This window comes from Alkaliflexus imshenetskii DSM 15055 (assembly GCF_000517065.1).
In the GTDB taxonomy this organism is placed as follows: domain Bacteria; phylum Bacteroidota; class Bacteroidia; order Bacteroidales; family Marinilabiliaceae; genus Alkaliflexus; species Alkaliflexus imshenetskii.
Genome location: NZ_KI912105.1, coordinates 3721641 through 3836983 on the forward strand (window position 1 = coordinate 3721641; position 115343 = coordinate 3836983).

The following is a 115343-nucleotide window of genomic DNA, read 5'->3' on the forward strand; positions in this document are numbered from 1 at the left end:
AGAACCATTTTAAGGGATACATCCAATGGTATCTGTGGTTAAAGAACCAAAAATAAATATGGGTTTTCTAAGCCTACTTAAAACACCAGTATAAAATAAAAATGGGATAGTAATAAACTATCCCATTTTACTCATACTGTATGTTTGTAAGATTTATTGCTGATAGGTTGCTCCCCAGCAGAGCCTATTTCCTCATCCACCTTACGACCTGAATATACCACATTAAAACAAAAAAGTCACCAACTATTATTTGCCACATTACCTCAAAAGGCAATTAAATGATATAGCGTATTCGATTAAAAATCGTCGTCATCGTCGAAATCGTCGCTGAGGATATCATCAATATCATCTTCGTCGAAATCATCGTCGCCGAATTCGTCATCATCATCGAAATCGTCAAAATCTTCGTCTTCAAAATCATCATCTTCATCTGTTTCGATTGGCAAATCGTCATCTTCATCCCAATCTAACTCTTCGTCTTCCATGAAATCATCGAGATTTTCGTCTAATTCCGGTTCATCATCAAACCGGCTACGGATGTTTGTTTTACGTAATAGGCTCTTTTCCATGACTAATTAATATGAACATTTACAAATTCAAATATAGAGAAAGCTATGAATTGTTTGCAAGCATCAAACAATTTTATTGCTATTTTTTTTGCAAAAATGATTGTCCTAATCCTGCTATGGCAATCATTTGTTTGGGCGTTTTCACCGACTAAATTACACTGTTTTTTACGCCTGAGATTCATATAGGGTTACTTTTTTCCGTTTTTTTATTGACGGTTTGTTATGTGTATTGATATTCAGTTGTTAATGTGCCTGGCGATGGTGTTAATTGGATTTAATTTAAATTATGCAGCTACAAAACTGTACACCCATAACGCAAGTTGGTTTTAATGTGGTTAAATATGAATGATTTATTGAATTTTTTAAAGTTTATGATTTGTGCATTATTACATCAGGCAGTTTTAAATTTATTTGTTATTGATGATGAAAATATACGAATTAGATTATTTTTGTATGATAACCGTATAAATATGTAATATTTATGTAATGCGGTTTGATGTATCAGGGTTTTCCTTATGGTTTAATCCTCGTCGGGAAGTAATACCAGAACCGCATGTTCTTTATAGGTGGTGCAGAGTTGTAATAATAGTTACGGGCATCATGTTTTTCGCTGTTAATAAATAAACCAACCAATAATTGAATAATTATGAAACCAGGAGAGAAAATTCGCGCTCTGCGGGAAGAGAAAAAAATGGATGTTGCTGAAGTGGCTCAGCGGCTGCAATTAGATAGTAAGCAGCTGGATGATATTGAAAATGGCAGCTTGGCGCCTTCTCTGGGCGTTTTGATAAAACTGGCCAGAGTACTCGGTGTGCGTTTGGGAACTTTTTTAGACGATCAGGTGCGACCTGGGGCTGTGATTACGCGAAAAGGCGATGCCGATGCAACAATCAGTCTTTCCAGTTCGGAGTCATCAAAAAAGGAGAATCTCTCTTTCTTCAGTCTGGCCAAAGAGAAGGCTGACCGGCACATGGAGCCGTTTTTGGTGGAGATTAAACCTGGCGTGCCTTCAAATCCATTGGCTTCAACCCACGAGGGCGAAGAGTTTATTTATGTGCTTCAGGGTTCGGTTTTGGTTACTTACGGTAAAGAGGAGCATCTGCTTAACGAGGGCGATAGCATCTATCTCGATTCCATAGTGAAACATCAGTTGCACTCGGCCAATAATGAAAAGGCCCTCTTACTCGCTGTGGTTTATCTTCCTGTTTAATTGACTGATTATGGAGTTACTTAACTATACATTGGGAGGAATGCTCGAAAAGTGGGCAACTGAGACTCCTGAAACCGATTTTATGGTTTATCCTGATAGGGGACTGCGGTTTTCGTATGCCGAGTTCAATAATCGGGTAAATGATTTGGCTAAAGGCTTGATTTCGATAGGTGTAAAACCCGGAGATAAAGTGGGCATCTGGGCCAATAATGTGCCCGACTGGCTCACCTTTATGTTTGCCACAGCCAAGATGGGAGCCATCCTTGTTACCGTCAATACCAACTACAAATTGTCGGAACTGGAGTATCTTATTAAAAATGCTGATTTGCAAACGCTTTGTATTATAGATGGTTACCGGGATAGTGATTACATCAATATGGTGTTTGAACTTGTTCCGGAGCTTAAAACATGCGAACGTGGGCATTTGAAATCAGAAAAGTTTCCCGTGTTAAAAAATGTGGTCTTTATTGGTCCACAGAAACACAGGGGAATGTACAACACACCTGAATTGTTGCTTTTAGGCAGTCAAACTGAGGACGATGTACTCAAAAATATTTCTGATGAAGTGGATTGCCATGATGTGGTAAACATGCAATACACTTCTGGTACCACCGGGTTTCCAAAAGGTGTGATGCTCACGCACTACAACATTTTGAATAACGGCTATTGTGTGGGCAGAAACATGAACTACACCAATAAAGACCGTTTGCTGGTATGTGTTCCTTTGTTCCATTGTTTTGGTTGTGTGCTGGCAGTATGTGCAATTGTTTCACATGGTGCCACCATGGTGTTTACCGAGGATTTTGACCCATTGCGGGTTTTGGCCGGTATCCAGAAAGAGAAATGTACTGCCGTGTATGGAGTGCCTACCATGTTTATCGCCGAGCTAAACCATCCCATGTTCGATATGTTCGACCTTTCCTCGCTTCGCACAGGAATTATGGCCGGTGCGCTTTGCCCTATCGAAACCATGCAGGAGGTAATGACTAAAATGAATTGTAAGGATATTATTATTGTGTATGGTTTAACGGAAACATCACCGGGTATGACAGCCACCAGGGTGTTTGATACACCTGAAGTGAGAGCTACCACCGTGGGAACAAATCTGCCTTACGTGGAAGTTAAAGTGGTGAATCCGGAAACGGGAGTCGAGTGTGCACCAAACGAGCAGGGCGAAATATGTTGCAGAGGATACAATGTGATGAAGGGGTATTACAATAACCCCGAAGCCACTGCTAAAACAATTGATAAGGATGGATGGCTCCATTCAGGAGATTTGGCTGTTCAAACAGAGGACGGATTTTATCGCATCACAGGCCGAATCAAGGATATGATTATCCGTGGTGGAGAGAATATCTACCCTCGTGAGATTGAAAATTTTCTGTTTCAGTTGCCTCAGGTTGAATTGGTAGAAGTGGTCGGCATCCCTGACGAAAAGTATGGTGAAATAGTTGCTGCATTCGTTAAGAAGAAAACTGGTGCCAGCATTACCGAGGAGGAGATTCAGGAATATTGCAGAGGGAAAATTTCAAGATATAAAATTCCGAAACACATCTTTTTTGTGGATGATTTTCCAAAAACTGCCAGTGGTAAAATTCAAAAATACAAACTGCGCGAAATTGGTCAGCAACTAATTGAAGCCAAGGCATAAGTCGCTAATGCAATCCATTGTAAAAACCGCAAGCATCATCCTAACGAGCTTGCGGTTTTATTTTTAATCACAGCACTAATGGGGGAGTGTTCACTGGCTTAAAACCTTTGTTGTTTAAGCGGTGTGAGCAGATATTCAAGACCGTTGAGTTTGATCTCATATAACGTATGTAACAACATGCCCAGTTTTCCGGGAGGAAACCCTTTTTGAGACATCCAAACAAGATATGGTTCCGGAATATTACACAAAATCTGACCTTTGTATTTCCCAAATGGCATGCGAACTGAAACCAATTCATTAAGTATGTTGCTGTTAAAACCGGGCTGCATCATTGCTTGTTCCATCAATGTTAGAAGTTAAAGTTATCAGGGTCGGCACCAATTCGTTGATTCCGATTCAGGGAGTCAATTACTACCATGTCTTCTGCGGTTATCTCAAAGTCAAAAATGTTGGCATTTTCAAGTATTCTCGATTTTCTGGAACTTTTTGGGATGGTGATAATACCTTTTTGAAGGTTCCATCGCAGAACGAGCTGTGCTTCGGTTTTGTAATATTTTTGAGACAGCTGTGTTAATTCAGCAACCTCAGTTACCTGTCCCTGCATTAGCGGACTCCATGCTTCCGGCACAATGCCATTGCTAAAGCAGGTGTTAATGAGTTCTGGTTGGGTCAGATATGGATGATATTCGATCTGGTTTATCGCAGGTACTATTTTAGCTGTTGAAAGCAAATCCTCGAGGTGGTGTACCAAAAAATTGCTTACACCAATTGCCTTTATTTTGCCCTCCTCGTAGAGTGTTTCCAGCGCGCGGTAAGTTTCCTTATATTTTCCTTTTACAGGCCAATGTACCAAAAAGAGGTCAAGATAGCTGAGATCCAGTTTTACCAGTGAGGCGTGAAAGGCTTTGATGGTAGAATCATATCCCTGATCTGAGTTCCACACTTTGCTGGTAACAAATATCTCTTTGCGATCCACTTCTGATTGGCGAATGGCTTGTCCCACACCGCGCTCATTCTGATAGATGGCTGCCGTATCAATATGACGGTAACCGGCCTCGAGTGCAAAGGAGACAGAATCTATCACTTCCTGTCCATCTTCTGCTTTAAAAACGCCAAGACCAAAATATGGCATCTCCACACCATTGTTAAGTGTGACGGTTCCTTTTATATCTGTTATTTTCATTCGTGTTATTTTTAAGTTATTGGCTTCATTCTTTTATCTGCGTCGAAGAGGTAAAGAGTTGGATGTAGATAAGTTATACCGGATTTGTAAACGATGCACCCTGAACAGATGAAAACCCAAATGCTCTCTGATTATTGTATATAAAATTAACAAAAAAACCGACCCTTTCAAAAGGTCGGTTTTAATAACAATAAGTCTTTGAAACTATTTCTTCGAAATCATAGCATCAAGCGAATATTTGCCTGAATTCAGGAAGAATGTGCCGAGGAATCCAAGGAGAAACAAAAGCGCCATTTCTTTGGAGCCACCACCTGCTGCACTTGCCATAAATAACGGGTCAGAAAAATGTACAACGAATGCTGCAACGCCCATGGTGAAAATAATGGGCACCGATGCCAAACGTGTTTTTAAGCCCACTATTACAAGAATAGCAGCCAAAAACTCGGCGAAAATCGCGAGTATCAGATTTATGGTAGGACTTACACCAAATAGGGCAGGGAATGCCACATTTCCGCTTAGTAGCATCTGTAGTTTCCCTAAACCGTGGCCAAAGGCCATGAAAAATCCAAAGCCTACACGCAAAACAAGCGCGGCAAGATCTTTCTCATTTTTTATAAAAATTCCCATAATTGAAACGTTTAATGTTTTGTTTGCATTTGTTTACTTTGCAATATTGAACATTAAACAATACCCGCACAGAAATGTTCAGAAGGGGTTATTTCTCCGGCCAGATGTAGGCCTCTTCATCTTCATCCCAAAATGGCCCCCATTGAATTTCTGTAAGCAGGCCCTCTTCAAACCAGAGGTTTAAACTTACTTCTGCAATGCTACCTACTTCCTGTTCCACTTCATTTTCGTCGGCTACAGAGTCCAGTTCCAATTCGCCAAGTTCCATAAGTTCAACTTGTTGAAGCACTTCCTCCTGGCTTAAGCCAATGAGATCGATTCCTTCAAACAGATACTCTGGAGAACTTACTGCCAGCGATGTCAGGCGCCAGTCATCCAACTCATCAAAAGTAGCTGATAGCTCCAACTCATCATAATGCCATGCTTCTGATTTGCCATCCTCTTCATCTTCAGGGGTAAACTCTTCCACCTCACTGGGTTCGCCAATCTGCATTTTCATTTCCTGACGCGTCATCCCAAAACGGATGCCGTCTAGGCCAGTTCCTAGTTTCACGTTTTTCTTTTCCATATTATTAGTTGTGTTGTTAAGGTTCAGATTACAGTGTCTTTTGATGTCGTTTCACTATGTCTATCCCTCTGTTTATCTTATGTCTGTTCTGATACTTAATTATCTGATGGTTTAAAAATCCCTTTTTCGCATCAATTTCTTTTCAGCAATTTTGCGCTTTGATTCCAGGCGTTTCAGCTTTGAAATTCTTGTGGGTTTTGTTTTTGTCCTGTTTTTTACCGGCTTAAGGCAGGTTGATATTAAGTCGTAAAACTTCTGTATTACCAACTGTTTGTTTGCTATTTGTGAACGGCTTTCCTGACAAGTCAAAATCAATTGACCTTCTGAGTTGATGCGGTTTTTTAATTTATGTTGTAACGTCTCCTTTTCTGCTTCATTCAACCATTTTGAATCTTGTATCGAAAACCTCAGCTCGATGCGTGAACTCACCTTGTTTACATGCTGTCCTCCGGCACCTGAGCTTCGGGATGCCGAAAATACGAATTCATCTGTGAAATCTCTTTCTGAAAGAGGGATTAATATTTTCATTTTTTCTTGTTCTAAACCTAAGATACGCTTTTTTTAATAATCATCGGGCATTAAAAGGAAAACTAATCATGCAAATCTCTTTTTTTGTTGGCATCTTTGCAAACAATAGGATTACAAAAAGAGTTGCTATCTCGTGTTTTCCGATGCCTCAGTGTCGGGTATTGAGTAATGAATTTATGGATATTTGAATTATGGTTACAATAGTTGGGTCGATTGCGGCTTTGCTAACTACCTCAGCAATGTTTCCGCAGGCTTATAAGATTATCAGGAGTAGAAATGTGGAAAGTATATCATTGTCAATGTACATCACCAACACATTGGGCATAATTATGTGGCTGACTTATGGTATTTTGCTCGGAAATATGATATTGATTGTTACAAATATAGTGGCGTTTATTCCGGCATCTACCATATTAATCTTAAAATTATCGCTCTCCAGAAATTCTTTAAAAACTGCTGACCAAAAGGTTGATTTTTAATGTCAGCGTTTGTATGAAGATATTATGAATGTTGCTGATGCGAATCAGCTTTCCTGAATCAAACTTGTACTCGGGCACTCTGTTTTACTTCGTCAGTATTACACAAAAAATATAGAACTTCATGTTTTTCTTTACTCTGATATAAGTTAAAATTATTCCAAAGATGAATCGTTTAAAGAGTAACTACTTACTTATCCTTGTTTTTTTTCTTGTCTCTTCCTGTAAGGTACAATATGGTTCGCTATCGGCTTTTTTAAGTTCAACTGCAGCGTTCCAGTTTGAGGCCATTGAATCTGCGCCCGGTTTTGAATCTTCGTGGCTTGTGTGGGTTGAGCAACCAATAGATCATCATAATCCATCTGCCGGAACCTTTCGGCAAAGGGTATGGTTGTCGCATTTAAATATGGAGGCGCCGGTGGTGATGGTTGCCGAAGGATATTGGGCTCCTGCAAACTATATCACAGAGTTGGCCGGTTTGTTGAGTGCAAATCAAATCATCGTTGAACATCGTTATTTTGGGGAGTCTGTACCCGAATCTGTGAACTGGAAATATCTCACTGCTGACCAGGCGGCGCGTGATCATGAGCGCATCATTCAATTGTTTAAGGATATGTACAGAGGGCGATGGGTAACAACAGGGATAAGCAAAGGAGGGCAGGCTGCGTTGATTCACAGAGTGCTTTACCCAAAATCGGTAAATGCCACGGTGACATATGTGGCTCCGTTTAATCTGTCACGCGACGATGACCGGCTCATTGATTTCTTTCAGAGGGTGCCATCAGCCGAAATTCAAAACAGAATAGAAAGATTTCAGCTTGAGGTTTTGAAACGCCGACGCGAAATACTACCACTTTTTATTGATTTTGCACGTGAAAAAGGAATGAGGTTCCCAATGGGGTATGAGGCTGCTTTTGAGCTGGCCGTGCTCGAGTATCCCTTCAGTCTCTTTCAATGGTGTGTGCCGGTGGAACACATTCCTGCTACAAATGGGACTGCCCGTGAATTGCTCGATGGGCTTTATCGGGGCATAGACTTTAGTTATTTTTCTGAAGAAGAGGGTGTTCGGATGGCGCCGTTTTTTTATCAGGCCTATACCGAGTTGGGCTATTATGGCTATTTGGCTACACCACTAAAGTCTCATCTACACCATTTTAATACCGATACCATAAGTAGTGATTTCTTTCTTAATCCGGAATGGGAAACACCACACTTTAATAGTACCTTTGTGGAAAATATCCTTACCCAGTTGCACCGAAAAGATCCAAAGGTTTTGCATATTACCGGAGCGTTGGATCCCTGGAGTGCTACAGCCCCAAATATAAGTGGTTTGCGTAACAATGTGCGGATTGAAGATCCCAATGGTTGTCATCTCACACGAATCAATACCTTACCCGATTCTCTTCGCCAGGAAGCAATTTCTTTGCTTAAAGAATGGGTTTTTATGCGGTAATTTTTTATATTTGATATTGACAGTTTTGTTTTTTTTGAGTGATTGTGCTTATTTAAAAGGCTTTCAATGATTTAAATACTCATTTGGAGTTTCGCTTTTTTGAATCAGTCACTCATGTAAATACATAATTTTGTAAAAATTATAATTTAAAATAAGAAGTATGGCAAGCGTTCGTTCTTTAAAAAAGGATATCAATTTTCTCGCATCTGAATTGGTTACTCAAGCATATCTCGGACAGATTTTGTTTAAGGATACAACCGAAGATGAGCTTATTAATACCATAACCGAAGCGTTGGAGTTCAGAAATTCTCTGATTGCACGTGCCAATCATCCTGATGGAAAGGACAATCCAAAACTTGTGAAAAGCTATTACCAGAAAGTTAGAAAAGACATGGTAGAGCGCTTTTCAGAGTTGTTTGACAAGCATGGCAAGCAGATAGAGTCAAATTAATCAGAGTGTGGATTGGCTCGCAATAATATATCAAAAGGTCACAGCATCCAATGTTGTGGCCTTTTGTTTTTAATCTGAAAAATATTTACAATGCCATTTGTGTGTGAACTCATAAAATCAGGTTTTCGGTCATCATTGCTGATGGTAATGTTGTTGGCGATTGACACGCATGCTTTATTGGGGCAGGTTGCAGTAACACGTGAGGACAATCAGCTTATTGAGAAGTATCATATTCTGAACAGAACCGACTCTGTGATGGATGGGGTTTACCAGCTTTTTTACAAATCGCACTTAATTGAACAGGGAAATTACACACGAGGTCGCAAAACCGGCGTATGGACTTATTTGAATCTTGGGAACACTTTTGAGTTTCAATACGATTATGACGCTGATTCCCTTATCAGAATAGCTGGTGCCAGTCGGCAAATGTTGTTGCCTTATGAATCACCATGTATGTTTTTGGGCAGTTCTCTTGTGCCGTATGCGTTTCTTACGTCACGGGTAGGATACCCTGCCGAAGCTTTTAAAAAAGGTGTTCAGGGTAAAGTTGAATTGGTGTTGGTGATTGATACTACCGGGCAGATTAAGCACCACTATGTAGTGAATAATGATAGGCCGTTGTTATCTGATGCCGTGCTGCGCGCGGTTGATAAGTTTCCACCTGATTGGCGATGGATTCCTGCCCGCTCTAACAAAGCCCACATTGAGAGTACATATACCATCACCATACACTTTGATTTGCATTAGATTCATTTGGTGTAAAAAAGAAGGTGCTCTGAAAATGATTGTCTGCAACAGACAATCCCATGTAATCTATTATCTGACTTTCGACATTCTCCTCAAAGGCATCATAAGAGATTCCTCGTGTGACGCACCATTGCACTACTTTACCTCTAAAATCTTACGTCTTGTCAAATTTGCCTTTCTAGTTTTGGTTAAACGTGGAAGTGAGTATGTTCATAGCCGACATCTCATTGTTTTCCAAAATACTTAACAATATTGGAATGGTTATGGGCGTTTTAACTGCATCGTTTAAGCCCATCGACAATAAGCGCTCCTTTCGTTTGGGATCCAATTGATTTGACAGCCCAATGAGCTGCACCTTGTTTTGTATCCCCCTTATTTTTGGTATTAACTCCTGCCAAAATGGAAGCAAATCCACCGCAATAAGGATATACCTGATATGATTGGAGAGCAGCATGGCTTTAGTTTCTTGTGCATTTTGTGCCCAGAAAATCTGATAATTTATTGGTTTTGAATTGTTGCTCAGCTCCAAATAGATCTCCTCTGTGGGCGCCACCACCATTATCTTTTTTATCATAGTGGACGGGCCGCAAGAAACTTGCAGATAGGTAGACTCTTGTGGAAAGAGTAAATCAGGCAATACACATCTGAATTCAGAACCTTTACCGGGTTCAGATATTATCCACGGATGGCCGCCCATAAACTGTATCAGGCGCGATGCGATGGAAAGACCCAAACCCATGCCCGCGAACTCTCGGGAGTAGCTGTTGTCAACTTGCCTGAAATGCTCAAAAATCTGTCGGTGTTTGTCTTCGGGTATGCCAATTCCGGTGTCTCTCACATAAAATTCATAGAGCTGAGGTGCTTTGTGCTTGATACCAATTTCGATTACACCTTTTTCGGTGTATTTAATGCTATTGGATAAAAATATGGTAAGAATCTGTTTCAACCGCTCTACATCGGTGGCAATGCCGTTTCGCTTGATGCCTGCCGGCAACTCAAAAAACAGTTTGATCTCTTTTGTGGATCCTATCTTGTCTTGTGCGTACTCATGCAATTGATGCAATAGCAACTCAAAGTCGCATATATCAACGTTTAAGTTCAAAAGGCCAGCTTCCAGTTTAGAGAAGTCTATCATATCATTAATCTGTGTCAGCAGATCTTTGCCGCTTCTCCTGATGAGTTTAATAAACTCTTTACGCTCATTTACCTCAATGTCGGGTTCGGCCAATAGTTCGGCAAAACCCATAATGGAGTTCATTGGCGTGCGAACTTCATGTGAGAGGTTGGACAAAAACGATGACTTCAATCTGTCGCTCTCTTGTGCCTTAATTTTTAGCTCATCCAGTTCTTTTCGTTTTTCGATGCTCTCAGTAAGGTTGGTGATCAGAAACACCAAGGCCTGTGTGCCAAAATAGTTGATCTTTTTTACTTTGATTTCAACTGGTACAGGTGAAGCATCCCTTGGGTAGGATATGCTTTTGAAACTGGTGCCTTCACTCTCCGAAATAATCTGCGGGCTTGTGGCTATTGCTTTTCGAAAGTCGCTGGATGAGAGTCCGGTAATGGCATTGCCAACCATCTCTTCGTGACGAATGCCATACATTTGGCAGGCAAGGTCGTTGGCTTCGAGAATTGTTCCGCCATAATCTTCCACCACTACGGCAACCGGTGCCATATCAAACACTCTTCTGAGCAGAATCTTGCTCTCTTCTATGAGTTTCTCTTTGGAGTCGTTAGCAGGTGTTTCAGAAATTCGCTCCAGCGTAATGAGTATGTTTTGGCTTGAATTGTTTTTTCCATTGCGGTACCAGCAAGCTTTGTAACGGCACTTTGTGTTGGGCGAAAAGAATGCGTTGGTTGTAATGCCACTTGTTTGTTCATTGTGCGATAACGAAAGTGATAAGGCAGTGGATATGTGTGCAGGTAATATATTATATAACAACAATCGGTGCATGTTTTCGGGTGAAGTCCCAAAAATAGAAGCAAATGCAGGGTTAACATACGTAAGAATTCCATCGGTACGCATCACGGCCGAAGGGGTTGGATGGCTATTGAGTATCACGAAATCTGAAAGGTTTTCTTTGGCGTCGGCTTTTTCCGGAACATTAGAGGTATCTGTTTCCAGTGAAGCACTTTTTTTTCGTTTCAGATTGTTTCTGAAATTGATATATAGAAAAACGGCCAACGCAATCCCTAATAATGCCAGCACGATATAAACTGTCTGTTGTATTTGAACAACAGACTCTTTAGAGATGGTGTCAGTTAGCAAATAGGGCACAAAGAGAGCCCATTTAAAAACAGGCAACTCGATGGATGTAATTTGCTGGAAGCTGGTCAGTATGTAAAGGTTTATCATTAAATCATTTTTTGAGTGATTTTAACTTTAAAATACGATTAATTTGATTGTCAGTTAAGTTTTTCAACCCTATATTTTGTTCTCGAATCAAATTTTTATTCGGTTAATTATTGTTTTTTATTTCGCTTCAAATCTTATCATTCAATGCATTTGTGTCATTATTCTGGGGTTAAGATTTTATGATTACACTTATTTCTACAGCATCATTACAAGCCAATTTGCTGCAAAATAACACACTTGATGAGATGTTCGAATCGATTTTAACTTATTTTAAATATACGCTATTTCCTAAATTTTGGAAATAGTGTAATAAATTTTCATGAATTTTTCATTCAATGATGGGATTTAACGATTACTCTCCGGATTGAAGAGAATTCTTATCTTTGCAGGGTTTTAATACTAACGCCCATAAACTATCAAATAAAATGACGACAGAACTTCAGATAAAGAAACTGGCCATGGAAGCGGTTCACGCTTTGTATGGTGAAACTGTTGATGATAAATTGGTTCAGGTTCAGATGACACGGAAGGATCAGGATGGTGATTTTACGGTGGTGACTTTTCCACTGTTGAAATTCTCAAAAAAGAAACCTGAAGAAACGGGGGAGGATATTGGGCGTTATTTACAGAGTATGATGCCGGAAATAGCATCATATCAGGTAATTAAAGGATTTTTGAACCTCACGCTGTCACATGATTATTGGATTGGTGTGCTTAACCATATTTTTTCGGATGAGCAGTATGGCTTTGTGCCTGTAACCGATTCGTCGCCAATGATGATGATTGAATATTCATCACCCAACACCAACAAACCGTTGCATTTGGGGCATATCCGAAACAATCTGCTTGGTTTTTCACTCTCACGCATTGCTCACGCCACAGGTAACCGAGTTGTTAAAACCAACATTGTGAACGATCGTGGTATTCACATTTGTAAATCGATGCTGGCCTGGCATAAATGGGGCGAAGGCGCCACGCCGGAGTCAACCGGTACAAAGGGTGATCACCTGGTAGGTGAGTTTTATGTGATGTTTGACCAGCATTACAAGAAGGAATTGGCGCAACTAATAGAGAGCGGATTAACCAAGGAGGAGGCTGAAAAACAATCTGCTTTGATGGCCGAAGCCCGTGAGCTGTTGCGCAAATGGGAAGCTGGCGACCAGCAGGTGGTACAGATGTGGGAAATGATGAATCAATGGGTTTATGCCGGTTTTGATGTGACCTATAAAGCCATGGGCGTTGATTTTGACAAGATTTATTACGAGTCTCAGACCTATTCTGTTGGCCGCGACATGGTTCTCGAAGGACTTGATAAAGGCGTTTTCTACCGTAAAGAGGATGGCAGTGTTTGGGTTGATTTAACAAGCGATGGACTGGACGAAAAGTTGTTGCTTCGCAGCGATGGAACCTCGGTTTACATGACGCAGGATATCGGAACAGCCAAATTGCGATTCGACGACTATAGCATCGATAAAATGGTGTATGTGGTAGGTAATGAGCAGGATTATCATTTTAAAGTGTTGTCGCTGGTGCTGGATAAACTTGGATTCAACTGGGGTAAAGATTTGGTGCATTTCAGCTACGGAATGGTTGAGCTTCCTGAAGGCAAAATGAAGTCGCGCGAAGGCACCGTGGTAGATGCCGATGATTTGATGGCTGAGATGATTAAAACTGCCAGGGATATGTCACGTGAATTGGGCAAGCTGGAAGGTTATTCAGATGAGGAGGCCGAACAAGTTTATCGCATGATTGCACTTGGTGCGCTCAAATATTTCATCCTGAAAGTGGATCCTCGCAAAACCATGACCTTTAATCCACGCGAATCCATCGATTTTAACGGAAATACCGGGCCATTTATTCAATACACACATGCACGTATCCAATCCATATTCCGTAAGGCAGAAGAGAAGGGAATTGTTTGGAAGGGGGCAGCACCTTCCGGTTTGGAACTTAATGAAAAGGAGAATAACCTGATTCGTACCATTGCCAATTTTGGCAATGTGGTGAGTGAGGCATCTGCCATGTATAGTCCTGCTCTGGTGGCCAACTACATGTATGAGCTGGCCAAGGAGTACAATCAGTTCTATCACGACAGTCCTATCCTTTTTGAAGAGAATGAACCGTTACGTGAAATGCGCCTTACACTTTGTAAGGTAGTTGGTAATATTATACGCAAAAGTATGTGGCTTCTTGGAGCCGATGTACCCGACAGGATGTAGATTGACCAAAAAGATATCAGGAAAATGCACCGATACATGCAAACTAAGCAGTACGGTGCATTTTTTTGCTATCAATCAGCTTTTAAAAGTACCATGCTCAAAGATGTCAATAACCTGAGAACTGTGGATGTGTCCTGACCTGTTAGGATGTTAAGCACTTTTTCCTCTTGTTGAAATGGCGGTAAATCTGAGCCAAGAATCGCACGAATTTCTTCGATTGTGGCTTGCGGTAAAAATTTCCTGTAGCTGTCAATAGCCAGCGCTTCCGTACTATTTTGTTGAAAGCTACTACTTTTCAAATCTATCATGCAAATATCAAGCAGTTCGGCGCAGGCCGATTTAACAGGGTCTCCACTGCCGCTAGTATCACGTAAGGACCAACTGCTGTATTCATACTCTGTCTGGCTAAGCTGCTTGTGATACGCACTGTTTTCGCCAAAAGCTCCCTTTAACACCAGGAGCGTCCCTTTCTTCCAGGCGCTCCAGTCGAATGGTTTCTGATCAAGTTTTTTTCTGCGTTCTTCCAGAAGCGGAAGAAATGAGAGTTTATGTTCTGTTGGATTCATGCATGGGGTATGTTTATGTTGGACTGGCATTTATCTACCTAAATTTAGCATAAAGTTGATGGTAATCCACGATGGTTTGGTTTTTATTCTCTATATTTTTTTGTTTTAATGATGTATGTGTTTGACTGTTAGTGATGTTTGTGATTTGTCGCAAGTGCAATCATTCTAAAATCTCCTTTTTAAAAAACCAAATAAATTCACATTCTCAAAAGCGTAAAAATTTGGTTTGTCTGCCATCCATACAAGTCAATCCCGGCAATATTGGATTCTATCCCCATTATTGGTTATGAATAATGTCATATTGGGATTACAAAACCCCAATAAATGGTGATTTCAGATATGAATGGTACAATATACTTTTGCTATCGTAATCCTACGCCCAATATTATATTAAACTGATTGAATTTGTCACAGCCAATTCAATAGTGTTAGCCTAAAGTTTTGTCATGAATTAGCGTGGCGTCAGAACGGATGTTCTGGCGGGGGCTATTGTTATGACCTATTTCTGATTGCTTATTCGTTTAATAAATATGTAAATATATATGTACAGAACAAGATTTTTAATATTGATAATTTTGTTGGTGGTTTCCAGTCACATCATTGGACAAAGGAATACCATACGAGGCAGAATTACGGATGCCTACAATGGAAATCCAATAGCAGGAGCAACCATACACATTAAGGGCACCCAAAGGGCTACGTTGACCGATGAAGATGGCGGTTATCACCTGCATCCCAATGAAGGTCAAACATTGGTATTCTCCTTTTTAGGATATCAACAACAGGAGATTACTTACACCACAGATATGCATCGCCTGGATGTAAAGCTGGAAGAGAACTCTACACAGGTAAAGGAAGTAGTGGTAACGGGTGTGTTGGGACTGAGACGTACCAGCCGCGAAATGGGAGGGGGTGCTCAGGTAGTTTCCAATGAGGAGTTGACACAGGGGAATCCGGTGAACCCGGTTACCGGACTTTCGGGGCGTGTAAGTGGTTTGCGCATAAATGTATATGATAGCAAGGTTGACCCTGATGTGCAGATTGTGATGCGTGGCTCTCGCTCACTGCGTGGCAACAATGCGCCATTGTATGTAGTAGATGGTGTTCCGGTACCTGACATCCGCCGTCTTAATCCCAATGATATTTCAGAGATTACTGTACTCAAAGGAGCCAATGCGGCTGCGCTTTACGGCTCTGAAGGTGTTAACGGTGTGATATTAATTTCAACCAAAAAAGGTGAGCGTGGGAAAGGTGTTATAACATACTCAAATACAACCGGATTTTCGACGGTCTATATGTTGCCACCTGCTCAAACGCAATTCGGACAGGGTGTGGATGGTGTGTACAACCCAACACAATATCAATCCTGGGGACCGGCATTTGATGGCTCATTAAAGCCTTTTGGCCCGGTATTACCTGATGGCACTCAGCACATGGTGTTGTATGCAGCACCCGATAAAGATGTGCGCGAAGAGATGTTTCAAACCGGCGTATCGGTTCAGAACAATTTGTCCTTGTCGGGTGGCGACAATGTGTCGTCCTATTTTGTGTCCGTTCAGGATGTGCTTATCAATGGCATCATTCCGGAGGACGAAAGCCGTCGTACCGGTGTTCGCTTTAATGGTTCGCGTCAGTTTGGTAAACTCACCTCGGCGTATAGCATAAACTATTCGCTTACCAGGAATAATACCACACCCGATGGTCCATGGGTTACGATGTACCAAATGCCGGCCAATTTTCCCATTGAGTTAATGAAGGATTGGCAGAATCCCAATTCCATTGCCAACCCGCATAACTTTTTTACCGATCAGCACCGCAACCCTTATTTCCAGATAGACAATGTGAGAAATGAGCTTACACAACAGCTCATCAACGGAAAATTGGAATTCGACTATGTGTTTACACCCTGGTTTAGTGCCAAGTGGCGTGGCGGTTTGTACAGCACAGCTAATGAAACACGTAACACTACCGGCAAATTTGAAGCCGCTGGTCGCCGAAATGTAGCAGGTAGTGTAACTGATGGCAGCAGTAACTTCCGCAGATTCAACAGCGATTTGATTCTCTCTTTCAATAAAGTTGTTGGGCAATGGAAAAACCGCCTTATTTTGGGTAACAATCTTCGCGATGACTACACCAAAACCATTAGTGTGGGATCCAACAACCTGCTTTTGCCAGGACTCTTTAACCCGGGCAGCAGAACGGGCGAATTAACCGGAAATGCTACCATATCCCAGTATCGTCAGTCGGCTGTGTATGGTGAGTTTTCTACTGCATGGAACAACATTTGGTTTGTAAACGTAACCGGCCGTAACGAATGGGTTTCCGTTTTAAGTAAAGATAACCGTTCCTACTTTTATCCCGGTGTAAGCACTTCGTTTGTGTTCAGCGAAGCTCTCTCCTCGTTGACGGAGTTTACGCCGTTGTCATTTGGTAAGCTATATCTTTCGTACAACAAAACCGGCAATGTGAATTTGGCTCCTTATGCATTAAACAATGCCTACAGTCAGACCAACGGTTTTCCTTATGGCAATTTGGTGGGTTTTACTCCATCATCCACATACCCAAATCCCGACATTGAACCGGAGTTTGTAACTTCCTGGGAAATTGGTACTCAGATGAGTTTCTTTAATAACAGATTGTCGGTTGAAGCCGGGTACATCTATTCTGATTCTGAAGGACAGATTTTCAACGCCAGCACCTCGCGTGCTACAGGCTACAGTTCAGCACTGGTCAATGCCGGACGCATGACCAACAACATCATCGAACTGTCGGTTAGCGGCGATGTGATTCGTGCCGGTGATTTTAAATGGAACCTGGCCTATAACTTTAGCCACATTCGCAACGATGTAAAAGAACTCTTCGAAGGGTTAGAGTCGTTTGCCATCTTTCGCCAGTCTTACGCTGCTGTGGGGGAGCAATATCCAGCTCTATATGTGAAAGATTATGCGCGTGATTCGCAGGGTCGTGTGATTGTGGATGGTACAACCGGACATCCGACACCTGCAACAGAGCTTACCCATTTGGGTACCATGGTGCCACCTTATATGATGGGTTTGAACTCTCTGTTTACTTATAAGAATCTCTCCTTGGGAATGTTGTTTGATTGCCGTTTGGGTGGTTGGATGTACTCCGAAGTGGCAAACCGCATGATTCAGAACGGTACCCATCCAATGACCACGGAGTATAACCGCCAGCCTTTTGTCTTTCCAAATTCTGTGATAGAGACTGCCCCTGGTGTGTTTGAGCCTAACACCAGTGTGCTTGCGCAGGGCAGTGGTAATGCCACCTTTTGGACTGATCATGTGGCCGAGTATCACATTAACTTTGCAGCGCCCGGCGACTATCTCAAATTACGCGAGTTGAACCTGAATTACAACCTTCCACAAACGTTACTAAGCCGCCAGAATGTGATTAGTAATGCGAGTGTGGGAATGTATGCCACCAACCTCTTTCTCATTACGCATAAGGACAATGATCTAGGTGATCCTGAATATCTGTATAACAATACGTCAGGGTATTACAGTTGGCGTCAGGTGCCGCCTTATCGCACAGTCGGTTTCAATGTGAATGTAGTATTTTAAATTATGATGAAGATGAAGAAACATATATTGCTCTTTGTGGGGATGCTCACAACGGTATTTATTGCCTGTGATGACTTTCTGGATGTGAACGACAATCCCAACTCCCCGGTTTCTGAAAACCTTGTGCTAGAAGCGAAGCTGCCTGCTGCACAGGTGTATACTGCTGTGCTTGAGACCGGACAGTTAAACCAGTTGGGTGCTTTCTGGGGCGGATATTGGGGTACTACCACCGAAGCTGTTACAAAGTTCAGGAAAGAGCGAACCTATAATGGCCCATCAATTATGGCCAGCAGAGATGGAATACCTGTTTGGGAAAATGGTTATCAGGTACTGCTATATTATCATCTGATACAGGAACAAGCCGATGCCGAAGGTGCTTTGTTCTATTCCGGCATTGCAAAAATAATGAAGGGCTGGCATTTCATGCGTCTGGTTGATGTGTATGGCGACGTACCATTTGATCAAGCATTGCAGGGAACCCGTTTTCCCGAGCCTGAGTACGAAGATGGCGAGGTGGTTTATCAAAAATCGATGACTTTGATATCAGCCGGTATTGAGGACATTAAAAATGCTCCTGCAGGCAGTGGCCCGGGCAATGTGGATGTGATGTTTAAAGGTGATCGCAACTTATGGATTAAGCTGGGAAATACCTTGAAACTGCGTGGTTTATTGCGTCAGAGTGAAGTGGGGCGTGATGCTTATATTGCTTCCGAGATAACCAAAATAGAGCAGGAGGGTAGTGGCTTTTTGGGCGTTGGAGAGAGTGTGACCGTTCAGCCCGGATATTTAAATACCACCGGTAAAACCAATCCCTTCTGGACAAACTACTACCGAACGAATCAAGGTGTGCTTACCGGAAACCATATTGATTTGGCACCAACGAGTTTCTCAATAACCAGATATGCTGAGTTGGATGATCCCCGCATTGAAACACTCTACACAACTTCTCAAGCCGATGGTATCTATAAAGGTGTAATGTTTGGCGACCCTTCGCCGGGTACAGAGTTTAATCGTGAGCACACTTCTGCTTTCAAAGGGCCAAATGAGAATGGCGGAAAACCTGCAGCACTTTTTAAAAGTGCCACACAGGGTTCAATAATTCTGGGTTCATTTGAAAGTCTCTTTTTGCAGGCCGAGGCTGCCCACCGCGGTTGGATAACTGGTGACGCAGAAATGTTATATCATCAGGCTATTCGCGAATCCATGAAATATATGGAAGTGACCGACGCAGCGAGGGTAAATAGCTATTTGCAGCACCCGAATGTGGTATTCAACAACACCTTGGAGCAGATAATCCTTCAGAAATGGTTGTCATTGAACTCCATCAGCAGTATTGAGGCGTGGAACGATTTTCGCCGGCTTGGCCTGCCTGCCATACCAAACTCACTCTCGGCGCCTTCGCCTAATGCGCGTCCCCAACGTCTTATGTATCCCGAAACTGAGGAGCAAAGCAATGGCTATCAGGTGAGTAAGCGTGGTGTTACTGATATTACATCTGCTAAAGTTTGGTGGATGAATTAATGTTGATGATACATATTGCATGGTAATTTTTCAGGATAGATGAGGTGTTTTGGTTACAATCCAAAATCCTTATCTATCTCATAGTATATGAGGCGATTATACAATTAATTAAGAAATGACAATTAATATCAGAGAATTTAGAAATATCGTTTGGCGACTGTTTCGTCAAACGTTTAAGAAGTTACACCTGTGGCTTGGCGTTGCCAGCGCATTGGTACTCACAGTGGTTTCGCTTTCAGGAACCATTTATGTGTTTAACTCCGAAGTGGTTGAGTTGCTGAATCGTGACAAATACGTATTGCAACCCTCAAACGGGACACAGCCATTGTCGCATGAGGTGTTGATTAGCCGTGTAGAAGAATCAGTCAGCGGTCAGGTAGCCTTTATCACTGTTCCTGATGATTACAGCAGGTCGTGGTCGCTCATGGTTCGTCAGGAGGGGCAGCGACGTGGTACTTTCTACCTTGTGAATCAATATTCTGGTGAACTTACGCCTCAGTCTGAGTTGCGCGGTCAGGCATTTTTTAGCTGGATGCTGCGTTTGCACCGTTGGTTGTTACTCGATAGTTCAGTGGGAAGACCCATTGTGGGATGGGCCACCATCATCATGTTGTTTCTGATTTTATCCGGACTTGTAATCTGGCTGCCACGAAATGTAAAGTATTGGTATAAGGGATTTAAGTTGAAATTTTCGGGAAGTGCAAAAAGACTGAACTATGATCTGCACCGCGGTTTCGGTTTTTATGCTGCCATTTTTATTCTGATAATGGCGCTTACAGGTCCTTTTTGGTCGTTTGAATGGTACCGCAAGGGTTTTTATGATGTGTTGGGCGTGGAGATGCCGCAGCGCGGACCAAGACCGCAGCAACAAGCTCCTGCCGTCCAGGCAGAACCTTCGTCTCAGAACGCCTCAACCGAGCAGTTGGGCAACCGCCACGATGAGCGTTCTGGTCAACAGCAAGTCGCTTCAGTTGGCGATGATTCAGGAAGTCACAACCGCCGGTCGCGCCGTCAGTCTCAGGCTGAAGCGGCAGACTCACTGACCGAAGTGGCTGTTGTACCTACTTCCCGTATGTCATTGGCAACCTATTTGACAGCTGCCCAAAGGGCATTACCTTACAAAGGTGTGTCACGTGTTACGGTTCCTGCCATCGATGCGGAGCAGATTTCCGTATCGCGAAGCCGAAAAGGCTTTTTTGCCTATTCCGGAACCGACAGGGTAGAGATGAACCTCAGCAATGCCGAAGTTACTGTGCTCGATAAGTTCACCGATAAGCCAGTAAAAGAGCAAATTGCCGGGTCTGTGAAAGCCATTCACACAGGCGAGATATTCGGATTGTTTACAAAAATCCTCTACTTTTTTGCCGCTCTGATTGCTTCCATATTGCCAATTACCGGCGTTATTCTCTGGATAAACCGATTGAGAGGCAAAGCACGAGGTGTCATGCTTAACTGAAGATACGTTCGATTATATAGTATTATTTACAACTCATCCGGTGGCTTCGTGAGCTCACCGGATGCGTTGTTTCAGACGTTACCCCATCTTCTTAAATACATCCCTTATTTTTTCGATGGCATCATTCATCTGTTTTTCAGTGATGATGAGGGGAGGTGTAAAACGGATGATGTCGCCATGCGTTGGTTTGGCCAGGATGCCTTTTTCTTTCATGGCCAGACAAACATCCCACGCTGATTTATTCTCCTTGGGCTTTATTGTTACTGCGTTTAGCAAACCTCTGCCACGAACCTCTACTATCATCTCAGATTGAATGGCTTTCATCTCGTCCCTGAAAACTTGTCCCATCTTCTCGGCGTTTTCGGCAAGTTTTTCGTTTTTGATTATTTCAAGTGCTTCAATGGCCAATGCAGCTGCAATCGGGTTTCCACCATAGGTCGAGCCATGTTCACCGGGTTTGATGGTGAGCATCACTGCATCATCGGCCAGCACGCATGAGACCGGATACATGCCGCCCGACAAGGCTTTTCCAAGAACGAGAATGTCGGGTTTGACGTTTTCATGGTCAACGGCCAGCATTTTGCCGGTACGAGCCAATCCGGTTTGTATCTCATCGGCAATAAAAAGCACGTTGTATTGGTTACAGAGCTCACGAGCTGCCGACAAGTAGCCATCGGTAGGTACAAAAACACCTGCTTCGGCTTGTATCGGCTCTGCCAAAAATGCGGCTACATTGCCATCGGCAAGCGCTTCTTCAAGTGCCACCACGTCATTGTAAGGAATGTTGACAAATCCGGGCGTGTAAGGCCCATAATCGTGATAGGCATCCGGGTCAGACGACATGGAAACGATGCTGATGGTACGGCCATGAAAATTGCCGTTACACACTACTATTTTGGCTTGTTCACGCGCTATGCCCTTAACTTTATATGCCCATTTTCGCGCCAGCTTAAGGGCTGTTTCAACCCCTTCGGCACCGGTATTCATTGGCAGCATTTTGTCATATCCAAAAGTTTGGTGCATATACTCTTCCCACTCTCCAAGTTTCTCGTTGTAATACGCTCTTGATGTGAGTGCCAGACGCGATGACTGTTCTGCAAGTTTTTTTACCAACCTGGGATGGCAATGACCTTGATTCACGGCCGAGTAGGCTGCCAAAAAATCGTAGTATTTGTTTTTGTCCACGTCCCATACAAATACGCCTTCTCCTTTTTGGAGAACTACCGGAATGGGATGATAGTTGTGTGCACCATATCGGTCTTCGCGATCGATATACTTTTGGGATTTGCTGCTGATTGACATATTTTAGGGATTTATGGTTATATCCCTAATATACAAATTTTCAAACCATTTGACTGATGAGAAATATCATCAATGCGAAGATTAGATGGCAGATGTAAAGATTGAATGATAATATTTCGAGAATTTTTAGAGCTTTTATAGAGACTAAACCGATAAAATCAAGTCCCTAACATACATAAAGTTTTAGCTTATAATCTAAAAAACTACAAGTGCCGCACCTCCAAGTCTAATGCCGTTTCTACAGAGAGGATGCCGTGTTGTCAAACTCTCAAAATCGTATCAGCAAAGTATTCTGAGGTGCGACACCTGTATAGTTATCATTGAATTTCTCTTTCAAATGGTGAAATAGCCAATCTCTTTCATTGGTTAACACATGTCAGAAACTATTCTACTTCAGTGCTAAAAGGTGATGCCGGCAATCCTTCCAGATTAAAAAGATTGGCGCCAATTGGATTGTTGGCCCATGCATATCTCACCGCCACCGGGTTTGTAATGTCATTGTGCCATACAACCACTTTGTTACCATCAATTCTGGCATTTGCCAGACGGTAGATTCCACTTTCATCGGCAATGGCGAAATGGTTCAGTGTTTCACCACCTTTGGCTGTAAGCCCACTTCCTGTGTTTTCGAAGCTAATTATAATATGTTTGCCGTCTGTTTCGTGTGATTTGTATAGCGGACCGGAGTGAACATGATCATTTTCGTTGTATGCTGTATGCATGGCAGCCAATGCGAGGCGTTTACCCACATCTTTTTTGTTTAATGGATGGATATCGTTCCATTCACCTATGTCGATGGTCACTACCATGGCTGTGCCATCTACCGAAAGCGCTCTGCGTTGCACATCACGCAAATGTGGCCAGCCGCTCTCTTCGGGCTCAGTGCTTCCTTTCATAAAATTGGCCAGCTGCACATAAATAAAGGGAAGCTCCGGGTTGTTCCACCCTTGGCGCCAGTTTTCGATAAGTGCTGGGAAAAGGCTAGCATACTCAGATGCACGGCCGGTGTTTGACTCGCCCTGGTACCATAAAACGCCTTTTATCTGATAGTTGAAAAGTGGATTCAACATGGCATTGTATAAACCACCGGGCTTCCATCTTACAAACGTTTGTCCCGGATGGGGTGGCATAACTGCACCCACTTTATATCGCCAGTTGCCTGATAAATCCAGCGTGTCGTTTCCTGAAACCAATGCGTAATCCTTGTCGGGCACGAAACCTCCTGTGCCGCTCTGACTCAATACCCTAATGGTGATGATGTTTTTTCCTTTTTTCAATAAATTGCCAGGTACGTTGTATCTGCGGGGTGGATATTGGTAGCCGGTTGTGCCTACAAAGCTTCCGTTTATAAATACCGAATCGGCATCCACAATACAACCCAGAAGCAGCTGTGCCGGATTGCCTGAGAATGCATCAGGAATCACAATTTCGTGTCTGAACCAGATGGAGCCATTGAGATGTTCCAATTCTGTATTCTGCCACATCTGCGGTACAGACATGCTTTGCCATTTTTTGACTTTGGTTTTCGGATTGCTCCAATGTCCTTTTCTGTCGTGCACGCCAATGTCTTTTCGGTTGAGTTCTGCATGCCAATTGCGGTTGTTATCATTGTCAATCTGCGTGATGCTGTCAATGAGCGACTGGCTTTTAAACCGTTGCATCTCATCATAATGAACAGGAAACTGCCTGAGAGCGGATTCGCTTATCCATGCTTCGGCAGGTGAGCCGCCAAGTGCATTTACAATTAACCCCTGAGGCACACCGTATCGTTGATACAACTCATGGGCATAGAACCAGGCCACTGCCGAGAAATCCATTATTGTGCCGGGATTGGCAGCTACCCATCTTCCGGAGTTGAAATCTGACTGGCTTTCGTTAAAATTGTAGGTTTGTGGCACCAGGAACTGTCGTATTTCGGGAAAGTCGCTGTTTTTGATTTCATCGGGGTATATCCAGCTTACTCGTCGCATGGGTAGTTCCATGTTTGATTGACCGGAAAATACCCATACATCTCCAATCAAAATGTTGTTGATTTCTACCTCATTGCTGGCAACGATGCGCATTTTATAAGGGCCACCGGCTTGTGTGGGTGGCAATGTAAAAGCCCACTGTCCTGAATCATCTGCATTGATTTGACGCAGGCTACCCATGAAATCAAGCTGCACGGTTTCGTAAGGTGCTGCCCAGCCCCATATCTTTATGGCCACATCTCTTTGCAGTACCATGCCATCACTTATTAGTTTTGGCAACCTGACCTGTGCTGTTATGTTGGCAGAGCATATAAAAAGAAATGAGCAGATTAATGCTCCAATGAAATAAGTAAACTTCCGTTTCATTCGTAGTTGTTTCTGTTAGGCCGGATGAAACCCGCATGATGAATCTTCATCCGTGTTTGTGTGTAACGAATCATGCTCGAAACTATGTTGTGGCTGATTCTCAAAGTAAATTATTTTGAGATAGAAAACCAAGTGTTTCATCAGACCGATATAATCATCTTTCTCAACTACTCTATCCAAAACATACCAGTCTTCTTGTCTGTAACATGTTTTAAAAACTAATTTTAAACGGTTACTTAGCCTTTATCATAATCTCCATAGAAAACCGACAGTTACTATATCAACCATGCAAAACTAAAATCTTGCGGTGAGTTTCAGGTTTATCCTTCTTGATGTAAGGTAGTTAGGCACTGCGTATTGTCGGTTGCTTACATCTGTCACCCAATAGTGCGAGATTGTGTTGTCAATGTTGGGCAGGTTAAATATTTCAAGTCCCAACCAGAGGTTTTTGAGGTTCAGGACATCTCTTTTTCCGGCTTTTGTCTGCAACAAATCTACCGAAAAGCCAATGTCGACGCGTCGATAGGGTGGAAGGCGGTTAACTGCTGTGTAACGGGGCGAACGGGGAGGGCCAAAGGGCAGCCCGGAGCCATAGAAGAAGCTCAGATGGGCTTTGAAATTTGGATTGTTGGGCAGATGATCCTGTATAAACATCGAAAAATTTATACGCTGATCCGATGGTCGCGGGATATATCCCGGTTCCCCAGGCCTTTCCGGATTGTTCCATTGGTCATTGTGCAGGTTCTCTTCGGTTTTCATAAATGACAATGTGGCCCAGGACTCTTCACCCGGCACCAATTCTCCGTTTATTTTGAAATCGATGCCTGCTGCGTAACCTTTTGCTTCATTTTCGCCACTATACACTATTCTCACATTGTCTACCTGATATGGGATTAATCTCTCCATGGCTTTGTAATAGAGCTCAGTGGTGAATTTAAATGGCCTGTTTATTGTCCTGAAATAATAGTCGTAACCTGATACTACGTGAACCGATTTCTGAGCCTTTACCTGTTGATTAATGGTGCCATCGGGCCGCCTCATCTCCTTAAAAAATGGTGGCTGATAATAGTAGCCACCTGACAAACGGATGCGATAATTTTTGTCATTGGCTGGCAAAAAACTAAGTAATATTCGGGGACTGATATTTGTCTCTTCATTGGCCGAAAACCATGTGGCTCTAATGCCTGCATCCACCGTCAAATAGCCTTCACCAATCGAGTAGGAAGAGTGGTTCTTTACAAACGCTGAAAGCCTGTGATTGGTAAGATTATGGGCGGCATTTTTTACGTAAGCCAGCGCTATCTTGTCCCCTTGGTGGGGTATTGAGTAGCCTGCCGAATCAATCATCTCCCATTCGTTTATTCTGTCTTTGAATGCCTCATGACGGTACTGAGCACCCCATTTGGTAATGCTTCGGGCCGAATTATAGGTTCCTTCCAAATTAACTGAATTAACGATCCCCAGCAGATCGTTGCGGGCATGTTGTAAATACTCGCCCACTCCAATATTGGTGCCGGTGGCATCCTTGTCCATGGGGTCATCAAGCTCCTGTAACCAATAAGCGCCTGCAATGTCATAAGTCTCCTCCTCAAATGTTCGGAAACCGGTGAATGTCAACTTGTATTGTTGCTTATCAGACAGTTTAAAATTGGTTGAGAAGGCGCCGTATCCGGTTTGAAAGCGATCTTCTTCGCGGCCGGCAAAAAATATTTTCAGTTGCTTTACTTCATACAGTGTCCCAAACGTAGTTTCGCGCGTTTGGGGAATAAATTCGTAGGTGTTGAGTGAATAGTAGCCCAAAAATTCAAAGGACCAACGTGGGTTCAGTGAATAGGTCAGATAGGCTTGTGCATCGGTGAAATTTGGATTGTAATCGCCCTTTTCGTCGAGGGTGCCCAACAGGTAGCGGTTGGTTTTGTATCGTGCACCTGTTATCCAGGTCAGTCTTTGGTTTAAGGCGCTTCCTTCCAGATGTGCGGTGCCACCAAGCATCCCGGCTGAGAAACTGCCACCGGTTTCACTGGGCTTTTTATAGGTAATGTCAAGCACCGAACTCATTTTGTCGCCGTATGAAGCACTAAACCCTCCTGCCGAAAACTCCACAGACTCCACCAAATCGGGATTCACAAAGCTAAGACCTTCCTGCTGACCCGAATGCATTAAAAAAGGGCGATAAACCTCCTGACCATTTACATATACCAGGTTTTCATCAAAGTTGCCACCCCGCACCCGGTATTGACTGCTCAATTCATTGTTGGAAGCTACGCCCATTTGCGAACGCACCAACCCTTCGATGCCGGGGCCTGCAACAGATGGAAGTGCCCGGATGTGAATGGGATTGATAATCTGGTTGTGGTGGCTGCTTATTCTGTTGGCTGTGATTTGCACTTGTTGCAATGTTCTGCTGTCAGGTTCCAGTGTAATAAGCAATCTGTCTGAAACAGATGTGGATATTGAAAGTGTTTTGGTCTGAAACCCTATTGCGGTAATCTCCAATTCAACAGGAAGAGGGGCTTGTGCCTTCAACAGAAAGTTCCCATTTACATCTGACACAGTTCCGGTCTCAATGCGCTTTATTTTAACGTGAGCTCCAATCACAGGCTCTCCTTCACTGTCAGATACATGACCAGACAACTCAAACGTTGTAACATTTTGTGCACGGATGTTGCCAAAAGGTGTCACAATATTGAAGGTCAATACGATGAATGCAAGTTTGAGGATGAGCTGCTTTGGCGAATTCATTGATGGTGCACGAAACGATTTACATACGGATTAAATGTCTCAAAAATAAACGAAAAAAAGGCATTTTTGGTATAATCCACCACTCTATTTTCCGAATGAAACCCCTTAAAACCCTATTGTGAGTTCTTTTTTGTTTTAATTTATCATTAATTAGTTGTACAAAACCAACGTATCATCACCAATTCTGATGGCCTTTAATCCGCTGTTTTTCTCTTGAATAGGCTGATTTTCCAAATATTTCACACCATTCACATATTCATCTTTTCCCTTGCTTTTAAAACTGCCATAATCTATATTTGTACGTTTTTTTAAAGGAGTATAAAACGGCAAATTCAAAATGGGTAATAGATTTTCTGAATATAAAGGACTGGATCTCTCATCAATTAATAAAGAAGTATTAAAGAAGTGGGAGGATGACAATACTTTTGAACAGAGTTTGAAAGAACGTGAAGGGCAGCCCTCGTTTATTTTTTATGAGGGGCCGCCATCGGCAAATGGCATGCCCGGCATTCACCACGTGATGTCAAGAACCATTAAAGATGTGGTTTGTCGTTATAAAACCCAGCAAGGACATCAGGTACACCGCAAAGCCGGGTGGGACACACACGGACTCCCCGTTGAACTGGGTGTTGAAAAAGCATTGGGCATAACCAAAGAAGACATTGGTAAGTCTATTTCTGTGGCCGACTATAACAAAGCCTGCCGCGTGGATGTGATGAAATATACCGATATGTGGGAAGATTTAACTCACAAAATGGGTTATTGGGTCGATATGGAAAACCCATACATCACTTTCGACAACAGATACATCGAAACGCTTTGGTGGATGCTGAAAGAGCTTTATAAAAAAGGCCTTCTTTACAAAGGATACACCATTCAGCCCTATTCTCCAGCCGCAGGCACCGGCTTAAGTACGCACGAACTGAATCAACCCGGATGCTACCGCGACGTGAAAGATACCACCTGCACAGCGCAGTTTAAAGTGGTTAAAAATGGCGATTCTGATTTTGTTTTCGATGGCGTGGATACGGACCTGTTTTTTCTGGCTTGGACAACCACTCCCTGGACGTTGCCTTCTAACACAGCCCTTGCTGTAGGACCCAACATCACTTATGTGCGGGTGCGCACGTTTAATCCATACACCTCCGAGCCAGTAACCGTTATTCTGGCGAAAGATCTTCTCAGCTCATTTTTTAGCGAAAAAAATGCTGAACTTAAACTTTCCGACTATGTTCCTGGTGATAAAAAAATACCATTTGAAGTAACTGCCGAATACACCGGTGAGCAGCTAAAGGGGATTCGGTATGAGCAACTCGTGCCATGGATTAAGCCCGATGGCGATGCTTTTCGCGTTATAACCGGTGATTTTGTTACGACCGAAGATGGTACTGGCATCGTTCACATTGCACCAACTTTTGGTGCCGATGACGACCGTGTTGCCAAAGTGGCCGGTATTGCACCACTTATTCTTATCGACAGAGATGGAAAGCGACAGCCAATGGTTGATCGCACCGGAAAGTTTTTCCTCATTAAGGATTTGGATGCCGATTTTGTACGTAACAATGTGAATATTGATTTGTACGGCGAATTTGCCGGTCGATATGTCAAGAATGCTTACGACGATAAGCTCGGCGATGAAGATGCCACACTCGATGTGGACTTGTCTGTGATGCTTAAGAAAGAGAATAAGGCTTTCCGTGTAGAGAAACACGTGCACAACTACCCTCATTGCTGGCGTACAGATAAACCGGTGTTATACTATCCGCTTGACAGCTGGTTCATCAAAACCACAGCTGTGAGAGACCGGATGATTGAACTCAACAACACCATCAACTGGAAGCCGGAAAGTACCGGCACCGGCAGATTTGGAAAGTGGCTCGAGAATTTGGTGGATTGGAACCTGAGTCGCTCCCGCTATTGGGGTACACCGCTTCCAATTTGGCGCACAGAAGATGGTTCATCCGAGATTTGTATTGGTTCCGTTGAGGAGCTTATGGCTGAAATCAATAAAGCCATAAAGGCTGGTGTGATGACCAAAAATCCTTTTGAAGGGTTTGAGGCCGGCGATTTTTCAGATAAAAACTACGACAAGATAGATTTGCATCGTCCTTATGTGGATGACATCGTATTGGTATCGGATAAGGGACAGCCAATGTACCGCGAATCTGACCTGATTGATGTGTGGTTTGATTCAGGTGCCATGCCCTATGCGCAAATGCACTTTCCTTTCGAGAACAAGGATGCCATGCCTTTTCCAGCCGATTTTATTGCTGAAGGTGTGGATCAAACCCGTGGATGGTTTTTTACTTTGCATGCCTTGTCAACCATGTTGTTTGACTCTGTGGCGTTTAAAAACATCATCTCAAACGGCCTGGTGCTCGATAAAAACGGCAACAAAATGTCCAAAAGGCTCGGAAATGCCGTTGATCCATTCAAAGTAATTGATGAATACGGGTCTGATCCTTTGCGTTGGTATATGATGACCAATTCGCAGCCATGGGATAACCTGAAATTTGACATCTCCGGCATCGATGAGGTTAAGCGTAAGTTTTTTGGAACGCTTTACAATACCTATTCATTCTTTGCATTATATGCCAATGTGGATGGTTTTAAGGGTGGTGAAGCTCAGGTGCCGGTGGCAGAGCGCCCTGAAATCGACCGCTGGGTTATCTCTTTGTTGAATACGTTGATAAAAGAGGTAGTAACAGCGTATGAGAATTATGAGCCTACACGTGCCGGAAGAGCCATACAGGATTTTGTAACCGAGAACCTGAGTAACTGGTATGTTCGTCTCAACCGCAAGCGTTTCTGGGGTGGTGAGTTTGATAAAGACAAACTCGCTGCATACCAAACTCTCTATAGCTGTCTGGAAACGGTGGCCGTGCTTGGTGCTCCCATCGCACCTTTTTATATGGACAGGCTGTACACCGATTTGAATACAGTTTCCAAAACAAGTAATACATCGGTTCACCTGGCACTTATGCCCGTTTGGAATGAGTCACTCATAAACAAGGATTTGGAAGAGCGCATGAGTTATGCGCAGCAGATTTCTTCTATGGTTTTGGCTTTGCGCCGTAAGGTGAGCATTAAGGTGCGTCAGCCACTGCAAAAAATTATGGTGCCTGTACTAAATCCGGTTTTCGAAACCCAGCTTGAGGCTGTGAAGGATTTGATTCTGGCCGAGGTAAACGTGAAAGAGCTTGAATACTTAAAAGATAGTGGTGGTGTTCTGGTGAAGAAGATTAAACCAAACTTCAAGTCACTGGGTCCAAAGCATAGCAAGCTGATGAAGGATATTGCAGCAGTTATTAACAACATGACTGGTGATGATATATCCAGATTTGAACAGGATGGAAAATATGACATCATTGCTCAGGGTCAGGCCATCACCCTTGAATTGGAAGACGTTGAAATATTGAGCGAGGACATACCGGGATGGCTTGTAGCCAATGAAGGTCGTATTACCGTTGCCCTCGACATAACAGTGACAGAGGTGCTTAAAGAGGAGGGTATTGCCCGTGAGTTGATAAATCGCATTCAGAATCTCAGAAAGGAAAGTGGTTTGGATGTTACCGATAAGATAAAGCTAACCATTGCTCGACATGAGGCCATTAACAAGGCCGTTGAAAAACATAAGTCTTATATCGGTTCACAAACCTTGGCCGCAGAGGTTATTCTAACTGATAAATGTAACGATTCGTCGGCACTATCCGTAGAAATTGATACCGATGTAGAAACGACTATATCCATTGAAAAGTACTAACGATTCTAATAATCAGACCCAGGAAAAATCTATGATCATGAGCGAGAAAACAAGATATTCGGAAGAAGAACTTCAGGAGTTTAAGGAGATAATCCTTATGAAGCTTGACAAAGCCAGAAAAGATTATGAACTTCTGAAAAACACCATCACCCTTGAGGATGGTAACGACACACAGGATACTTCACCTACTTTTAAGGTGCTTGAAGAAGGTGCTGCGGTATTGTCAAAGGAGGAAGCAGGTAAACTGGCCCAGCGTCAACAGAAGTTTATACAGCATCTTCAAGCTGCATTGGTGCGCATTGAGAATAAAACCTACGGGGTTTGTCGTGAAACAGGCAAACTGATTCCTAAGGAAAGGCTGCGCGCTGTACCGCATGCCACACTTTCTATTGATGCAAAGCGTAACCAAAAATAGATTGTCCTTAATGGGTATTTATGAGGTTTAATTTATAGTTATATAAAGGGTGACATGGGTATCTTGTGGTACCATGATCACCCTTGTTTGTAAAATTTTGATGATGAATAAACTAAAGAAATCTTTAATAATTATCGGTGTGGTACTGCTGATTGATCAGGCACTCAAAATCTGGATTAAAACCAATATGATGCTTGGTCAGGAATATCGCATTTTCGATTGGTTTATCATTCATTTTGTTGAGAATAACGGAATGGCCTTTGGGATGGAATTGGCAGGACGATACGGCAAAATGTTTCTAAGCATTTTCAGAATACTGGCTGTGTTTGGCATTGGCTGGTATCTTTATCGTTTGGCCAAAAAGGATGCACCTATGGGGTTGATATTGAGCGTGAGTCTTGTACTGGCTGGCGCCATTGGCAACATCATCGACAGTGCCTTTTATGGTATGATATTCGATGCCAGTTACGGACGTGTGGCTACATTTCTGCCTCCCGATGGCGGTTATGCTCCCTTCTTGCACGGAAAGGTGGTTGATATGTTTTACTTTCCCATACTACGTGGCACCTATCCTGAGTGGATGCCTATGGTAGGTGGTAATCAGTTCATCTTTTTCAGGCCAGTTTTTAACATTGCCGATGCATCCATAACAATTGGGATTTTCGTCATTCTGATTTTTCAAAAGCGTTTTTTCCCTGAGCATCAATAAGAGAAATCATCGTATTGGCAGCACTCATATACAATCGCAACCATCGGTATAAACCTTTGGTTGCGATTTTTTCTTCTCTTTATTTGAATGAGTTTTATTGTGGAGAGTGCGTCAGTTTTTGGGGTTGATGCTTTTCTCTTTTTTACTTCGTTTTAGTTCCGGATATTCAATGCGCGCATGGTAGATGTTTTTCAACTTTGATTTGAATACCTCTTTTACTTCAGATATCTCCTTAAAAGTGATTGGTGCATTAATAAACTGGTTCTCCGAAATCTGATCGTTGATGATATTTTCAACCAAACGGTCAATCTCATCATCGGTATAATTTTTTAAACTTCGTGAAGCTGCTTCCACCGAATCGGCCATCATCAACACAGCGGTCTCTTTTGTAAACGGAGTGGGCCCCGGATAGGTGAACAGACTTACATCCGCTACTTCTTGCGGATTCTGGTTCATGTAGGAGTTGTAAAAATACTTGGTCTTCATTGTGCCCTGGTGGGTTACAATAAAATCAACAATTTGTCGGGGCAGCTTTTCTTTATGAGCCATTTTCACCCCATTTTCGATGTGATGAATCACAATTTGAGCACTCTCATCATACGGTAGTTTATCGTGTGGATTGAGTGTTCCGGCTTGGTTTTCGGTAAAGTACATAGGTGATCCAAGTTTACCGATATCGTGATACATGGCACCTGCACGCACCAGTAATGGGTTGCCTCCAATTTTGTAAACGGCTTCCTGAGCCAGATTTCCAACTTGAATCGAGTGTTGGAAGGTGCCCGGTGCCTTTTCAGCCAAACGTCTGAGCACAGGATGGTTTGTGTCCGCCAGCTCTACAAGTGTCACATCAGATAAAAATCCAAAAAGTTTCTCAAAGATGAATATCAATGGATAAATTAACATGAGCATCAACCCATTGATTATGAATTGATAGTAGCGTGTGTGGTCAATGGCGCTTAAGTCTCCTTCCTGCCATAAGGCCAGCCCTGTATAAAACAACGAATAAGTGAGCATCACAAACAATGCGGCACGGAAAAGCTGCGAACGGCGAACCATTCTGAAGAGGCTGAACATGGCAGTAAGTCCCACCGGAATTTGCATGATGACAAACTCGAAACTGTTATGGGCAAAAAAAGCGGCCATGAGGATGGTGGCTACATGCAGAAAAAATGCCAATCGCGAATCAAAAAACAATCTTACAATAATGGGCAATATGGCAAACGGAATGATGTATATAGGGAAGAAACTGCCAAGATGCGCAACCCGTGCCAGCAGAAGCATCGACGCTACCATGATGAGTGTAAACATCACCGAACGGAGGTTGTTGTAAACATCTTTCCTGAAAAAGTACATGAAAAAGAAGATGATAACAAAAAAGAGTGTTACAATTGTTCCCTGACCCAACAAAATGAAGTAATGGCTGGCTCTTTTGCCAAGACTGGTTTCATACTCTATTTTAAGCGAATCCAGAATTTTACCCGTTTCTTCTGAAATTATCTCTCCGGTATCGATGATACGCTGTCCGGCCAGAACGATGCCACTGGTAAGGCTGATGTTTCGGATTATGTTCTGTCGCTCTTGTTCTGAACGCTCTGACTCATAAATCACATTGGGATCGAGAAAGCGATTCAGCTTTAAATCATTGATAAAATTGTCAATTTGTCTTATGTCGGTATTTGATTGACCGTCAATGTATTTTAGGAGAGATGATACCAATTGGGTGTAGGCCGTCTGATAACTTAGAAAATCGCCATACTCAAACGGCTCGGCAAAGTTATCCTTTACCACCATTATAACAGACGTGGATGCGAGCGATTCATGTTCATCGGGCAGCGTAATGATGCCACGGTTGTATATGTTAGTGAGAATCAGTTCTGCTTCTTTGGCAACCTTCGTGTACAATGTTTGCTGTGAGCCATTTCTCGAGATTTGCAAAAAAGGATATTTGGCTATTAATAAGGGTTTCTCTTCTTTATATATCTGAGCAAATTTCTGCTTTGTGGCTTCCAAAACTTCTTGGTTTAGTGTGAAGTAGGGCCGAAAGTTGATGAGGGCGTTATCCCTGTCTGTTTTTAGCTCAGCTGGCGTTTTATAAATTGGAAAGTCGAAGGGAGCTATCAACGTTGTATGTCGCCATGGTTTTCCGCGTGTATATTCATAGCGAAATTTGCCCTGACGTGGGAAGATATATATTACAAGCGCAATGGCAAAAATAAAAAGCAGTGCCCGATTGATGGGGATTGAATATTTCTTAATTTTGTCAAACATGATAAATGTCAAGTTTTAGAATGAGTCTAAAGTAGGGTTTTCGCAGGTTTTACAGCAATTTTTAAAGCATAACAATTCACGTAATTTTTTTTATTGTTTATCTTTCCAATATAATTGTAACCCGCTATATCGGCTGTTATTCCAGTCACAGTCCGAAATATAACACTAATTCGTAATATTTGTTAGTTCAAAATGGGAAATGTTTGCCTAAACCGCTAACTGCATAAATTTGGATTTCTATTGTGTATATTGGTAAACATTCTTTAGGTTTAATCAAAATCGAATATAATGAGCATAATTGGTTCTATCAGTCCTTTCAGTGTCATCCCTATGCGCATCGAGCCCGATGAACGTGCAGCACTCGAAACACAGATTCTGTTTGGTGAGGTGTTTTATGTTCTGGAGCAAATCCCGGGTTGGTGCCGTGTAAAGAATGATTTCGATGGTTACGAAGGATGGGTGGATGAAAAAGTGGTGGTTTCAGCACGTGATAAGGAAATTGAACTGTGGCAATCACAACAGGGAATTGTTGTATCTACGCCATTCCTAAAGTTGATACGTGAGCCTGATAAGTCCACACAAATCATTTCTGCTGGCAGCCGAATTGTATTCAATGGTGAAGACCGGAACGCCTTTATAATCGGACAGCGTGAATATTATCTGCAAGGTGTACTACCTGAGCGCAAGCCCGATTTGGAGGAGGTTGCCAAAGGTTTTCTTAATGCCTCCTATTTATGGGGAGGGCGCAGCTTTTTTGGTATCGATTGCTCCGGCTTGTCACAAATTGTTTTTAAGATTATTGGTAAAGCATTGCCACGCAATGCTTCGCAGCAAATTGATTGCGGAAGTATGGTAAGTTTTGTGGAGGAGGCACGTGCCGGCGACCTGGCATTTTTCGATAACGAGAATGGCGACATCATTCATGTGGGTATTTGCCTTGGCCAGGGACGAATTCTGCATGCCAGTGGTGAGGTACGGATTGATCACCTTGATCATCAGGGAATCTTTAACCGTGAGAAACAGAAATACACCCATCATTTAAGGGTAATAAAGCGCATTTTAGATTAGTTTTAATGATGTATCGATACGAATATCCCCGGCCATCAGTTACTGCAGATGTGGTGCTATTGGCCGGTTCTGAAGGGAGCCAGAGCATTTTGCTCATACAGCGGGCGCATGAGCCACATAAGGATATGTGGGCCTTGCCGGGTGGTTTTGTGGATGAGAATGAGGATTTGCCTGATACCGCCGTGCGTGAGTTGTTTGAAGAGACTGGCATTGAGCGTGTTGGTCTGAAACAGATTGGCGCTTTTGGCAAGCCCGGACGCGACCCTCGCGGACATACCATCACCATTGCTTTCTTAGGGATAATTCCGGATAGAGTTTTAGCTGTTGCCGGTGACGACGCCAAACACGCTGAGTGGTTTCCGATTAATGAGTTGCCACCTTTGGCTTTCGACCATCATGAAATTATTGAAGTTGCCCTGGAATACCGGAAACAGCTACTGCTTCAGACTATCGCGCAAAACCAGGAGTGATTCCGGCCCTTTGTTAAATATCAAATCCAGTATACTCAGGTTGGGCACAAATCCACCAACGCCCAGAAATACTTGTCTGTATGGATGTGGTGTAAACAGTGGGTCTGTCAGAAAATCTATCTTGGGATGGATGGTGTTTCTGTAATCTTCAGCTTCAGAATAGATGTCTATATAACTTTCTGTAAACTTAACAGATGTATCCACACCCGTGCACTCCATTGCTACAGTCAGGGCGGCCATGTTCATATCTATCAAAAAATTCCATCTCTTTTTAAAAATGGGCTCGATGTCATCCTTGTAATATAGATAGTAAGGAGATGAATTGTAGGCCGACTCAATGGATTTCCAATGTACCTCGTTCCATGGCGTATCATAAGATACCCTTACATCACGGGTAATGGTTTTTTCGCCCGATTTTTTTACCACAGGAACCGATAATGGCAATGAACCGTTGGCACCGTAAATAACAAACCGGTTGCGATAACTCTGACGCGAATAGTTACAATTGTGCTCAATATCTGCTTCACCGGCATTGTATAGATGTGCAAAGTATTGAACTGGCGCAAACAGTGCTGTACTAAATATCTTTTTCCTCACGACCAATCTCCTCGGGTGTTTTGATTTTCTTGCCTTGCTCATTTTTCTCAGGCAGCAGTTTCTTGTAGGCATAAAGTGCTCCGGTTATGAAACCTGTGATAAAGGTGCCAATCAAAAGTATGGCCAGAGAAATGGGAACGCGCTTAATTAGCAATCTTACTTCTACTGCTTCAGAGTTCTGAACAGAGAATATAACCAGCAATACGGTGAGTGCGATAAATACCCAGAAAGAGAACTGAACTTTTTTCTTCAATACTGTCATGGCTTATTTGTTAATGTTATGTTTTCGGAAAAATTGTGATTGATATTTTCGATGCATGTTAATATCAATAATATTTGCCTAATAGTCAAATTAAGCTGCTGCCATTTTGAGACAATCTTCTTTCTTAAGCTATGAAGTTTTAAAATTCTTTGGGATATAATTTTCCATTGAACAACATACGGCGGAGGCAAACCCGATTGCTGTTTCAACAAGTATTTGCCACTTCTCACTGCTCAGGGTGTCTATTTCTTTTGTTGCGATGTGCTCTTTTAGAAGTGCATGTACAATGCCTGCGTTAAAATTGTCGCCTGCACCAATGGTGCTTATGGGCACAATAGCGCGAGAAGGGTAGTGGTACTTTTGATTAGCCGAAAACTGGTATACACCTGCTGCAGCGGCTGTGATTACTACATTAGGACAGAATTTTGAAACTTGAACGGCCATTTCGTCAATGTCTGACGTTTTATAGATGTTTTGGAAATCTTCGTTACTTCCCCTTACAATGTGTGCCAGGGCGAAATTCTCTTCGAGCATGGGCTTTAATTGTTCAATTTTATGTGCATGATGGTTCCTGTAGTTGGGATCGTACACAATGGTGGCACCCATATCTCTCGCTAAGCGAAGTGTTTTCAATAATTGAGGTCTTACCGAGGGATTGAGCGAAAAAAATGAACCAAACACCACGAGATCATTTTCCTTAAAATCAGGCATCTTGCCATCCAGAGCTTGAGCCGCATAATCCTTAAATATTTCATATTCGGCATCATTTACCTCATTCAGAAATGCGAGAGCAAGAGGAGAGCGGGTTCCATCTCTTCGAAACAGATATTGATCTGAAACGCCATTGTCGAGTAAGAAGGTGTCAATTAAATCACCAATTCTGTCGTTGCCTATCTCACTGATAAAGTATGGGTGGTGCCCCATGCGGCCTAGTGAAACAATGGCATTAAGGGTGCTGCCACCGGCGGTTGCACTTACCGGCTGGTTGTTCTTAAAAATTACGTCAAGTAGTGCTTCGCCTATTCCATAAATTTTTCTCATCTGCAACGTCTCTAAAAAAATGCAGATTACCGGTGAATTCAAATCTTCAGGCAATCTGCATGCTGTTTTATCCGATAATCAACGACTTATTTTACCAGTTTCGATATGGCCTTAAATGTATCTGACCCTGCATATCTGCATAATTCAAAAAGCAGTGATTCATAACTGGTTACCAAAACGCCTGCCTGCAACATTCTGTTTATGGCAATTCGTTTGTTCTCCGGGTTTCTGGAAGCCACACAATCTTCAATAACAACGGGGTTAAAGCCAAGTGATTTTAGATCGAGTGCTGTTTGCAGCACGCAAATATGTGATTCAATACCTGCAAGCAGCACCGTTTTTTGAGAATGTGTTTCCAGTTCGGTCAGAAACGCTGGCTCATCGCAACAGCTAAAAGCAATTTTTTCAGTATTCCAAGCGCCTTCCAAGAGCTCTTTAACGGGAGCGATGGTATCACCCAACCCCTTTTTATACTGTTCAGTTATTTTCACCGGCACTTCAAGTAACTTCAGTCCTTCAATCAAGATACGCAGGTTTTGCGCTAATTGCTCATGGTTATGAATATGTGGGAACAATCTCTCCTGCACATCCACAATTATGGCCACTGATTTCTCTTTTAAGATTCTCATACTGATGTTGATATAATTCAATTTTAACGTTAGTTACTTGTTTATGATGATGTTCTGGAACCCTTTCAGATCCAGCCGATCATAATTCTTGAAAAATGTTGTAAGGTGCGCTATGATATCTTCTAGTCCGCCCTCCACATCTGACTCAATGTTTAGCGGTATTACCGGGTCGTGAAGCGAGAGTCGGAGCAGAAACCAGCCTTTTTGCTGTGGTAAATCGCAGTTTATGCGCACACCTTCAAAATTATCAGGGGCAATGTCCCAACCGGGTTTGTTGCCTGCCAGTAAGCCCAAATCCATAATCACTTTTTCACCATAGGCCTTGAAATCTGAATCTTTAATTTCAATCCTTATTTCGCAACTTTTATTGGGCAATGGCAGATTATCAATGAGGGACGAAAGTTTCTCGCCTTTACGGTTGAGCTTTGCCATAGTGATGATAAGCTTGGTAACAAGGTAGGCGCCATCATCCATAAAATGGTTCTCTTTTAGCGCGGCATGGCCCGAAGTTTCAATTGCCAGCCAACAAGCCTCTCCTTCACTGTTGAGGCGTATGGCCTCGTTAATCACGTTTTTGTAGCCGCGTTTAAAGCGTCGGTGTTTTCCTTTCAGAAAGTCGTTGATGAACCATCCCAGACCATTGGATGTGATGGAGTCTGTCACAACGGTAGTGCCCGGATGCTCTTCGAGCACCACTGCTGAAATGAGCGCTATCAGCTTGTTTCTGTTGATGGGGGAGCCGTCGGCACCAACCAGCGCTGCTCTATCCACATCGGTATCGAAAATAATGCCTAAATCAGCTTTGGACTCTTTCACACGGTAAACAACAGATGCCATTGCCACCGCATCTTCGGGGTTGGGCACATGGTTTGGAAAACGGCCATCGGGATTTAGAAACTGACTGTCAGAAATGTCGGCACCGAGCGGTTGAAGTACCTTTGTGGCGTAGAATCCTCCGGCACCATTTCCGGCATCAACCACTATTTTTAATCCTTTAAGAGGTTGTTCATAATTGTCAGGATGGTTTACCTGTTTGCGTATCATTTCCACGAAACTATTGGCATACTCATCCATGAAATTGGATTCCGTGACTGTGCCTTGAGCTTGTGCCTTAAAACTTTTGCTGCTTTCGGCAATATTTAGTAAATCAGTGATGTCGTTTTTTTCGAGACTTCCATTGGCTGTGAAAAGTTTCAGACCATTGCGATTGTAGGGCAGGTGGCTGGCTGTAAGCATTATGGCGCCATCCATTTTGGTTTGTCCCATCACAGTGCTCATAAACATGGCCGGCGTAGATGCCATGCCAAAATCAAAGACATTCACACCGCATGCGATAAGGCTGTCAGACAGAGCTTTGCGAAGCACAGGTCCCGAAAGCCTTGAATCCATCCCTACAGATATGTTTAGAGATTTTCCGGTATTTATTTGGCTGAGCCATCCTGCAAAGGATTCACCCAATCGGGCTACAACTTCTGGGGTTAAATTCACATCTTCATTTTTCACCCCTTCGAGGGCTACTCCTCTGATGTCGGAACCGTTCTGAAGTTTTTTCCAATTCACGTTACTCATAAAGGTTGGTTTTTTTCTGAAATCGCTGCTTTACGTGATTTATCACCTAAATAGCCTCCGTGGTGCCGCAGCGAATAATCATGGTTTGAAAATCCTATTTTTTTCATCTGAAGTACCACCAATATGTCGCCAATAACGGTCATGGTGGTGGTTGAGGTGGTAGGGGTAAGACCCAGTGCACACACCTCTTTGGGATTGCCTGTGGATAGTGTGGCTTCGGCAGCGTTGGCCAATAATGAATCGGGATTGCCGGTGATGACGATGAAACGTATATCGGGACGCAATCCTCTTGCAAGATCTACCAGTTCAACTATTTCTCTCGTTTTTCCCGAATTGGATATAAGTATCATCGCGTCATTGGGCTGAACAACGCCTAAATCACCATGCTGCGCTTCAGATGGATGCAGGAAAACTGCTGGCGTGCCTGTACTGCTAAAAGTGGTAGCCATGTTAATGGCTATCTGACCGGCTTTTCCCATACCGCTGGTTATCAGTTTGCCCTTCTTTTGATGAACCTGTTCATAAATAATGTTGACGGCTATCTCAAACTGGTCAGTTACCGGTATATTCTTAACGGCTTCGGCTTCAATGGCTAGTAGTGATTTTACTTCTTCAAGAATCATGATCAATGTTTATAAGTTATACAAAGGTATCAAAAAAAACAGACAGAATACTTTTAACCCACCGCTCCTTTTTTTCGTACTTTGCTTTTTTGTTATTGGAATTTCGTGGTTATATTTGAGATTAATCCAATATGTTTTTCGATTATGGTTCAGCAATATTTCATTAAACTGCCGGAAATGAGCAGAGGATTTCATTTGATTACCAGATATATAGAGTCTGAGTTGGGCAGTTTACCCGATTCCGGACTTGTCAATATCTTCATTCAGCATACCTCTGCGGCATTGTCGCTCAACGAAAATGTAGATCCAACTGTAAGGGAGGATTTTGAGACCATCATGAATCGCCTTGTTCCTGAAAATCAATCAGGCTACAAACATACGATGGAGGGTTCAGATGACATGCCTGCTCACATTAAATCATCGCTACTCGGACAGTCCCTAACCATACCCGTTACAAACGGACGCATGGCTCTTGGCATGTGGCAGGGCATTTACCTGTGTGAATTTAGAAATTACGGTGGCCCCCGAAAATTGGTGTTGACAGTTTACAGTTAACGACCTTCAAGTATCGAAGGCCATATCGCAAACAGTTGGTTTGTACCGGGTAGTACCATGTCGGCACCCGCCGAATGTAAGATTTCTTCTTCGAGTATGCCTGTATTAACGGCAATGGTTATGATGCCGGCTGCTTTTGCCGATTCAATACCAAGTGGTGCATTTTCAATAACAAGTGCATTTTCAGGCTTGGTACCTGTTTTTTCCAACGCCCGAAGATAGGGTTCAGGATCGGGCTTACCGTTTTTAACATCAAACCCAGATATAATCTGCTCGTAGTTTGCCTGATAATCATCCTTTAACCGCGAGAGCAGAGAGGGCTGTTTGGAGCCGGTAACAATCATGATTTTTTTGCCGGCCTCTCTGGTAAGTTGCATCACTTCCTGCATATTTGGCATGCGCGGGGGTTCCGGAGCTTCCAACATCAGATTGGTTTTGGTGTCGTAGACAAAACGGATGTCTTCTGCTGTTGCCGGTCGGTTGCCATATTTTCGAAATGCCACTTCGATTGTGGAGGGACCGGTGCGTCCCTCGTTCAGGTACGCATCGTATTCAGGAAATTCAATGCCGGCCTGCCTGAAACTTTGAACCCATGTGGTGGCATGATTGCGCATGGAGTCATATAAAACGCCGTCCATATCAAAAAATACGGCTTCGATTTTTGCTGGTAGTCGAAATGTACTTGTCATAAATGCAAATATGCAAATTTCCGAAGTAAACCGGGCATCAGACTAAGTTAACAATTCTTACTTTCCACTGTTTTGGAATTATTTTATAATTTTGATGACGTTTAATTCAAAATGTATTGCTTTTGAAACTAGATATTTCTCCGGAAATCTGCCGGTTGTTTCCGTCGATTAAAATTGGATGTATTCTGGCCGATGTGCAAGTGAACCCTTCAAATGCACAGATTCTTACTGAAATGGAGGCCATCATTGAAGAGATGAGTTCACGTGTATCACCGGACACCATTCGGGAAATGCCAGTGGTGGCTTCTGCCAGAAATGCATACAGGCGTATGGGGCAGGATCCAAACCGATACCGTCCGGCAGCCGAGAGTCTGCTTCGTCGTATTGCTTCAGGAAAAGGATTGTACCATGTGAATAACATGGTTGACATTCTGAACCTTGTCTCTGTTCAAACCGGCTTTTCAATTGGTGGCTATGACGCCGATAAAATTGAAGGACGTATTGTATTCGGGATTGGTTTTGATAATGAGCCGTATGAGGGTATTGGGCGAGGCGTTTTAAACATTACCAAACTGCCCGTTTTTAGAGACGATAGGGGCGCGTTTGGTACCTCTACTAGCGACTCTGTTCGAACCATGGTGACCGGGTCAACAATGCGATTCTTAATGGTTTTTCCTGCATTTTACGCGATGGATAACGAACTGAATCGTGCCCTTGCATTGGCTGTTGATTTGTTGGAAAGATTGGGCGATGTAAAAAAGCCCGAGTATTGGATTGTGTAAAAGCTGACTTTTTATGATTGATATTTGTGCCTTAGCATCAGGAAGTAACGGAAATTGCTACTACATTGGAAACGGTGATGATGCAATTCTGGTGGATGCAGGAATCAGCCGACGTCAGGTGTTGGAGCGTATGGCGCGTAAGAAACTTGATCCAAGCCGAATAAAAGCGATATTCATTTCTCATGAACATGCTGACCACTTTCGGGGGGTAAGAGTTTTGGCCAAGAAGTTGGATGTGCCGGTTTTTATGACTCAAAAATCCTGGGAAAAGAGCTGGGGGCCTAACCGACCCCACGCGGTGCGGCTCTTCGTTCCCGGAGAATCTGTTATTGCGGGAAATTTTACTGTTCATACCTTTTTGAAAAACCATGATGCCGCTGAGCCATGCAGTTTTCGCATTGAGCATAACGGTATTAATGTAGGTGTGTTTACCGATATTGGCCTGCCGTGCAACAATGTAATCGATCACCTGAGTCAGTGCCAGGCGCTCTTTTTGGAGTCAAATTACGATGAGCAGATGCTTTGGCAAGGGCCATATCCACACCATCTTAAAGTGCGTGTGGCGAGTGATAAGGGTCATTTATCCAATACTCAGGCTTATGAACTTCTCGAAAAATATCATCATCCAGACTTACGGGTGGTTTTTTTAAGCCATCTTTCGGAGGATAATAACAGACCCGAAGTGGCGGTAAATGCATTTAGTGGCGTTGCCAATCGGTTCCCGGTGAGGCTTACCAATCGGTATGCCGAGGCCGAGATGTTTCATCTGGAGTAATTTGGGTTGTATTGAAGTATAATATGTTAGGTAATTGAAAGGTTGCGTATGGATTATAAAGCTATTTTGATCAAAATCCGGCGTATTGTGCGTTCTATCAACCTCGAATCAAAAAAAGTTCAGAAGGATTTTGGGGTGAGTATTCCTCAGATATTATGTCTGGAATTTTTAAAGAGTGCTCCAAATTATCAGGCTACCCAGCGGGACATTCGCGATCATCTAAACTTAAATTCGAGCACGGTAACCGGCATAATTGGCCGTCTTGAGAAAAACGGCTTATTGGCACGTTTACCCAAGTCAGGCGATAAGCGGGTGACCAACATCACACTGACATCGGCCGGTGATGAGCTTCTTAAGCGCACACCAGACCTTTTGCAACAGCGATTGGCTGCTAAGCTCAAAAGGCTTTCAGAGGATGAGTTACTCAAAATGTCGGGTGCGCTTCAGTTGCTCACCGATATGTTGGAAATTAGTGATTCAGAAGCTGCTGATGAGTTTCCAGTTATCTCTGCCGATGGTATTTTTGATGTGGAATAGCTACTTTACGGCTTTTTTGTACCACACATTCATACTTTCAATTTTGCCTGATATTTGGGTGTTGTTGGTAAGCGTGCCGGCGTATCGATATTCCAGATTCTGAAACGTTTTGTTCATGGCTGGCGAATGGAGCCGGGCTATGGTGTAAAATGTCTTAAAGCCATCTAGTGTGAGTTGTTTCTCCATGAAGGTAAGCAGATGTACCGCCAGTCTTTTGCCCCGGTGCGAGGGAAGCACTGCAAAATCGGTCATCTCAGCGTTTTGCAATTTGCCATTGCACTCGGCTGAGCTAATGGCAACGAGCGCTTCGCCCTGGAATACGCCAAAAAACCGGGTTTCGTCGTTGCGCATGGCGTGAACCAAATAGGATGCGTCAAAAATTGGAAACGGATAGGTTTCAAACACCTCTTTGAAAACCGGAACCATCCTCTCAGCATCTTCCTCAATAAGTGGTCGCAACGTGTAACATTCATCCATCCGTGAGGATGCATAGCGCTCTGGCTTTACCATCATCTGTTGAAACACTTCGAGCGCTTCGCTTTCGGGTTTTGCTCGGTCAGGGTGGGTGTATCGTACCATGAAAAATGCATCTTCCTCGTCGTTGTAAAAGCCTGGAATCGCAGCTTCCATCACATAGCCTGCCAGCAAAAATACCGGCGCATACATTGCCGGTATTTTTGCGAAAAGCTTGGTGTACCCATTCTCTTTTGCAAGTTTTTCGATGTGCGGAATGATGTGCGGAAAGTCGGCTGCGTCCAACTCCATCAAATAGACTCTTTTGCTTCCCGCATCGTGCGATATTTTTGATTTTATTACCATTTTTTTATACTGTTTCGTGTCCATTTGTATCTCTGCGCTCATATCTTTCATTGTTTGCCGGTATTAACGAAATGGTCTCATCATAATCAGATAGCAGTTTTTCAATACCGATGGCATTTATTTCGTCGCTGCCCTTTACATCAAGCTCCAGATTGCACTTGCTGCAATTGCGATCACAAATGGTGGTTTCATACTTATCGGGTTCCTGATAAGAGGTAATTACACCTTCGTAGTTTCTGAGGATTACTTTGTTTGTACTCCATGATATGATATAGTTTGGCATCACCGGAATTTTTCCGCCGCCGCCCGGTGCATCAATGACGTAGGTAGGCACGGCATAACCACTGGTGTGACCAATTAAACTCTCCATAATTTCAATACCTTTCCCTATGGGAGTGCGAAAATGTGATAATCCTTCGCTGAGATCGCACTGGTAAAGATAGTATGGTCTAACTCGGTTTATAACGAGTTGATGAACAAGTTCTTTCATGATACGTGGGCAATCGTTCACATCGGCGAGCAACACTGTTTGGTTTCCAAGGGGTATGCCTCCATTGGCCAACTTTGTCAATGATTCACGGGCAGAAGCCGTTAACTCGCGTGGGTGGTTAAAATGGGTGTTCACCCATATCGGATGGTGCTTTTTCAGAACATTTACCAGATTATCCGTGATGCGATAAGGCAATACCACGGGCGTTCGGGTTCCGATGCGAATAATCTGCACATGTGGAATGGCTCGCAATTCCGTTAATATCCAATCTATATATTCATCGGATAAAAGAAATGGATCGCCACCAGATAGCAGTACATCACGTACTTCCGGATGGTTTCGGATGTATTCAAGACCTTGCTGCACCTGGCTTTTATTTGGTATGTAATCCACATCGCCAACCTTGCGTTTACGCGTACAATGACGACAATACATGGCACAAACATTACTTACCAAAAACAATACTCTGTCGGGATAGCGATGTGTAATTCCGGGCACGGGACTGTCATGATCCTCCGACAGGGGATCGCCCATTTCACTGGATGACACAATCAGTTCCCGATTATCTAGAAACGCTTGCTTATAGACAGGATCATTACGGAAGTTCTCTCTTTTAATCAACGAGAGGTAATAGGGTGTGATGGAGAGAGGGAAGCGGTTCTGTGTTTCCTGAAATTTCTCTTTTTCTTCATCTGTAAAGACGATGCCTGTCAGGTTTTCGAAATCTTCGATGGATTTAACGGCATTTCTAAGATGCCATTTCCAGTCACGCCAGTTTTTAAGTTCTGATTTTGGCTCAATTTTATGAGCAATTTCTTGCTGGTGTTCTGTAAATATTTGCATGTTTAATGGTTTGCGACCCCGCTTATCTGTATGTTGTTTGTTTTCCTGTTTCATGGTTTTACTTTTTAATCTGTTAGCAGAAGGATTTGGGCTTTGCGCCCGATAGATAATCTGATTGGATTCAGATTTGATTGGATTTCTAGTACAGAAAAGCAGTGTCAGATTTTGATATAACAGCATATTCTTTAGCTGCATACGAAACAAGAGCAGATATGTTCTACACGACAAATATAGCAAAATTACCGAATATTTAAGTCGCTATATCGATTTCTTAGTGGTCTAATTATTTGTAAGTAGTTGATTATTAATAATCTCTGTTGTTTTGAATTATTTTAAATTGTTTCTATGCGAATGATATATGGTTTATATACAATTTACCACTTTTTAAGGAAAAATGTCCATAGTTAGTTGTAATGCGATATTGTGATTACGTATTTTTGCGGTATATAAATTCATTGAAAAACTAAGAATATGATAGTTGATACCCTTGAAAATGCATCGCGTTATTTCATGCTGCACCCGTCGCTCGAGCAAGCATTTGATTTTCTGGAGACATTGACAGCAGAGGATTTTCCGGAAGGAAAAACAGAGATAATCGGAGACCATCTTTACGGTAATGGAATGGTTCGTGATACTAAAAGTTATGACGAAAGTATATGGGAGTCGCATGACAAGTATCTGGATATTCACTTTCTGGTTGAAGGGGATGAGAAAATTTTCTATGCCGATGAGGCGGATATGACTGAAACGCAGGCTTACAATGCGGAAAAAGACATCACCGTATTTGACGGAGATGGAGGAGAGGTGTTTTTTCCTATCAATGGATTTGTAATCTTTTTCCCGGGCGAGATTCACAAGGCGCTTGTGCATGGTGCACGTCCTAACAAGGTTAAGAAAATGGTTATTAAATTGAGCATCGATTAATTTCACTTAGTTACTGATAAACAGAAAGGGTGAGCTGTAATGGCTCACCCTTTCGTTTTTACTTGTATGATGCTTTATTTCAATCCACTGCGTTCCAGCAGAGGATCGATGGATGGTTCAGAACCTCTGAAATCTACATACAATTCCATTGGATGTTTGGTACCGCCTTTTGATAGGATGGTTTCGCGAAACCTGTCGGCAGTAGCTTTATCAAAAATGCCATTCTGCCTGAAAAGCGAATATGCATCGGCATCCAATACTTCGGCCCATTTATAGCCATAGTATCCGGCAGCATACCCTCCATCAAATATGTGCCCAAAGGCAGTGCTCATGCAGCTTCCATCAACTTCGGGAAACAACTCTGTACGCGCCATCGCATTTTTTTCAAAATCAACGGGTTTGGTCGTTACCGGCTCCGTAACAGAGTGCCATGCCATATCATTAAAGCCAAAACTTAACTGACGAACAGTAAAATAGCCACTCTGGAAATTACCTGCATCAATGATTTTATCAATTAGTTCACCGGGGATGGGCTCTCCTGTTTCATAATGAAATGCCACCTGTTGAAGCCACTCTTTTTCTCTGGCCCAGTTTTCCATTATCTGGGATGGCAACTCTACAAAATCGCGAAAAACGCTTGTGCCCGACTGGCTCTCATAGGTCACGTTGCTAAGCATTCCATGCAATGCATGACCAAATTCATGAAGATATGTGGTAACCTCATTGTATGTAAGTAGAGAGGGGCGGGTGGGGGTTGGTTCCGTAAAATTGCAGACGATAGAGATATGTGGTCTGACATCATTGCCATTTTCACGATACTGATCGCGGAAGGAGGTCATCCATGCTCCGCCTTGTTTCGATTTTCTTGGATGGAAATCCATGTAAAGAACCGACAAAAAGGAGCCGTCCTTGTCAAACACCTCATAGGCTTGCACATCGGGGTGATATACCGGTATGTCGGTGTTGAGCTTATAGGTAAGTCCCCAAAGTTTGTGGGTTAAATCAAATACGCCATCGGTAATTCGCTGAAGCTCAAAATAGGGCTTTACCAGCTCCTCATTCAGGTCGAACAGTGAGTTTTTAAGTTTTTCGGAGTAGTAGGCAAAGTCCCATCGTTGTAAAGAACCTTCCAAGCCCTCTTTTTTGGCGAAAGCAGCTACTTCTTCAACATCTTTTTGTGCAAAAGGGAATGATTTTACAAAGAGCTGATCCAGAAATTGGTTTACTTTCTGAGCCGATTGTGCCATGCGCTCTTCAAGTACATAATCCGCATAGCTGTTAAAGCCCAGAAGGCGTGCAATTTGGAGTCGTAGTTCTACCTGGCGCAGTACAATGTGATTGTTGTCTCTATCGTTACCTCTATTGCCACGCGAAGAGGAAGCTCTGAATATCTCTTCCCGCAAGGCACGATTATCGGCAAATTTCATGAATGGAATCATGCTTGGCGCATGCAGTGAGAACATCCAACCTTCTTTATTTTCACTCTTTGCCAGCATTGCAGCTGCTTCCACAACAGCATCGGGCAAACCTGAAAGGTCTTTCTGGTCGGTCACGTGCAATTTGTAGTCGTTGGTTTCGGCAAGTAGGTTTTCACCAAATTCGAGCGACAATTGTGCGAGTTCTGTGGTGAGTGCGCGATAAATTTCCTTCTCTGTATTGGATAGTAGTGCCCCTCGACGAACGAATGCCTTGTAGGTATCGGTAAGCAGCTTCTCCTGATCTGGTCTTAATGTTAAGGCGCTTTTTTGCTCGTAAACCGACTTAACTTTTTCAAAGAGTTGCTCATTTAACCAGATGTCATTTGAGTAGGCAGTTAGCAACGGCGAAACCTCACGGGCAATTCTCTGGATTTCATCACTTGTTTCGGCCGAGTTCAGGTTAAAAAAGATGGCGCTTAATCTTCCAAGTTGTTTGCCTGATTTCTCAAGTGCTTCAATGGTGTTTTCGAAGGTTGGTGCTGACGAGTTGTGTATTATGTCACTGATTTCACGCCGGCCGTTCTCCATAGATTGTTGAAATGCAGGCAAATAATGTTCTGTCCTGATTTCCGTAAATGGCGGGGTTTGATGTATAGAGGAAAATTCTTGTAGCAATGGATTGTTGTTGTTCATACTATCTGGGCTTTTACAAAATGCAAAAAGTTGACTTATTGCTAAACAGAGAATCAATGTTTTTGTTTCTCTTTTTAAGAAGGTTTGAGTTTTCATAATGGGTTGTAAAATTACTAAATCGAAATTAATTGGTGACTAAATCCCTACGTTTGAGGGTTCAAAAACTGCGCGTGCAAGTTAATTATATCATATTGGTTATAAAACTGGAATCTATGTTCAGTTTTCTGATTTTTGTCATTTGTGTGTAATTTTGTGTTTTAATATTTTCAATTAGTATTGTTTGTTCTGATGCTTATGCCTTATTTTTAGTGTGAGATTGCTACTTTTGTTATGTATAGAAACTAAACTTGTAAATTATGGATTTATTGAAAAGGTTGATTTTGTTGGTTTTAATTTCCGGTTTGGTACTACCGGCCGTTAATGCACAAAAGAGTGTGACCGATTTTTTAGATATGGGTAAAGAGGACGCCCGCATTATGTCAGAGGCCTATCTTCGTCCGTATGGCGAAATGCTTGGGAACACGCTGAACGGAGGCTGGTACAATTCTGCAAGAGTGCACCGCGTTGGTGGGTTCTCTTTAACCATGGGAGTGAACATGGCAATGGTTCCTTCTTCAGGTAAGAATTTTGATGTGGCGCCGCTGCTTAATCAAATGCAAGGTGGCTGGACACTTAAAGATGCAAATAACCATCTTGCACCTACTGTTGCAGGTAAAATGCCCGCATCTGTGCGTCCGGTTTTGCAACAAGGTAATCAGGATGTGCTCACGCTGCCGGATGGTTCAGGTTTCGATAAATTTCCGATGCCCATGGCTCAGGTGAGCGTTGGACTACCTTTCCGTTCAGAGATTTCGATGAGATTGGTTCCATCTATATCTGCCGGTGATGCAGGTAAAGTGAATCTTATAGGCTTTGGTTTTAAGCACAGTGTAAAGGAGTATTTGCCTGTAATAAAGCATATGCCGTTGGTTCACTCTTCTGTTCTGGTTGGATATACCCATTTGGGCAGCGAAGTAAATGTGACACCAAACGCTGATTTTGCTGGTTCTAATCAAAAATTGGAGATCAATTCCAATGGATTTACATCGCGTTTTCTGTTGGGAGTGAATATTCCTGTAATTGCGCTTTATACCGGCGTGGGTTATGGTAGCACCAATAGCGATTTTGACCTAACCGGTAATTATGGGTCGCTTGGAAATAACCCCTTCTCATTGGCATATAAAACAAGCGGTTTCGATTTTAATGCCGGCATGAGGTTGAGATTAGGCATTCTGGCCATTTTTGGTGATTACACTTTTGGCGATTATTCAATGGCTACATTGGGTGTCGGACTTAGTTTCAGATAGATAAAAGTGTGTTTTTAATAAACCCGCAAGATTTATTTCAGAATTTTGCGGGTTTATTATTTAAACCTGTAAGATGAAACAATGTTTTTAATTTTATTTTATAATTTTAGGTATCAAAAAACTACTAAACCATGTCTGAAAACTATTTTAAAAAGTATCCATCCAAAGATGGCTTCTATAAAGAGTATGGAGGAGCGTTTATTCCTCCTGTCCTCGAGGAAGAGATGAATAAAATTAACGATGCGTACTATGCCATAAGTAAGTCGCACAGCTTTATCTCTGAACTACGTAGCATCCGTAAGCACTATCAGGGTCGTCCTACGCCTGTTTACTATTGTAACCGTTTGTCCGAAAAATATGGCGGTCGCATCTATCTGAAGCGAGAGGATTTGAACCATACAGGTGCCCATAAATTAAACCATTGTATGGGAGAGGCGCTTCTTGCAAAGTATATGGGCAAAAAGAAGCTGATTGCTGAAACCGGTGCAGGCCAGCATGGTGTGGCTTTGGCAACTGCTGCGGCATATTTTGGCCTCGAATGCGAAATTCACATGGGCGAAGTTGACATTGCCAAGGAGCATCCCAATGTGGTGAGAATGAAGATTCTTGGTGCCACGGTGGTGCCTGTGTCGCATGGTCTTAAAACTTTGAAAGAGGCCGTTGATTCAGCTTTTCAATCCTATTTGAAAGACCCGGTTAATACCATTTATTGTATCGGTTCTGTTGTTGGTCCACATCCATTCCCAATGATGGTGCGCGATTTTCAGCGAATCGTTGGTATTGAAGCACGTGAGCAGTTTTTTGAGATGACAGGTGAACTTCCTGACAGCGTGGTTGCTTGTGTGGGTGGTGGTAGTAATGCCATGGGGATTTTCTCTGGTTTTCTCGATGATGAGGAGTGTAAACTCTATGGTGTGGAGCCGGGAGGCCGTTCGCTTGAACTGGGAGATCATGCCGCTACTATGACTTTAGGTAAGCCAGGTATTATTCATGGGTTTAAGTGTTACCTTTTACAAGATGAAAAAGGTGAGCCTAGCCCTGTTTCCTCGGTTGCCAGCGGTTTGGATTATCCCGGTGTTGGTCCTGAGCACAGTATGCTTAAGGATATGGATCGTGTCAACTACGATGTGGTTTCAGATAAAGAAACCATCGATGCATTTTTTGAGCTTAGTCGTCTGGAAGGCATTATACCAGCGTTGGAAAGTGCCCATGCAGTGGCATACGCCATCAAGTTGGCTCAAAAGGAAAAGCAATCGTCTATCCTCGTAAATTTGAGTGGTCGAGGTGATAAAGACCTTGATTTTGTGATGGATAACTATGGTATGAATTACTAATACCTGGTATCGAATACTCCTAAACATAAGAACAGAGGGCATTGCGATGTTCTCTGTTTTTTGTTCTAAAAATGGTTGGATTATGTTTTTTATTTTGTCCAAGTTACTGGCCGTTTTATTGTCGCCATTTTTTGTGGCATTGGCAATATTGATTTTATCGTTAATGCTATCAAAGCATCGCAAGATGTTTCTGATAACTTCTATTCTGATTTTGATAGTCTTCAGCAATCCGATGTTGTTTCGCAAAACCATTCAATGGTGGGAAAGCAGTCCGGTTAATCTTCCCAAAAATGACGAACGTATTAAAAGGATTGTGGTATTGGGTGGAATGAGTTCGCAACATGAAGCGTCGGAAAGGGTGCGTTTTAGCCAAAGCGGAGACCGACTGATGCAGGCATTATTACTTTGGCAGCACAATGATGCAGAAGCACTTATTCTATCCGGAGGTTCTGCTGCAATAATGAACAAGGAGCGCGGTGAGAGTGCATTTTTAACTGAGTTCTTAACCGATTTGGGCATGGAGTCTGGACGTATATTTGTAGATTCTCTCTCAAGAAATACCCATGAAAATGCATTGAATACTGCAGATATTTTCCGAAAAAATGAGTGGCCGCTTGAGATTACACTGGTCACGTCGGCCTGGCACATGCCGCGTGCACAAAAGTGTTTTGAAAAGCAGGGTTTTAGTGTGATAGCCATTGGCGCGGATCCCCTTTATCCATTTTCAGATGCAGTGCCTACCGATTGGTTTCTGCCTTCTCTGTCGGTATTATCTTCCTGGGAATTAATCATTAAAGAGTGGGTTGGTCTTCTCGTATACAAAATTCGGGGGTACGCATAACCTGTTGTTTTATTGCGAGATAGTAATTTGCAAGGTTTGTTTGAGTTACGAAAAGCATATTTGCAATAAATAGAAAGAGTGTACGGTATATGCCGCACACTCTTTCTATTTCAACTCATCATGGGTCTATTGTAACACAATAAGATACGTTATGAATGCTAGTGTAGAGTTCCAATTATCACTTGTTTGCTCATTTTGTATCTTAATCTTGTGTCATCTTAGTTAACCGATACGGGATAGGTCGCTTCCCGTTTTTTGGCAGTTTCGAGCCATTGTGGTACAACGGTTTTAAGGAACACTTCCTTCTCGGCATTTAAGGTAGCCATATCAAGGCCAATGAATGCTTGCGCCTTGGCTTTGGTAGAAATATCGGGTAATTCAACCGGGCCTGTATGTCCAAGGGTTGCCAATAGCCGTGCCAGCTTCACGCGGGCTTCCTGTGCTTTATCCATACCGGTGGAGATGATGCGTCCCAATTCAAGAGGGTTGTGAAATGAGTTACCATGGCCTGCAGCTGCAAAGTCCCATCGCCACTGAGCATGGCGGATATGCATCAGAATATCCTGCATCTGCGTTTCCGATGCACCCAAATCCCAGGCCTTTTTGGCTTCAAGATGCGCTTTAACCAGTTGATCCTCTAGCTGAGTGCGTATTTCATATATTTTATCCTGACGGTCGTACACGTTTTTAATCAAACGGTCGGTCTCTTCGCGGTGACAAACCTGACATGAACTAGCCACGTTGTTGAGCGGGCTTTGGATGTGGTGATTTGTAAATTTCATCCCACCTTCGCTTTTGTAGGGCATGTGACAATCGGCACATGACACACCTCGTTCCGCATGAATTCCTGTGGCATACACCTCGTAATCGGGATGTTGCGCCTTTAGCATCGGAGCTCGGCTAAGTGTGTGGGTCCAGTCAGTGAACCCAATGCGGTCGAAATAGGCTTCCATATCTTCCGCACGCATACCGTCATCCCACGGGAATACCAGATAGTTCACATCTTCAACAATGTTTTTATTAAAATAGTATTCAACATGGCACTGTGCACAGACAAGGCTGCGCATCTCTTGGTGCGAAGCTTTGGTAATGTCTTTTCCCTGACGTTCGAAGGCTTCAACAAGAGCGGGGCGTGAGATGTGTAGATTCATGGTTTCGGCATCGTGGCAGTCGGCACATCCGATGTGGTTCACTACTTCGGCGCCTAGCATATCCCATGAGCCTGCATAAAATCCGGCAACGCCATGTTCGGCCATTAGCCTTGGAACATCAGGACTTTTACAGGTCCAGCAGGTGTTGGGCTGAAACGAAGGTTTTCCATCCATCGGTGCTCCAACACGAAGTGTATTGTAGACATCTTCTACCGAGTAGTAGTGTCCGCGTGGCTGATTGTAATCACGGGAGAAGGCATAGCCTGCCCACAATATTACCATTCTTGGATTGTCGGCAAGCGCGTCGCGCAATCCGGCTGTATTATGTTTACTTGAGAAGGTGGTGTCGGCAGTTCGCATATATGATTGGTATTGCCGCGGAAAGTTCTGTCCCCAAACCTCGTTACGTGGCTCCAGGCTGCTGTGGTTTACCTGGGGGGTATAGGCAAATACAGCTTCGGCTCTGCGCTCAACAATGGTAGAGGCAAACAGACCCAGAACGAATACAATAACCATCGTGCCTAAAAAAATGACCCAACCGAGCCAGGGTTTCTCTTTTATTTGTTCACTTATTGGTTTCATAAGTATAGAATTTAGGTTTTGATTTAAAATTGATGCGAAGTTTAATTAATAGTTCTACCTGCGTGATACTTTCTTAAGCCATTCAGGTATGGGGCTGGATGGTACCGGTACCCGAGCATCGGGCACACTGGATAGACTATTGACGGTGCCGTGTGGTACATCGCGATGACATTCAACGCAATATCTGTCACCAATATTCTGATGGATATCAGGGCGCATGGTGGTTAGTTTGGTGTCATCGAGCAAGTAGGTATGACATCTCACACAATTGTCTTGCACAGCGTCTTTTCCGGCTTGTTTAATTGTAATAACCTGAGGTTCTAAACGGAATGTAAACATATAGGAGTGACGCATGCCATCCATCGCCTTAAAAAGGTAATGTTTAAAGATGTTGTCATTAGGTACGTGACAATCGCTACAACCAGCAACTTCGCGGTGCGAGCTGTGACTCCATGTGGCATATTGCGGCCCCATGATGTGGCAGTTGACGCATGTTTTCGGATTGTCCGAAAGATATGACGGAACGTTGGCTATGTGAAACACATAACTTCCCAATCCGGCAAATATGCCCAGAAGAACAATTACCGGAACTTTCCAGTGATCGGGCGGTATGAACCATCTGAGTAAGGATGTAAGCATAGGTAATGGTTTGGTTTGAAATCGAATTTACAATAAAGTACTCGATTGTGAAATAGAAAAGGTTGTTCCAAACTCAATTTATAATTAATCTAATTAGCTTATTTATATTGTGTTGGTTGTAATGTAAAGTGTTTCAGCAAATAAAACGACATTTCAGTCTTTAATTGTGTTTGTATTGCCATAAAAAAATATGTTTATCAAAAAAAAGCGGCTTCTGTAAAGAGCCGCCTTTTTTAGTTTGATTTTCATCACTTGGTATTTTCTAAGCTGTAATGCTGAATCGCTCCAAATCTTCTTCAACCGTTGAGATGGTGCCAATGCCAAAGTTCTCAACCAACACGTTTGTAACATTGGGCGATAAGAATGCAGGCAAAGTGGGTCCAAGGTTGATGTTCTTTACGCCGAGTGAAAGCAGTGCCAACAGCACAATTACCGCTTTTTGTTCGTACCAGGCTATGTTATACACAATGGGTAACTCGTTGATGTCTTCCAATCCAAACGCTTCTTTTAATTTGAGGGCTGTAACTGCCAATGAGTATGAGTCGTTACACTGACCCGCATCCAGTACACGTGGAATTCCGCCAATATCGCCCAAAGGCAATTTGTTGTAACGGTATTTTGCACAACCGGCTGTGAGTATCACGGAGTCTTCAGGTAAGGCTTCGGCAAAATCGGTATAGTAATTACGTGTATTCATGCGTCCGTCGCATCCTGCCATAACAATAAATTTCTTAATGGCACCAGACTTAACAGCATCTACTACCTTTCCAGCCAAAGCAGCAACCTGGTTATGGGCAAACCCACCAACTATTTCACCCGTCTCCAGCTCTTTGGGAGGAGCACACCTCTTTGCGTGTTCGATAATTACTGAGAAGTCTTTGGTCTGACCCTCCAACCGCTCAGCGATGTGCATACAGCCATCAAACCCGGCGGCTCCGGTAGTGTAAACACGCTTTTTGTAACTGTCCTTTGGCGGTACAAGGCAGTTGGTGGTAAGTAATACCGGCCCATTGAATGCCTCAAACTCCTCAACCTGCTGCCACCAGGCATTGCCGTAATTGCCAACAAAGTGACTGTATTTTTTAAATGCGGGATAGTAGTTTGCAGGCAACATTTCGCTGTGGGTGTAGATATCTACACCGGTACCTTCGGTTTGCTTGAGAAGCTCTTCAAAATCTTTTAGGTCGTGCCCACTTACAAGTATGCCAGGATTGGTTCGTACACCCAGGTTTACCGAGGTAATTTCCGGATGCCCATAGCTCTCAGTATTGGCTTTGTCGAGTAGCGCCATTACATCCACACCAAACTTTCCACATTCCAGAACAATTGGTATGAGATCGTTAACTCCAAGCGTGGTGTCCACAGAAGCCAACAATCCTTTTTTCATGAACTTGTTCACTTCTGCACTGTGATAGCCAAGGTTGGCGGCATGTTCTGCATAGGCAGCCATACCTTTCAGTCCGTATATCAGTAACTCTTTTAGCGAACGTATGTCTTCATCTTTCTCGTTAAGAATTCCAACAGTTTCACTTTTTGTATAAAGATCATCGCGGTTTGTGCTTCGCCATGCGGCACATTCCGGAACATTCAGAGGTAGCGCACCAATTTGGGCCTTCAGAGTTTCTTGAATATCAAATCCTTCTTCGATTTGAAGCGATATTTTGTTGGCATCAAAATTGGCATTGGTGATGGTAATAAACATCGAATCGATGATGTATTTCTCTGCTTTGGAATTTGCAATTCCTTTTTCGTCTGCCTGGTTACTCCACCATGCAACACCCTTGGTCACAAATAGAAGCAAATCCTGGAGATTGGAAACTTCCGGCGTTTTTCCACACACACCTTTAACAATGCACCCAATTCCTTTGGAGGCTTCCTGACATTGAAAACAAAACATTGACATGTTGATTCTATTTTAAGTTGTTATAAAACATTCCTGATGGGCTTTGAGTTAAGGCAACAGATAGCCCGTCTGATGCCAACAGTTGGTTAAAACCTGGCAAGAGACCAAACAAAGTTCACATAAAGTCTAGGCAATGACATAGCCTTTAGCGTTTTCAATTACTGCACAAAGGCTGCTATAGACTATGCTCTAAGCATAGATTAAGACAAGAAGAAGCGAAGTATTACACCCACTCTTCGGTTAGCACCTGACCTTCTACCGAAATCTTCATCATTTTAAGGGGTATCTTGCGTGAAGATTGTGCCACTGCGGCGCGGGCCATTTGAAGCAGTCCTGAGCAACATGGTACCTCCATGATGACCACGGTTAACGTGTTGATTTTGGCTTCATCAATCAGACGCATCACTTTGCTTAAGTAGTTTTCCTGTCCCTGATCGAGTTTTGGACAGGCAATGGCAAGTGTTTTGCCTTTTAGTATCCGGTTGTGGAAGTCTCCCATGGCAAATGCCGCACAGTCGGCAGCCAGCACCATGTCGCTACCTGTAAACATAGATGATGCCGGATTGATAAGGTGCATCTGAACCGGCCATTGGCGTAATTCGGATAAACCTCCTGCCGTTTGAACTGGTGTAAAGGCTGGCGCCTGAGGTTTCTGAATGGAGCGTTCGGCAGAACCCGGACAACCACCACCATGTGCATGTTGCATGGTTCCCATTTTTGGCTTGTGCATCTCACGTATGATGTCGTCCAGGTTAAATGGCAGCGACTCTCTGTTAGCCTGCATATATTGCATGGCCTGCTTCATAAACTGAATCTCATTGTGATCGCGCAGGTGTTTCAAGTGCGCAATGACTGTATTGATGCCTTGGGGAATTATCAACTGGATAACTTTTACTTCATCATAAGGCTCAGCTTCACGCTCTTCGATGGTGATAGCTCCCTGTGGGCAATGACCCAGACAAGCACCTAAACCGTCGCAAAGCAGGTCGCTTATAAGGCGTGCCTTTCCATCAATAATCTGGAGAGCCCCTTCATGACACGCTGGCACGCATTCGCCGCATCCGTCACACAAACTTTCATCAATATGAACAACTTCTCTAAGCATATAGCGATTTTTTATTTTGTCATTTCTATTTGAAAGGATATTTATTTGTGATTTACCCTCTCTTAAATTTATGGTACAAAAATAGAGGAGATGACACTCTTTTTTTTGTAACATAGGTTACAAAACACTCTTTTTTTTGTAGATTCGTTATTTGTTGCAAGCTAAACATGATTTTTTGAGTGTGTTTGTGTCACATAATCAGCAGTTTGCATTACAGTGATAACCATCCGTATGTTTTTGTCAGATACTTAGTTTTTGATTTCAGATTACATTTATGGAGAATTACCTCATACACTCCCCTTTATTTGCTTCTATACCTGTTGGAGAGATTAAACGCCTGCTTAGTCAGGTTCATCATCAGGTAAAGCGTTATCACAAAGACGACATCATTGCATTTAGTGGTGATGAATGTAACTCATTGCAGATTGTTCTTTCGGGTAGCGTGCGCGGTGAGATGATGGATATGGCCGGCAGAGTATTGAAAATTGAAGACATTGGACCGGCACGTCCATTGGCTGTGGCTTTTTTATTTGGACAGAACAACCGCTTTCCTGTTACCATCACTGCCAATGAGGAGGTGGAATTACTCTATTTGCGCAAGGAGTCGGTCATTAAACTGATTCAGATAAGTGAATCGTTTTTGACCAATTTCATGAATGCCGTTTCTAACAGGGCACAGTTTATCTCGGGGAAACTAAAATTCCTTTCGTTTCAGAGTTTAAGGGGTAAACTGGCGCATTTTCTCCTCGAACTCGATCGTCAGGAATCGGGGCAGGTCATTCTAACCAAAACACAGGAAGAGCTTGCCGAGATTTTTGGTGTGGCACGCCCCTCATTAAGCCGGACATTGAGAGAGCTTCACAATGAAGGGATGATACAGGCAGATGGCAAACGCATACAAATTTTGGATCGCAAAGCGCTTCGCGATTGTCTGGTAAGATAATGCAAAGCGTCTGTTATTGTTGTAGAAGTTTTTTTGACAATACGTTGGCGTTGGAAAGGTTTAGTGGAATGAGGTGCTGGTGACTCGCCCGTATGGGACAAATATCGATGCCACCACGTCGGGTATAGATGCAGGTTACCATCAATTCGTCCGGTGAAAAAATATCAAATAAACGTTTGTATATCATTTCACAAATCTCTTCGTGAAAATGATTTTCGTTGCGTATGGATACCAGGTATTTAAGCAGCGATGTCTCCTCAGGCAGCTGTTCTGCTTTGATGTATATAAATGCCGAGCCCCAGTCGGGTTGATGAGTGATTTTACAATTGCTGCGCAGCAGGTGGGTTGCCACGTTCACAACGCCTGATTTCCGACTGCCAGATGATTTCAGAATATCCGGGTTTTCCGTAAAATCGATAAAATCGATGGTTTCTATCTGGCTGTTGTTTTCCAGTAAAGTAAATGCCTCAAAATCAAATGGTGCAGCATCCGTTGAGTGTAAAAAAAGAGAAGCCTCAACTTCGCAATTAAGCAGTTGCGACAAATCATTCTTAATAATTTGCAATATCTCATCAATACCCTCCTTTGGTGTGCAACCAAAGCGCTCCATGTTAAAGGCGTTTAAGTATAGCTTTAGTGATTTGCTCTCGACCAGAAAGGGACTGTTTGCAGGATATACCAGCTTGAGCACCCCTGCTACAGGAAGCCCCTTTTGGGTTAAAAAACTTAGCTCCCAACCATGCCATGCGTCAACTCCAATAAATGGCAGCGTGTGATTATGCAGATTGTATATCTCACGGTTTATGCTACGTGGTACTGCCACCAAAATTTCAGGTGCATATTTTTGCGGGTATGAGACTTGTTTGCCTAGTAGCTTGCCTTCTATTGGTTCCATGATTGCCAGATGCTTTATTGTTTTTCAATAAATGTAACTATCTCCATTCCAAAGTATTTTGATGCGTATTGTAGTCCAAAATCAATGCTACAACTTCGAAATGTTTCGATTATCAATAAAAAGAACGGCTCATTAAACGCCTGCTTTAGCGCCAAACAGGTCAATATGTACCCGTTGGGTAAAACGCCAGCCATTGCGAATAGCCATTTCGAGAACCATTGGGGTGGTTTGTTGCAATTCCAAAGAGTTGGCTCCCAGCGGCATTAGCATTATCTCGTCAGGTTTCCAGTTATGCAGGTGTTTCAGATAGTTGTTTTTTATCTCCGCCTCATCTTCCGGGCGTCCTACCACAAACTTCATCTGCAGTTCTTTAGTTGTGTTTCGACATAAATCGATATAGGATTGTAACGCACTAAGATTTAGCCGCTTTTCGCCATGAAAGGAGAGAGGTCCGGAGGGCTTAAGTCCCAGTGCGGCTAGTTTGGCCTCGTTGGGAACCGAATTGAGCAATTTAGGCGATATGCTGAACAAGTCAATATGTGCTGCCAGCTCTTCATCGTAAAGGGTGCCATTCGTCTCCATGGTGAGATGAAGATTAACCTGCCCCTTTAATCTGGATGCAAGAGCGGCAAGTGGAGCTTTTTGAAGCAGCGGTTCTCCACCGGTAAGCACCACATGACGTATGGGGCCCAGATTGTGACGGACAATGTCAGTAATTTCATTCACATCCATCTGGTTCACCCCTTTGGCATCAAAAGATGCGTAAGGTGTATCGCACCTGCTGTAGCTGCCATCGGGCAGTTGCCAAATGCAGCGCAGGTTGCACGATGACAACCGAATGAACAATGAGGGAACACCTGCCAACTTCCCTTCACCCTGTATCGTACCCGCAAAGTTCATCCCTGTTGCAGGCATATCTTTTAAATCATCGCCATTCTTATCTTTTACCACAGGGAATACGCCCTCATTGGCCAATATCAATTTATCTGACATGCGTAATTTATCTGATTTGTTCTTCGTTGGCTCGTTTAAATATCTGTCGAATAATGCTAAATGCTTGATTGCGATTTAACTTACAAGCTTTTATCGATAACACCAGCTTCGCTAAAGGCCTTGGCACGAAGCAGGCAGCTGTCACACGTACCACAAGGTTTCTCTCCACCACGATAACAGCTCCAGGTATGTTCAAATGGTACGCCCAACGTATTGCCCAGAACTATTTCGTCGGTTTTGGTTTTATAAATAAAAGGTGCATGAATGGTTATGGGGATGTTTTTTTCTGCTCCCATCACAGTTCCCTGATTGATAGCTGTTTCCATGGCTTTTATAAATGACTCACGGCAGTCCACATAACCTGAATAGTCAACCTGGCTTACACCAATGAAGATATCCTGCGCACCAATGGCTTCGGCATAGGAGGCAGCAATCGATAAAAAAACCATATTACGCGCCGGCACATAGGTCACCGGGATATCGGTGCGCTCCACATTTCCATCTTCTACTTCCATGGTTTTGTCGGTTAGGGAGGAACCTCCCCATTGATCCATATTGATGGTTACCAGTCTGTGAGTATTTACATTGGCAAGTGATGCCAACTTTTCAGCAGCTCGCAGTTCACGATCGTGTCGCTGGCCATAATTAAAGCTTAAAGTGAAAGGTTCATATCCCTGGCTTTTTGCAAGCCATAGAGCAACTGCCGAATCCAGTCCTCCCGATAGAAGTATTACTGCCCGTTTGGTTTCCATTGTTAATTGATGTTTTGATGTTGTTTTAGCCCTTAACACGAGCCGACAATACCAGAAACCAAACGAACCAAACAAATAGGGACATTGCAGAAGAGTGAGCTCAAAAAAGAGCTTGCAATAAGTAAACACAACTGATATAGGTTAAACAACAGTTGATTTTACAGTTTTGCACATGGTAGCCATGACCCATAGTTTTGTTTAGAGACAGGATGGTTTCGAACTGTCTGCCCTTTTAAGGCGATGCAAAGTTAAGTAATCTTATTAGAGTTTGACTGATTTTAAACCAGAATTGTGTTTTAGAAGATAGACGATTAGATGATTCGTGATAATTTCATGAGCGAGTTATGATTTGTTTATCGCAATATGTCGCTGCCTCTTGGATTATGATTTCCAATTTTAACATCTTCATAAATTAACAAAATACTAAGGTTTCACTGAGATAATGTTGCACCCTTTGGAACCATTTCGTAAATTGTTTGTTTACTTTCTATCATTAAAAATTAAACAAATTATGAAAGAGATACATGAAGCTTATGCTTGGCGTTATGCTACAAAGCGGTTTGACGCCACCCGAAAACTTTCAAAAGAGCAGTTGGATAAATTGTTAAGTGCAGCACAAATGGCGCCATCATCTTATGGATTGCAGCCTTTTGAAATCATGGTAGTAGAAAAGGATGATTTGCGTAAGCAGTTACAGGAGGCAGCTTATGGTCAGCCACAGCTCACTGAAGCGTCTCACGTGATTGTTTTTGCTGCCAACAAAAAGGTGCATGAAGCACTTATCGACAGTTTTGTGCAGCGAGTTGCTAAAACACGGGGACAGTCAACGGAGAGCTTGCAGGACTTCCGCAACATGATGGTGGGGTCGGTTTCAGGAAAAACGGAGCAGGAGAGATTTCAATGGGCAGCCCGTCAGGCTTACATTGCTTTGGGCTTTTTACTTTCAACTGCCGCAATTGAAGGTATTGATGCTTGTCCGATGGAAGGTTTCAACAATGCGGAGTTTGATAAATTATTGAACCTTGAGCAGAAAGGTCTTCATTCCGTAGTAATGGCCACTGTGGGATTCCGCTCAACAGATGATAAATATGCTGCCCTGTCAAAGGTGCGTAAAACGGTTGATGAATTATATACATTCTACAAATAATCAAGAAAAGAGGCTGCCACTAATGCGACAGCCTCTTTTCATTTTATTTTCTCACTCATCCGAAGCCTGAGTTTCGGATGTCTCTTCTATATCCTCATCATCAGATTCTCTTACACCATCTTCAAACAACCTTAAGAGTCGGCGTACTCTGCTTTCCGGTGCCATGATGAAAGAGTAAGGTCGTTCACCCAGACGTGTTTTAAGCTTTCTGTCATCGGGCTTAAGGGTTTGCACGTTGGTATTATACTCTTCAAGAGATGAACGGGTTTGCATCATTCCATTCCGATAGCTGAAGAAGAAGTACACCTCGTCAGATGCTTTGATGTGTATATCTAATGCATTGCCGCCTCTGCTGAAAGCGATGGATGCTTTTACCTGAACTTTACGGTTTACCGGATTGTCTTTTATCCAAAGCATCACTGCCTCGGTATTTGCCAGATAGCTGCGTGATGCAGGATCCCAGGTCCACGACAGGCTGTCGAGAACCAACATGTGTTGATGTTCAGCTGGAAGGGAGCGCATCCTTTCAAAACCCTGCAGCTCACGGGATACTTTCACCGCATTTTCCATATCCATCCATTCTCCCATACGCCGAACGGTGCCTGGTGATTCCGGATTGCCTTTGCGTTCACTGTCTGCATTTCTCAAACCAAGCGTCATGATTTCAACAGAACGGTTGTCGAGCATAAAATCAGTGCCAAAAAGGGTAAGCAGATCCACACGTTCGCTATTTCGTGTATGAGTCATCTGCCCGGAGGCGAATGTTTTAACCTGTTCCAACTCCAGACCCATGTTAATTTTACCTTCACCGGTTACCAGGCATCCCTCATTGTGATATCTTATCACATTTCCAATGGTATCGGGTTGGTTAATTTTGTGTGGTTGTGCAATGATGAAACTGTTGAGATTCTCATTAAAATGGAGTAGTCCTGATGCCGATAATAGTGGCACATCGCTATGGAACCTTCTACTTTCCAGGAACGCGCTATAAATCACGTTTGAATCGCGGTTGAGATAGAAATGTCTGTAGATGTTCTCAAACTCGAAATTCTGAGTGTTTTCAGCAATAGGTATGCGCACTTCGGCTGGGTCTATTTCTGACTCAAAACGCACATAGTTCTGAGGCCCTGATAGTGAGCAGTTGTGGAGCATCTGAGCCCCACCCTTGAACGTGAGCAATGGCTTGCCTGCCGACAACGCCACATCGCCTTTAAAGGCAAAATAACGGTTAAAAGTAAAAAGTTCACGCTCGGCAATGACGCCTTCGGCCCGGGTTCTTCTGTCACGTCCTACGTCAATTTTACTGAAACCAATAACTTTCTTGTCGTTGTTGCCATTTACAAAATCGTATTTGCCCTGTGCATTGTATGCATATTTGCCTTCAATATTCACACGGGCATCGTAAAAATGGTGCAGTGAATCGTTCAGTACAATCTTAACCGAATCCAACAAGTCGAGCACAGCGTCACGGTTAATGGTAACTTTACCGTTTTGCAGAAACATTTCGGTATCTGCCACTTTAATGCTTTTTACCTCTTCGGCATAAATTTTACGCGCTTCTACATCGTAAAGAGCCAATGGTACTATGAAATCAAGCGAATCTTGCCGTCGATGGGTAGAAACAAACCTGTTACCTGCAGCACCCCGTGCACCCAGATAGATGTCGTTTTTGTCCATATCCCATGAAAACTCATTGATATAGGCTAAATACCGGTTTTCGGTAAACTCCACTTTATTGCCCGCATCGCGCGATGTAAAAGAGCCCTGGCGTGTTTTGAAATTGATATTCGAAATAAGGTTGGTAGTACGGAAGTTGACCTCACTCGTGCTGGTTTCACTAATCAGGTTAAAATCAGAAGAGTCTGCCATAACCACGTGGTGTCCCAAATCAAATCTTTTTGCCACCAGATATGCCTTAGCCATATTAAACTGGCCGCTACCTTCTAAACCATTGGGAGATACTGTTAATGTGCCATCCAGAGTGGTTTCCCTGTTGTAAAGTGTGAAGGGCTCTTCCATTACGTGAGCCAGAAGTTTATACCTAAATGGTTGGAACTCAATCCTCGCGTATTTTCCCTGCACATCGGGGTATTCAACACCTGTCTCGCTGGGTGTGATATTAAATGCGTGTGCCAGACCTTTTGTTACATCAGGTAAGAAGGTAAACTCTTCGGAGGACGAGGATGAGGCAAGATATGTAAGTGTGCCGTTTCCTAACAATCCTTCGTTACTCAAATCTATGATGTTGGTAAAGTCGGCCTTCCCTCCATAAACCGGATAGCCCCGCTCGGGCGACGTGCGTCTGAAACCTAGTGAAAAATCAGGTCGTACCACCAGTGTTTCGTCTATCACCGGAAAGATTCCGGAGTTGAATTTTCCGGAGAATGCAATGTTATTTCTCGAAAGGCTGTTGATGCTATCCATCCGGAACGGATCCAGAATGAAGTAGAACGATTCCCGTTCATACGCCCCGTTTTGCGTAGTCGAATGATCGTAATACACAAACGAGTTTGTGTTGCTCGTTAACCTTGGGTATTCGGCATAGTTCTCCTTTCCCGATTTGTTATCGTTTCTGTCAATTTCGAGAAAGCCAGACAATTGTGCCACCGTGCTGCGGATTCTTCGCTGAGCTCTTCGTCCGTAGTAATCGAGACGTTCGGTTTCAACGCGCATTGCCATGGAGTCGATGGCCGTAAGGTCTATACGAAAATCCTGATAGTTAAATAGAAAACTGTTTCCATACAGATTGATTAATCCAGCTGTGATGGCGCCGTCAAAGCTGAAGTTTCTATCCCTCTTCAATATAATTTTTTCTTCCTGAGGGAAGAACACCACGTTTTGCCTGTCACTTATCGAAATGGCAGAAACACCTTCCATCGATAAATCGTAGTTTCTGAGGTCGAATATGGCATTTGGCACCGAACCGGGTGTTGTTGATTTGAACCGTATCACATCGTAGTCCTTTCTTCCGGCTCTAAACATCAGAAAGTCGGTAAGTCGCTCCCTTATTTCAATGTAGTCGGTATTCACATTGTATCCAACAAAACCATGAAAGGAGAGACCAATAACCTGCTGGCGCACCTGACTTTCAGGCATCCCGAGAAAGCGGGCATAGTCTGCCGCTGTAAAGGGGCGCTCGCCAAATCTCCTGGAACAGTTTAACAGCCCTTGAAGCGGGTGTAGCGCATCCATACCCTGAAGTCGGTTGTAGAACTCTTCACGAAAGTAGCTTATCGACTCAAAAAAGGCGTGGTTTTCTGAAGCTCCGGTTATCATCCTCAGCTCCATTATGGGCTCGGTAATTTTCCATTTAATCAACTCTGTATCCATACTAATATTATGGTAGGTGTTGAAAAACGGGCTTTGCGATAAACCTTCACCGTCTCTTATGAGATGTATCTCTTTTACCGGATCCAGATATTTGAAGAGAAGTCCGGGATGATAGATAAATCCCGTGTCGAGATGAATGGTTATTTCGCAGGTATTGGAGATGATTTGGTCTTTGCGTAAGGCAAAGTATAGCGATTTGGCGGTGAGAAAGAGTTCATCGTTACGAAAAATTGTAATGACAGCCGGACTTTGTGATGTGCCGGAACCCAGAAACTTTGACCCATGCTGCGAAAAACCGCCTTCGTAATGAAAACCGTTATGTATATTATCGATGCGGTATCGCTGTTCGTATGACTCAAATTTGGGATAGGTTGTATTCTCCGGATTTCGGATGCTCATCATACGATGATGGATGTGCCCACGAAGTGGCTCGCTGAAATAGTGTCTGTTATAAAAATCCACATTCTCAACTCTTATTTCGTTGCGCGACATATCTAAGCTGTAATCCTTAAAAGTAGCGTAAACCATGTCAGGTGTAAAGCCGCTCTGTTCCCAATTTATTGCGCCATGCGTACCTTGCCATAAGCCACTCATAAGGTTGACTCTACCTGAGGTGTTTAAGACTACAATACTGTCATTACGCGCTTTACATACCAGATTGGTTTCGTTGATATTGACATATAATGAATCGGTAAATGAAAAAGTGAAACGATTTTGCGATGCATACCACTTCAAGGCGGCGGTGGAGTACACAACCTGCTCATTGAGCATATCAGTGGTGAGTTCCATTAATCTGTTGGCATGCCGAAGCTGATAGCGTGGGTTTGAGAGCAGTTCCAGAAGTCCATTATGCCAGACGTCAAAACTGGATTGTGGGTGCCCCGATGCAGTGAAGTTTAATATGGTTGACAGGTAAAGATGATAATCGGGATAAGGGCGGCCGCGTTTTTCATGTATCCTGTCAGACACTTTCATCACGGTTTCTTTAAAATCGTCTCGTGTATCGGGATTGTTCCAAAACAGTCGTACTTCATTTACAAAATCGCGGGCTGCACGGCGGTCGGTGGATACACTGAAAACCTCCTCTATACCTGCTACATACGCTTCTATTCCGTTTTTACTGAAATGATTGTTTTGTGCAAATATATCTGCTGTTGGTAGTAATAAGGTTGTAATCAGAATAAATCGTAGAACTTTAACCATAGACCGCCTCTTTCAATGTTTGATAAAACTCAGCAAGCTGGAGGAATCTGTCGGAATCCTCCAGTGAAATGCTCAGGCTGTTATCGACTAAGGAATTTCAATATTGACAATTTGTCAATCTACCCGTTCATACGCAACTGCGGCCCAATGGTTATTCTCTTTTGAAGTTTTTAATTTAAGATTGTGTTTTTTTGCACATGCGTCAATTTCGGGCAGGTCGGTGAGGTAAAAACCGCTCATAATGAGCATGCCGCCTTGTTTCAAAACAGACCAGTATTTATCGATGTCGTTGAGAAGGATATTCCGGTTTATGTTGGCCAGGATAACGTCGAAAGGGGCACTATTATGAAGCAGTGATGCATCACCAAGGCGTATTTCCATGTTGTCAATCCGGTTCAGTTGGCAGTTTTCTGAACTATTGGAGGTACACCATGAGTCAATGTCTATGCCAACTACCTGTGAAGCACCGGTTTTTGATGCCAGTATGCCGAGTATGCCAGTGCCGCAGCCCATATCGAGCACCCTTTTACCGCTTAGTTGCATTTCCAGAATGTGTTCCATCATCATGGCTGTTGTTTCATGATGTCCGGTGCCAAATGACATTTTTGGCTCTATGACAATTTCCATCGGCACATCAGGAAAGGTAGGGTGGAAGGGACTTCTAACCACACATCTGTTGCCCACTATTATGGGGCTAAAAAAGTTCTTTTCCCACTCTTCATTCCAGTTCTGATCCTCAATTTCGGAAGATGTCCATGAAAATTTGCAGCTCTCAATCGGGCTTTCAATGGTGTTTAGAATTGCTTCGTCATACGCCTCAGATGGAATGTAGGCATCAAAACCCAATGCGTTATCTTCAAATGTGGTGTAACCTGCATCGCCCATCAAGGCCATCAGAATGTCTGCTGCGTCCTGCGAATAGGGTTCAATAACAATAGATACTTTTGTGTATGGCATTTTACGGTTGTTGGTTTTTATACAGTGGCAAAGATAAAGAATTGAGTCGTGTTCAAATAAAAAAAGACATCGTTACGGATGTCTTTTTTAGATATGGTTGATCTATCCCGCTGAACTGTGCCCATTGGGAAATCAATCAGGAATCTTGATTAGAAAGCGGTGATGATGGCAAGGAAATCATCGGCTTTTAATGAAGCACCACCAATGAGGCCTCCATCCACGTCGGGGTTGGCAAACAGTTCTTTGGCATTGGCAGCATTACAGCTACCACCGTAAAGAATTGAGATGTTGTTGGCAACTTCCTCTCCGTACTTGCTTACAATCAGTTGACGGATAAATGCATGCATCTCTTGCGCCTGATCCGAAGAAGCTGTTTTTCCGGTTCCGATGGCCCAAACAGGTTCGTAAGCCAGTACAATTTTGCTGAAGTCACCTGCCGAAAGATGAAACAAAGACTCTTCAATTTGTTGTTTCACTATGTCGAAATGGATGTTTGACTCACGCTCGCTTAGTACCTCTCCAATGCAAAAAATGGGCTTTAATTCGTTGGTCAGAGCCAAGTCTGTTTTTTCTTTCAGGATTGCATTTGTTTCTCCATAGTATGCCCGACGCTCAGAATGTCCAAGAATTACGTATTGCGCTCCTGTGGATTTGACCATTGATGCCGACACTTCACCTGTATAGGCTCCTGATACTTTGTCAGCACAGTTTTGAGCTGCTACTGAAATCTTGGAAGCATCTACAGTTTTAACCACTTCGGTAATGTGCACAAATGGTGTACCCAATACTACCTTACATTTTGGAGTGATGGCACCCACTTTGCTATTCACCTCTTTTGCCAGTTCAATACCCTCTTGCAGGGTTTTATTCATTTTCCAGTTTCCTGCAACAATGTTCTGTCTCATTTTCTATTGTTTATTGGTTTTACTTGTAAATATCAGTGTGGATAATAAAATCATGCCAAGAATGTGTGCCAATATCAAGCGTCCGCTCTTTTGCCTGTTGATTTCTGATACTGCCACAGCGAGCGGATTTGAAAGCATTTCTCTGCCTGGCAGGTTGTTGTAATGCCATTTTCCTATTATGGTTCCGTCGTACATCAATATCAGCCCGGGATTTGAGCGTATCATGGTTTTTAGTGTGGACTCATCGGTGTGCAGGTATTCAAACATTACGCTGTGACTCGACTCAAATGCGACAGTCTCTTCAGCTCCTGAGGCGGTAACACAGTAAAAAGGGATGCCTTTTTGGCGCGCATATTCTGACAGTTCCGCCAGAGGCATTACAGATGAATTGTTAATTTTATTCAGTCGCGGTGCTACCATCAAAAGAAGTGCCCCTTCATGGGTTACAATTGCATTTGTTACATCGTTTGCCTGATTGTTGAGCAGCGAGAAGGTTTGAAGCGGAGGCACATAGCCCTCTTTGATCACCCTTGTTTCACTATCAATAAACACCCATGTAGTATCTTCATAAGGGTAGTTGTCGAGTGTAAAGGTTTGTATGTTGCCATCTTTTTCCAATACGAATAGCGTTTCGTACTCAGGCATTTCAGCACCTTCGGGAATGGACATCATTTCATGTATGTTGTTTCCCGTTTTAAACGGTCTGAAATCGAGTATGGGTAGGTTTCCTAATCCATAAACCGAAACAGAAATGATATATATGGCAAGTACTCCGGCAGTCAAAAAACCCTTCACATTTTGGTGCGAATTATAATGTTTTCTGTAAAAAAACATGCCAAGCGTAAATACCATAACAAACACATTTTTCCAGAAAGTCTGCCAGTTTGTAAGGGTGATGGCATCACCAAAACAACCGCAATTCGAAACCGGATTGAAAATGGCAATGTAAAGTGTGAGCAGCGTGAAGAATGACATAAACCCAAGAACCAGAAAAGTTACCTGACGCATAAACAAACCTAAGAGCAGATAAAAACCCAGCAAAAACTCAACAGCAGCAAGAATAATTGCCAATGGCATGGACAGAGATGTGAGCCAGTCCATGTGAAAAGCAACAAAGTAGTCGCTGAATTTTATAGCCCCTCCAACGGGATCAACGGCCTTAACAAAACCGGAGAAGATAAATGTCACTGCTGGTATAAGTCTGCATAAAAATTTCAGAACTGCTATCATATCTCTATCGTTTTTTCTGTTTTACAACCTCTAACCAAACCTCGAATGGTATTTTATAACTTAGTAACAGTTTAACTCTTTATCTGGTTTTTGAATTAGATATAAAGTTGTTCGTTTGCGATGACTTCTCTTATAGCACAACTATATTGGATTGTGCGTGGTGTGGGGTTTAATGTTCCGTTAAAAATATAACTAAATTCCTATGACCAAATGATTAAATCTCATCCGGAAACTCCAGTTTGATGAGTGCAAAAACTGCATAGTTAATCATATCCATATAATTGGCATCAACCCCTTCCGATATAAGCGTTTTTCCCTTATTGTCCTCAATTTGTTTGGTACGATATAATTTCATAAGTATAAGATCGGTGAGCGAACTGATGCGCATACTGCGCCATGCTTCATCGTAATCATGGTTTTTATCCTCCATGAGTTTTTTCGCGCCATACAGATGTTTGTTATAGAGCGTCATGGCTTCGTCGGGTGCCATCTCGGGGTTATCTGCAATGCCTTTTTCCAACTGAATCAAAGCCATCACTGAATAGTTTACAATTCCGATAAACTCAGGCCGGATGCCCTCATCAACCCTGGAAGTGCCTTTTACTTGCAGGCTGCGGATGCGTTGCGCTTTGATGAATATCTGATCGGTAACAGATTCGGGTCTTAATATGCGCCATGCCGTGCCATAGTCCACCATTTTTTTTTCAAATATCTCCCTGCAAATTTTAATAACATGCTCAAACTGTTGATCTGTGTGCTTCGACATGGTGTTTGGAGTTGGAATGGATTTCAGAATTTAACAACCTGTTTCACAATTTTTACACTGAATTTTTCTGGATTGTACTCCCTTTAGCGTGATCACTAACCAGAATGTCATAAAAACAGCTGTAAAAATATCAAAAAATGGTGAAGTTTGAGTAATGGTGTTGTATCTGTTTGTCCCTTTTATCATTTTTATTACCCCCTTTGCCCGATTAATAGCGGCAATGGTTTGATTTTAGCATGTTTTTCTTTTCTTTTGTGTAAAACTGACCAATTTATAATGATTACCGATTCAAATATACCGCCTGCTTTTATAAACCGGCGGCAAACCATAAATTGCCATGGAAGATTGGTGGATTTGAGCGCTCCTGTGGTTATGGGTATTGTGAATGCAACGCCTGATTCATTTTTTGCTGGTAGCCGTTTCAATGCCGAAACAGATATTCTCAGGAGAGTGGAGCAGATTCTGAATGAAGGCGGCACTATGGTAGATGTGGGGGCATACTCTTCGCGCCCGGGTGCTGAGCACATCTCAGATGAAGAGGAGATTGCACGCCTGATGCCGGCTCTTGAAATCATACGTAAACATTTTCCGCACGTTATTCTCTCCATCGATACATTTAGAGCATCGGTGGCAAAAAAAGCTGTTTCCGAAGGGGAGGCCGACATTGTGAATGACATATCAGGTGGTGAAATGGATTCTGCCATGTTCCAAACAGTAGCAGATTTAAAGGTTCCTTACGTGTTGATGCACATGCAGGGGACTCCTCAAAATATGCATCACAATCCTGCTTATCACGATTTGATAGCTGATATATCTCAATGGTTAGCAGAAAAGGTAAACACTTTAAGGGCACTGGGCGTTGCTGATATCATAATAGATCCGGGATTTGGCTTTGGAAAAACGCTGGATCATAATTTTTTGCTGATGAGGGAGTTGGATCAGCTTAAGCTATTTGAGCTGCCTATTCTGGTGGGCGTTTCGCGTAAGTCTATGATATATAGATTATTGGATGTTTCGGTGGAGGACGCCCTAAACGGTACCACTGTGCTTAACACCTTTGCCTTGCAAAAAGGAGCAAACATTTTGAGGGTTCATGATGTGAAAGAGGCTGTACAATGTGTGGAACTAATTCGAAAACTAACAGAGGGTTTCCGCACCCTGGACTGACGTTTGGTTATAGAGATGCAGCCCTTGGGAAACTAAAAATAACTTATAGATGACTTTTCTCGACATACGACTTATAGATATTGTGGACATTGTTTTGGTTGCTTATCTGATGTACAGACTCTATAAGCTGATCAAAGGAACAGTGGCGCTGAATATATTCATCGGTATATTTGCCTTTATCATTTTCTGGCTCCTGATAAAAGCGCTAAATATGCAGCTTTCATCCACCATACTCGACAATTTTGTAAATGTCGGCGTGTTGGCAATAATTATCGTGTTTCAGCAGGAAATAAGGCGTTTTCTTTTGCTGTTGGGAAGCAGGTATAATTTATCCAAACGCTTCTCTCTTGATAAAATTTTTATGAGCAATACTCCGGGAATGATGAGCATATATATTAAGCCAGTAGTGCGTTCATGTGAAGAGTTGTCGCGCACCAAAACCGGGGCATTGATTGTAATCACCCGTAAGTCTGAACTTGTTGATTTTGTGCAAACAGGTGAATTGCTGAATGCTGTAATTTCGCGACAGCTACTTAATTCTATCTTCTTTAAAAACAGTCCGCTGCATGATGGTGCCGTTATTATAAGTCAGAGTAAAATAAAAGCAGCAGGTTGTATTTTGCCCGTAAGTCAGAATATGGAGCTGCCCAAGCATTTGGGCTTAAGGCACCGTGCGGCACTTGGAATTACCGAAGCAACCGACGCCACAGCCATTGTTGTATCTGAAGAAACCGGACGCATTTCCCTTTTTCACAATGGGAAAGGTTTATATAACATCACCATTGAGGAGCTAGAGAAACATTTGGAAGAAGGCGTTTGATTTGCAGGCTTCATCCTTTTTTTTGAACCAGTCATCTATTTAAACTTTTATGGAATCACTTTTGCAAAATGACAGTTGGCTTTTTCACCTTTCTAAAATTCAATATGTTAAGCTGGTTGTGCTAACAATTTTGATGGTTGCCATCTGGGTTTTTATGTCCGGATTTCACCGCAGAAAAAGTGATGGAGAGGATTCAATAAAACAAACGCTTTTTGTTTGGGGAGTGCGTCTGTTGCTGTTGGCTCTTGCTGCGGGCGGCATCATTGTCATTATTGACATGCCTTTTTCCAGCTTCTTTTCAACACCGGTGGTGGTGATGTTTAATCAAGTGCCTGTATCACCCCTGCTTGCAGGCTCAATAGTGTTGGGCGTTTATCTGTTAATCTCTACAAACAACCTTCTGCGTGTTTTGGTGCGTAAAGTCTCAGATAAATATGGTTTTGAGCGTAAAATAGGCAGACAGATGCGTCGCTTTTTGATGATATTTGTATTTCTGATGATTGCCGGAATATGGTTGCGTTTCGCGGGTACATTTCTCACTGATTTTTTTGGCCAGGGGTTGTTCGAGATAAGCAATGTTAAAGTAACTCCTGCTGTTTTGATATATTCAGCTCTTCTGCTTTATGGTATTGCTGTCGCACTTAAATTAATGGAGATAATTTACAACCGCCAAGCCAAAGCAAGAGGTTTAAGTATTGGTCAGTCGCGAACCATTTTCCAAATTTTAAAGTATCTTATTTGGTTAATTACCATTATTTTACTGCTTGATTCCATTGGCATTAGCATAAATATGCTAATCGCAGGCTCGGCGGCTCTGTTGGTTGGTTTGGGCTTTGGTATACAGGGTTTGTTCAATGACTTTGTTTCCGGGCTTGTTTTGTTGTTTGAGGGTTCGTTAAAAGTGGATGATGTGGTTGAAATTGAGTCGGGTATTGTTGGTAAAGTGCTCGAGGTAGGCATCAGAACCTCAAAAATCAGAACCCGTGATAACATTGTAATGATTGTGCCCAACAATAAATTTGTGAACGACAATGTCATAAATTGGAGTTACAACGAACCCAAAACACGCTTTTTTGTGGATGTTGGTGTAGCTTATGGTTCCGATGTGCGCATGGTTGAGAGGTTACTCATTGAATGCGCGCTGGAGTGTGAAGGCGTAATTAACAGAGAGGAATCGCTTGTGTTGTTTCGTGATTTTGGTGACTCGTCACTCGACTTTCGCCTATTGTTTTGGGTCGAGGATGTGTTCATTGCTGAACGCATCCGTAGTCGGTTAAGGTTTGCTATTGATGCAAAATTCAGAGAACATAATGTAATCATTCCATTCCCACAGCGGGATTTACATCTAAAATCGGGTTTTGAAAAGCAAACAGCTTTTTAAATTGTTATATTGTCAGAATAGGATATAAATAAAATGAAGGTAGCAATTTGTGGTTATAGCGGTCTGATTGGTCAGGCAGTGGCAGGTTTGTTTGGTGCGCAGGGGCATCAGGTAATTGCCATTAAAAGGAGGGATTTGACTCAGGGAGTTGAGCATCTTCGCCAGATGCTTTCCGGTACCGATGTGCTGATAAATCTTGCTGGTGCACCTATTTTAAGGCGATGGACAAAGAGCGGAAAGAAACAGATATACGACAGTCGTATATTGACAACGCGATTGCTCACCGAGACTGTAAATTCTATGGTATTGTCGCCATCTGTCTTTATTTCCGCATCGGCAGTGGGAATTTATAACAATATTGATGTGCATGATGAGTTTTCATCAAACTTTGCCGGCGGTTTTCTTTCGGAGGTGTGTCAGGCATGGGAGGCTGAAGCATTGCAACTTAAGCCCGGGAAATCGCGGCTGGTAATCTTGCGTTTTGGCGTGGTGCTTTCAAGCAAGGGAGGTGCATTGAAACAGATGTTGCTACCTTTCCGAATGGGGCTGGGCGGTCGCATCGGTTCAGGAAAGCAGGCTTTTCCATGGGTTCATATCAATGATGTGACGGCTGCAATGTTTTGGGCCGCGCAAAACCCGATTGCAAAAGGAATCTATAATCTTACTGCGCCAGGACTCGTAACCAACGAAGTCTATACAAAGGCGCTCGCTAACACAATTAACCGACCCGCACTGTTACCAATACCCGTATGGGCGTTAAGGCTTGTTTTTGGTGATGCCTCAGATGTATTGGTTTCGGGACAACATGTGGTACCTCAGCGCCTACTGGCCGATGGCTTTGTCTTTTCTTTTCCGCTCATACACGATGCACTTGGTGATTTACTTATACGTCGATAACTGGCTCATTATCCGATTTGTTTTATTATTCTATTTGCCGATGGTGTTTTACACTGTTTGGTTCGTGTGCCGCTATTCTTATTTAACCTATCGCTTCTTATTTTAAGTTCCTGCTATAACGATGTCTTAATCGACTATTATTGTGGATTATAGACAAGGGAAATGGGTCCCAGTCGCTTTTTTCCTATATTAAATTCTCTGAATTTTTGATGATTTGACTGTACGATTTACAATTTGCATGTTTGTAATCGTGTGAAAGGTGTATGTTTATATGCGAGCAGAGTGTGCTTAATTAATCCGGTTAGGTTGATAGATGTTACTGTGATCGGCTATCAACTTTTTTCAATTACTGGAACCTAAAAAACAATATTTTTCAATTAGGTGTCAAATCTAAATCATCAAAAATGAAAAAACTATTTAAACTGTTTGTAGCGGCCATTGTAGTACTATTTTCTGCAAGTTCGGCAGCCCAGATTGCAGTAGCTCTTCATGGAGAGGAACAGGTTACTTTTTATTATACTTCAAGCGGATTTAGTGATGCGGTGGCAGCTGCATCTGAAGGTGACACTATTTATATCCCCGGAGGTATTTTCCCGGTTAACAATCTCGAAATTAATAAAAAGCTTCATGTTTTTGGCGTTGGACACTCTCCCAATGTCAATAGCTCCACAGGTCGTACACAAATCAATGGGAACATTATAATCACAACCGGTGCCGATTTTGGCAGTATCAGCGGTCTTTTTGTCAATGGAAATGTTAGTATCGGCTCTACCAATGCCAATCAAACGGTTTCCAATATCACGATTCACCGTTGTCACATCAATGGAACGCTAAAGCTTACACATGATGGCGATCCTGCTAAAATGGGTTCCAACATTACCTTAACGCAGAATATTATAGGTGCTTTAAATGGGCAGATGATTCGTAACTCTTTGATTCGCCAAAATGTGATTGGGCGCCTGTTCTATTTCTCAGACAACAATCTGTTTGTGAATAATATTATTCAACGCACTTCAGAATACTTTAGCTGGGGATATAGCGGAATAAATGGTTCCACTTTCCGCAATAATATATTTGTTAGTGTAATGTACACCAATCTGGAAACCGGCGGATATAACAATTGCAAATTTCATTGTAATGTATTTGTGGCAGATGTAACATTGGGAAGCTCAAATAGTAGCGATACAAATCCTAATTTGGTCAATCAACAGTTGGAGTCTGTATTTGTTGGTTATGATGGCGCAGTTGCATTTTTGTATGACTATAATTTCCGGTTGAATGATGCTTTTGCTGGAAAAAATTTTGGTACTGATGGCACTGATGTCGGTATATATGGCACTATAACTCCTTTTAAGGCAGATTATCTGCCCGTTATTCCATACATCAAAAGCCATTCTATTTCATCTGATTCCAATGTTAATGGAAAAATCGAGATTACTATTGAGGTTGAGGCGCAACAACACTAAATCTAAATTTGGATACTATGAGAACAGTTTTACTTCTATTTGTATTTATGCTGGCATCTGCATTTTTGCCGGCATTGGCTCAAACGGCTGTAGCTTTACAAAGTAACGGCAATGCTACTTTTTACTATTCGGTTGATGGTTTTCAGAAAGCCTACACCGATGCTGTTAATGGCGATTCCATAATTCTGTCAGGAGGCACATTCCCCCCGCCTTCTTCAATAAATAAGCAACTTACAATCATAGGTGCCGGTCACTATCCAACTGCAACATCTGCCACTGGGCATACCGTTATCAACGGAAACGTTATTCTTTCTGCCGGAGCCAACAACCTAACCCTGGAAGGATTAAGCATTACAGGATCATTGTACACAAACCTAAGTAATACTCCTATAGAGCAACTTATGGTCAAACGAACTATTATTGGTGGCAATGTGAGTTTCGCCGGAAACAGGAATACGCCTTCTACCGGTTTGTCTTTTATAAATTCAGTTGTTAATGGGGCAATCGATTTTTCCAATGTGTCAAACTCATCTGTGCAAAACTCAATTATTGGCGGGCGCGTTAGTAGCAGCGATGGTAACCTTTTCAGAAATAGTATCTTTTTGTTTATTAATCCAACAAATGTCTCAACAGGTGCGCTCTTTAATTGCAGCAACAACGAGTTTCATGGCAACTTATTCAGGCAGGATAATAGCCGGTTAACCGGTGGAACTTCGGTTGGAAATGTGTTTAAATACAATATTGTTCAAACATCAAACCCTGATTTTGGTACTGGTGCTTACCTCACAAGTAATAGGGTGGATATTAACTTTAGCGGACTGTTTGAGAATCAAGTTGGAGGCACATTTAGTTATGAGCATGACTACAATCTGGTGACTCCCAATGAATACCTCGATGATGAAAACTCTCAGTTTGGTCTTTATGGCGGATGGTTTCCTTATGTAGAACACGCAATACCATCCATTCCTCACATAGTTAACAAATCTATGAGCAGCAAAACCAATGCGGATGGCTCCATTCAGGTTGAAATTACCGTAAAGGCTCAGGATTATTAGCAGAAATGTGTTAATATGGTTTGTACATGATGCCCTTTGCATTTAGGAAGTTAAGATAAAATCGGCCAACATCAATTTTCGCACATACTTGTAAGTTGCCTTCTTTGGTGAGCTGACTTTTTTTGGTAAAACATGTATAACCTCTACAATTCAAATTATATGCCGATGAAATTTATTTTTGTGGTTATACTCCTGTGTGTTATCCATTTGACTTATGCACAGAATTATATAAAGAACTATCAGTATTGGTTCAACAACAATCGGAATGAGGTAGTTAATCTATCCACATATAGTAATAATGCAATATATTCATTGAAATTGCAGATTCCGGTTGATGAAATGCCAAATGGTCTTCATACGCTTCACATGCGCTTTCAGGATAACGAATCTCGTTGGAGTTCTGCCACGAGTCATTTTTTCTATAAAATGCCTGTTGAAGTGTTTCAAGAAAGTTCCATTTCTCTTTATGAATATTGGTTTAACAATGCCTACTCCTCTGCAGTTTCTGGGGCTACATCGGGTGAAGCATTGCTCGATTTTTCACAGCAAATTGATGTGAGCTCACTGGTGGATGGACTACACACATTTAATATACGTTTTAGTGATAGCCGAAATCGCTGGAGCAGCACTTTTAGCCAGTTTTTTTACAAAATGCCGGCTACATCGTTTACCAATAATGCTGTTTCTTCTTATCAGTATTGGTTTAATCGAGATGTGGACAAAGCAGTTTCGGACGTTACTACAAACTCAAAAGTGATAAACTTTTCAGAAGTACTTGACGTAAACGAATTGGCAGACGGACTACATACATTTCACATTCGTTTTGGGGATAGTCGAAATCAATGGAGCAGCACAGTTAGCCACTTTTTTTATAAAATGCCAAATAGCCATGCAGGCGAAAATCTTGTTAAAGCTTATCAATATTGGTTTAACGATGATGATGCAAGCATGTACAATGTGACGTTATCTGTTCCGGTAAATCCATTGAACCTCTTGTCTGAAATTGAGTTGCCATATCTGGCTTTAGGAGATAATTACATGCACATCCGTTTTCTGGATACACAAAATAGATGGAGTGGCGTGGTGTCCGAGTTGTTTACCCTGGACAATTGCGAGCCAACACGTGTGGGAAATATCAGTGGAAAAACCATTGCCTGTCAGGGTCAGGAGAGTGAATTCGAGGTGGATGCATCATTGAATGTAACAGATTTTGTATGGGCATTGGTTCCCATCGAAGCTGGAACAATTACTTCGCAAGGACGTCATGCATCCATCCTGTGGAATAGTGACTTTTCTGGTGCCGTAACGCTTTCGGTGGAAGGCAGTAACCCTTGCGGCTCATTGCCTCCTTCATCTTTTGATTTGGTGGTTCATCCTACTCCAATACTTGAAATAATGCCTTCGGTTGCAATATGTGAGGGCGAGGAGGTGGAACTTATCGTTAGTTCAGCGTCTGGAACTGTTTCCTGGAATGTGGAAAATACGTTGGTTTCTCCTATCGAAACAACTGTTTATACAGCAGTTGTCTCTTCAGAGCATTGTGGGGATAAAGCCGAAACGGTGACAGTTAATGTAATGCCATTACCATGGTTATTTATTATGCCTGATGAGCAAATTTGCCCCGGTGTGGTGGTGAATCTGGAGGCCGAAAGTAATGGTGTTGTTACCTGGAATGTGACCGATATTGCGGTATCACCAAATGCAACTACATCATATCAGGCTACTGCTACTTTGGAGGGATGTTCTGTTTCCGATGTAGTGGAGATTATCGTTAAAACTGTGGAGTATGAAATAGTAAGCACAGCTGATGAATTAATTGTGATTGCTGATAATGCTAGCTTTCAGTGGTATACATGTGGTAGTGATGCTCAGGTTATCGCAGGGGAAATCTACGAGCAATTTTCTCCTACCCAAAGTGGTTTTTATGCGGTCTCTGTAAGTCGCGATGGCTGCAATGTTATGTCTGAATGCATCCAGTTTGTGAAAAGTTCTGTTGATGATGTGTCTTATAATCAAAAGATTATTTTGTACCCCAATCCAACATCCGATCTCATAACTCTGGTTTTTAATGAACGTGTTAATCTTATTGCGCTGTCAGTTTTTAATATGAATGGGCGTTTAATGTTCGAAAAAGTGAGTATGACAACCGATAGCGTAATTGTTGACTTAAGCAATTTATCCAACGGTATTTATCTTCTCGAACTTCTGATTGATGGAAAATATGCTACGGTTAAAGTGTTGAAAGAGTGATGGACTATAAATAAGTTATCGGAAAATAAAGGCTGCTTTTACTCACGCAGCCTTTATTTTTTTATCTTCGTTTTAAGTTTTAAGCATTATCATGAACTGGAAGATGAGAAGAAAGGAAATCCGACGAGCCATAAAATATCCTGTACTGGTCTTTTTTATTCGCTTGTTTATCCTTGTATTCAGATTTGTACCTCGCACAATTCTTTTATCTGTAAGCACTGCGCTTGGTAGCCTTGCATTTCGCCTAGTGGGTAAGGAGCGTCAGAAAACAATCAATAATCTCACAAAGATTTACGGAAATGAGAAATCAGCTGAGCAGTTAAAAGAGATGGCGCGCATGGTTTTCGTTAATCAGGCTTTGAATTTTGCCGATTATGTGCATACGTTGCATTACACCACACGCAGCCAGTTTTCAGCTTTAATCGATGTGGTGGGAGAGGAGCATTTGAATGAGGCTTACAACAAAGGCAAAGGTGTGATTTGTCTTATGAGTCATGTGGGCTCATGGGAGTTCTCAGCAATTATGCCGCCAGTGCTTGGTTATGAAACCACAGCAATAAGTCGTGCAATGCCAAACGAGCGAATCGAAAAGCTCATTGTAAGCTATCGGCAAAAAAGAGGAATGAAAAACATCAGCCGGGGAAATGCATACAGTGCCTTAATTGACGCTCTGAAAAAAGGTGAATGCCTGATTATAATGATTGATCAGGATACGCAGACCAAAGGTGTATTTGTTGATTTCTTTGGTATGCCTGCTTACACGCCGGTTGGTGCAGCCCGTCTCGCAATCGACTCTGGCGCTCCCGTTTTACCAATGTACATGAAGCGTAAGTCCGGTAATCGACATCAATTCACCATTTTACCGGCGTTAGAACTTATTCAGACCGGCAATATGGATTCGGATTTGCACGAAAATACCCGTCGTTATACTGAAACAATAGAAGCAATAGTTAAGGAAGTGCCAGAACAATGGGTATGGATGCACCAGCGCTGGAAGACAACCCCGGAAGATGTGGAGCTATACCTTCAAAAGAAAAGAGAACAGAAGAATTGACGGTTGTTCGTAGACGAAATTATAGTTGAATGACAAATTCATGACAAACAAAAAAAGGCGTTATTAACGCCTTTTTTTGTTTGTTTACCAACCCAGATGCTAAGTCCTTGGATGATATTGTATGATTGTATTCTTTAGATACTCTTTGTCGAGATGCGTATAAATCTCTGTGGTGATAATGGATTCATGACCCAACATCTCCTGAACAGCCCGCAGGTTGGCTCCTCCATCAATCAAATGTGTTGCAAATGAATGTCGGAAAGTATGTGGACTAATGTTTTTGTCCATGTTCAGCTTCTTGGTGATGTTTTTGATAATCGTAAAAATCATCACTCTCGATAGTTTTTTACCCCTTCTGTTAAGGAAGAGAATATCTTCACTATCTGCGTGGATTTTGAGGTTACGACGATATTCACTCAAGTATAGGTTGATCTCTTTTATTGCTTTGGTGCTAATTGGCACCAAACGCTCCTTGCTGCCTTTCCCTTCAATCTTTACAAAACCTGATTCAAAGAACAAATTTGATATTTTAAGTTCAATGAGTTCCGAAACACGTAACCCGCAACTGTATAAAGTCTCAAGTATTGCTTTGTTGCGCTGACCTTCCGGTTTTTTTGTGTCTACGGTATTTATAATGGTATCTATCTCTTCAACCGAAAGTATTTCTGGCAATTTTCTTCCCACTTTTGGGGCTTCCAGAAGAGCAGTGGGGTCTTTTTCTACTTTTTCTTCGATTAGCAGAAATTTATAAAAGGACTTTATACCACTAATAATTCTTGCTTGCGTACGTGGACTAATGCCACGGCTGCTAACCCACTCCATCATCTCTTTTAAATGGGTGAGTGTTACCTGATCCGGACCAATAGAATAACCGCGGTCTTTTAAGAACTGAACCAGTTTGTATAAATCCGTAACATACGCATGTATGGAATTTTCTGATAATCCCTTTTCCAATTTCAGATAGTTCCTAAACGCATTAATTTCTGATTCCCAATTCATAACCGAACAAATTTAGTTTGATTTCCCGTTTTTTTGCCGATTTTTTTAGATACTCCTTAAGTAAATATAAAATAGCAACTGATAATGATTTGATAAAATTGCGAATTTTTTTTATGTAAATGCAAATATTTTTGGCAAAAGTTTCATTCACACCTTATTTTTTTATTTCAAACAGTTATCTTATTTTTGCACCGTCTAATTCTATTAGCTGATGAAAATTCTGATAATCAATGGCCCTAATCTGAATATGCTCGGAGTGCGGGAACCGCATATTTACGGGAGCCAATCATTTGATTCTTATTTCGATTCGCTTAAAAACCAGTATCCCGATGTTTCTTTCGGGTATTTTCAATCAAATAGTGAGGGTGATTTAATTGATTGCATTCAGCGTGAGGGTTTTACGTACGATGGTATTGTGATTAATGCCGGTGCATATACTCACACATCTGTTGCCATTGCCGATGCGCTTTCTGCCGTTAAATCACCAGCCATTGAAGTGCACCTCTCTAACGTCTTCCGACGTGAATCTTTCCGTCATCATTCATTTCTTTCCCCTGTAGTTAAGGGGGTTATAGGTGGTTTTGGACTGGATTCGTATCGGTTGGCCGTCGAAGCTTTATTTAACAGTAATAAATAATTATTCTTCTATTTTCGATTTGTTAGGATTATTTAATTTTTCTCAATGAAAAAACACACCAAAATTGTTGCCACCGTTTCTGACCTGAGATGTGAGGTGGAGTTCATCCGTGAATTGTATAACGCAGGTATGAACGTGGTGCGCATGAATACAGCGCACATGGATTATGAAGGGCTTAACAGACTAGTAACGAACGTGAGGCAGGTTTCTGAAAAAATTGCTTTGCTCATCGATACTAAAGGACCTGAGATCCGTACCACAAAAAGTGAAGGAGGTATTCATCTTGAGGCAGGGGAAATGCTTATCATTAAAGGTAGCCCCAACATGCCATCTTCACGCGAATGTGTTTGCGTGTCCTATGCCAACATGGCTGAAGATGTATGCGTAGGCAGTCATATCCTTTTTGATGACGGCGAGATTGATGTCGTGGTTAAAGAGCGCAAAGGTGACGAGCTGCACTGCGAAATTCAAAACAGCGGTATTCTGGGAAGCCGTAAAAGTGTAAATGTGCCAGGGGTGCGAATCAACTTGCCTTCTTTAACAGAACGCGACTACGATTTCATCAACTACGCTATTGAGAATGACATTGATTTCATTGCTCACTCTTTTGTACGCAATGCAAATGATGTACTCGAAATTCAAAAAATCCTTGACGAGCGCGACAGTGCAGTGAAAATCATCGCCAAAATCGAAAATCAGGAAGGTGTTGAGAATATCGACGAAATTCTTGAGGTGGCGCATGGCATTATGGTGGCTCGTGGCGACTTGGGAATCGAAATTCCACAGGAGAAAATTCCTTTGGTTCAGCGCCAGCTTATTCGTAAATGCGTTGAAGCTAAGAAGCCTGTAATTGTGGCTACTCAGATGTTGCATAGTATGATTAAAAACCCACGTCCAACACGCGCTGAAGTTACCGACGTGGCCAATGCCATCTACTATCGTACCGATGCCATCATGTTGAGCGGTGAAACTGCTTATGGTACATATCCTGTTGAAGCTGTTAAAACCATGTCGAGTATTGCTGCTGAGGTTGAAGCCGCTAAAGATAGCCGTAACGACATCCCTGTGGACTTGGTTCGTCATGACATTACCGCATATCTGGCCGACACAACCGTTAAGGCATCGAAAGAGTTGCCTATCAAGGCTGTGCTTACCGATAGCCTTACTGGTAAAACTGCCAGATACCTGGCGGCATTCAGAGGTCCGCTTCCAGTGGTAGCATTGTGCTATAACAAGCGTGTTGGTCGCGAATTGGCGCTTTCTTATGGTGTTTATCCTCGCCTTACAGAGCCAGGTAGCTCTAAGAGTGAAATTATGCGCAATACCCTACTTAAGCTTAAAGACAAGGAAGTTCTCGAAAACGAGGATCTGATTGCATATCTTGGCGGAAGCTTTGGTATTGGCGGTGGAACTACCTATCTTGAAATCATCACTGTTTCAGGTTTGCTTAGCAAAATAGATCGTTGGGCCGACTAATTTCAATTGCTTTTAATGCAAAATATAAAGGGTTGTGGTATTTTTATCACAATCCTTTTTTTGTAATACATTTAAAGAATTATTTTGTATGATGGGTTATCCCAAGTATTCATGAGGGTTAGCGATGGATTGCTGCGCTCGGTTGTCCAAATATTTTTATGAGAAAAATGCATTTTGTCGTAAATGCTGAATGTTTTGAAAACCATGTGTATGTGCGAACGATTGAAAAAACAGTGTAAAAAATCGTAGGATTTTTAATCATCCATATTGCAGAAAACAAAAGAACCATTATCTTTGCAACGCCTTTGAAAGAAAGGGCTAGCGTAAAAACAAATCAATGGTCTGGTAGTTCAGTTGGTTAGAATATCGGCCTGTCACGCCGAGGGTCGCGGGTTCGAGTCCCGTCCAGACCGCTAAGGTTAAAAAAGTAGGTATATTGATTTGTTGGTCTGGTAGTTCAGTTGGTTAGAATATCGGCCTGTCACGCCGAGGGTCGCGGGTTCGAGTCCCGTCCAGACCGCAAAAAGCCGCATAATCTTTACGATTATGCGGCTTTTGTGCTTTTGTGCTTTTGTGCCTTGTTACTATTCTGTCAATGCTTCAATTATTTTATGATAAATATCCTTGTTGTGATAAAATCCCTTAAATAAGTCGGAGCCGGGTCCTTTGGCAAACACAGGTACCAAATCAGCAGTGTGTTGATCTGTATTGAAATAGATTTTCACTTCGTCTTTGCTGTTGCCCTTTCCTACTGAAACACCACCTGTTTCATGATCGCCTGTCACTATTAAAAGTGTGTTGGGATTTTGTTTCGTAAACTCAATTGCCACGGCCATGGCATCTTCAAAATCAAGCATCTCTGCTATTAAAAATTCCTCGTCTCTGGCATGACCCGCCCAGTCAATGTATGAACCTTCTACCATGAGAAAAAACCCATTTTCGCTTGCCGAGAGTTTAGTAAGAGCCTGTTTTGTTGCATCTTTTAGAAAGTCTCCTCTTCCTTTATGTTTCTGTGGTAACCCATTGTCGGCCACTATGTAAGCATATTTATCGCTCTTGTTCTCAATTGGGGAGATATCCAGTGTGTCAATTATATAGCGGGATGCTGTTAAATTTTCAAGTAGGTTATGACCATCTGCCCGCTTATTGAAAAATTTTAAACCGCCGCCTGCGATGAAATCGATATTTGCAGAGACCAGCTGTTGTGCAATTGTTTCTTCCATGTCTCTGTCAACCACTTGCGCATAAAATGATGCTGGCGTTGCGTGTGTTACAGATGAGATGCTTACAAGCCCTGTCTGATAGCCTCTTTGTTGTAAGATGGAAACGATTGATGGGAGAGGCAGCGAGTCGATGTCCAGGCCGATTCCTCTATTAAATGTTTTTTGACCGGTGGCGAAGGCTGTTCCTGCTGCTGCTGAATCGGTTACTTTGTTTGTTGCTGAGGATGTATTAATAAAGCCAATTTCTTGAAAGTGATTGAATTGTGATTCACTCTCTTTGTAGTAAAACATTGTGGTAATCTGACTGATGCCCATCCCATCGCCAATCATAAAAATTACATTTATTGGGGACTCTTGTTTGGCAGCTGTTTTTTCATTCGAGTTTGAATGATTGCAGCTCAGCAGAGCCAGTGAGATAATTGCCAGTGATGATATTATTGTTTTCATCTGTCTAAAATTTGATTTTTAATGGTCACAACTTGTCCCGATTTATCGGGATGGAACTCGCCAGCTAGACATTCCCCTTTGTGAGAAAAGCTTTCTGCTGGCTCGTTTCATTTTGCAGATTTTAAATTGAAAACCTAAGATACAACTCATTGTATCTTAGGTTTATATTGTTTAATTTGAATAACCTTCATTTTGAATCAGATAACCTTCAACTGATGAAGCGCCATCGATTGCTGCCTGTGGAATAGGGAAAAGACGTCGTTTGATATCGCTATTGGTTTTCTCTGTCCAACTTCCTTCATATTTGCCAAACCTGATCATATCTGTTCTCCGTTGATGTTCCCAGTAGAACTCGAATCCACGTTCCCTGAAAAGGATGTCCAGTGTCATTGAAGTTAATGGGCGTGGCGTTACCTCCGGCCGCGCTATTCTGGATGCGCGCACACTATTAACATCGGCTAATGCACCTGAGCTGTCGCCTTTTCTTAGTTTTGCTTCGGCACGCATCAAGTATATATCGGCTAATCTTAGTATTATCAAGTCGGCTTCTCCACGATTTCTTCCATCGGTTGAGGATTTGCTCCATTGGTATTTCATAACCCTATAACCAGTATTGTAATCGCTACCTTCGGGGGTGAAGTCTATTTCTTCTGAATAGTCCACAAATGCATTCTCCTCAGCACGACGCCAATCTCTCATATAACCAATTTTATACCGTCCGTCTTCTGTTCGTAAAAATGATTGCTGGTTTCCTGTGTTTTGTAACCCATATTGTAATCCTCTGAAAATGCCCCTGTCAACTTCAAAAGCCTCGGCTGATATTGCCATGTCACTCGATGGATTTAGTCTTTTCCAGAAGAAACGCGCGTCTGCCTCGGCAGGATTAATTGAACCATTGGCTTGAACCCACGATTGGTAAAACTCTGGTGTTATTGCCGGACCATCTGTGCCATTGCCATTTGGAAACAAAGGGTTTCCATAAAAACTGCCTGACATTGAGAAGTAGGACATGCGGTTATGACCATTTAAATCAGGACGTTGATCCACTGCAAATATCAACTCCTTGTTGCTGTTGTTATTGTTGTCGAAAATGTGGAAATACTCAGGTGATAGAGTATATTGCGGCATTGCTAATACGTTGTTGCTATATTCAATCACCTTATCCATATCTGCGCTGGTAAAGTTAAAGGTGGTTGCATAAGGATCGCGCCAAACAGCCGCATTTAAATGTAATCTTGCAAGAAGTCCATAGGCTGCTCCTTTTGTGAGCCTTCCCGGCCCAACATCTATTCTGAGATCTCCAATAATTACTTCGAGTTCATTGCGTATGTAGTTTATGGCTTCATCTCTTCGCAATATTTCTGATACCACATTGGGGTCATCTTTTTTAAACGCTATACCCCATAAATCGAGCGCAATCATGTTATAATAGGCTCTAAGTCCTCTTACTTCGGCTAAAAATGTAGCGTTTTCCTCGCTTGAACCAGCCAAAGGCGTTAGTACGTTTATGGCAGAGACTGTTCTGGAGATCATTTTAGTGATACCATCCCAACAGAGTTGAATGTTTCGGTGGTTGGGTGTATATGTATGCTGATGTAGCTCTATGTAAATTCCATTGTCGCCCCAGTCGCGTCCTCCACGATAGGGTAAGATTGCTTCGTCAGTCGTGATTTGTTGAAGGGCAAAATATTTGGTATGCAAGAAAAAGTCAGGTAACAATGCATAGGCCGGAGCTACGCTGTTACGTACCAGTTCGCTATCTACTGCACCCCCTGATAAGGATTCATCAAGTATCCGTTCGTTAAGGTCAGTACATCCCCATCCCAAAACAATGGATGAGATGAAAACCAGAAATAATCTTAAAATTTTCATGATTGTAAAGTGTATGAATTAAAATGTCATGTTTAAACTAAGTAAAAAAGTTCTGGCCCTAGGATAGCCATTAAGGTCAATGCCAAATGATTGAATGCCTCCAACGGATCTGTCCTGATTTACTTCCGGATCAAATCCTGAATAGTTTGTAACTACAAAGAGGTTTTGTCCGGTCACTGAAAGCCGCATATCCCTTATCAAGTTTATGTTTTGGGTGTTGAGGGTGTAACCCAAAGTGGCATTGTTTAATCTAAGAAATGAGCCATCTTCGAGGTATCGGGTAGATACGGATGAGGAGTTGATTATGCTTTCATTTGGGAACTCTATTGCTTTATCCGTAGTGTTTCGTGAGTTAGCAAGCATCGCTTTGTAAAATTTGTTCATGGCGGTGTTGTTATAAACTTTATTACCTGATATGCCATTGAAGTTTAAAGCCAAATCAAAGCGCTTGTAGCGGGTATTAATGTAAAAGCTATAAATTAGATCAGGCAATGCAGAGCCTACTGCCATACGTCCGCTGTCATCTGATTCTTCAAAAGTTGACAAACCATCTGCACCAATGCCAGTAAATTTTCTCATATAGAAAGTGCCAACCGGATAACCATTAATAATTCCGTTAATGGTTGCGCCTGTTAACCCTGATCCTGATGCCGACCCTGTTGCCAAAATGGTGAATGGTGATCCTTCCACATTATTATCTTGAAATGATACATTACCTCCAATACCATAGGAGAATCCATTATAGTTTCTGCGCTGATAATCCAGTGCCAGCTCCCAGCCTTTATTTGTAATGGTCATATCCTTCACATTCGTCCAATATGTGGTAGCCGGTTGAATTGGATCCGATGGCACAACTTCAAGAAGAATGTTGTCAGAAACTTTATGATAATAGTCGATGGTGCCAGATAATGAGCCGTTTAATATGCCAAAATCAATACCCACGTTAGTTTGCGTAGAAACCTCCCATTGAATATCGGGGTTTGCAAGCCGTGCAAAGGTTGTTCCTGCCGGATAACTTCCGCTGTTGTCCAGAGGATAGCTGTCTGATCCCGAGATTCTGGTTGTGTAGAGTGCTTGTGTAATTTTCGATGGAATTTCCTGGTTCCCTGTTTGACCCCAACCAGCCCTTAGTTTAAGATTGCTAAATGTTCCACTGTCAAGAAAGCTTTCTTCTGAAATACGCCATCCCGCTGCAAAGGAGGGAAAAACTCCATATTTATTGTTTTTACCAAATTTAGATGAACCGTCGGCCCTTATGGTTGCCGTTAACATGTACCTTCCACTATAGTTGTAGTTTACGCGTCCAAAAAATGATTGCAGTTCATTTATTAGTGCCCATCCTTGTGGCTTGTTATCAACTAAGTTCAGCTTTTGTCCCAGCCCTGGATTGTACCGGGGATCAACACCATTCTCAGGAAACTGGTCAATGCTCCAACTGCGCCATCTGTCAAACGACTCCTGATATGAATGCCCTGCCAGCAAGCTAATTGCGTGGCTATTAATCCGTGTATTATAAGTTAAGTAATTCTCGATAAGCGTATTGGTCCCATTTGAGTAATTTTGCTGCAGACGACCTTCGATAAACGGATCGGTGCTTGGAGTGTGTTGATCATCCGAATTTGAGGTACGGTTTTCATATCCAAAATTTACTTTGTATATAAGACCATCCAGTATTTCCAATGAGGGAGAGATGCTGAACATCATTCTTCTGTTTTCGTTGTAATATCTGAACAGTTCAGCTGTTAATAGTGGATTGGTCAAATCAGGATACTTCACTGGCTTATTGTCTGAGTCACGAGCTGGATAGGTTGGATTAAAATCCAGCATTTGTGACACAAGTGTGCTTGTTTGGGAGTTTTCACTTTTTTCTACTGAGGAGTTTAGGTTGAAATCTATACTTAAACGGTTGTTTAGTAGTCTTTGATTTGCATTAACTCTGGCAGTATAGCGTTCAAGTTCAGAGTTTAAAACAATTCCTTCCTGCTTCAGATAACCTGCGGATGCGCGGTAAGTGAAATTGTCTGAGCCACCTGTAATGACCAGATTCTGATCATTGGTAATGGCTTTACGGGTCAGTTCATCCTGCCAATCGGTATTTCCACCTCTGTCTTCCAATTTTCCAGCAATTTCGACAATTCGAGCTCTGAACTCATCCGCGCTAAATACGGGTATTTTTCTTGCCAGAGTGGAAAGCCCTACATTTGATGATACAGAGACGGTTGACTCTCCAGTTTTACCTTTTCGTGTGGTAATGATAATTACACCGTTAGCGCCCCTGGAACCATAGATGGCAGTAGCCGAAGCATCTTTTAATACATCTATTGATTCAATGTCCTCAGAGTTTAGAAAATTCAGTGGGTTGGTTTCGGCTCCTGTACCTGCTAATCCAACAGGAAATCCATCTATTACAAATAAGGGTCCTGTTCCTTGTCGGATGCTTCCTTGTCCCCGTATGATAATGCGCTGGTCGCTTCCCGGGGCTCCACTTGAAGATGTGATATTAACACCTGAAACTTTTCCTTGTAATAATTGTCCAGGTGAGTTTGCTATTCCTCTATTAAAATCCTCACGACGCACCGACGTGACTGCGCCTGTGATATCGGTACGTTGCTGGTTTCCATAACCAATTGCAACAATTTCTGTTAATCTGGTAACAGCCTCCTTCATTATTACATCAATAACATTTCTGTTATTGATTTCAACTTCTAGTGTTTCCATTCCCACGAAAGAGAAAACCAGGATGTTTGATGCCTCATTTCTTTCAATCTGGTATGTTCCGTCCACACCTGTTACTGAACCTCCTAAAACGCCCTTGTATATAACAGTCACGCCCGGAATTGTGAATCCGGATTCATCTGTTACCTTGCCGGTAATAACATCTCGCTGTTGGAGGTTGGTTGCGGAATAGGTGTTAATTATCCCTGCAAATAATAGCATTGCCATTATTTGGTACTTTAAGAAGCATGCCGATTTTAAAATGCTCCCCTTCAATAATAATCTGCAAATTTTCATAAGAAATTATCTAAAATTAAAATGTGTAACATGCAATTGTTTAGCAATCAACCGGAAGACCATTTGGAAAAATGATTCCTGTTTTGTGACATTTAAATTCCTGTGTAATAACTTATGACTGGTGAGTTGACAGAACCAGATTGAAATAGATAGTTTTTCCTCCCAAATGCAGCGCTAAATAAGGGATTTAGAATCTGTGCTTGATTAATTGTGCGTTAATAAATAGTTATTGTGGATGGATTTGAGCGTGAACACATTTAGTATATGTTCAATTTATTCGGTTGAAAACCTGAATTATTAAATTACAGTTATCTGTTTTAATACCAGATGATTGAATGGTTTTCAGAGAATGTTCTGAAAGCGCATATGCAATGCCCCGTAACTTTGCTGCTATACGAAATGAGGTGATTGTTTGTGAATTAGGTGATGAGATGGCTCCAGATGTTTCTTTTGAGAATGTATAATAGAAGTATTAATTACTTCCATTATTAATTTTCCTTATGTAATTGTTAAGATTTTGCTGATTTAGCAGAATTCCCGAAGTTTTATCAGTTTTTATATTGAGCCGGATAAGCACTAAGGCTTTATATTTGCGTTATCTCCCTATAAAAAAAGAGAAACACACCTTCCCGTATTTCCGCAATTGGTCAAATTGCTCTAGTGAAGAATAATCTCTTTGGGGGCCATGCTCAAGGATAAAAAGTCCGCCGGGTTTTAGTATTCCGCTATTAAGTACCGCAGGTACCACTTTTTCAAAGTCGTTCAATTCAAATGGCGGGTCGGCAAATATCAAATCATACTCTGCTTTCACGGCATGGTTGATGAAACTGAACACATCCGCTTTGACAGGATGTATTACGCCATCTAAATCAAGCTCCTGGATACATTTTTGGATGAATTTTAAGTGATGGAAGTCTTTCTCCACCGAAGTGACTTTAGGGCAACCACGCGATGCAAACTCATATGAAATGGCGCCTGTGCCTGAAAATAAATCCAGCACATTGATTTCATCAAAGTCGATGGTGTTTGCAAGTATATTAAAAAGACTCTCTCTGGCTGTATCGGTAGTTGGACGTGCCCTAAAGCTCTTAGGCGGAGAAAATCTGCGTCCTTTTAATTTGCCACTTACTATACGCATACAGGCAGACTTAACAAGTTATAGAATGCTGAACTATTTACTTCCCTGAAACAATGACTGTACTGAAAATGGTGTGGCATATTACTGGCTTTAACCTTGCGTATGTATCGGCTTAACTGTTTGCGCATCTGTTCAAATCTTGGGTGGCAGCCACTTAATACAATTTCTGTATTTGCCGATCGCAACTTAAGTTGTTCAAATGTGAATAACAGGAAATAGATAAAATCATTTTCACTTTTGATGGGATAGGTATTACAGAGCTTGAGATTGTTATTGCTAAATGCCAAAACATCAAAATAGTCTTCAGCCAGATTAACAAACAACATGGTTGATTCAGAATCTGTCAGGTTGGTTGATAAATTACTCTCTATAATGGCACTGTTTTGATGAAAGAATTGTGGGTCAGGGAATTGTCGGCATAAAATTTTGTGGAGTTGCTGGTTTATGGGGAATATATTGAAAGCATCTGCCATTTTAACTTTATTGTGCATCACCATTGCTTCGCCTGGGAGATGATTGCAAAACGATAACCATTCTCTGCTTTTAGCTGGCTCAAACAGAGCTGAAGGCACCAGCGTCGACACTTTGGAGGGCAGCAGAACAAGTGTTTTCTTGTAGGGCAAATTTAGTTTCTCAGCCTCCTTGAAACATTTTTCAACTTGCTCTTCAAAAGGCAGGTTTTTCACAAAACTAAAATGCTGCATCTGGATATACTTGTTTTTAACCGGATCCAGCGTACAAAAAGAAAATCCATCCAGATTAACCTGGATGGATAAAAAATATGATAATGTGATATTGGGATCAAAGGTGTCGTCAACGACCGAAAAATTCATCATAATTCATTATGTGCTTACTCCCAGTTACCGGCATTGTTATTTGCTTCAGTCAATGAACCAACACGCAGACCAGCAAATCTTTCAAGCTTCTTCATTCTGTCATTGATGTTGATTACTTCCTGTTTGTCTAAACCAGCAAGATAAGTGTTGTTGTGAACTTTGGCTTCAAAAACAGGTACATCAACACCTGATGCCGTTTTGATTACTCCAGCACCCATTTCAAATACTTTATGATCAGTGAATGGAATATACTTCATTGAATCTACTACCCACGGCCTTCTGCCAAAGAGTGAATCCTTAACACTTATTCTGATGGTATCACGCTTGATAGCGCCCATACTCAATGCCATTCTTTCATCAATACCGGCGGCCAACATGCTGTCTGTAAGGCTTCCTTCCATTCTCACAAGAGGAAGAGAGTCATAACGCACAAAATTAATCAGGGTGTCGAAACTTCCTGTGAATCTGTTGTGAACTGCTCTGTATGCTACCTGTGCACTGCGAATGTCTTTTAGGCGTTCAATTACTTTTTCCATGCGCACATCATAGTCTCTCTTAAATCTTACAGGTTTGTTGATACTTTCAACGCACATGTAGCCCAAAACTAAAATGGCAATGGTCAGTAGAATTTGGAAAGCTGTTTTCATTATCTTTAGGATTTTGTTTTTGAAAGTTTGCACAAATTTAAAAAAAAAATCTGTTTCTCTTTTTTTTAAACCAATAATTACAATAAAAATGGTTAAAGAACATATTTTTAACCGAATAGAGCACAATTTCAGCTTTGAACCTACTTCGTCGCAACTTCTGGCAATGAAGCAGATGGCAGCATTTATGGCCTCTGTGTCGGATATGCCACTATTGTTGCTTAAAGGCTTTGCAGGCACCGGAAAAACCACCCTAATGGGTGCATTTGTTAAAATGCTCACTGAATTTGGCATTCAATGTGTGCTTCTTGCTCCTACAGGAAGAGCTGCAAAGGTTTTAAGCATGGGGGCAGGGCAGGAGGCCTTTACAGTTCATAAAAAAATATACCGTCAAATCTCATCCAAGGACGGCTTTGGCGGTTTCAACCTTAATAAAAACCTTCATAAAGATACAGTTTTTATTGTAGATGAAGCTTCAATGATATCTAACGAATCAGTAGGAGGTTCAGTTTTTGGGTCTGGTCGTTTACTCGACGATCTCATCCGGTATGTGTATGAGGCTACAAATTGCCGACTGGTACTGCTTGGAGATACTGCTCAGCTTCCTCCTGTTGGATTGTCGGTAAGCCCTGCTTTGGAGGCGGATTTCCTTCAAGGTTATGGCGTGGAGCTGTTTCAGGCGGTATTAACCGATGTGGTTCGGCAAAAAATGGGTAGCGGTATTTTATACAATGCCACTAACCTTAGAGTTTTATTAGAACAGGAGGAAGAAATTGAGGATTATCCTTTGCTGGAGTCAACCGGGTGGTCTGATATCCGACGCATTACCGGGGCGGAATTGATGGAAGAGATTCAATGGTGCTATGATAATTATGGTTTGGAGGATACACTTATCGTTTGCCGAACCAATAAACGTGCAAACCTATACAATCAAGGTATTCGAAATTCCATCCTCTTCAGGGAAGAGGAACTCTCAGTTGGTGACTATCTTTTAATAATGAAGAACAACTACCATTGGCTAAAAGACAACGAGGAGATGAGTTTTATTGCCAACGGAGACATTGCCCGCGTTTCAAGGGTTAAAAGACATCAGGAGCTATATGGCTATCGGTTTGCCGATGTGATTTGTGAGTTGGTCGATTATCGAACAGTTGAAATTGAAACCCGCGTTATACTCGACAGTTTGACATCTCCGGGAGCTGGCTTTACAATGGAACAGCAAGATGCTTTTCTCAAAACGGTGTTGGAGGATTACCAGGATGTAAATCCACCGCGTAAGCAGTTTGAGATGGCCCGCGAAAACGATTTTTACAATGCCTTGCAAGTGAAATTTGCTTATGCAATGACTTGTCACAAAGCCCAGGGTGGCCAGTGGAAGGCGGTTTTTGTGGATTTGGGATATTTTACCGAGGAGTATCTTTCACGTGAACTTGTACGTTGGTTATATACTGCGTCCACAAGGGCTACTGAACGCCTCTATTTTGTTAACTTCCCTAAAGAGTTTTATAAGGACTAGAACATTTAATGCCTATTAAGTTGTAAACCAAACAGCCGGTAGTGCATTGCATACCGGCTGTTTTTAATCTTTATGATGTTAAGGGATATTAACCCAATTTTAAATCGGTAACTATTTTATCTATACGCGAATTTGCTGCATACATAGCCTCTTTAAACACGCTCCTGGATTTAAGCTCAACGTTTACTTCAAAATAGAACTTGATTTTTGGTTCAGTACCAGATGGTCGAACAGATATTTTTGAGCCATCCTCAGTAAAGAATTGCAACACATCTGATGGCTCTGGTTGCTCAATGGCAGCGGTTTCACCACTAACCGGATTGGAAGCCGTCAGCGAAAGATAATCTTTAACCAGAACTACTTTTGAACCGCCAAGACTTACAGGAGGCTCTTTGCGGAATTTCTCCATCATGGCCTTGATTTCATCAGCTCCAGACTTGCCTTTGCGAACAATTGATATCAGCCTTTCGTGTGAAAAGCCGTACTCCATGTAGATATCCTGGAGCAATTCATACAGCGTTTTTCCATTCTCTTTGGCCCAGGCAGCCACTTCAGCAATCATACATATGGCGCCAACCGAGTCTTTGTCGCGCACATAGTCTCCCGGCAGGAATCCATAACTCTCTTCTCCACCACAAATGTATTTTTTCTGACCTTCAAGTTCACGGATTACAGATGCAATCCATTTAAAACCCGTGTACACATCAAAATATTCAACCTGATATTTGTTGGCTATTTTGGTTATCAATTCAGTAGTAACAATGGTTTTTACAGTAAACTCTTTACCGGTTAGCAAACCACGTTCGTGCCATTGCGACAGCATATACCATGTGAGCAAAAGTGCTGTTTGGTTGCCATTTACAAGGATGAACTCGTTTTTGTCATTTCTAATGGCAATGCCAAGGCGGTCACCATCCGGGTCGGATGCGGCTACCAATTCAGCATCTGTTTCTATTGCTTTTTCAATGGCCATTTTTAGCGCTTCGGGCTCTTCCGGATTGGGCGATATCACTGTTGGGAAATTCCCGCTTACCACATCCTGCTCAGGCACATTGATGATATTTGTAAAGCCATAACTGCGCAGCGCATCAGGTACCATTTTTACTGTGGTGCCGTGTATCGGTGAAAAAACGATTTTTAAATCGTGCTGTTTGGCTATTATGTCCGGATTCAGCGAAATGCTTTTTACTTCAGCGATAAAAAGTTTGTCCATTTCGGAGCCTAGAATTTTTATTCTGTCACTTGGCCCATCAAACTTAATTTCATTTACATCCTTAATGTTTTTTACTTCTTCAATGATGTTGCCATCGTGGGGAGTAATAACTTGGGCACCATCATTCCAATATGCTTTATAGCCATTGTACTCTTTGGGGTTGTGTGACGCCGTAATGATGATACCGCTTTGGCAACCCAATTTACGAATGGTAAAGGATATTTCCGGAGTGGGGCGAAGGTCTTCAAATAGGTAAGCGGTAATGCCATTCGCAGAAAAAATGCCGGCCACAGTTTCGGCAAAATAGCGGCTGTTATTTCTGCAATCGTGACCAATGGCTACCTTTTTCTCAGAAAGATGCGCAAACTCGCGGTTGATATAGTTAGCAAGTCCCTGTGTAGCCGCACCTACGGTGTATTTGTTCATTCTGTTTGAACCAACCCCCATAATACCTCTCAATCCTCCTGTACCAAATTCCAGACTTTTATAAAAAGAATCTACCAACTCGGTAGGATCAGGATTTTGTAGCATGGCTTCAACCTGTTTTTTGGTCTCTTCATCGTATGCGCCTTGCAGCCATTGCTGTGCTTTTTCCTGTACGCTTTGCAAAATTTCTTTATCCATTGTTTGTTTTTTATGTTTTCGTAGATGTGTTGGTGTTAAATCACTTATGTGCTCTCTACTGCTTTTAATTAGATGCAGGTTAGATAAAATGGAAGTGGATCAGTCAATCTTTGTGTAGATTTACATCATCTCATCTAACCTTCTATGGGAATTAAATCTAATTCCAAACCAGTATTTTGTAAAGTTAATAATCAATAAAGACATTTTCAATTGGGCTGGTAATTCTCAATCACCGCTTCAAGACTGTCAACCCAGTATGGTATGGTCAGCCCGAATTGCTCTTTTATTTTATGTTTATCCATCACTGAATATGCTGGTCTGCGCGCAGGGGTAGGGTAGGCATCTGTTCGTACCGCATTCACTTTACATGAGATGCCTGCTAACTTAAATATCATGATAGCAAAATCGTACCAGCTACAAACGCCTTCATTGGCATAATGGTAAACACCAGGTATAAAGGACTCTCTGTTTTCAGAAGCCATTTGTAAAATACGCATAATGGCGGTGGCAAGATCTGTTGCTGATGTGGGACTTCCAACCTGATCAAAAACTACATTCAGCTCATCTCTTTCGCTGGCCAAACGCAACATTGTTTTCATGAAATTCTGTCCGTAAGGTGAATAAAGCCAAGCTGTTCTAATAATGATGCTGTCAGGGTTTTCCGCCATAAGATGCAGTTCGCCCTCCAGCTTCGATTTTCCATACTGCGAAACGGGGTTTACTGGCATTTCAGGGGTGAGCGGGGTATTGGCTGTTCCATCAAAAACGTAATCGGTGGAGACATGAATCACTCCTGCATGCATCTGTGCAGCATATTTTCCAATCCACCCGGGTGCCAGTGCGTTGAGCAAAAAGGCTGTATCACGGTCGGTTTCGGCTTTGTCAACTGCGGTATAAGCCGAACAGTTAACAACGAAATCATATTTCTTACCTGCAAAAAAAATGCGTATGTTATCTTCCTGACTTAAATCGAGAAGTTCTATAGTAGTGATATCAAAAGAGGCAAATGTTTGGCTACTTGTAAGGTTATTGAGCACTGTACCCAATTGTCCTTCTCCGCCAATTATCAAAACTTTCATGGTTGAATAATCTGTATTGATTGATTTAAAGCGTTTGGAGATTAATCTTCGGCATAGAAAAAATTCTTCTCTGCTTCGGTGAGCGAGGGTAAAACTTCGTCTTTTAACGATACGATGGCCTCCTGCTCCGGCACAAGCCAATTGATTCCAAGGCCAGAATCATTAAAATTTATACCGCGTTCTGCATCTCTGTTATACGGGTTGTCACATTTATAGTAAAAAACGGCGTCGTCGCTTAAAACGCTAAAGCCGTGTGCAAAGCCTCGGGGAATATAAAACTGCAATTTATTCTCGTCGGAGAGTTCCAGCGCAAAATGCTGACCGTAAGTTGGGGAGTTTTGCCTCAGATCCACAGCCACATCCAAAACGCGTCCCTTCAATACTTGCACTAGTTTTGCCTGTGCAAAAGGGGCAAGTTGATAATGTAACCCACGTATCGTGTTTTTGGTGGAGTAGGAGACATTATCCTGAACAAAGTTGGTGTCCATACCAAATTCTGCGTATGCAGATTGGTTATATACTTCATAAAAATATCCCCGGTTGTCGCCAAACACCATTGGTTCAACAATGAGCAAGCCAGGTATATCTGTGGTTTTAACTTTCATAAATCGATGTAGTTTCGCAAATCAATAAGCGTAAATTAAGAGCAGGTGTTAAAGTTAACCCTACTGCTGTGGTTTATCCAGCAATTTGATGTTTTTTTTGAGTTCGGTATTATTTATACACAGCAGTTGCTTGCTCCGATTACCTTAAGTATTCAATTTTAGATGTTTACAACTGATGTTTTATCTCTTGGATATCTTCCTTGGCAATTTTTATTAAATATTGACCATATTCGTTTTTTGCCAGTGGTTTTGCCAGTCTGAGTAGTGTTTCTTTATCAATCCACCCCTTTTTATAGGCAATTTCCTCAATACAGGCAATTTTTAGTCCCTGACGTTTCTCGATGGTAGCAATAAAGTTGGATGCTTGCAACAGGCTGTCGTGGGTGCCGGTATCGAGCCAGGCCATACCTCTTCCCAGAAGTTTTACATGCAAATTTTCCTCATCTAAATAGAGTCTGTTCAAATCCGTAATTTCCAGTTCTCCGCGTTTGCTTGGTTTTAGCGTTTTGGCTTTGGCTACCACATCCGGTCCGTAAAAGTATAGGCCGGTTACTGCAAAGTTCGATTTTGGATGCTCAGGCTTCTCTTCAATACTCAGTACACGCCCTTCGCTGTTAAACTCAGCTACACCATAACGCTCCGGATCGTTAACATAGTATCCAAAAACAACAGCTCCATTCTGGGTTTGGCTTGCTTCACGTATTACTTTTCCAAATTCAAAGCCATAAAATATATTGTCGCCCAATACCAGACACACTGGATGATCTCCAATAAATTCCTCCCCAATCAGGAGTGCTTGTGCCAGTCCATCGGGTGAAGGCTGTTCGGCATAGCTGAAATTCAGACCCCAATCGGAACCATCTTCAAATAGCCTTTTATAGAGCGGTAAATCGGCGGGTGTTGAAATGATAAGTATATCGCGAATGCCGGCCAGCATAAGCACCGATAGAGGATAGTATATCATTGGTTTATCGTAAACCGGTATAATCTGTTTGGAGATGCTTCGTGTGGCAGGATACAATCTGGTGCCAGAGCCGCCTGCCAAAATAATTCCTTTCATCGGTTTGCTCATAATACTAATATTTGGTATGTTTTACCTGATGTCTTACTCTTTAACAAGAGATGATTTTCAAGGTTGTGATTTTAGCAGGTTATCAAAATAGCTGATGGTTTTCTCTAAACCTTCCCTTAATTGCACCTTGGGTTCCCAGCCATTTAGCCTTTCTTTGGCCAATGCAATGTCAGGCTGGCGCTGAGTTGGGTCATCTTCAGGCAATGGTAAATGGATAATTTCTGAACGTGATCCTGTTATGTCAATTACTTCTCTTGCCAGCTCCATCATCGAAAACTCATTCGGGTTTCCAATATTAATGGGACCAGTGAATGCTTTTGGCGTTTGCATCATTCTCATCATCCCTTCCACCAGGTCATCCACATATTGGAAACTTCTTGTTTGAGAGCCATCTCCAAATATGGTTATTGGTTGCCCTTTTAAAGCCTGAACGATGAAGTTTGATACTACACGCCCATCGTTGGGATGCATGCGGGGACCATAGGTGTTGAATATGCGTATAACCTTAATATCCACGCTGTTTTGTCGGTGATAGTTCAAAAACAGACTTTCTGCGCATCGCTTGCCCTCGTCGTAACATGAGCGTATACCTATTGGATTTACATTGCCCCAGTAGGCTTCTGGCTGTGGGTGTATGAGCGGATCTCCGTACACTTCACTGGTCGATGCCTGTAAAATTCGTGCTTTTATGCGTTTGGCAAGCCCCAGCATATTAATAGCCCCCATCACCGATGTTTTGATGGTTTTGATGGGATTAAACTGGTAGTGTACAGGCGAAGCTGGACAAGCCAGGTTATAAATCTCATCTACCTCCACAAAATAGGGATGTGTCACATCGTGACGTATCAACTCAAAGAAAGGGTTGTTTATGAGGTGTACAACGTTTGATTTACTACCTGTAAAGTAATTGTCGAGGCAGATTACTTCATTGCCTTCATTTATTAACCGCTCGCACAGATGTGAGCCTATAAATCCTGCTCCGCCGGTTACCAGAATTCTTTTCATTAAATATTTTGTTATTTGATTAATTCAGTTTGTTGCTTTACTAGCCGAGTAATTTCCCCGATTTTCGACCGATACCGTAATACACAAAACCGTTTTCTGCAATTTCGTTAGGGTCATAAATATTGCGCCCGTCAAAAATAACTTTTTGTTTCATGAGTTTATCAAGCACCTTAAAGTTGGGCATGCGAAATTCTGGCCACTCCGTAATAAGGAGCAGTGCGTCTGCATCGATGAGTACATCATAGGGGTCGTTGCCGTAAGTAATGTCGTTGCCAAATACATGTTTTGATTCCTCAATGGCTACAGGATCGTAGGCTTTCACTTTTGCACCAGCATCTAAAAGCTGCTTAATTATTACTCTTGAAGGCGCTTCGCGCATGTCGTCGGTATTAGGTTTAAAGGCTAAACCCCACACAGCAAATGTTTTGCCTTTCAGGTCGTTTTTGAAGTGGGTTCTAACTTTGCCAACCATAACTTTCTTTTGATCCTCGTTGATGGCTTCAACAGCCATTAGCAAACGCAATGGATGATCAAGTTTTTCAGCTGTTTTAATAATGGCTTTCACATCTTTTGGAAAACAACTGCCACCATAGCCAATGCCGGCATAAATAAACTTGTTGCCAATGCGGTTATCGGTTCCAATGCCTTTTCGAACCATATTGATGTCGGCACCTACCAGTTCGCACAGATTTGCCATGTCGTTCATAAAGCTTATCTTGGTTGCAAGCATGGCATTGGCGGCATACTTCGTCAGCTCAGCTGAGGGAATATCCATAAACAGTATTGGATGATTGTTGAGCAGAAAAGGTTTGTATAAGCGGCTCATGATTCTTTGTGCCCGTTCAGATTCCACACCCACAACAATGCGGTCGGGTTTCAGAAAATCGTCTATGGCATTTCCTTCCTTAAGAAATTCGGGGTTTGATGCCACATCAAATTCTATTTGAGCGCCGCGCTTCTCAAGTTCATCGCGTATAGCGGCTTTCACTTTTACCGATGTGCCAATGGGTACAGTACTTTTTGTAACTACCACCAGATATTGTGTCATGTTTTTTCCAATCTGACGAGCTACTTCTAAAACATATCTAAGATCAGCACTTCCATCTTCGCCAGGAGGTGTTCCAACAGCTATGAATGCCACTTCGGCACCTTCAAGACTATCTTTGAGACTGGTAGTAAAGAACAATCGTTGTTTTTCAAGGTTCTTTTTTACCATGGTCTCAAGTCCCGGTTCAAAAATCGGAATGATTGATTCTTTGAGTTTGTTGATTTTTTTCTCATCAATGTCAACACATGTTACATTGATTCCGGTTTCAGCAAAACAGGTCCCTGTAACCAGTCCTACGTAACCGGTTCCAACTACCGATATTTTCATAGCAAAGAGTGTATTGTATTAAATTGTAATTTTATAATCATACGCAATTATCCCCAAAAATAATGTTTTTTCGCAGAGGTGCGAATTATCAACGTGAATAATTTGACATATTATGCTACCTGATTGATTAACCCCTCAAATGCCGGTATTCCATTTAAAATTGCCTCTGCTCTGCTTGTTCATCCTCTTTAAAGCAATTGAATATCAAAAAAAAGCCTTATATTTATTTAATGTTCAGTGTTTATAGATGTTTGTTGTGTGGCAGAGATGATTTCATAAGTGTTTATTGTACTTTAAATCAATGCAATGAATATATTTGTAGTGTAGTCAAAAATAGGATGCAGTAAGGTGCAGTATTTTCAATGATTTTTGATACCTTTGTCGCGTTTTATTAATTAACATATTGTCTAACCAAGTAGTTTTGCTCAGAAATTAAATGACAGAATTAGAAGGAAATGGCCAAGAGCCCATGGCTCAAGCCCAAAACACCGCAGCTAAAGTGCAACAGGCAGCAGCAGATACAGCTGACGCCAATTTTGATTGGGACAGTTTTGAATCAGATGATTTACTTGTTCCCGGAACCAAGAAAGAAGATCTTGAGAAAATGTATGACCAGACACTGTCTACCATCTCTGAAAAAGAGGTGATTGATGGTACTGTAATCTCTATGAACAAAAGAGAAGTGGTCATCAACATCGGCTTCAAATCCGATGGTATTGTAAGTCGTAACGAGTTTCGTTACAATCCCGATTTGAAAATAGGTGACAAAGTTGAAATCTATGTTGAAAGTCAGGAAGACAAAAAAGGTCAGTTGGTGCTATCACACAAAAAAGCCAGAGCTCTCCGCTCATGGGATCGAGTGAATGAAGCCCTTGAAAAGGATGAAGTTATCAAAGGATACATCAAATGCCGCACCAAAGGTGGTATGATTGTAGATGTATTTGGTATTGAGGCTTTCCTTCCAGGTTCACAAATCGATGTGAAGCCCATCCGTGACTACGACATTTTTGTGGGCAAAACCATGGAATTCAAAGTGGTTAAAATCAACCCCGAATTCAAAAACGTGGTGGTTTCTCACAAAGCGCTTATCGAAGCTGAACTTGAACAGCAGAAAAAAGAAATTATCTCCAAACTGGAGAAAGGACAAGTTCTTGAAGGAACCGTTAAAAACATCACCTCTTATGGTGTATTCATCGACCTTGGTGGCGTAGACGGTTTGATTCACATCACTGACCTTTCGTGGGGACGCGTTTCTCATCCCGAAGAGATTGTTCAACTGGATCAGAAACTCAACGTGGTTATTCTCGACTTCGATGATGAGAAAAAACGTATTGCCCTTGGTCTGAAACAGCTTACTGCACATCCTTGGGATGCATTGAATGCAGAACTTAAAGTGGGTGACATCGTAAAAGGTAAAGTGGTTGTTATGGCCGACTATGGTGCTTTTGTTGAAATTGCCGCCGGTGTAGAAGGTCTTATCCACGTATCTGAAATGTCATGGTCACAACACCTGCGCAGCGCTCAGGATTTCCTGAAAGTTGGCGACGAGGTAGAGGCTACTGTATTGACTCTGGATCGCGACGAGCGTAAAATGTCTTTGGGCATTAAACAACTGAAGGCTGACCCATGGGACAAAATCGAAGAGAGATATCCTATCGGAAGCAAACACTCTGCAAAAGTTCGCAACTTCACCAACTTTGGTGTGTTTGTAGAAATTGAAGAGGGTATTGATGGTTTGATTCACATTTCTGACCTTTCATGGACCAAGAAAGTGAAGCACCCGGCCGAATTTACTGCCATTAGCGAAGAAATTGAAGTGGTAGTTCTTGAAATCGACAAAGAAAACCGCCGTTTGAGCCTTGGACACAAACAGTTGGAAGAGAACCCATGGGATGTGTTCGAAACTATTTTCACTGTAGACTCAATTCATGAGGGTACAATTGTTGACATTTTCGATAAAGGTGCCGTAATTGCTTTACCATATGGTGTGGAAGGTTTTGCTACACCTCGTCACCTTGTAAAAGAAGATGGCTCTCAGGCTAAAGCTGAAGAGAAACTTCAGTTTAAAGTGATTGAGTTCAATAAAGGTGCTAAACGTATCATCCTTTCTCATTCACGTATTTTCGAAGATGAGAAGAAAGGAGAAGAGCAGGCTGCTAAAAAAGAGCAGGCTAAAGCAACTGCTGCTACCAAGAAAACGGTTAAGAAAATCAAGGACAACCTTGAAAAAACCACTCTTGGTGACATCTCTGAGTTGGCTGCACTGAAAGATCAGATGGAAGCTGACGAAAAGAAACCCCGCGAGTAATACAAACTTAATTGGTCAACAAAATGGATTTTAAAATTGACAAGCTGGATGATTTTATCCTTGTTCAGGTTCAGAAGGAGAAATTGGATACTACTATTGCACCAGGCCTGAAATCAGAACTGGTTCTGCTGGCAGGTAACAATGAAAAGAATATCCTTTTGGATTTAAGTAAGTGCACTTATTGTGATTCATCCGGCCTTAGTGCCATTCTTGTTGCCAACAGGCTTTGTAAAAACAGCGACGGAATTTTTGTTCTGGCTGGCTTACAGCCCGCCGTGGAACGGCTGATTTCGGTATCACAATTGGATACCGTCATAAACATTGCTCCTACTGCTGACGATGGAATTGAGATGATGCGTCGTTCGCTTCAGTCAAAATAAATTGTTACATGCAATTTTCCGTTACAGTTTTAGGCAGTAACTCAGCTTTACCTACGTCGGAACGATATCCAACCGCTCAGATACTTAATGTATCTGAGCGGTTCTTTTTAATCGACTGTGGAGAAGGTACCCAAATGCAGTTGCGTAAGAACAAAATACGCTTTTCAAAGATTAACCATATCTTTATTTCGCATCTGCATGGCGATCATTGTTTTGGGTTAATAGGCTTAATCTCAACCCTTGGTTTGTTAGGCCGAAAATCCGATCTAACTGTTTTTGCACACAGTGACCTTGAGAAGGTTCTTAAACCTCAACTAACCTATTTCTGTGCCGATTTGCCTTACCGTGTGATTTTTAATCACATAAATCCGCATCAAAACATGGTGATTTTTGAGGATAGCAAGATCACCGTTGAAACCATTCCTTTGAAACACCGCATTCCAACTTGTGGTTTTCTTTTTCGCGAAAAACAAGGTGATCTACATATTGTTCGGGAGAGTATTGATTTCTATCAGATTCCTCTAAAGGCAATTCCATCCATTAAAAAGGGTGCCGACTATGTGAACGATGAGGGCGAAGTAATTGCCAATCATCTGCTTACTAAGCCGGCTGCTGCTACACGCTCTTATGCCTTTTGTTCCGATACCGCTTATGATGAACGAATCATTCCTATTATTCAGGATGTTGATTTGCTCTATCATGAAGCTACTTTTCTTGATGACAATCACAAACTCGCTTTACAGACGCAGCACAGTACGGCTCGCGAGGCTGCTACTCTGGCGCTTAAAGCCCGGGTTAAAAAGTTGATTATTGGTCATTTCAGCACCAGGTACTATGATTTAAGTGCTTTTGAGAATGAAGCACGGGTCATTTTTGATGATACCAGTCTTGCACGTGAGGGCGATATTTTTTCAATACCTAACACAACGCGCGGCTGATCTTTAAGCCAATATCCGCTTATTTCTCATTATATTTGCAATCGATTTATACTTCAAACTCTTTAAGTACATATAAATGCAGAACAAAATCATTATTCTTGACTTTGGTTCTCAGTATACCCAGCTTATAGCGCGCAGGGTTCGGGAATTAAATGTGTATTGCGAAATCCATCCATTTAACCATGCCCCTGAATTGGACAATAGTGTTAAAGGTGTAATTCTATCCGGAAGCCCCAGCAGTGTGCGTGACGAGAATGCTCTCGTACCCAATCTGACTAACATCATCGGACAGCTGCCTGTTTTGGGCATTTGCTATGGCGCACAATATCTTGCCCAAAGCAATGGCGGACTTGTTGAGGCATCCAATTCCCGAGAGTATGGACGTGCAAATTTGGAGTATATCAATTCTGAGAATCCTCTATTTGCTGAAGTTGAAGCCGGAAGTCAGGTCTGGATGTCGCATGGAGATACCATCATGGAGCTGCCAGCAGGTTTTGAAATAATTGCCAGTACCCGCGACGTAAAAGTGGCAGGCTATTTTGTGCCTGTTCGCAATATTTATGGTATTCAGTTCCATCCCGAAGTATATCATACTATCCAGGGGCTGCAAATTCTTAATAATTTTGTGGTGGATATTTGTGGCTGTATTCAGGATTGGAGTCCTGCATCATTTATTGAAGGAACTGTAGAAGAGTTGAAGCAGAAACTTGGCAACGATAAAGTTGTGCTTGGGCTTTCAGGCGGTGTAGACAGTTCGGTGGCTGCTGTATTGCTGCATAAGGCCATTGGAGCCAATCTATCATGTATTTTTGTGGACAATGGTCTTTTGCGCAAGAATGAGTACCACAATGTACTAGAGTCATATAAGCACATGGGGTTGAATGTAGTTGGTGTAGATGCCAAAGACCAGTTTTTAAATGAGCTTGCCGGTGTGAGCGACCCCGAAACCAAACGCAAAATTATTGGACGTGTATTTATTGAGGTGTTTGATGCTGAGGCTCATAAAATAAAGGATGTGAAGTGGCTTGCTCAAGGCACCATTTATCCTGACGTTATCGAGTCAGTCTCTGTTAACGGCCCCTCTGTTACCATTAAATCGCACCACAACGTTGGCGGGTTGCCAGAAAAGATGAACCTAAAAGTTGTGGAACCTCTCAAATTGCTATTTAAGGACGAAGTTCGCAGGGTAGGAAAGGAGCTGAATATCTCACCTACAATTCTCGGTCGCCATCCATTCCCCGGACCGGGACTTGCCATTCGTATTCTTGGCGACATTACCGCTGCTAAGGTGAGCCTGCTTCAGGAAGTAGATTATATTTTTATTGAAGGTTTAAAAAGCAATAACCTATACGACCAGGTATGGCAGGCCGGTGCTATTTTACTTCCTGTTCAATCTGTGGGCGTTATGGGCGATGAAAGAACCTACGAAAGTGTGGTTGCATTGCGTGCTGTTCAATCAACCGATGGTATGACAGCCGACTGGGTTCATTTACCCTACGAATTTTTGAGCCGGATATCTAACGAAATCATCAATAAAGTAAGAGGTGTTAACAGGGTTGTTTACGATATTAGCTCAAAACCGCCTGCAACCATTGAATGGGAGTAGTTTTTAACAAAAAATAACAGCGTAAACCAAACTGTTGCATCAGGTTGTGCGTAAATAGTTTGAAATTTCACATTGGTATTTGGTTTGATTTTTGTTCATACTTCTTATCAATGTGATGTTTCATAAGTAGCTTATGCTACACTGCAAACAGAGATTGTCCCGTAAGGCTCTTTTTGCTAAAAGATGACCTTCGGTATAAAAATCTTCTTTGTAATTTAAATGAATGTAGGATGATGAAGTTTCGTTTATTGCTGTTGTTTCTTTTACCCATTTCGGTTATTACTGCGCAACGTTCCGATCCGGGTTTAAATAATATTCAGATTGCCTGGCAGCTTATCACCAATTTTTATGTGGATAATGTAGACCGGGAGGACTTGGCACGTGAGGCCATTGAGGCAATGTTACGCAAATTGGACCCGCATTCGGTGTTAATTCCGGCCGATGAAGTAAAGGCCATGAATGAACCCCTCGACGGAAACTTTGAAGGGGTAGGTATAGAGTTTACCATTCTGAATGATACGCTCACTGTGGTTTCAACTGTGGTTGGCGGGCCCTCCGAAAAAGTGGGTATTCGGGCCGGTGATCGTATTGTTGCCATCAACAATGAAAATGTGGCAGCGGTTGGTTTGCGAAATTCCGATGTCTTTACCATGCTGCGTGGCAAAAAAGGCACACAGGTAAATGTGTCTGTTATCAGGCATGGCAAAGATAACCAGATGGAGTTTATTGTGACTCGTGACCGTATTCCGATTCATAGTATTGAAGCTGCCTATTTGGCCTCTCCAGAAACGGGTTATATTAAAATCAGCCGTTTTGCAGCAACTACCCACGACGAATTTGTGACCGCGTTGAAAGGATTGAAACGACAAGGTATTAAGAACCTTGTACTCGACCTTCGCGGCAACGGTGGAGGTTACCTCAAAGCAGCTTTAGATATTGCCGACGAGTTTTTAGGTAATGGCCAACTTATGCTTTACACGCAGGGTGCATCGATGCCCCGCAGGGATCATCTCGCCGGTCGGGGGGGATTATGGCAGAAGGGTGGTTTGGTTATTATGCTGGATGAGTTCTCGGCATCTGCCAGCGAGATTGTAGCTGGCGCTGTTCAAGATTGGGACAGAGGTGTGGTAATTGGACGCAGAAGTTTCGGCAAAGGATTGGTTCAGAGACCATTCAGCCTGCCTGATGGTTCTGAAATCAGATTAACCATTGCCAATTATTACACACCTTCAGGAAGAAGCATTCAGAAGCCCTATTCCAATGGATTGTCGGAGTATCGCGCTGAGACCACTCTTCGTTTTATGAACGGCGAATTGACCAATCGCGACAGCATCCACATGGAAGATTTAAAGTATTATGAGACCCTGAAGAGTAAACGCCCTGTGTATGGCGGTGGCGGAATTATTCCCGATGTGTTTATTCCACTTGATACTACAATGTATTCAAATTACTACCGGGAGCTGGTTGCAAGTGGCGTGATGAATCGTGTGGCCATGCATTTTATGGATCGAAACCGTAGTCAGATTCAGGAACTTTTTTCCGATTTTTCTGCTTTTCAGAAAGGGTACATGGTAGATGAACAGCTGATTTCAGCGCTTGTTTCTGATGGTGAGAAAGCGGGAATCAAATATTCTGAGGCAGATATGCAAGTTTCAGGGAGATTGATACAAACTCAACTCAAAGCACTTATTGCCCGTGATTTGTGGTCAACCAGCGAATATTATCAAGTGATAAATCCACTGCTCACTGTATATAGTAAGGCTATTGAACTTATTGAGAATAGAGATCTTTTTTCTGAGATACTGAATTAGTTTCGAATGGCTATGGTTTTTACAAATAGCTATTAGTGTTATAGTGGGAGTTAAACGGATTAACCCGGTAGTCTTTACTGACGCCGGGTTTTTACGTTATTATACTTTGCGCGCAATACGCATAGCAGCAGTAATACAAGACAAGGAAAATCATGCCCTACAGCTCCTGATTATGGTTAACCAGAGCGATTTTTGCCGGTATTGAAATCTGTCATTCAAAATGTATTATGAGCGTGGTAAATACACTTCGTTTTTATGGTTCAGAAATAAAATCGCATGGCAGTTATAATTCCTCGCGAATCTTCGCAATTTAAATTTACTACGAAACTTTAGCATCAATCAACTTTTAAACCTCACTGCTGTTTCTTTTGATGGTCTATAGATTTCAATAGGCTTCATATCATAAAACATTTTATGTGTCATTTATTTCCGGCATATCATTATTTAAATGGCATGTTTTTATATTTTTGAACAAAAAAATAATGGAATCTTGGTTACAACAGTATTGGATTGAACTTGCAGGTACAATTTTCGCCATTATTTATCTTTCTCTATCCATAAGAGAGAATATATGGCTTTGGCCTGTGGGTTTCCTGACTTCATTTTTTTACCTGATTGTCTTTTTCCAAAGTCGTCTTTATGCCGATATGGGATTACAGTTTTACTATCTGGTGGTGAGTGTTTACGGTTGGTTTCACTGGATGGGACAACGTAAAAATGGGGTTTTGGTGAAGACAGATTTGCCTACCGTTTCCATTGTAAAAATGCAATGGATTGTTTATTTGTTAGCAATTGGTATTTTAATCATATTCATTTATATTGCATTGATTTTCCTACCCGGTATGCTTGATTTGCCACCCTCTGATCTGCCTCTTGGTGATGCTTTTACAACTGCAGCAAGTATTGTGGCAACCTGGATGCTGGCACGAAAGTTTCTGGAAAATTGGTTGATATGGATTGTGGTCAATGCATTTTCTCTTGGCATGTATGCCTACAAGGGTTTGTACATTACAGTTTTTCTATTTGTTATCTATACTGCAATGTCGGTAGTTGGGTATTATAGGTGGAAGCGGCACATGCTGCATAACGCCACCGTAAACGTTTAACATTGCGGATGATTTCAATTGTAGTATCAGGACCAGAGTCTACAGGTAAGTCCACCTTGACTCGAGCATTGGCCAATGCCTTCCGCTGTGTGGGAGTAAATGAGTACGCTCGGGATTATATTTCCCGCTTACGGCGACCCTATGCAGCAAGTGATGTAGAAACAATTGCCAACCGGCAATTGGCAGTGTTTCGGATGATGATGAAAAATGAGCCAATGGTCATTTTCGATACTTTTTTAATCATAACAAAAGTTTGGTTTCAGGAGGTGTTTGGATATTGCCCCATCTGGTTGCATGATGCCATCCGCAACAATAAACCTTCCCTGGTATTGCTATGTTTTCCCGATATTGCGTGGGAGCCGGATCCACTTCGCGAAAATGGCGATAGGCGTGACTATTTATTTGATTGTTACAAAAGTGAACTCAATCGTTATAGGATTGAATGGCGGGAAGTGTCAGGGGTGGGCGAATGCCGCATCCAGAATGCCATCTTACATATAGAAGACTTTTTAAAATAAGAATTATGACAAACCTTGAGTATCCTAAGGAGCTACGAAAGAGTATAGAATCTCTCTCCAATGAGGAGTCGTATCGCTCTGTGTGTCATCGGCATTATCCTGACCAGCCAATGCCATCTATTCATGTTCTGGAGGAGATTGTCAGTCTTGCCAGGGAGATCATCTTTCCCGGATACTTTGGAAACTCGCCAACAAGGCCAGGCAGCGTTCAGTACTACATAGGTGTAAATGTTGAGATGCTCTACGAAAAGTTGCGTCAGCAGATATTTGCCGGATTATGCTTTGGCTGTGACGATGCCGAGCAGTTCAAAATTGAGGACGCCAAACAGAGGGCTTCGCAACTGGCAGTTAGTTTTATCAATCAATTGCCTGAATTACGATATCTGCTGTCGACCGACGTAGAGGCAGCTTTTCTGGGCGACCCGGCAGCTCACAGCCGTGCAGAAGTTATATTTTGTTATCCTGCCATTAAGGCCATCACAAATTACCGCGTAGCCCATGCATTGTTAGAGCTCAATGTTCCGCTAATACCACGCATTATTTCTGAAATGGCCCATTCCGAAACCGGAATTGACATACATCCAAGGGCAAAGATTGGTCACAGCTTCACCATTGACCATGGCACCGGTGTGGTTATTGGTGCCACTTCTATTATAGGAAGCAATGTGAAGATTTTTCAGGGCGTAACATTGGGTGCAAAGAGCTTTCCGCTCGATGAGCATGGTAATCCCATTAAAGGCATCCCAAGACACCCAATTGTTGAGGATAACGTTATAATTTACTCTCAGGCAACTATTCTGGGACGCATTACCATAGGAGCAAACTCTGTGATAGGTGGTAACGTATGGATAACATCAGATGTGCCGCCAAACAGTAAAGTGGTGCAGGGAAAATTTCGTGCAACAGGTTTTATTGGTGGAGATGGAATTTAGTAACTTATAATAAAATTATTTTGTTTGCAGAGGATGGAATGCTTTAGAAACAACTGAATAATGAGGACTTTTATCCTAAAAAGATGTAAGTTTACCATTCGTTTTTCTTAATTAACCAAATATTTTACTCTATTTGCAATCCATAAACGTACAATACCTTATAATAATGTACTTTTAGAGAATCGTTGGTGTTGAAATTATGTATCTTTGAGTTAAGAAATGGTAAAATCTGGAATGGGGTTTGATCTTGATAAATGGTATGCGCAGAAAATGCAGGGAGAAGTGATTCTCAAGTATATGGGCGATGTCTCTTCTGATAAAATCACAGAGGCGCTGGAAGGCATTGAATCAAATCTCAATCTTAAAAATGAAATAAATAAAACGCGCAAGAAAGTATACAATGTATTTGTTGAGTGTATCCAAAATTTGTTTCATCACGTAGATGTACCTCCCGTTTCAGCACATGTTGAACTGGTTCCAAAATTTGGAATTATAATACTTGCCCGCGACAATTCCTTTTACAGAATTTCCACTGGAAATTTTGTCAGGTTGGATAAAGTTAATATTATTAAGGATCGAATTGATCAGGTAAATTCCCTCTCTGATGAAGAGGTGAAAATGCTCTACAGAGAGATTCTTGGTAATGAGGGGATTACAAGCAAAGGAGGAGGAGGGCTTGGAATGCTCGACATTGTTCGAAAAACTGGAAATAAACTAGAATACGCACTCTATCCTTTTGATGATGAGTACGTGTTTTTCTCACTTGATGTCTATATTAGTTAAATTATACTGGTATTACCAACATGGAAACAATTATTCGCGAAGGGAGTCCAAAGACTCCATATGTAAGATTAGATGGTGAAAAAGGATTGATTGAAATCAAAGGTCGCTCCATTCCTGAAAATTCAGTGGAGTTTTACAAACCTTTGATTGATTGGTTGGATAAGTATGGCACCACCCCATTGGAATCTACTGATGTAAATGTACAGTTAGAATATTTCAATACCAGTTCATCTAAATGCATTCTGGATATTTTTAAAAAACTTGAATTGATTTATAAGAAGGGCAGTAAAGTGCAGATTAATTGGTACTACGAGGAAGATGATGAGGATATGTTTGAAGCCGGGGAGGATTACCAGTCGATTATTAATATTCCATTTTCGATGATAGAGATGGAGGAGTAGCAGTAGGTTGGATAATTTTTTACACAGAATATATTGAAGCAGGAATCCAATCCGTCACATTTCGGAGGTTCCTGCTTTTTATTTTTTATTTTTCTGTCGGAAATAATGATTCTATATGCTTCCGCTTGAAACGGTAGCCAAGCTTGAAGGAGCGCTGGAACACCCCGGCATAAAGAAAGACAAACAGAATAATGTTTAACGCCCATATCACCCCCAAATTAACATAGTAGGTATCTACTGTTAGGCCTGCTATCTTTTTTACCGGTGAAAGAAAATGTGCCTTGATAAAAGGATGCCCAGGATCAGTGAATATTGGGTCAAATTTTTGAATTAACTCATCATCAAGTTGTATTACTCGATTGGCAAAGATGTCGTTCGTTCTTTTTACAAAACGCTCAAGGTTCTCATTGTGATGGCTGTTTCGCAGTTCGATGAGATACTCTTCTCCGTGTGACGAAATTATCTCTCTCCGTCTGTTTTCCATGGCGTCATCGGCCCGGTTGTACAAACCTATATAAAATGATTTGGTGTGCTCCAGATGGCTTTGAAGCGCTTTATGAACTGATTCGTTAAATAGCGAAAGAGTCAAACTGTCAACCGCTTCAAAACCACTATCCGACATGTTGAGCTTGTTGTGCTTATTTACTTCATTTCTTATAAGTCGAAGGATGGCCTCACGATCAATTTCAGAGGCTTTTTCGTAACGGTTCAGTTGGTTGGTTAATTCTGGCACCCAAAAATCCTTTCGGTAGGTCGCCTGACTCTTTAACTTGTCGTATATAAAGAAGTTCTTCTGATACTCATTGTTTTTAAACTGATTCACGGCGAGCCCTTCAAACGCCCAGCGTGCTGTTATGAGTTCCCCATACCACGGTATATTTTTGCTCGACGAGAGGTTGGGATTTAACTGATCGTAACTCACAAAAACACCACTAAGTATTAACTGTGGTATTATCAGGAATGGTATAAGGATGTAAATGTTGACGGTTTTTTTGAATGAGTCTGAGATATTTAAACCCAGCAGATTGGCAAAAACAGAGGCGGAAAATAGCATCATCCAGTAGGCCATTCCCATCCCTTTTATCTCCAGAATGGCATTGCCTACCAATACCAACAGGCCAGTTTGAATGGCTGATAAAACTCCCAGAATCACCACTTTTGAGACGAGGTAACTTAGCCGCGACAAATTTAGAAATGACTCACGCTTTAATATTTTTTTATCGGAAATAATCTCTTCGGCACTTACCGAGAGTCCTATAAAAATGGCTATGATTACGGCAATGATAATATAAACCGTAAGATTGGGATTCTGAACAAACTTATATCCATTTGAAGCGTTTGTGCCTACTTCGAAGTAGAGAATGAGCGATGCAAGGATAAATGCCAGAAGTGGTGACTCCAAAAGATTGATAACCAAATATTGTCTGTTTGCAAGTTTTGACATCACATCACGGGTCATAAATATCCAGAACTGTTTTATCCGGTTAGGCGTTTTAAATGTGATATCTGGCAATTCGGCAGATTGGGCTTGACTTTTATCTATTTGTTGCGTTTGGCCCGCTATGTGAAATTTATTATACCACTCCTCCGAAGTGATGCGCCTGGTGTCAGTTGGTGAACCATATTCGTCAAGAACCTGGCTGTTTATGATTGTTAAAATCTGCTCGGGACTCACATTGCCGCAATGTGGGCACTCGTTTTCGTCCCGATTCACATGGTTGATGCAATCTTTGAAATAGTTAATCGAACCTACTGTATCGCCATCGTAAATGAGATATCCTCCAGCATCAAGCACCAAAAGCTGATTAAACATCTTAAATATATCAGATGAAGGCTGGTGAATTACCACATATATCAATTTTCCCTTTTGAGCCAATTCTTTCAGCAAGTCCATGATATTTTCCGAATCTCTTGATGAAAGACCGGATGTAGGCTCATCCATAAACATTACCGATGGCTCACGAATTAGCTCAAGGGCTATGTTGAGACGTTTGCGTTGTCCGCCACTGATTTTTTTATTTAGCGGACTTCCTACTTTCATGTTTCGGATATCGTAAAGTCCCAGAGATTTGAGCAGTGCCAATACTTTTCTGCGTATCCCGGGTTGGCTCAAGTGGTCAAAGCAGAGGCGTGCATTGTAATAGAGGTTTTGATATACCGTCAGGTCTTCCATTAAAAGGTCGTCCTGAGATAC

General features: G+C 42.2%; 94 protein-coding genes and 2 tRNA genes (1 of these 96 only partly in view). 48 read left to right on the top strand and 48 right to left on the bottom strand.

Features of this window, described 5'->3' with window-relative positions; translation table 11 throughout:
* Positions 1–296 precede the first annotated feature (296 nt).
* Positions 297–569, bottom strand: a complete 273-nt coding sequence (locus ALKIM_RS18860; protein ID WP_084555916.1) for a hypothetical protein — start codon at positions 567–569, stop codon at positions 297–299.
* 646 nt (positions 570–1215) lie between these two features.
* On the opposite strand from ALKIM_RS18860, the gene ALKIM_RS0115375 reads away from it, so the two are divergent.
* Both ALKIM_RS0115375 and ALKIM_RS0115380 read left to right on the top strand, forming a co-directional pair.
* Positions 1216–1779 carry a helix-turn-helix domain-containing protein gene (locus ALKIM_RS0115375; RefSeq protein WP_026475415.1) on the top strand — a complete coding sequence of 188 codons (564 nt, stop codon included), beginning with the start codon at positions 1216–1218 and terminating at the stop codon, positions 1777–1779.
* A 10-nt stretch (positions 1780–1789) separates the two neighbouring features.
* Positions 1790–3430, top strand: a complete 1641-nt coding sequence (locus ALKIM_RS0115380) for an AMP-binding protein (RefSeq protein WP_026475416.1) — start codon at positions 1790–1792, stop codon at positions 3428–3430.
* Between the two features lie 98 nt (positions 3431–3528).
* Here ALKIM_RS0115380 and ALKIM_RS0115385 read toward each other — a convergent pair whose 3' ends face one another.
* From ALKIM_RS0115385 to arfB, 5 genes are all read right to left on the bottom strand, one after another.
* Complete coding sequence (locus ALKIM_RS0115385) at positions 3529–3774, bottom strand: DUF3820 family protein (RefSeq protein ID WP_044118008.1); 246 nt, start codon at positions 3772–3774, stop codon at positions 3529–3531.
* Positions 3775–3779: 5 nt separating this feature from the next.
* A complete protein-coding gene (locus ALKIM_RS0115390) occupies positions 3780–4613 on the bottom strand; it encodes an aldo/keto reductase (protein WP_026475418.1) in 834 nt (277 codons plus the stop codon).
* Positions 4614–4817: 204 nt separating this feature from the next.
* A complete protein-coding gene (locus ALKIM_RS0115395; RefSeq protein WP_026475419.1) occupies positions 4818–5240 on the bottom strand; it encodes a DoxX family protein in 423 nt (140 codons plus the stop codon).
* A gap of 88 nt (positions 5241–5328) precedes the next feature.
* Positions 5329–5808 carry a hypothetical protein gene (locus ALKIM_RS0115400; RefSeq protein ID WP_026475420.1) on the bottom strand — a complete coding sequence of 160 codons (480 nt, stop codon included), beginning with the start codon at positions 5806–5808 and terminating at the stop codon, positions 5329–5331.
* Between the two features lie 111 nt (positions 5809–5919).
* Positions 5920–6336, bottom strand: a complete 417-nt coding sequence (gene arfB, locus ALKIM_RS0115405; protein ID WP_026475421.1) for an alternative ribosome rescue aminoacyl-tRNA hydrolase ArfB — start codon at positions 6334–6336, stop codon at positions 5920–5922.
* A gap of 191 nt (positions 6337–6527) precedes the next feature.
* On the opposite strand from arfB, the gene ALKIM_RS0115410 reads away from it, so the two are divergent.
* From ALKIM_RS0115410 to ALKIM_RS0115425, 4 genes are all read left to right on the top strand, one after another.
* Positions 6528–6815, top strand: coding sequence for a SemiSWEET family sugar transporter (locus ALKIM_RS0115410; RefSeq protein ID WP_026475422.1), 288 nt, complete (start codon positions 6528–6530; stop codon positions 6813–6815).
* A 163-nt stretch (positions 6816–6978) separates the two neighbouring features.
* Positions 6979–8265: a S28 family serine protease gene (locus ALKIM_RS0115415; protein ID WP_026475423.1), complete on the top strand. Its 1287-nt coding sequence runs from the start codon at positions 6979–6981 to the stop codon at positions 8263–8265.
* A 160-nt stretch (positions 8266–8425) separates the two neighbouring features.
* Entirely contained in the window at positions 8426–8716 is a 291-nt protein-coding gene (locus tag ALKIM_RS0115420; protein WP_026475424.1) for a hypothetical protein, read from the top strand.
* A gap of 90 nt (positions 8717–8806) precedes the next feature.
* A complete protein-coding gene (locus ALKIM_RS0115425; protein ID WP_026475425.1) occupies positions 8807–9463 on the top strand; it encodes an energy transducer TonB in 657 nt (218 codons plus the stop codon).
* Between the two features lie 178 nt (positions 9464–9641).
* On the opposite strand, the gene ALKIM_RS19440 is transcribed toward ALKIM_RS0115425, so the two are convergent.
* Entirely contained in the window at positions 9642–11819 is a 2178-nt protein-coding gene (locus ALKIM_RS19440) for a PAS domain-containing sensor histidine kinase (protein ID WP_052345602.1), read from the bottom strand.
* Positions 11820–12244: 425 nt separating this feature from the next.
* On the opposite strand from ALKIM_RS19440, the gene argS reads away from it, so the two are divergent.
* Complete coding sequence (gene argS / locus ALKIM_RS0115440; protein ID WP_026475426.1) at positions 12245–14038, top strand: arginine--tRNA ligase; 1794 nt, start codon at positions 12245–12247, stop codon at positions 14036–14038.
* 71 nt (positions 14039–14109) lie between these two features.
* On the opposite strand, the gene ALKIM_RS18870 is transcribed toward argS, so the two are convergent.
* Complete coding sequence (locus ALKIM_RS18870; protein ID WP_175576956.1) at positions 14110–14604, bottom strand: hypothetical protein; 495 nt, start codon at positions 14602–14604, stop codon at positions 14110–14112.
* 542 nt (positions 14605–15146) lie between these two features.
* Between ALKIM_RS18870 and ALKIM_RS0115450 the strand changes: the two genes are divergently transcribed.
* From ALKIM_RS0115450 to ALKIM_RS0115460, 3 genes are all read left to right on the top strand, one after another.
* Entirely contained in the window at positions 15147–18185 is a 3039-nt protein-coding gene (locus ALKIM_RS0115450) for a SusC/RagA family TonB-linked outer membrane protein (RefSeq protein WP_026475427.1), read from the top strand.
* Between the two features lie 12 nt (positions 18186–18197).
* Positions 18198–19706 (top strand): SusD/RagB family nutrient-binding outer membrane lipoprotein, encoded by a 1509-nt coding sequence (locus ALKIM_RS0115455; RefSeq protein ID WP_026475428.1) that lies wholly within the window; start codon positions 18198–18200, stop codon positions 19704–19706.
* Positions 19707–19821: 115 nt separating this feature from the next.
* Positions 19822–21162, top strand: a complete 1341-nt coding sequence (locus ALKIM_RS0115460) for a PepSY-associated TM helix domain-containing protein (RefSeq protein ID WP_026475429.1) — start codon at positions 19822–19824, stop codon at positions 21160–21162.
* A 78-nt stretch (positions 21163–21240) separates the two neighbouring features.
* Here the strand turns inward: ALKIM_RS0115460 and rocD are convergent, their stop codons facing one another.
* From rocD to ALKIM_RS0115475, 3 genes are all read right to left on the bottom strand, one after another.
* Positions 21241–22464 carry an ornithine--oxo-acid transaminase gene (rocD, locus tag ALKIM_RS0115465; RefSeq protein WP_026475430.1) on the bottom strand — a complete coding sequence of 408 codons (1224 nt, stop codon included), beginning with the start codon at positions 22462–22464 and terminating at the stop codon, positions 21241–21243.
* 383 nt (positions 22465–22847) lie between these two features.
* On the bottom strand, positions 22848–24800 hold the full coding sequence (locus tag ALKIM_RS0115470; protein ID WP_044118009.1) for a sialate O-acetylesterase: 1953 nt from the start codon (positions 24798–24800) through the stop codon (positions 22848–22850).
* A gap of 294 nt (positions 24801–25094) precedes the next feature.
* Complete coding sequence (locus tag ALKIM_RS0115475) at positions 25095–27542, bottom strand: TonB-dependent receptor (protein ID WP_026475432.1); 2448 nt, start codon at positions 27540–27542, stop codon at positions 25095–25097.
* Positions 27543–27879: 337 nt separating this feature from the next.
* On the opposite strand from ALKIM_RS0115475, the gene ileS reads away from it, so the two are divergent.
* The 3 genes from ileS to ALKIM_RS0115495 all read left to right on the top strand — a co-directional run bounded on the left by ileS (position 27880) and on the right by ALKIM_RS0115495 (position 32429).
* Complete coding sequence (gene ileS, locus ALKIM_RS0115485; protein WP_026475434.1) at positions 27880–31305, top strand: isoleucine--tRNA ligase; 3426 nt, start codon at positions 27880–27882, stop codon at positions 31303–31305.
* A gap of 37 nt (positions 31306–31342) precedes the next feature.
* On the top strand, positions 31343–31720 hold the full coding sequence (locus ALKIM_RS0115490; protein ID WP_026475435.1) for a TraR/DksA family transcriptional regulator: 378 nt from the start codon (positions 31343–31345) through the stop codon (positions 31718–31720).
* Positions 31721–31823: 103 nt separating this feature from the next.
* On the top strand, positions 31824–32429 hold the full coding sequence (locus ALKIM_RS0115495) for a lipoprotein signal peptidase (RefSeq protein ID WP_026475436.1): 606 nt from the start codon (positions 31824–31826) through the stop codon (positions 32427–32429).
* Between the two features lie 111 nt (positions 32430–32540).
* Here the strand turns inward: ALKIM_RS0115495 and ALKIM_RS18875 are convergent, their stop codons facing one another.
* Positions 32541–34697, bottom strand: coding sequence for an HD family phosphohydrolase (locus ALKIM_RS18875; protein ID WP_044118010.1), 2157 nt, complete (start codon positions 34695–34697; stop codon positions 32541–32543).
* A 288-nt stretch (positions 34698–34985) separates the two neighbouring features.
* On the opposite strand from ALKIM_RS18875, the gene ALKIM_RS0115505 reads away from it, so the two are divergent.
* Both ALKIM_RS0115505 and ALKIM_RS18880 read left to right on the top strand, forming a co-directional pair.
* A complete protein-coding gene (locus ALKIM_RS0115505; protein ID WP_044118011.1) occupies positions 34986–35765 on the top strand; it encodes a C40 family peptidase in 780 nt (259 codons plus the stop codon).
* A 5-nt stretch (positions 35766–35770) separates the two neighbouring features.
* Positions 35771–36235: an NUDIX domain-containing protein gene (locus ALKIM_RS18880; protein ID WP_044118012.1), complete on the top strand. Its 465-nt coding sequence runs from the start codon at positions 35771–35773 to the stop codon at positions 36233–36235.
* On the opposite strand, the gene ALKIM_RS0115515 is transcribed toward ALKIM_RS18880, so the two are convergent.
* The 6 genes from ALKIM_RS0115515 to ALKIM_RS0115540 all read right to left on the bottom strand — a co-directional run bounded on the left by ALKIM_RS0115515 (position 36200) and on the right by ALKIM_RS0115540 (position 40956).
* Positions 36200–36832: a WbqC family protein gene (locus tag ALKIM_RS0115515; RefSeq protein WP_026475438.1), complete on the bottom strand. Its 633-nt coding sequence runs from the start codon at positions 36830–36832 to the stop codon at positions 36200–36202. The genes ALKIM_RS18880 and ALKIM_RS0115515 overlap by 36 nt on opposite strands.
* Entirely contained in the window at positions 36813–37094 is a 282-nt protein-coding gene (locus tag ALKIM_RS18885) for a LapA family protein (RefSeq protein ID WP_052345604.1), read from the bottom strand. Before ALKIM_RS18885 ends, ALKIM_RS0115515 begins: the two co-directional genes overlap by 20 nt.
* A 129-nt stretch (positions 37095–37223) precedes the next feature.
* A complete protein-coding gene (locus ALKIM_RS0115525) occupies positions 37224–38135 on the bottom strand; it encodes a PfkB family carbohydrate kinase (RefSeq protein ID WP_026475439.1) in 912 nt (303 codons plus the stop codon).
* Positions 38136–38221: 86 nt separating this feature from the next.
* The gene (locus tag ALKIM_RS0115530) at positions 38222–38764 is read right to left on the bottom strand and encodes a hydrolase (protein ID WP_026475440.1); all 543 of its coding nucleotides are present in this window, start codon (positions 38762–38764) and stop codon (positions 38222–38224) included.
* Positions 38765–38797: 33 nt separating this feature from the next.
* Positions 38798–40333 carry a phosphohexomutase domain-containing protein gene (locus ALKIM_RS0115535; protein ID WP_026475441.1) on the bottom strand — a complete coding sequence of 512 codons (1536 nt, stop codon included), beginning with the start codon at positions 40331–40333 and terminating at the stop codon, positions 38798–38800.
* Complete coding sequence (locus tag ALKIM_RS0115540; RefSeq protein ID WP_084555918.1) at positions 40330–40956, bottom strand: SIS domain-containing protein; 627 nt, start codon at positions 40954–40956, stop codon at positions 40330–40332. The genes ALKIM_RS0115535 and ALKIM_RS0115540 overlap by 4 nt, the downstream gene beginning before the upstream one ends.
* Before the next feature lie 177 nt (positions 40957–41133).
* Here ALKIM_RS0115540 and ALKIM_RS0115545 point away from each other — a divergent pair, with 177 nt between their 5' ends.
* Entirely contained in the window at positions 41134–41511 is a 378-nt protein-coding gene (locus tag ALKIM_RS0115545; RefSeq protein WP_235714432.1) for a secondary thiamine-phosphate synthase enzyme YjbQ, read from the top strand.
* Here ALKIM_RS0115545 and ALKIM_RS0115550 read toward each other — a convergent pair.
* On the bottom strand, positions 41508–42200 hold the full coding sequence (locus ALKIM_RS0115550; RefSeq protein WP_026475444.1) for an HAD family hydrolase: 693 nt from the start codon (positions 42198–42200) through the stop codon (positions 41508–41510). The genes ALKIM_RS0115545 and ALKIM_RS0115550 overlap by 4 nt on opposite strands.
* A gap of 122 nt (positions 42201–42322) precedes the next feature.
* On the opposite strand from ALKIM_RS0115550, the gene ALKIM_RS18890 reads away from it, so the two are divergent.
* The 3 genes from ALKIM_RS18890 to ALKIM_RS0115565 are packed head-to-tail and all read left to right on the top strand — an operon-like array spanning position 42323 to position 44294.
* Positions 42323–42982 (top strand): B3/B4 domain-containing protein, encoded by a 660-nt coding sequence (locus ALKIM_RS18890; RefSeq protein ID WP_157363942.1) that lies wholly within the window; start codon positions 42323–42325, stop codon positions 42980–42982.
* Positions 42983–42995: 13 nt separating this feature from the next.
* On the top strand, positions 42996–43757 hold the full coding sequence (locus tag ALKIM_RS0115560; protein WP_026475445.1) for an MBL fold metallo-hydrolase: 762 nt from the start codon (positions 42996–42998) through the stop codon (positions 43755–43757).
* A 48-nt stretch (positions 43758–43805) separates the two neighbouring features.
* Positions 43806–44294: a MarR family winged helix-turn-helix transcriptional regulator gene (locus tag ALKIM_RS0115565; RefSeq protein WP_026475446.1), complete on the top strand. Its 489-nt coding sequence runs from the start codon at positions 43806–43808 to the stop codon at positions 44292–44294.
* Here the strand turns inward: ALKIM_RS0115565 and ablB are convergent, their stop codons facing one another.
* Together ablB and kamA are read right to left on the bottom strand one after the other, a co-directional pair.
* Positions 44295–45155, bottom strand: a complete 861-nt coding sequence (gene ablB, locus ALKIM_RS0115570; RefSeq protein WP_235714433.1) for a putative beta-lysine N-acetyltransferase — start codon at positions 45153–45155, stop codon at positions 44295–44297.
* A complete protein-coding gene (kamA, locus tag ALKIM_RS0115575) occupies positions 45118–46500 on the bottom strand; it encodes a lysine 2,3-aminomutase (RefSeq protein WP_235714434.1) in 1383 nt (460 codons plus the stop codon). The genes ablB and kamA overlap by 38 nt, the downstream gene beginning before the upstream one ends.
* A gap of 417 nt (positions 46501–46917) precedes the next feature.
* On the opposite strand from kamA, the gene ALKIM_RS0115580 reads away from it, so the two are divergent.
* On the top strand, positions 46918–47370 hold the full coding sequence (locus ALKIM_RS0115580) for a YhcH/YjgK/YiaL family protein (protein WP_026475449.1): 453 nt from the start codon (positions 46918–46920) through the stop codon (positions 47368–47370).
* Between the two features lie 74 nt (positions 47371–47444).
* Here ALKIM_RS0115580 and ALKIM_RS0115585 read toward each other — a convergent pair whose 3' ends face one another.
* On the bottom strand, positions 47445–49376 hold the full coding sequence (locus ALKIM_RS0115585; protein WP_235714435.1) for a M3 family metallopeptidase: 1932 nt from the start codon (positions 49374–49376) through the stop codon (positions 47445–47447).
* Positions 49377–49837: 461 nt separating this feature from the next.
* Here ALKIM_RS0115585 and ALKIM_RS0115590 point away from each other — a divergent pair, with 461 nt between their 5' ends.
* The 3 genes from ALKIM_RS0115590 (at position 49838) to ALKIM_RS0115600 (ending at position 53002) form a co-directional block, all read left to right on the top strand.
* On the top strand, positions 49838–50827 hold the full coding sequence (locus tag ALKIM_RS0115590) for a DUF6588 family protein (protein ID WP_026475451.1): 990 nt from the start codon (positions 49838–49840) through the stop codon (positions 50825–50827).
* 131 nt (positions 50828–50958) lie between these two features.
* A complete protein-coding gene (trpB, locus tag ALKIM_RS0115595) occupies positions 50959–52161 on the top strand; it encodes a tryptophan synthase subunit beta (protein ID WP_026475452.1) in 1203 nt (400 codons plus the stop codon).
* Between the two features lie 82 nt (positions 52162–52243).
* The gene (locus ALKIM_RS0115600) at positions 52244–53002 is read left to right on the top strand and encodes a YdcF family protein (RefSeq protein ID WP_026475453.1); all 759 of its coding nucleotides are present in this window, start codon (positions 52244–52246) and stop codon (positions 53000–53002) included.
* 218 nt (positions 53003–53220) lie between these two features.
* On the opposite strand, the gene nrfA is transcribed toward ALKIM_RS0115600, so the two are convergent.
* The 4 genes from nrfA to ALKIM_RS0115625 all read right to left on the bottom strand — a co-directional run bounded on the left by nrfA (position 53221) and on the right by ALKIM_RS0115625 (position 58382).
* Positions 53221–54735 (bottom strand): ammonia-forming cytochrome c nitrite reductase, encoded by a 1515-nt coding sequence (nrfA, locus tag ALKIM_RS0115605; protein WP_026475454.1) that lies wholly within the window; start codon positions 54733–54735, stop codon positions 53221–53223.
* Positions 54736–54789: 54 nt separating this feature from the next.
* Positions 54790–55374, bottom strand: a complete 585-nt coding sequence (nrfH, locus tag ALKIM_RS0115610) for a cytochrome c nitrite reductase small subunit (RefSeq protein WP_026475455.1) — start codon at positions 55372–55374, stop codon at positions 54790–54792.
* A gap of 262 nt (positions 55375–55636) precedes the next feature.
* A complete protein-coding gene (gene hcp, locus ALKIM_RS0115620) occupies positions 55637–57277 on the bottom strand; it encodes a hydroxylamine reductase (protein WP_026475456.1) in 1641 nt (546 codons plus the stop codon).
* Between the two features lie 223 nt (positions 57278–57500).
* On the bottom strand, positions 57501–58382 hold the full coding sequence (locus ALKIM_RS0115625; RefSeq protein WP_026475457.1) for an ATP-binding protein: 882 nt from the start codon (positions 58380–58382) through the stop codon (positions 57501–57503).
* Positions 58383–58656: 274 nt separating this feature from the next.
* Here ALKIM_RS0115625 and ALKIM_RS0115630 point away from each other — a divergent pair, with 274 nt between their 5' ends.
* Positions 58657–59325 (top strand): Crp/Fnr family transcriptional regulator, encoded by a 669-nt coding sequence (locus tag ALKIM_RS0115630; protein WP_026475458.1) that lies wholly within the window; start codon positions 58657–58659, stop codon positions 59323–59325.
* A gap of 13 nt (positions 59326–59338) precedes the next feature.
* On the opposite strand, the gene ALKIM_RS0115635 is transcribed toward ALKIM_RS0115630, so the two are convergent.
* From ALKIM_RS0115635 to queC, 3 genes are all read right to left on the bottom strand, one after another.
* Positions 59339–60220 (bottom strand): 7-cyano-7-deazaguanine reductase, encoded by an 882-nt coding sequence (locus ALKIM_RS0115635; RefSeq protein WP_026475459.1) that lies wholly within the window; start codon positions 60218–60220, stop codon positions 59339–59341.
* A 132-nt stretch (positions 60221–60352) separates the two neighbouring features.
* A complete protein-coding gene (locus tag ALKIM_RS0115640) occupies positions 60353–61213 on the bottom strand; it encodes a 7-carboxy-7-deazaguanine synthase QueE (RefSeq protein ID WP_044118015.1) in 861 nt (286 codons plus the stop codon).
* An 80-nt stretch (positions 61214–61293) separates the two neighbouring features.
* Positions 61294–61965 carry a 7-cyano-7-deazaguanine synthase QueC gene (gene queC, locus ALKIM_RS0115645; protein ID WP_026475461.1) on the bottom strand — a complete coding sequence of 224 codons (672 nt, stop codon included), beginning with the start codon at positions 61963–61965 and terminating at the stop codon, positions 61294–61296.
* A 511-nt stretch (positions 61966–62476) separates the two neighbouring features.
* On the opposite strand from queC, the gene ALKIM_RS0115650 reads away from it, so the two are divergent.
* A complete protein-coding gene (locus ALKIM_RS0115650; protein WP_026475462.1) occupies positions 62477–63112 on the top strand; it encodes an NAD(P)H-dependent oxidoreductase in 636 nt (211 codons plus the stop codon).
* Positions 63113–63163: 51 nt separating this feature from the next.
* On the opposite strand, the gene ALKIM_RS18895 is transcribed toward ALKIM_RS0115650, so the two are convergent.
* The 5 genes from ALKIM_RS18895 to ALKIM_RS0115675 all read right to left on the bottom strand — a co-directional run bounded on the left by ALKIM_RS18895 (position 63164) and on the right by ALKIM_RS0115675 (position 71503).
* On the bottom strand, positions 63164–67645 hold the full coding sequence (locus ALKIM_RS18895; protein ID WP_052345606.1) for a hypothetical protein: 4482 nt from the start codon (positions 67643–67645) through the stop codon (positions 63164–63166).
* Positions 67646–67759: 114 nt separating this feature from the next.
* Complete coding sequence (gene prmA, locus ALKIM_RS0115660; protein WP_026475463.1) at positions 67760–68602, bottom strand: 50S ribosomal protein L11 methyltransferase; 843 nt, start codon at positions 68600–68602, stop codon at positions 67760–67762.
* A gap of 149 nt (positions 68603–68751) precedes the next feature.
* Positions 68752–69507, bottom strand: coding sequence for a triose-phosphate isomerase (gene tpiA / locus ALKIM_RS20170; RefSeq protein ID WP_026475464.1), 756 nt, complete (start codon positions 69505–69507; stop codon positions 68752–68754).
* Positions 69508–69510: 3 nt separating this feature from the next.
* Positions 69511–70737 carry a BT_3928 family protein gene (locus ALKIM_RS20175; protein WP_026475465.1) on the bottom strand — a complete coding sequence of 409 codons (1227 nt, stop codon included), beginning with the start codon at positions 70735–70737 and terminating at the stop codon, positions 69511–69513.
* A gap of 214 nt (positions 70738–70951) precedes the next feature.
* Positions 70952–71503, bottom strand: coding sequence for a DUF1599 domain-containing protein (locus tag ALKIM_RS0115675; RefSeq protein ID WP_026475466.1), 552 nt, complete (start codon positions 71501–71503; stop codon positions 70952–70954).
* A gap of 276 nt (positions 71504–71779) precedes the next feature.
* Here ALKIM_RS0115675 and folP point away from each other — a divergent pair, with 276 nt between their 5' ends.
* From folP to ALKIM_RS0115715, 8 genes are all read left to right on the top strand, one after another.
* Positions 71780–72670: a dihydropteroate synthase gene (gene folP, locus ALKIM_RS0115680; RefSeq protein WP_044118016.1), complete on the top strand. Its 891-nt coding sequence runs from the start codon at positions 71780–71782 to the stop codon at positions 72668–72670.
* A 49-nt stretch (positions 72671–72719) separates the two neighbouring features.
* Positions 72720–73490: a diadenylate cyclase CdaA gene (gene cdaA / locus ALKIM_RS0115685; RefSeq protein ID WP_026475468.1), complete on the top strand. Its 771-nt coding sequence runs from the start codon at positions 72720–72722 to the stop codon at positions 73488–73490.
* Positions 73491–73539: 49 nt separating this feature from the next.
* Positions 73540–74871: a mechanosensitive ion channel family protein gene (locus ALKIM_RS18900; protein WP_026475469.1), complete on the top strand. Its 1332-nt coding sequence runs from the start codon at positions 73540–73542 to the stop codon at positions 74869–74871.
* Between the two features lie 33 nt (positions 74872–74904).
* Positions 74905–75768: a TIGR01777 family oxidoreductase gene (locus tag ALKIM_RS0115695; RefSeq protein WP_026475470.1), complete on the top strand. Its 864-nt coding sequence runs from the start codon at positions 74905–74907 to the stop codon at positions 75766–75768.
* A 404-nt stretch (positions 75769–76172) separates the two neighbouring features.
* Complete coding sequence (locus ALKIM_RS0115700; RefSeq protein ID WP_026475471.1) at positions 76173–77234, top strand: right-handed parallel beta-helix repeat-containing protein; 1062 nt, start codon at positions 76173–76175, stop codon at positions 77232–77234.
* 17 nt (positions 77235–77251) lie between these two features.
* The gene (locus tag ALKIM_RS0115705) at positions 77252–78289 is read left to right on the top strand and encodes a right-handed parallel beta-helix repeat-containing protein (protein ID WP_157363944.1); all 1038 of its coding nucleotides are present in this window, start codon (positions 77252–77254) and stop codon (positions 78287–78289) included.
* 165 nt (positions 78290–78454) lie between these two features.
* Positions 78455–80539, top strand: coding sequence for a T9SS type A sorting domain-containing protein (locus ALKIM_RS0115710; protein ID WP_162148831.1), 2085 nt, complete (start codon positions 78455–78457; stop codon positions 80537–80539).
* A 103-nt stretch (positions 80540–80642) separates the two neighbouring features.
* The gene (locus ALKIM_RS0115715; RefSeq protein ID WP_162148832.1) at positions 80643–81593 is read left to right on the top strand and encodes a lysophospholipid acyltransferase family protein; all 951 of its coding nucleotides are present in this window, start codon (positions 80643–80645) and stop codon (positions 81591–81593) included.
* 99 nt (positions 81594–81692) lie between these two features.
* Here the strand turns inward: ALKIM_RS0115715 and xerD are convergent, their stop codons facing one another.
* Entirely contained in the window at positions 81693–82592 is a 900-nt protein-coding gene (gene xerD / locus ALKIM_RS0115720; protein WP_026475475.1) for a site-specific tyrosine recombinase XerD, read from the bottom strand.
* Between the two features lie 211 nt (positions 82593–82803).
* Between xerD and aroQ the strand changes: the two genes are divergently transcribed.
* From aroQ to ALKIM_RS0115750, 4 genes are all read left to right on the top strand, one after another.
* Positions 82804–83229 carry a type II 3-dehydroquinate dehydratase gene (gene aroQ / locus ALKIM_RS0115730; RefSeq protein ID WP_173400725.1) on the top strand — a complete coding sequence of 142 codons (426 nt, stop codon included), beginning with the start codon at positions 82804–82806 and terminating at the stop codon, positions 83227–83229.
* A gap of 45 nt (positions 83230–83274) precedes the next feature.
* Positions 83275–84705 carry a pyruvate kinase gene (gene pyk, locus ALKIM_RS0115735; RefSeq protein ID WP_026475477.1) on the top strand — a complete coding sequence of 477 codons (1431 nt, stop codon included), beginning with the start codon at positions 83275–83277 and terminating at the stop codon, positions 84703–84705.
* Positions 84706–85044: 339 nt separating this feature from the next.
* Positions 85045–85118: transfer RNA gene (locus tag ALKIM_RS0115745), tRNA-Asp, on the top strand.
* A 33-nt stretch (positions 85119–85151) separates the two neighbouring features.
* Positions 85152–85225, top strand: a tRNA-Asp gene (locus ALKIM_RS0115750).
* Between the two features lie 64 nt (positions 85226–85289).
* Here the strand turns inward: ALKIM_RS0115750 and ALKIM_RS0115755 are convergent.
* From ALKIM_RS0115755 to ALKIM_RS0115785, 6 genes are all read right to left on the bottom strand, one after another.
* Complete coding sequence (locus tag ALKIM_RS0115755; protein WP_026475478.1) at positions 85290–86375, bottom strand: alkaline phosphatase; 1086 nt, start codon at positions 86373–86375, stop codon at positions 85290–85292.
* Positions 86376–86546: 171 nt separating this feature from the next.
* Entirely contained in the window at positions 86547–88247 is a 1701-nt protein-coding gene (locus ALKIM_RS0115760) for a RagB/SusD family nutrient uptake outer membrane protein (RefSeq protein ID WP_044118017.1), read from the bottom strand.
* 18 nt (positions 88248–88265) lie between these two features.
* Entirely contained in the window at positions 88266–91190 is a 2925-nt protein-coding gene (locus tag ALKIM_RS0115765; protein ID WP_218916720.1) for a SusC/RagA family TonB-linked outer membrane protein, read from the bottom strand.
* A 664-nt stretch (positions 91191–91854) separates the two neighbouring features.
* Positions 91855–92397 carry an RsmD family RNA methyltransferase gene (locus tag ALKIM_RS0115775; RefSeq protein WP_026475481.1) on the bottom strand — a complete coding sequence of 181 codons (543 nt, stop codon included), beginning with the start codon at positions 92395–92397 and terminating at the stop codon, positions 91855–91857.
* On the bottom strand, positions 92388–93233 hold the full coding sequence (locus ALKIM_RS0115780) for a DUF3822 family protein (protein ID WP_084555920.1): 846 nt from the start codon (positions 93231–93233) through the stop codon (positions 92388–92390). Before ALKIM_RS0115780 ends, ALKIM_RS0115775 begins: the two co-directional genes overlap by 10 nt.
* A gap of 14 nt (positions 93234–93247) precedes the next feature.
* Positions 93248–93880, bottom strand: a complete 633-nt coding sequence (locus tag ALKIM_RS0115785) for a hypothetical protein (protein ID WP_026475483.1) — start codon at positions 93878–93880, stop codon at positions 93248–93250.
* Between the two features lie 88 nt (positions 93881–93968).
* Between ALKIM_RS0115785 and ALKIM_RS0115790 the strand changes: the two genes are divergently transcribed.
* Positions 93969–95393 carry an ATP-dependent DNA helicase gene (locus ALKIM_RS0115790; RefSeq protein WP_026475484.1) on the top strand — a complete coding sequence of 475 codons (1425 nt, stop codon included), beginning with the start codon at positions 93969–93971 and terminating at the stop codon, positions 95391–95393.
* Between the two features lie 88 nt (positions 95394–95481).
* Here ALKIM_RS0115790 and ALKIM_RS0115795 read toward each other — a convergent pair whose 3' ends face one another.
* The 6 genes from ALKIM_RS0115795 to ALKIM_RS0115820 all read right to left on the bottom strand — a co-directional run bounded on the left by ALKIM_RS0115795 (position 95482) and on the right by ALKIM_RS0115820 (position 102366).
* Positions 95482–97230: a phospho-sugar mutase gene (locus tag ALKIM_RS0115795; RefSeq protein WP_026475485.1), complete on the bottom strand. Its 1749-nt coding sequence runs from the start codon at positions 97228–97230 to the stop codon at positions 95482–95484.
* Between the two features lie 206 nt (positions 97231–97436).
* The gene (rfbD, locus tag ALKIM_RS0115800; RefSeq protein ID WP_026475486.1) at positions 97437–98309 is read right to left on the bottom strand and encodes a dTDP-4-dehydrorhamnose reductase; all 873 of its coding nucleotides are present in this window, start codon (positions 98307–98309) and stop codon (positions 97437–97439) included.
* 41 nt (positions 98310–98350) lie between these two features.
* A complete protein-coding gene (gene rfbC / locus ALKIM_RS0115805) occupies positions 98351–98914 on the bottom strand; it encodes a dTDP-4-dehydrorhamnose 3,5-epimerase (protein ID WP_026475487.1) in 564 nt (187 codons plus the stop codon).
* 166 nt (positions 98915–99080) lie between these two features.
* Entirely contained in the window at positions 99081–99986 is a 906-nt protein-coding gene (rfbA, locus tag ALKIM_RS0115810; RefSeq protein WP_157363946.1) for a glucose-1-phosphate thymidylyltransferase RfbA, read from the bottom strand.
* 57 nt (positions 99987–100043) lie between these two features.
* Positions 100044–100991, bottom strand: coding sequence for a UDP-glucuronic acid decarboxylase family protein (locus ALKIM_RS0115815; RefSeq protein ID WP_026475489.1), 948 nt, complete (start codon positions 100989–100991; stop codon positions 100044–100046).
* Between the two features lie 40 nt (positions 100992–101031).
* The gene (locus ALKIM_RS0115820; protein WP_026475490.1) at positions 101032–102366 is read right to left on the bottom strand and encodes a UDP-glucose dehydrogenase family protein; all 1335 of its coding nucleotides are present in this window, start codon (positions 102364–102366) and stop codon (positions 101032–101034) included.
* Between the two features lie 436 nt (positions 102367–102802).
* On the opposite strand from ALKIM_RS0115820, the gene rpsA reads away from it, so the two are divergent.
* The 10 genes from rpsA (at position 102803) to ALKIM_RS0115870 (ending at position 113149) form a co-directional block, all read left to right on the top strand.
* The gene (gene rpsA / locus ALKIM_RS0115825; RefSeq protein ID WP_218916722.1) at positions 102803–104674 is read left to right on the top strand and encodes a 30S ribosomal protein S1; all 1872 of its coding nucleotides are present in this window, start codon (positions 102803–102805) and stop codon (positions 104672–104674) included.
* A gap of 23 nt (positions 104675–104697) precedes the next feature.
* Entirely contained in the window at positions 104698–105054 is a 357-nt protein-coding gene (locus ALKIM_RS0115830; protein ID WP_026475492.1) for an STAS domain-containing protein, read from the top strand.
* Between the two features lie 8 nt (positions 105055–105062).
* A complete protein-coding gene (locus ALKIM_RS0115835; RefSeq protein ID WP_026475493.1) occupies positions 105063–105992 on the top strand; it encodes a ribonuclease Z in 930 nt (309 codons plus the stop codon).
* A 76-nt stretch (positions 105993–106068) separates the two neighbouring features.
* The gene (gene guaA / locus ALKIM_RS0115840; protein WP_026475494.1) at positions 106069–107598 is read left to right on the top strand and encodes a glutamine-hydrolyzing GMP synthase; all 1530 of its coding nucleotides are present in this window, start codon (positions 106069–106071) and stop codon (positions 107596–107598) included.
* 230 nt (positions 107599–107828) lie between these two features.
* Positions 107829–109409, top strand: coding sequence for a S41 family peptidase (locus ALKIM_RS0115845; protein WP_235714436.1), 1581 nt, complete (start codon positions 107829–107831; stop codon positions 109407–109409).
* Between the two features lie 482 nt (positions 109410–109891).
* A complete protein-coding gene (gene pnuC, locus ALKIM_RS0115850; protein WP_044118384.1) occupies positions 109892–110515 on the top strand; it encodes a nicotinamide riboside transporter PnuC in 624 nt (207 codons plus the stop codon).
* A gap of 8 nt (positions 110516–110523) precedes the next feature.
* A complete protein-coding gene (locus tag ALKIM_RS18905; protein ID WP_044118018.1) occupies positions 110524–111033 on the top strand; it encodes an AAA family ATPase in 510 nt (169 codons plus the stop codon).
* Positions 111034–111038: 5 nt separating this feature from the next.
* Positions 111039–111965, top strand: a complete 927-nt coding sequence (gene epsC / locus ALKIM_RS0115860) for a serine O-acetyltransferase EpsC (RefSeq protein ID WP_026475497.1) — start codon at positions 111039–111041, stop codon at positions 111963–111965.
* Positions 111966–112199: 234 nt separating this feature from the next.
* Positions 112200–112748: a SiaB family protein kinase gene (locus tag ALKIM_RS0115865; RefSeq protein ID WP_235714437.1), complete on the top strand. Its 549-nt coding sequence runs from the start codon at positions 112200–112202 to the stop codon at positions 112746–112748.
* A 20-nt stretch (positions 112749–112768) separates the two neighbouring features.
* A complete protein-coding gene (locus tag ALKIM_RS0115870; RefSeq protein WP_026475499.1) occupies positions 112769–113149 on the top strand; it encodes a DUF1987 domain-containing protein in 381 nt (126 codons plus the stop codon).
* Positions 113150–113234: 85 nt separating this feature from the next.
* Here ALKIM_RS0115870 and ALKIM_RS18910 read toward each other — a convergent pair whose 3' ends face one another.
* Positions 113235–115343, bottom strand: the 3' portion of a protein-coding gene (locus ALKIM_RS18910) for an ATP-binding cassette domain-containing protein (protein ID WP_044118019.1). 978 nt of this gene lie beyond the right edge of the window; only the last 2109 of its 3087 coding nucleotides appear in the window; the start codon falls outside the window, past its right edge; it ends in the stop codon at positions 113235–113237.

What these genes read in the sequence shown, in the direction of transcription:
- nrfA (WP_026475454.1), bottom strand. Translation starts at nt 54,735, where the DNA reads ATGAAACCAATAAGTGAACAAATAAAAGAGAAACCCTGGCTCGGTTGG.
- ALKIM_RS0115385 (WP_044118008.1), bottom strand. Translation starts at nt 3,774, where the DNA reads ATGGAACAAGCAATGATGCAGCCCGGTTTTAACAGCAACATACTTAAT.
- ALKIM_RS0115550 (WP_026475444.1), bottom strand. Translation starts at nt 42,200, where the DNA reads ATGACAAGTACATTTCGACTACCAGCAAAAATCGAAGCCGTATTTTTT.
- ALKIM_RS0115775 (WP_026475481.1), bottom strand. Translation starts at nt 92,397, where the DNA reads ATGCGTATAGTAAGTGGCAAATTAAAAGGACGCAGATTTTCTCCGCCT.
- ALKIM_RS0115635 (WP_026475459.1), bottom strand. Translation starts at nt 60,220, where the DNA reads ATGGAACCAATAGAAGGCAAGCTACTAGGCAAACAAGTCTCATACCCG.
- rpsA (WP_218916722.1), top strand. Translation starts at nt 102,803, where the DNA reads ATGACAGAATTAGAAGGAAATGGCCAAGAGCCCATGGCTCAAGCCCAA.
- ALKIM_RS18870 (WP_175576956.1), bottom strand. Translation starts at nt 14,604, where the DNA reads ATGAATCCAACAGAACATAAACTCTCATTTCTTCCGCTTCTGGAAGAA.
- epsC (WP_026475497.1), top strand. Translation starts at nt 111,039, where the DNA reads ATGACAAACCTTGAGTATCCTAAGGAGCTACGAAAGAGTATAGAATCT.
- aroQ (WP_173400725.1), top strand. Translation starts at nt 82,804, where the DNA reads ATGAAAATTCTGATAATCAATGGCCCTAATCTGAATATGCTCGGAGTG.
- ALKIM_RS0115545 (WP_235714432.1), top strand. Translation starts at nt 41,134, where the DNA reads ATGAGCAGAGGATTTCATTTGATTACCAGATATATAGAGTCTGAGTTG.
- ALKIM_RS0115560 (WP_026475445.1), top strand. Translation starts at nt 42,996, where the DNA reads ATGATTGATATTTGTGCCTTAGCATCAGGAAGTAACGGAAATTGCTAC.
- ALKIM_RS0115780 (WP_084555920.1), bottom strand. Translation starts at nt 93,233, where the DNA reads ATGATGAATTTTTCGGTCGTTGACGACACCTTTGATCCCAATATCACA.
- ALKIM_RS0115650 (WP_026475462.1), top strand. Translation starts at nt 62,477, where the DNA reads ATGAAAGAGATACATGAAGCTTATGCTTGGCGTTATGCTACAAAGCGG.
- ALKIM_RS0115600 (WP_026475453.1), top strand. Translation starts at nt 52,244, where the DNA reads ATGTTTTTTATTTTGTCCAAGTTACTGGCCGTTTTATTGTCGCCATTT.
- ALKIM_RS0115530 (WP_026475440.1), bottom strand. Translation starts at nt 38,764, where the DNA reads ATGAGAATCTTAAAAGAGAAATCAGTGGCCATAATTGTGGATGTGCAG.
- rfbD (WP_026475486.1), bottom strand. Translation starts at nt 98,309, where the DNA reads ATGAAAGTTTTGATAATTGGCGGAGAAGGACAATTGGGTACAGTGCTC.
- ALKIM_RS0115765 (WP_218916720.1), bottom strand. Translation starts at nt 91,190, where the DNA reads ATGGCAATGCTATTATTTGCAGGGATAATTAACACCTATTCCGCAACC.
- ALKIM_RS0115865 (WP_235714437.1), top strand. Translation starts at nt 112,200, where the DNA reads ATGGGGTTTGATCTTGATAAATGGTATGCGCAGAAAATGCAGGGAGAA.
- ALKIM_RS18900 (WP_026475469.1), top strand. Translation starts at nt 73,540, where the DNA reads ATGGAATCACTTTTGCAAAATGACAGTTGGCTTTTTCACCTTTCTAAA.
- rfbA (WP_157363946.1), bottom strand. Translation starts at nt 99,986, where the DNA reads ATGAGCAAACCGATGAAAGGAATTATTTTGGCAGGCGGCTCTGGCACC.
- ALKIM_RS0115845 (WP_235714436.1), top strand. Translation starts at nt 107,829, where the DNA reads ATGATGAAGTTTCGTTTATTGCTGTTGTTTCTTTTACCCATTTCGGTT.
- ALKIM_RS0115565 (WP_026475446.1), top strand. Translation starts at nt 43,806, where the DNA reads ATGGATTATAAAGCTATTTTGATCAAAATCCGGCGTATTGTGCGTTCT.
- ALKIM_RS0115470 (WP_044118009.1), bottom strand. Translation starts at nt 24,800, where the DNA reads ATGAAACGGAAGTTTACTTATTTCATTGGAGCATTAATCTGCTCATTT.
- ALKIM_RS0115755 (WP_026475478.1), bottom strand. Translation starts at nt 86,375, where the DNA reads ATGAAAACAATAATATCATCACTGGCAATTATCTCACTGGCTCTGCTG.
- ALKIM_RS0115700 (WP_026475471.1), top strand. Translation starts at nt 76,173, where the DNA reads ATGAAAAAACTATTTAAACTGTTTGTAGCGGCCATTGTAGTACTATTT.
- ALKIM_RS0115830 (WP_026475492.1), top strand. Translation starts at nt 104,698, where the DNA reads ATGGATTTTAAAATTGACAAGCTGGATGATTTTATCCTTGTTCAGGTT.
- ALKIM_RS0115630 (WP_026475458.1), top strand. Translation starts at nt 58,657, where the DNA reads ATGGAGAATTACCTCATACACTCCCCTTTATTTGCTTCTATACCTGTT.
- ALKIM_RS0115785 (WP_026475483.1), bottom strand. Translation starts at nt 93,880, where the DNA reads ATGAAAACAGCTTTCCAAATTCTACTGACCATTGCCATTTTAGTTTTG.
- ALKIM_RS0115455 (WP_026475428.1), top strand. Translation starts at nt 18,198, where the DNA reads ATGAAGAAACATATATTGCTCTTTGTGGGGATGCTCACAACGGTATTT.
- ALKIM_RS0115835 (WP_026475493.1), top strand. Translation starts at nt 105,063, where the DNA reads ATGCAATTTTCCGTTACAGTTTTAGGCAGTAACTCAGCTTTACCTACG.
- cdaA (WP_026475468.1), top strand. Translation starts at nt 72,720, where the DNA reads ATGACTTTTCTCGACATACGACTTATAGATATTGTGGACATTGTTTTG.
- ALKIM_RS0115460 (WP_026475429.1), top strand. Translation starts at nt 19,822, where the DNA reads ATGACAATTAATATCAGAGAATTTAGAAATATCGTTTGGCGACTGTTT.
- ALKIM_RS0115590 (WP_026475451.1), top strand. Translation starts at nt 49,838, where the DNA reads ATGGATTTATTGAAAAGGTTGATTTTGTTGGTTTTAATTTCCGGTTTG.
- ALKIM_RS0115505 (WP_044118011.1), top strand. Translation starts at nt 34,986, where the DNA reads ATGAGCATAATTGGTTCTATCAGTCCTTTCAGTGTCATCCCTATGCGC.
- ALKIM_RS0115450 (WP_026475427.1), top strand. Translation starts at nt 15,147, where the DNA reads ATGTACAGAACAAGATTTTTAATATTGATAATTTTGTTGGTGGTTTCC.
- argS (WP_026475426.1), top strand. Translation starts at nt 12,245, where the DNA reads ATGACGACAGAACTTCAGATAAAGAAACTGGCCATGGAAGCGGTTCAC.
- ALKIM_RS0115715 (WP_162148832.1), top strand. Translation starts at nt 80,643, where the DNA reads ATGAGAAGAAAGGAAATCCGACGAGCCATAAAATATCCTGTACTGGTC.
- queC (WP_026475461.1), bottom strand. Translation starts at nt 61,965, where the DNA reads ATGGAAACCAAACGGGCAGTAATACTTCTATCGGGAGGACTGGATTCG.
- folP (WP_044118016.1), top strand. Translation starts at nt 71,780, where the DNA reads ATGATTACCGATTCAAATATACCGCCTGCTTTTATAAACCGGCGGCAA.
- ALKIM_RS0115815 (WP_026475489.1), bottom strand. Translation starts at nt 100,991, where the DNA reads ATGAAAAGAATTCTGGTAACCGGCGGAGCAGGATTTATAGGCTCACAT.
- tpiA (WP_026475464.1), bottom strand. Translation starts at nt 69,507, where the DNA reads ATGAGACAGAACATTGTTGCAGGAAACTGGAAAATGAATAAAACCCTG.
- ALKIM_RS18875 (WP_044118010.1), bottom strand. Translation starts at nt 34,697, where the DNA reads ATGTTTGACAAAATTAAGAAATATTCAATCCCCATCAATCGGGCACTG.
- ALKIM_RS0115705 (WP_157363944.1), top strand. Translation starts at nt 77,252, where the DNA reads ATGAGAACAGTTTTACTTCTATTTGTATTTATGCTGGCATCTGCATTT.
- ALKIM_RS0115625 (WP_026475457.1), bottom strand. Translation starts at nt 58,382, where the DNA reads ATGCTTAGAGAAGTTGTTCATATTGATGAAAGTTTGTGTGACGGATGC.
- ALKIM_RS0115760 (WP_044118017.1), bottom strand. Translation starts at nt 88,247, where the DNA reads ATGAAAATTTTAAGATTATTTCTGGTTTTCATCTCATCCATTGTTTTG.
- ALKIM_RS0115870 (WP_026475499.1), top strand. Translation starts at nt 112,769, where the DNA reads ATGGAAACAATTATTCGCGAAGGGAGTCCAAAGACTCCATATGTAAGA.
- ALKIM_RS0115640 (WP_044118015.1), bottom strand. Translation starts at nt 61,213, where the DNA reads ATGTCAGATAAATTGATATTGGCCAATGAGGGCGTATTCCCTGTGGTA.
- ALKIM_RS18895 (WP_052345606.1), bottom strand. Translation starts at nt 67,645, where the DNA reads ATGGTTAAAGTTCTACGATTTATTCTGATTACAACCTTATTACTACCA.
- ALKIM_RS18860 (WP_084555916.1), bottom strand. Translation starts at nt 569, where the DNA reads ATGGAAAAGAGCCTATTACGTAAAACAAACATCCGTAGCCGGTTTGAT.
- ALKIM_RS0115540 (WP_084555918.1), bottom strand. Translation starts at nt 40,956, where the DNA reads ATGATTCTTGAAGAAGTAAAATCACTACTAGCCATTGAAGCCGAAGCC.
- ALKIM_RS0115710 (WP_162148831.1), top strand. Translation starts at nt 78,455, where the DNA reads ATGAAATTTATTTTTGTGGTTATACTCCTGTGTGTTATCCATTTGACT.
- nrfH (WP_026475455.1), bottom strand. Translation starts at nt 55,374, where the DNA reads ATGCTTACATCCTTACTCAGATGGTTCATACCGCCCGATCACTGGAAA.
- rocD (WP_026475430.1), bottom strand. Translation starts at nt 22,464, where the DNA reads ATGTCAATCAGCAGCAAATCCCAAAAGTATATCGATCGCGAAGACCGA.
- arfB (WP_026475421.1), bottom strand. Translation starts at nt 6,336, where the DNA reads ATGAAAATATTAATCCCTCTTTCAGAAAGAGATTTCACAGATGAATTC.
- ALKIM_RS0115525 (WP_026475439.1), bottom strand. Translation starts at nt 38,135, where the DNA reads ATGAGAAAAATTTATGGAATAGGCGAAGCACTACTTGACGTAATTTTT.
- trpB (WP_026475452.1), top strand. Translation starts at nt 50,959, where the DNA reads ATGTCTGAAAACTATTTTAAAAAGTATCCATCCAAAGATGGCTTCTAT.
- ALKIM_RS0115490 (WP_026475435.1), top strand. Translation starts at nt 31,343, where the DNA reads ATGAGCGAGAAAACAAGATATTCGGAAGAAGAACTTCAGGAGTTTAAG.
- ALKIM_RS0115675 (WP_026475466.1), bottom strand. Translation starts at nt 71,503, where the DNA reads ATGTCGAAGCACACAGATCAACAGTTTGAGCATGTTATTAAAATTTGC.
- ALKIM_RS20175 (WP_026475465.1), bottom strand. Translation starts at nt 70,737, where the DNA reads ATGATAGCAGTTCTGAAATTTTTATGCAGACTTATACCAGCAGTGACA.
- pnuC (WP_044118384.1), top strand. Translation starts at nt 109,892, where the DNA reads ATGGAATCTTGGTTACAACAGTATTGGATTGAACTTGCAGGTACAATT.
- prmA (WP_026475463.1), bottom strand. Translation starts at nt 68,602, where the DNA reads ATGCCATACACAAAAGTATCTATTGTTATTGAACCCTATTCGCAGGAC.
- ALKIM_RS0115695 (WP_026475470.1), top strand. Translation starts at nt 74,905, where the DNA reads ATGAAGGTAGCAATTTGTGGTTATAGCGGTCTGATTGGTCAGGCAGTG.
- ALKIM_RS0115795 (WP_026475485.1), bottom strand. Translation starts at nt 97,230, where the DNA reads ATGGATAAAGAAATTTTGCAAAGCGTACAGGAAAAAGCACAGCAATGG.
- ALKIM_RS19440 (WP_052345602.1), bottom strand. Translation starts at nt 11,819, where the DNA reads ATGATAAACCTTTACATACTGACCAGCTTCCAGCAAATTACATCCATC.
- ALKIM_RS0115380 (WP_026475416.1), top strand. Translation starts at nt 1,790, where the DNA reads ATGGAGTTACTTAACTATACATTGGGAGGAATGCTCGAAAAGTGGGCA.
- ALKIM_RS0115400 (WP_026475420.1), bottom strand. Translation starts at nt 5,808, where the DNA reads ATGGAAAAGAAAAACGTGAAACTAGGAACTGGCCTAGACGGCATCCGT.
- ALKIM_RS0115395 (WP_026475419.1), bottom strand. Translation starts at nt 5,240, where the DNA reads ATGGGAATTTTTATAAAAAATGAGAAAGATCTTGCCGCGCTTGTTTTG.
- ALKIM_RS0115790 (WP_026475484.1), top strand. Translation starts at nt 93,969, where the DNA reads ATGGTTAAAGAACATATTTTTAACCGAATAGAGCACAATTTCAGCTTT.
- ALKIM_RS0115420 (WP_026475424.1), top strand. Translation starts at nt 8,426, where the DNA reads ATGGCAAGCGTTCGTTCTTTAAAAAAGGATATCAATTTTCTCGCATCT.
- ablB (WP_235714433.1), bottom strand. Translation starts at nt 45,155, where the DNA reads ATGAGCGCAGAGATACAAATGGACACGAAACAGTATAAAAAAATGGTA.
- ALKIM_RS0115820 (WP_026475490.1), bottom strand. Translation starts at nt 102,366, where the DNA reads ATGAAAATATCGGTAGTTGGAACCGGTTACGTAGGACTGGTTACAGGG.
- ALKIM_RS0115410 (WP_026475422.1), top strand. Translation starts at nt 6,528, where the DNA reads ATGGTTACAATAGTTGGGTCGATTGCGGCTTTGCTAACTACCTCAGCA.
- ALKIM_RS0115425 (WP_026475425.1), top strand. Translation starts at nt 8,807, where the DNA reads ATGCCATTTGTGTGTGAACTCATAAAATCAGGTTTTCGGTCATCATTG.
- rfbC (WP_026475487.1), bottom strand. Translation starts at nt 98,914, where the DNA reads ATGAAAGTTAAAACCACAGATATACCTGGCTTGCTCATTGTTGAACCA.
- ALKIM_RS0115375 (WP_026475415.1), top strand. Translation starts at nt 1,216, where the DNA reads ATGAAACCAGGAGAGAAAATTCGCGCTCTGCGGGAAGAGAAAAAAATG.
- ALKIM_RS0115475 (WP_026475432.1), bottom strand. Translation starts at nt 27,542, where the DNA reads ATGAATTCGCCAAAGCAGCTCATCCTCAAACTTGCATTCATCGTATTG.
- hcp (WP_026475456.1), bottom strand. Translation starts at nt 57,277, where the DNA reads ATGTCAATGTTTTGTTTTCAATGTCAGGAAGCCTCCAAAGGAATTGGG.
- ALKIM_RS18885 (WP_052345604.1), bottom strand. Translation starts at nt 37,094, where the DNA reads ATGACAGTATTGAAGAAAAAAGTTCAGTTCTCTTTCTGGGTATTTATC.
- ileS (WP_026475434.1), top strand. Translation starts at nt 27,880, where the DNA reads ATGGGTAATAGATTTTCTGAATATAAAGGACTGGATCTCTCATCAATT.
- guaA (WP_026475494.1), top strand. Translation starts at nt 106,069, where the DNA reads ATGCAGAACAAAATCATTATTCTTGACTTTGGTTCTCAGTATACCCAG.
- ALKIM_RS18905 (WP_044118018.1), top strand. Translation starts at nt 110,524, where the DNA reads ATGATTTCAATTGTAGTATCAGGACCAGAGTCTACAGGTAAGTCCACC.
- ALKIM_RS0115495 (WP_026475436.1), top strand. Translation starts at nt 31,824, where the DNA reads ATGAATAAACTAAAGAAATCTTTAATAATTATCGGTGTGGTACTGCTG.
- ALKIM_RS0115415 (WP_026475423.1), top strand. Translation starts at nt 6,979, where the DNA reads ATGAATCGTTTAAAGAGTAACTACTTACTTATCCTTGTTTTTTTTCTT.
- ALKIM_RS0115390 (WP_026475418.1), bottom strand. Translation starts at nt 4,613, where the DNA reads ATGAAAATAACAGATATAAAAGGAACCGTCACACTTAACAATGGTGTG.
- ALKIM_RS18880 (WP_044118012.1), top strand. Translation starts at nt 35,771, where the DNA reads ATGATGTATCGATACGAATATCCCCGGCCATCAGTTACTGCAGATGTG.
- ALKIM_RS0115535 (WP_026475441.1), bottom strand. Translation starts at nt 40,333, where the DNA reads ATGAGTAACGTGAATTGGAAAAAACTTCAGAACGGTTCCGACATCAGA.
- xerD (WP_026475475.1), bottom strand. Translation starts at nt 82,592, where the DNA reads ATGAATTGGGAATCAGAAATTAATGCGTTTAGGAACTATCTGAAATTG.
- ALKIM_RS0115580 (WP_026475449.1), top strand. Translation starts at nt 46,918, where the DNA reads ATGATAGTTGATACCCTTGAAAATGCATCGCGTTATTTCATGCTGCAC.
- pyk (WP_026475477.1), top strand. Translation starts at nt 83,275, where the DNA reads ATGAAAAAACACACCAAAATTGTTGCCACCGTTTCTGACCTGAGATGT.
- kamA (WP_235714434.1), bottom strand. Translation starts at nt 46,500, where the DNA reads ATGAAACAGGAAAACAAACAACATACAGATAAGCGGGGTCGCAAACCA.
- ALKIM_RS0115585 (WP_235714435.1), bottom strand. Translation starts at nt 49,376, where the DNA reads ATGGAGAACGGCCGGCGTGAAATCAGTGACATAATACACAACTCGTCA.